Annotated in this window: 91 protein-coding genes; 46 read left to right on the top strand and 45 right to left on the bottom strand. The window is 69.8% G+C overall.

The window, feature by feature from the left end; translation table 11 throughout:
- Positions 1 to 184 precede the first annotated feature (184 nt).
- The 7 genes from INT51_RS17575 to INT51_RS17545 form a co-directional block, all read right to left on the bottom strand.
- Positions 185 to 2,158 (bottom strand): beta-galactosidase family protein, encoded by a 1,974-nt coding sequence (locus INT51_RS17575; RefSeq protein ID WP_193106634.1) that lies wholly within the window; start codon positions 2,156 to 2,158, stop codon positions 185 to 187.
- A gap of 174 nt (positions 2,159 to 2,332) precedes the next feature.
- Positions 2,333 to 4,342 (bottom strand): beta-galactosidase, encoded by a 2,010-nt coding sequence (locus tag INT51_RS17570; protein WP_193106633.1) that lies wholly within the window; start codon positions 4,340 to 4,342, stop codon positions 2,333 to 2,335.
- A gap of 99 nt (positions 4,343 to 4,441) precedes the next feature.
- Positions 4,442 to 4,582 carry a hypothetical protein gene (locus INT51_RS17565; protein ID WP_193106632.1) on the bottom strand — a complete coding sequence of 47 codons (141 nt, stop codon included), beginning with the start codon at positions 4,580 to 4,582 and terminating at the stop codon, positions 4,442 to 4,444.
- A 138-nt stretch (positions 4,583 to 4,720) separates the two neighbouring features.
- On the bottom strand, positions 4,721 to 6,058 hold the full coding sequence (locus INT51_RS17560; RefSeq protein WP_193106631.1) for a serpin family protein: 1,338 nt from the start codon (positions 6,056 to 6,058) through the stop codon (positions 4,721 to 4,723).
- Between the two features lie 193 nt (positions 6,059 to 6,251).
- A complete protein-coding gene (locus INT51_RS17555; RefSeq protein ID WP_193106630.1) occupies positions 6,252 to 7,199 on the bottom strand; it encodes a carbohydrate ABC transporter permease in 948 nt (315 codons plus the stop codon).
- On the bottom strand, positions 7,196 to 8,080 hold the full coding sequence (locus INT51_RS17550; protein ID WP_193106629.1) for a carbohydrate ABC transporter permease: 885 nt from the start codon (positions 8,078 to 8,080) through the stop codon (positions 7,196 to 7,198). The genes INT51_RS17555 and INT51_RS17550 overlap by 4 nt, the downstream gene beginning before the upstream one ends.
- Positions 8,077 to 9,411 (bottom strand): ABC transporter substrate-binding protein, encoded by a 1,335-nt coding sequence (locus INT51_RS17545; RefSeq protein WP_193106628.1) that lies wholly within the window; start codon positions 9,409 to 9,411, stop codon positions 8,077 to 8,079. Before INT51_RS17545 ends, INT51_RS17550 begins: the two co-directional genes overlap by 4 nt.
- A 321-nt stretch (positions 9,412 to 9,732) precedes the next feature.
- On the opposite strand from INT51_RS17545, the gene INT51_RS17540 reads away from it, so the two are divergent.
- The 3 genes from INT51_RS17540 (at position 9,733) to INT51_RS17530 (ending at position 13,502) form a co-directional block, all read left to right on the top strand.
- The gene (locus INT51_RS17540; RefSeq protein WP_193106627.1) at positions 9,733 to 11,430 is read left to right on the top strand and encodes a sodium:solute symporter family protein; all 1,698 of its coding nucleotides are present in this window, start codon (positions 9,733 to 9,735) and stop codon (positions 11,428 to 11,430) included.
- Positions 11,431 to 11,452: 22 nt separating this feature from the next.
- Positions 11,453 to 11,827, top strand: a complete 375-nt coding sequence (locus INT51_RS17535) for a hypothetical protein (RefSeq protein ID WP_370540825.1) — start codon at positions 11,453 to 11,455, stop codon at positions 11,825 to 11,827.
- 154 nt (positions 11,828 to 11,981) lie between these two features.
- Positions 11,982 to 13,502 (top strand): S10 family peptidase, encoded by a 1,521-nt coding sequence (locus tag INT51_RS17530; RefSeq protein WP_193106626.1) that lies wholly within the window; start codon positions 11,982 to 11,984, stop codon positions 13,500 to 13,502.
- A 79-nt stretch (positions 13,503 to 13,581) separates the two neighbouring features.
- Here INT51_RS17530 and INT51_RS17525 read toward each other — a convergent pair whose 3' ends face one another.
- Complete coding sequence (locus tag INT51_RS17525) at positions 13,582 to 14,874, bottom strand: ABC transporter ATP-binding protein (RefSeq protein WP_226985867.1); 1,293 nt, start codon at positions 14,872 to 14,874, stop codon at positions 13,582 to 13,584.
- A 795-nt stretch (positions 14,875 to 15,669) separates the two neighbouring features.
- Between INT51_RS17525 and INT51_RS17520 the strand changes: the two genes are divergently transcribed.
- Positions 15,670 to 16,392: a TetR/AcrR family transcriptional regulator gene (locus INT51_RS17520; protein ID WP_193106624.1), complete on the top strand. Its 723-nt coding sequence runs from the start codon at positions 15,670 to 15,672 to the stop codon at positions 16,390 to 16,392.
- Positions 16,389 to 17,912 (top strand): FAD-dependent oxidoreductase, encoded by a 1,524-nt coding sequence (locus INT51_RS17515; RefSeq protein WP_193106623.1) that lies wholly within the window; start codon positions 16,389 to 16,391, stop codon positions 17,910 to 17,912. Before INT51_RS17520 ends, INT51_RS17515 begins: the two co-directional genes overlap by 4 nt.
- On the opposite strand, the gene INT51_RS17510 is transcribed toward INT51_RS17515, so the two are convergent.
- Positions 17,872 to 19,278 carry an NAD(P)/FAD-dependent oxidoreductase gene (locus tag INT51_RS17510; RefSeq protein ID WP_193106622.1) on the bottom strand — a complete coding sequence of 469 codons (1,407 nt, stop codon included), beginning with the start codon at positions 19,276 to 19,278 and terminating at the stop codon, positions 17,872 to 17,874. The two genes, INT51_RS17515 and INT51_RS17510, sit on opposite strands and share 41 nt — an antisense overlap.
- A gap of 88 nt (positions 19,279 to 19,366) precedes the next feature.
- Here INT51_RS17510 and INT51_RS17505 point away from each other — a divergent pair, with 88 nt between their 5' ends.
- The 10 genes from INT51_RS17505 to INT51_RS17460 all read left to right on the top strand — a co-directional run bounded on the left by INT51_RS17505 (position 19,367) and on the right by INT51_RS17460 (position 30,089).
- The gene (locus tag INT51_RS17505; protein WP_193106621.1) at positions 19,367 to 21,295 is read left to right on the top strand and encodes a glycoside hydrolase family 15 protein; all 1,929 of its coding nucleotides are present in this window, start codon (positions 19,367 to 19,369) and stop codon (positions 21,293 to 21,295) included.
- Between the two features lie 430 nt (positions 21,296 to 21,725).
- On the top strand, positions 21,726 to 23,228 hold the full coding sequence (locus INT51_RS17500) for an NAD-dependent succinate-semialdehyde dehydrogenase (RefSeq protein WP_193106620.1): 1,503 nt from the start codon (positions 21,726 to 21,728) through the stop codon (positions 23,226 to 23,228).
- A complete protein-coding gene (locus INT51_RS17495; protein ID WP_193106619.1) occupies positions 23,225 to 23,812 on the top strand; it encodes an N-acetyltransferase in 588 nt (195 codons plus the stop codon). The genes INT51_RS17500 and INT51_RS17495 overlap by 4 nt, the downstream gene beginning before the upstream one ends.
- Positions 23,813 to 23,876: 64 nt before the next feature.
- Positions 23,877 to 24,458 (top strand): dihydrofolate reductase family protein, encoded by a 582-nt coding sequence (locus INT51_RS17490; RefSeq protein ID WP_193106618.1) that lies wholly within the window; start codon positions 23,877 to 23,879, stop codon positions 24,456 to 24,458.
- Between the two features lie 136 nt (positions 24,459 to 24,594).
- Entirely contained in the window at positions 24,595 to 25,572 is a 978-nt protein-coding gene (locus tag INT51_RS17485; RefSeq protein WP_193106617.1) for a hypothetical protein, read from the top strand.
- A gap of 147 nt (positions 25,573 to 25,719) precedes the next feature.
- Complete coding sequence (locus INT51_RS17480; protein WP_193106616.1) at positions 25,720 to 26,040, top strand: DUF3870 domain-containing protein; 321 nt, start codon at positions 25,720 to 25,722, stop codon at positions 26,038 to 26,040.
- Between the two features lie 108 nt (positions 26,041 to 26,148).
- Positions 26,149 to 26,397 carry a DUF3870 domain-containing protein gene (locus tag INT51_RS17475; protein WP_226985880.1) on the top strand — a complete coding sequence of 83 codons (249 nt, stop codon included), beginning with the start codon at positions 26,149 to 26,151 and terminating at the stop codon, positions 26,395 to 26,397.
- A gap of 149 nt (positions 26,398 to 26,546) precedes the next feature.
- Complete coding sequence (locus INT51_RS17470; RefSeq protein ID WP_193106615.1) at positions 26,547 to 27,698, top strand: DUF819 domain-containing protein; 1,152 nt, start codon at positions 26,547 to 26,549, stop codon at positions 27,696 to 27,698.
- Positions 27,699 to 27,712: 14 nt separating this feature from the next.
- Positions 27,713 to 28,900: a dipeptide epimerase gene (locus INT51_RS17465; protein ID WP_193106614.1), complete on the top strand. Its 1,188-nt coding sequence runs from the start codon at positions 27,713 to 27,715 to the stop codon at positions 28,898 to 28,900.
- 76 nt (positions 28,901 to 28,976) lie between these two features.
- Positions 28,977 to 30,089, top strand: coding sequence for a C40 family peptidase (locus INT51_RS17460; RefSeq protein WP_193106613.1), 1,113 nt, complete (start codon positions 28,977 to 28,979; stop codon positions 30,087 to 30,089).
- An 87-nt stretch (positions 30,090 to 30,176) separates the two neighbouring features.
- Here INT51_RS17460 and INT51_RS17455 read toward each other — a convergent pair whose 3' ends face one another.
- The 4 genes from INT51_RS17455 to INT51_RS17440 form a co-directional block, all read right to left on the bottom strand.
- Complete coding sequence (locus tag INT51_RS17455) at positions 30,177 to 30,779, bottom strand: hypothetical protein (RefSeq protein WP_193106612.1); 603 nt, start codon at positions 30,777 to 30,779, stop codon at positions 30,177 to 30,179.
- Positions 30,780 to 30,966: 187 nt separating this feature from the next.
- On the bottom strand, positions 30,967 to 31,773 hold the full coding sequence (locus tag INT51_RS17450; protein ID WP_193106611.1) for a serine hydrolase: 807 nt from the start codon (positions 31,771 to 31,773) through the stop codon (positions 30,967 to 30,969).
- A 68-nt stretch (positions 31,774 to 31,841) separates the two neighbouring features.
- Positions 31,842 to 33,386 carry an OmpA family protein gene (locus INT51_RS17445; protein WP_193106610.1) on the bottom strand — a complete coding sequence of 515 codons (1,545 nt, stop codon included), beginning with the start codon at positions 33,384 to 33,386 and terminating at the stop codon, positions 31,842 to 31,844.
- A 221-nt stretch (positions 33,387 to 33,607) separates the two neighbouring features.
- A complete protein-coding gene (locus INT51_RS17440; protein ID WP_193106609.1) occupies positions 33,608 to 34,567 on the bottom strand; it encodes an NAD(P)-dependent alcohol dehydrogenase in 960 nt (319 codons plus the stop codon).
- 107 nt (positions 34,568 to 34,674) lie between these two features.
- On the opposite strand from INT51_RS17440, the gene INT51_RS17435 reads away from it, so the two are divergent.
- Positions 34,675 to 35,340: a TetR/AcrR family transcriptional regulator gene (locus tag INT51_RS17435; protein WP_193106608.1), complete on the top strand. Its 666-nt coding sequence runs from the start codon at positions 34,675 to 34,677 to the stop codon at positions 35,338 to 35,340.
- 11 nt (positions 35,341 to 35,351) lie between these two features.
- Here INT51_RS17435 and INT51_RS17430 read toward each other — a convergent pair whose 3' ends face one another.
- From INT51_RS17430 to INT51_RS17415, 4 genes are all read right to left on the bottom strand, one after another.
- Entirely contained in the window at positions 35,352 to 36,149 is a 798-nt protein-coding gene (locus INT51_RS17430; RefSeq protein ID WP_193106607.1) for a hypothetical protein, read from the bottom strand.
- Positions 36,146 to 36,718, bottom strand: coding sequence for an RNA polymerase sigma factor (locus INT51_RS17425; RefSeq protein WP_193106606.1), 573 nt, complete (start codon positions 36,716 to 36,718; stop codon positions 36,146 to 36,148). Before INT51_RS17425 ends, INT51_RS17430 begins: the two co-directional genes overlap by 4 nt.
- Before the next feature lie 186 nt (positions 36,719 to 36,904).
- A complete protein-coding gene (locus INT51_RS17420; RefSeq protein ID WP_193106605.1) occupies positions 36,905 to 37,753 on the bottom strand; it encodes an aldo/keto reductase in 849 nt (282 codons plus the stop codon).
- Positions 37,754 to 38,011: 258 nt separating this feature from the next.
- On the bottom strand, positions 38,012 to 39,724 hold the full coding sequence (locus tag INT51_RS17415) for an IlvD/Edd family dehydratase (protein ID WP_193106604.1): 1,713 nt from the start codon (positions 39,722 to 39,724) through the stop codon (positions 38,012 to 38,014).
- A gap of 121 nt (positions 39,725 to 39,845) precedes the next feature.
- Here INT51_RS17415 and INT51_RS17410 point away from each other — a divergent pair, with 121 nt between their 5' ends.
- From INT51_RS17410 to INT51_RS17400, 3 genes are read left to right on the top strand one after another with little or no spacing between them, the layout of a single operon-like run.
- Positions 39,846 to 40,862, top strand: a complete 1,017-nt coding sequence (locus INT51_RS17410; RefSeq protein ID WP_193106603.1) for a zinc-binding dehydrogenase — start codon at positions 39,846 to 39,848, stop codon at positions 40,860 to 40,862.
- A 39-nt stretch (positions 40,863 to 40,901) separates the two neighbouring features.
- Complete coding sequence (locus INT51_RS17405; RefSeq protein WP_193106602.1) at positions 40,902 to 41,282, top strand: hypothetical protein; 381 nt, start codon at positions 40,902 to 40,904, stop codon at positions 41,280 to 41,282.
- Positions 41,283 to 41,323: 41 nt separating this feature from the next.
- Positions 41,324 to 41,737, top strand: a complete 414-nt coding sequence (locus INT51_RS17400) for a MarR family winged helix-turn-helix transcriptional regulator (protein ID WP_226985866.1) — start codon at positions 41,324 to 41,326, stop codon at positions 41,735 to 41,737.
- A gap of 13 nt (positions 41,738 to 41,750) precedes the next feature.
- Here the strand turns inward: INT51_RS17400 and INT51_RS17395 are convergent, their stop codons facing one another.
- Positions 41,751 to 42,218 carry an NUDIX domain-containing protein gene (locus INT51_RS17395; RefSeq protein ID WP_193106600.1) on the bottom strand — a complete coding sequence of 156 codons (468 nt, stop codon included), beginning with the start codon at positions 42,216 to 42,218 and terminating at the stop codon, positions 41,751 to 41,753.
- Positions 42,215 to 42,784, bottom strand: coding sequence for a PTS sugar transporter subunit IIA (locus INT51_RS17390; RefSeq protein WP_193106599.1), 570 nt, complete (start codon positions 42,782 to 42,784; stop codon positions 42,215 to 42,217). Before INT51_RS17390 ends, INT51_RS17395 begins: the two co-directional genes overlap by 4 nt.
- Positions 42,785 to 42,895: 111 nt before the next feature.
- Between INT51_RS17390 and INT51_RS17385 the strand changes: the two genes are divergently transcribed.
- Positions 42,896 to 43,852: a sugar-binding transcriptional regulator gene (locus INT51_RS17385; protein ID WP_193106598.1), complete on the top strand. Its 957-nt coding sequence runs from the start codon at positions 42,896 to 42,898 to the stop codon at positions 43,850 to 43,852.
- A 45-nt stretch (positions 43,853 to 43,897) separates the two neighbouring features.
- Positions 43,898 to 44,416 (top strand): AAA family ATPase, encoded by a 519-nt coding sequence (locus tag INT51_RS17380; protein ID WP_193106597.1) that lies wholly within the window; start codon positions 43,898 to 43,900, stop codon positions 44,414 to 44,416.
- Between the two features lie 182 nt (positions 44,417 to 44,598).
- On the opposite strand, the gene INT51_RS17375 is transcribed toward INT51_RS17380, so the two are convergent.
- Together INT51_RS17375 and INT51_RS17370 are read right to left on the bottom strand one after the other, a co-directional pair.
- Complete coding sequence (locus INT51_RS17375; protein WP_193106596.1) at positions 44,599 to 45,495, bottom strand: aminodeoxychorismate lyase; 897 nt, start codon at positions 45,493 to 45,495, stop codon at positions 44,599 to 44,601.
- A 94-nt stretch (positions 45,496 to 45,589) separates the two neighbouring features.
- Complete coding sequence (locus INT51_RS17370) at positions 45,590 to 46,720, bottom strand: hypothetical protein (RefSeq protein WP_193106595.1); 1,131 nt, start codon at positions 46,718 to 46,720, stop codon at positions 45,590 to 45,592.
- Between the two features lie 234 nt (positions 46,721 to 46,954).
- Between INT51_RS17370 and INT51_RS17365 the strand changes: the two genes are divergently transcribed.
- Positions 46,955 to 47,944: a DMT family transporter gene (locus INT51_RS17365; RefSeq protein WP_304502237.1), complete on the top strand. Its 990-nt coding sequence runs from the start codon at positions 46,955 to 46,957 to the stop codon at positions 47,942 to 47,944.
- 17 nt (positions 47,945 to 47,961) lie between these two features.
- Here INT51_RS17365 and INT51_RS17360 read toward each other — a convergent pair whose 3' ends face one another.
- The 7 genes from INT51_RS17360 to INT51_RS17330 all read right to left on the bottom strand — a co-directional run bounded on the left by INT51_RS17360 (position 47,962) and on the right by INT51_RS17330 (position 56,776).
- The gene (locus tag INT51_RS17360) at positions 47,962 to 48,789 is read right to left on the bottom strand and encodes a hypothetical protein (protein WP_304502236.1); all 828 of its coding nucleotides are present in this window, start codon (positions 48,787 to 48,789) and stop codon (positions 47,962 to 47,964) included.
- Between the two features lie 69 nt (positions 48,790 to 48,858).
- On the bottom strand, positions 48,859 to 50,130 hold the full coding sequence (locus INT51_RS17355) for a galactokinase family protein (RefSeq protein WP_304502235.1): 1,272 nt from the start codon (positions 50,128 to 50,130) through the stop codon (positions 48,859 to 48,861).
- Positions 50,127 to 50,960 carry a nucleotidyltransferase family protein gene (locus INT51_RS17350; RefSeq protein ID WP_304502234.1) on the bottom strand — a complete coding sequence of 278 codons (834 nt, stop codon included), beginning with the start codon at positions 50,958 to 50,960 and terminating at the stop codon, positions 50,127 to 50,129. Before INT51_RS17350 ends, INT51_RS17355 begins: the two co-directional genes overlap by 4 nt.
- Positions 50,961 to 52,340: 1,380 nt before the next feature.
- Positions 52,341 to 53,201: a hypothetical protein gene (locus INT51_RS17345; protein WP_193106593.1), complete on the bottom strand. Its 861-nt coding sequence runs from the start codon at positions 53,199 to 53,201 to the stop codon at positions 52,341 to 52,343.
- Between the two features lie 160 nt (positions 53,202 to 53,361).
- The gene (locus INT51_RS17340) at positions 53,362 to 54,981 is read right to left on the bottom strand and encodes a hypothetical protein (protein WP_096197988.1); all 1,620 of its coding nucleotides are present in this window, start codon (positions 54,979 to 54,981) and stop codon (positions 53,362 to 53,364) included.
- Positions 54,982 to 55,364: 383 nt separating this feature from the next.
- Positions 55,365 to 55,691, bottom strand: a complete 327-nt coding sequence (locus INT51_RS17335; protein ID WP_193106592.1) for a helix-turn-helix transcriptional regulator — start codon at positions 55,689 to 55,691, stop codon at positions 55,365 to 55,367.
- Entirely contained in the window at positions 55,688 to 56,776 is a 1,089-nt protein-coding gene (locus INT51_RS17330; RefSeq protein WP_257007931.1) for a tyrosine-type recombinase/integrase, read from the bottom strand. The genes INT51_RS17335 and INT51_RS17330 overlap by 4 nt, the downstream gene beginning before the upstream one ends.
- 365 nt (positions 56,777 to 57,141) lie before the next feature.
- Between INT51_RS17330 and INT51_RS17325 the strand changes: the two genes are divergently transcribed.
- The gene (locus INT51_RS17325) at positions 57,142 to 57,564 is read left to right on the top strand and encodes a DUF2695 domain-containing protein (protein ID WP_193106591.1); all 423 of its coding nucleotides are present in this window, start codon (positions 57,142 to 57,144) and stop codon (positions 57,562 to 57,564) included.
- 62 nt (positions 57,565 to 57,626) lie between these two features.
- Here INT51_RS17325 and INT51_RS17320 read toward each other — a convergent pair whose 3' ends face one another.
- From INT51_RS17320 to INT51_RS17300, 5 genes are read right to left on the bottom strand one after another with little or no spacing between them, the layout of a single operon-like run.
- The gene (locus INT51_RS17320; RefSeq protein ID WP_193106590.1) at positions 57,627 to 58,754 is read right to left on the bottom strand and encodes a cysteine desulfurase family protein; all 1,128 of its coding nucleotides are present in this window, start codon (positions 58,752 to 58,754) and stop codon (positions 57,627 to 57,629) included.
- An 8-nt stretch (positions 58,755 to 58,762) separates the two neighbouring features.
- On the bottom strand, positions 58,763 to 59,623 hold the full coding sequence (gene nadC / locus INT51_RS17315) for a carboxylating nicotinate-nucleotide diphosphorylase (protein ID WP_193106589.1): 861 nt from the start codon (positions 59,621 to 59,623) through the stop codon (positions 58,763 to 58,765).
- Complete coding sequence (gene nadB, locus INT51_RS17310; RefSeq protein ID WP_193106588.1) at positions 59,617 to 61,314, bottom strand: L-aspartate oxidase; 1,698 nt, start codon at positions 61,312 to 61,314, stop codon at positions 59,617 to 59,619. Before nadB ends, nadC begins: the two co-directional genes overlap by 7 nt.
- 2 nt (positions 61,315 to 61,316) lie before the next feature.
- Positions 61,317 to 62,651 carry a quinolinate synthase NadA gene (gene nadA, locus INT51_RS17305; protein ID WP_226985865.1) on the bottom strand — a complete coding sequence of 445 codons (1,335 nt, stop codon included), beginning with the start codon at positions 62,649 to 62,651 and terminating at the stop codon, positions 61,317 to 61,319.
- A 28-nt stretch (positions 62,652 to 62,679) separates the two neighbouring features.
- Positions 62,680 to 63,375 (bottom strand): NUDIX domain-containing protein, encoded by a 696-nt coding sequence (locus tag INT51_RS17300; RefSeq protein ID WP_304502233.1) that lies wholly within the window; start codon positions 63,373 to 63,375, stop codon positions 62,680 to 62,682.
- 338 nt (positions 63,376 to 63,713) lie between these two features.
- Here INT51_RS17300 and INT51_RS17295 point away from each other — a divergent pair, with 338 nt between their 5' ends.
- Positions 63,714 to 65,066, top strand: a complete 1,353-nt coding sequence (locus tag INT51_RS17295; RefSeq protein ID WP_193106585.1) for an MFS transporter — start codon at positions 63,714 to 63,716, stop codon at positions 65,064 to 65,066.
- On the opposite strand, the gene INT51_RS17290 is transcribed toward INT51_RS17295, so the two are convergent.
- Complete coding sequence (locus INT51_RS17290) at positions 65,044 to 65,943, bottom strand: DUF817 domain-containing protein (protein WP_193106584.1); 900 nt, start codon at positions 65,941 to 65,943, stop codon at positions 65,044 to 65,046. The genes INT51_RS17295 and INT51_RS17290 overlap by 23 nt on opposite strands.
- 178 nt (positions 65,944 to 66,121) lie before the next feature.
- Between INT51_RS17290 and INT51_RS17285 the strand changes: the two genes are divergently transcribed.
- Positions 66,122 to 67,645 (top strand): OFA family MFS transporter, encoded by a 1,524-nt coding sequence (locus tag INT51_RS17285; protein WP_193106583.1) that lies wholly within the window; start codon positions 66,122 to 66,124, stop codon positions 67,643 to 67,645.
- Between the two features lie 72 nt (positions 67,646 to 67,717).
- Complete coding sequence (locus INT51_RS17280; RefSeq protein ID WP_193106582.1) at positions 67,718 to 68,725, top strand: phosphotransferase enzyme family protein; 1,008 nt, start codon at positions 67,718 to 67,720, stop codon at positions 68,723 to 68,725.
- A 21-nt stretch (positions 68,726 to 68,746) separates the two neighbouring features.
- On the opposite strand, the gene INT51_RS17275 is transcribed toward INT51_RS17280, so the two are convergent.
- Positions 68,747 to 69,538 carry a hypothetical protein gene (locus INT51_RS17275; RefSeq protein ID WP_193106581.1) on the bottom strand — a complete coding sequence of 264 codons (792 nt, stop codon included), beginning with the start codon at positions 69,536 to 69,538 and terminating at the stop codon, positions 68,747 to 68,749.
- A 166-nt stretch (positions 69,539 to 69,704) separates the two neighbouring features.
- Here INT51_RS17275 and INT51_RS17270 point away from each other — a divergent pair, with 166 nt between their 5' ends.
- Both INT51_RS17270 and INT51_RS17265 read left to right on the top strand, forming a co-directional pair.
- Entirely contained in the window at positions 69,705 to 71,222 is a 1,518-nt protein-coding gene (locus tag INT51_RS17270; RefSeq protein ID WP_193106580.1) for a glutamate-cysteine ligase family protein, read from the top strand.
- Positions 71,223 to 71,265: 43 nt separating this feature from the next.
- Positions 71,266 to 72,246: a bile acid:sodium symporter family protein gene (locus INT51_RS17265; protein ID WP_193106579.1), complete on the top strand. Its 981-nt coding sequence runs from the start codon at positions 71,266 to 71,268 to the stop codon at positions 72,244 to 72,246.
- Between the two features lie 79 nt (positions 72,247 to 72,325).
- On the opposite strand, the gene INT51_RS17260 is transcribed toward INT51_RS17265, so the two are convergent.
- Positions 72,326 to 74,134 (bottom strand): BCCT family transporter, encoded by a 1,809-nt coding sequence (locus INT51_RS17260; protein ID WP_193106578.1) that lies wholly within the window; start codon positions 74,132 to 74,134, stop codon positions 72,326 to 72,328.
- Between the two features lie 323 nt (positions 74,135 to 74,457).
- On the opposite strand from INT51_RS17260, the gene INT51_RS17255 reads away from it, so the two are divergent.
- Positions 74,458 to 75,090: a DUF4352 domain-containing protein gene (locus INT51_RS17255; protein WP_193106577.1), complete on the top strand. Its 633-nt coding sequence runs from the start codon at positions 74,458 to 74,460 to the stop codon at positions 75,088 to 75,090.
- Here the strand turns inward: INT51_RS17255 and INT51_RS17250 are convergent.
- Positions 75,083 to 75,574, bottom strand: a complete 492-nt coding sequence (locus INT51_RS17250) for a DUF2306 domain-containing protein (protein WP_193106576.1) — start codon at positions 75,572 to 75,574, stop codon at positions 75,083 to 75,085. The two genes, INT51_RS17255 and INT51_RS17250, sit on opposite strands and share 8 nt — an antisense overlap.
- 94 nt (positions 75,575 to 75,668) lie before the next feature.
- Between INT51_RS17250 and INT51_RS17245 the strand changes: the two genes are divergently transcribed.
- Positions 75,669 to 76,322, top strand: a complete 654-nt coding sequence (locus tag INT51_RS17245) for a MerR family transcriptional regulator (protein WP_193106575.1) — start codon at positions 75,669 to 75,671, stop codon at positions 76,320 to 76,322.
- Positions 76,323 to 76,560: 238 nt separating this feature from the next.
- Here the strand turns inward: INT51_RS17245 and INT51_RS17240 are convergent, their stop codons facing one another.
- Positions 76,561 to 77,355: a type II toxin-antitoxin system HicA family toxin gene (locus tag INT51_RS17240; RefSeq protein WP_193106574.1), complete on the bottom strand. Its 795-nt coding sequence runs from the start codon at positions 77,353 to 77,355 to the stop codon at positions 76,561 to 76,563.
- A gap of 172 nt (positions 77,356 to 77,527) precedes the next feature.
- Between INT51_RS17240 and INT51_RS17235 the strand changes: the two genes are divergently transcribed.
- From INT51_RS17235 to hrpB, 5 genes are all read left to right on the top strand, one after another.
- Complete coding sequence (locus INT51_RS17235; protein ID WP_193106573.1) at positions 77,528 to 78,091, top strand: hypothetical protein; 564 nt, start codon at positions 77,528 to 77,530, stop codon at positions 78,089 to 78,091.
- Positions 78,092 to 78,123: 32 nt separating this feature from the next.
- A complete protein-coding gene (locus INT51_RS17230; protein WP_193106572.1) occupies positions 78,124 to 78,786 on the top strand; it encodes a hypothetical protein in 663 nt (220 codons plus the stop codon).
- 129 nt (positions 78,787 to 78,915) lie between these two features.
- Positions 78,916 to 79,707 carry a WXG100 family type VII secretion target gene (locus INT51_RS17225; RefSeq protein ID WP_193106571.1) on the top strand — a complete coding sequence of 264 codons (792 nt, stop codon included), beginning with the start codon at positions 78,916 to 78,918 and terminating at the stop codon, positions 79,705 to 79,707.
- Positions 79,708 to 79,772: 65 nt separating this feature from the next.
- Complete coding sequence (locus INT51_RS17220) at positions 79,773 to 80,645, top strand: hypothetical protein (RefSeq protein WP_193106570.1); 873 nt, start codon at positions 79,773 to 79,775, stop codon at positions 80,643 to 80,645.
- Between the two features lie 108 nt (positions 80,646 to 80,753).
- Entirely contained in the window at positions 80,754 to 83,330 is a 2,577-nt protein-coding gene (gene hrpB / locus INT51_RS17215; RefSeq protein ID WP_193106569.1) for an ATP-dependent helicase HrpB, read from the top strand.
- A gap of 12 nt (positions 83,331 to 83,342) precedes the next feature.
- Here the strand turns inward: hrpB and INT51_RS17210 are convergent, their stop codons facing one another.
- Complete coding sequence (locus INT51_RS17210; RefSeq protein ID WP_193106568.1) at positions 83,343 to 83,993, bottom strand: GPP34 family phosphoprotein; 651 nt, start codon at positions 83,991 to 83,993, stop codon at positions 83,343 to 83,345.
- Positions 83,994 to 84,097: 104 nt separating this feature from the next.
- Here INT51_RS17210 and INT51_RS17205 point away from each other — a divergent pair, with 104 nt between their 5' ends.
- A complete protein-coding gene (locus tag INT51_RS17205) occupies positions 84,098 to 84,565 on the top strand; it encodes a DUF3817 domain-containing protein (RefSeq protein WP_193106567.1) in 468 nt (155 codons plus the stop codon).
- Between the two features lie 187 nt (positions 84,566 to 84,752).
- Here the strand turns inward: INT51_RS17205 and INT51_RS17200 are convergent, their stop codons facing one another.
- Positions 84,753 to 85,847 (bottom strand): hypothetical protein, encoded by a 1,095-nt coding sequence (locus tag INT51_RS17200; RefSeq protein ID WP_193106566.1) that lies wholly within the window; start codon positions 85,845 to 85,847, stop codon positions 84,753 to 84,755.
- 227 nt (positions 85,848 to 86,074) lie between these two features.
- On the opposite strand from INT51_RS17200, the gene INT51_RS17195 reads away from it, so the two are divergent.
- From INT51_RS17195 to INT51_RS22760, 4 genes are read left to right on the top strand one after another with little or no spacing between them, the layout of a single operon-like run.
- Entirely contained in the window at positions 86,075 to 87,280 is a 1,206-nt protein-coding gene (locus tag INT51_RS17195; protein ID WP_193106565.1) for a methyltransferase domain-containing protein, read from the top strand.
- Positions 87,277 to 87,966 carry an SRPBCC domain-containing protein gene (locus INT51_RS17190; protein ID WP_193106564.1) on the top strand — a complete coding sequence of 230 codons (690 nt, stop codon included), beginning with the start codon at positions 87,277 to 87,279 and terminating at the stop codon, positions 87,964 to 87,966. The genes INT51_RS17195 and INT51_RS17190 overlap by 4 nt, the downstream gene beginning before the upstream one ends.
- Complete coding sequence (locus tag INT51_RS17185; RefSeq protein ID WP_304502232.1) at positions 87,963 to 88,970, top strand: asparaginase; 1,008 nt, start codon at positions 87,963 to 87,965, stop codon at positions 88,968 to 88,970. The genes INT51_RS17190 and INT51_RS17185 overlap by 4 nt, the downstream gene beginning before the upstream one ends.
- A gap of 27 nt (positions 88,971 to 88,997) precedes the next feature.
- A complete protein-coding gene (locus tag INT51_RS22760; RefSeq protein ID WP_193106563.1) occupies positions 88,998 to 90,179 on the top strand; it encodes an inositol monophosphatase family protein in 1,182 nt (393 codons plus the stop codon).
- A gap of 18 nt (positions 90,180 to 90,197) precedes the next feature.
- On the opposite strand, the gene INT51_RS17175 is transcribed toward INT51_RS22760, so the two are convergent.
- Both INT51_RS17175 and INT51_RS17170 read right to left on the bottom strand, forming a co-directional pair.
- The gene (locus INT51_RS17175; protein WP_193106562.1) at positions 90,198 to 91,550 is read right to left on the bottom strand and encodes an alkaline phosphatase family protein; all 1,353 of its coding nucleotides are present in this window, start codon (positions 91,548 to 91,550) and stop codon (positions 90,198 to 90,200) included.
- Positions 91,551 to 91,779: 229 nt separating this feature from the next.
- The gene (locus INT51_RS17170) at positions 91,780 to 92,202 is read right to left on the bottom strand and encodes a VOC family protein (protein WP_193106561.1); all 423 of its coding nucleotides are present in this window, start codon (positions 92,200 to 92,202) and stop codon (positions 91,780 to 91,782) included.
- 262 nt (positions 92,203 to 92,464) lie between these two features.
- On the opposite strand from INT51_RS17170, the gene INT51_RS17165 reads away from it, so the two are divergent.
- The gene (locus INT51_RS17165) at positions 92,465 to 93,379 is read left to right on the top strand and encodes a sulfurtransferase (protein ID WP_193106560.1); all 915 of its coding nucleotides are present in this window, start codon (positions 92,465 to 92,467) and stop codon (positions 93,377 to 93,379) included.
- A complete protein-coding gene (locus tag INT51_RS17160) occupies positions 93,376 to 93,822 on the top strand; it encodes a SufE family protein (RefSeq protein WP_193106559.1) in 447 nt (148 codons plus the stop codon). Before INT51_RS17165 ends, INT51_RS17160 begins: the two co-directional genes overlap by 4 nt.
- Before the next feature lie 137 nt (positions 93,823 to 93,959).
- Here INT51_RS17160 and INT51_RS17155 read toward each other — a convergent pair whose 3' ends face one another.
- The gene (locus tag INT51_RS17155; protein WP_193106558.1) at positions 93,960 to 94,841 is read right to left on the bottom strand and encodes a hypothetical protein; all 882 of its coding nucleotides are present in this window, start codon (positions 94,839 to 94,841) and stop codon (positions 93,960 to 93,962) included.
- Positions 94,842 to 95,009: 168 nt separating this feature from the next.
- Between INT51_RS17155 and dps the strand changes: the two genes are divergently transcribed.
- Positions 95,010 to 95,501 carry a DNA starvation/stationary phase protection protein Dps gene (gene dps, locus INT51_RS17150; protein WP_193106557.1) on the top strand — a complete coding sequence of 164 codons (492 nt, stop codon included), beginning with the start codon at positions 95,010 to 95,012 and terminating at the stop codon, positions 95,499 to 95,501.
- 93 nt (positions 95,502 to 95,594) lie between these two features.
- Positions 95,595 to 96,956 (top strand): M20/M25/M40 family metallo-hydrolase, encoded by a 1,362-nt coding sequence (locus INT51_RS17145; protein WP_193106556.1) that lies wholly within the window; start codon positions 95,595 to 95,597, stop codon positions 96,954 to 96,956.
- Here INT51_RS17145 and INT51_RS17140 read toward each other — a convergent pair whose 3' ends face one another.
- Entirely contained in the window at positions 96,957 to 97,634 is a 678-nt protein-coding gene (locus INT51_RS17140) for a TetR/AcrR family transcriptional regulator (RefSeq protein WP_226985864.1), read from the bottom strand.
- A gap of 49 nt (positions 97,635 to 97,683) precedes the next feature.
- Between INT51_RS17140 and INT51_RS17135 the strand changes: the two genes are divergently transcribed.
- Together INT51_RS17135 and INT51_RS17130 are read left to right on the top strand one after the other, a co-directional pair.
- Entirely contained in the window at positions 97,684 to 98,538 is an 855-nt protein-coding gene (locus INT51_RS17135; RefSeq protein WP_193106554.1) for a hypothetical protein, read from the top strand.
- A 266-nt stretch (positions 98,539 to 98,804) separates the two neighbouring features.
- Positions 98,805 to 99,077 (top strand): HPr family phosphocarrier protein, encoded by a 273-nt coding sequence (locus INT51_RS17130; protein ID WP_193106553.1) that lies wholly within the window; start codon positions 98,805 to 98,807, stop codon positions 99,075 to 99,077.
- A gap of 37 nt (positions 99,078 to 99,114) precedes the next feature.
- Here INT51_RS17130 and INT51_RS17125 read toward each other — a convergent pair whose 3' ends face one another.
- Positions 99,115 to 100,317: an MFS transporter gene (locus INT51_RS17125; protein WP_193106552.1), complete on the bottom strand. Its 1,203-nt coding sequence runs from the start codon at positions 100,315 to 100,317 to the stop codon at positions 99,115 to 99,117.
- Between the last annotated feature and the right edge of the window lie 206 nt (positions 100,318 to 100,523).

The raw sequence follows: 100,523 nt of genomic DNA, 5'->3' as shown, positions 1-100,523 counted from the left end.
AACTGGACCGATTCCTCCGCGAAACCGGCCCCCACGACCCCACCCACGACGACCAACCAGACCCCACCCACGAGACCAGCACGAACACCGACCACGCGCACTACGAGGACGACCCACCGTTCTGAGACCGTCCGAGGATCCGGGCGCGCCCTCCGGGCTCCTCAACCCGTCAGCCGTGCGGCAGTCAGTCGGCAGTGCGGCCGAACATATGCGCTTCGGCGAGAGCCAGACGCTCCGGACGCCTCTCCAGGTCGAGCAGCAGTACCTCGTTGCGACCCTCGCGCACGAGCGGCGCGGGGACGTAGAGCGTCTGCTGCGGGCCGATGTTCCAGTAACGGCCCACGCAGAAGCCGTTGACGTAGGCGACGCCGTGTCCCGCAGCGGAGACGTCCAGGAACGTGTCGACCTGCTGGGGCGCCTCGAAGGAGGCGGTGACCAGAACCGGGAGTCCGTCATCGAGGGGCGCAGAAGCGCCTGTGGTCGCCTCAGCATCCGGCGCAGCACTCGTCTCGGGTCGCTCGCTCGCCGTGCTCGCCTCACCCGCCCTGCTCGCCTCGCCCTGCTCGCCGCCCTCGAGGCCTGGAGACGCCTCCGCCAGCTCGGCGAGCTCCGCGCCCATGTCCTCGAGCTGCCAGGCGTCGGCCTCCCAGTCGTTGAGGAAGCGGATGGCCTGCCAGACGCCGCCGAGGATGCCCTTGCGCTCCCCCAGATACGGGCCGAAGTTCACGCGGCCGAGGTTCTCGACCAGGATCTCGACGCGTACTGTGCGATGGCCACCGTCGGGCAGCAGGCGATCTGCGAGATGGCTGAGCTCGACCACTGCCGGGTCGATATCGCGCTGCTCGTCACCGACCACGCCGACCGCCCCTGCGTAGATCCCGTCGACGTAGACCCAGGCGCGGTCATGCAGGTCATAGAGCTTCAGCGGGGAGATCTCGGTGCGGCCCCCGCGGGTCACCGTGGCGATCTCGATATCTCTGCTCAGACGCATGAGCCCGCGCTCGAGGCCCACGTCCTCGAAGGACGGCGGCGTCGGATGCACCTCGGCCGAGCGGACGAAGCGCTCCGTGCCGCGCAGCGCGACGACCTTCTCGATCGGCACCTCCGCTGCCGGCAAGCGGGCCGGGATCGCCTCGAGGCCGAGTTGACGCAGGTGCTCCTCGAGCTCGGGCAGCTCGACGTGGCGGGCGATGACCTCCCGGAAAGCACGGAACTTCTCGCCGAGCGCGCCGTTCTCCGCGATCGGGGCGTCGTAGTCGTAGCTCGTGGTGGTGGGCTGCAGGGCGCCGTCATGATTGGCGCCGGCGCGCAGACCGAAGTTGGTACCGCCGTGGGCCATGTAGAAGTTGACGCTCATCCCATTGCCGAGCATGTCGGCGAGCTCGCCCGCGGCGTCGTCCCCGGTGCGGGCGTGGTGCTCCTCGCCCCAGTGGTCGAACCAGCCGTTCCAGAACTCCATGCACATCTGCGGCTGGGCGGGCAGCTCCTCCCGAGCCATCTCAAGGACCTGGAGAGCGCGGGAACCGAAGTTCACGGTGCCCAGTGCCCCGTCCACGGTGCCGCCGGTCAGCCACATGCGGGCCGGCCCGTCGGACGTCACGAGCAGTTCGTCGATTCCGCGCTCGCGCAGCCCGTCGCGCAGGTGTGCCAGATAGATCTTGTCGTCGCCGAAGCTGCCGTACTCGTTCTCGACCTGCACCATCACCACGGTGCCGCCGTGGCTCGCCTGGCGGGAGGCGATCACCGGGATGAGCTGGTCGAACCAGGCGTCGACGAGCTCGAGGTACGCAGCGTTTCGGTTGCGCAGGCGCAGGTTGCGGTCGGCCAGGATCCAGCCGGGGAAGCCGCCGTTCTCCCACTCGGCGCAGATGTAGGGGCCGGGGCGCACGATCGCCTCCAGGCCTTCCTCCGCAGCGATGTCGAGGAAGCGACCGAGATCCGCGAAACCCTCGAAGGCAGCAGCACCGGGCGTCGGCTGATGGACGTTCCAGGCCACGTAGGTCTCCACGGTGTTGCACCCCATCGCCACCAGCCGGCGCAGACGGTCGCGCCACTGCTCGGGGTGCACCCGGAAGTAGTGGAGCGAGCCGGAGATCACGAGGTGGGGCTCCCCCGCACGGAGGAATCCGTCGGCGGTGGGCTGCAGCAGGGCGGGCATGAGCGGTCGTCCTCTCGGTTAAACGTCTCACGCCATTCTGCCAGGGAGAACGGTCGACGGGGGCGCGTTCATACCCGAGCAGCGACGGCCCGTCGACCGGATTCGCAGCCGGCCGACGGGACTCGGCGGCTGTCGAAGGCGGCGGGCGAATCCTCCCCGCCGGCCGCCCTCGCCTCAGCTCTCCTGGAGGACCGCGGCGGAGCCCGCGTGGACCGTGACGGCGCCCTCCACGTCGGTGCCGGTGAGCATCTCTCGGCCACTGACCTGCACGACCTGGTCACGGTCGGAATGGTTCAGGACGAACAGGTAGGTGGTGCCGTCCTCGGCGAAGCGACGCACCGCCTCGACGTCACGGTGCAGGCCGGGCACCGCCGGCTCCACGCCGGCCGCGGCGACGATCTCCGTGAGCAGTGCTTCGAGCCCGTCGGCCGTGGGACGCGCGGCGACGTACCAGGCGGCGCCCTCCCCGGTGGGGTTCCGGGTCACGGCCGGCCAGCCGTGCAGCGGCCCGTCGGCCCAGGAGCGGACCGCATCCGCGCCCTCGAGGTGCGTCTTCTCGCTCCACAGGTCGGCGCGGGTGCCGTCATCGAGGTGGAGAGTCTCCCCCTCCAGCAGCGGATAGAACTCCTCGGTGCGCACGCCGAGCAGATCGCGGAACGCCCCCGGATACCCACCCAGGCGCACGTGGTCGTTCTCGTCGACGATCCCGGAGAAGAAGGTGATGACGACCTGGGCTCCTGCTCGGGCGGCCTCGGCGAGACGGTCGGCGTCCTGGTCGCGCACCGTGTAGAGAGTGGGGGCGAGCACCAGCTCGTACCCGGTCAGGTCCGTGCCCGTGGGCACCATGTCGACGCTGATGCCGAGGTCCCAGAAGGCGGTGTACCAGCGCAGCAGTTCCTCGTTGTAGCGCAGCGCCTGCGTGGGGTGGGAGTCCAGCTCGCTGGCCCACCAGGACGGATAGTCCACGACGATCGCCACCCGGCTCAGCACGCGGCTGCCGTGCACCGGAGCGAGAGCCTCGAGCGCCCGTCCCAGCGCGACGGTATTGCTCCACACGTCGCTGTCGCGGCCCGCGTGGGGCACCATCGCCGAATGGAACTTCTCAGCGCCGGCCTTCGACTGGCGCCACTGGAAGAACATGATCCCGTCGGCCCCGCGGGCCACGTGCGAGAGCGAGTTGCGCAGCATCTCCCCGCGCCCCTTGGCCCGATTGCGGGGCTGCCAGTTCACGGCGGAGGTGGAGTGCTCCATGAGGATCCACGGGTCGCCGCCGGCGACGCCTCGGGCGAGGTCGGCGGCCAGCGCCAGCTCGATCTGGCCGCGCTCCTCGGCGGCGATCAGGTAGTGGTCGTTGGCGATCAGGTCGAGATCCTCGGCCCAGGAGAAGTAGTCCATCCACTTGGTGGCGCTGGAGAGCATCAGGTTGGTGGTGGCCGGGATCTGCGGTGTGACCTCGCGCAGCACATCGCGCAGAGCGCGGTAGTGGGTCAGCAGTTCGTCGCTGGAGAAGCGGGCGAAGTCGAGCTGCTGGGTCGGATTGGCGTAGGTGGGTGCGGCTCGCGGCGGCAGGATCTCGTGGAAGCTGTCGTAGCGCTGGGACCAGAACGCCGTGCCCCACGCCGCGTTGAGCTCCTCGATCGTGCCGTAGCGGCGCTCGAGCCACCCGCGGAACGCGACGGCGGCGTGCTCGGAGTAGTCGTGCGGGACGTGGCAGCCCAGCTCGTTGTCGACGTGCCACAGCGCGAGCGCCGGATGGTCGCCGTAGCGCTCGGCCATCACCCGGGTCATGCGCAGCGCGTACTCGCGGAACAGGGGTGAGGTGACGGCATAGGCCTGGCGTCCGCCCTGGCCGAGCACGGTGCCGTCCTGCGTGAGCGGAAGGATCTCGGGGTGGTGGCGGGTGAGCCATGGCGGCGGGGACGCGGTAGCGGTCGCGAGGGCCACCTTGATGCCGGCTCCCGCCAGGTCGTCCATGACCTCGTCGAGCCAGGCGAAGTCGTACTCGCCCTCGCGGGGCTCGAGCGTGGCCCAGGCGAAGATCGCGACGCTGACCAGGGTCACGCCGGCCTCGCGCATCAGGTCGATGTCCTCGAGCCGTACCTCGCGGGGCCATTGCTCCGGGTTGTAGTCGCCGCCGTAGGCGATCCCGTCGACTCCGAGCGGCCAGGGGCGTGCAGCGGTCATGTCTCCTCCATCGCGAGAACTCTCCAGAAGCGCGTGCCACCAGGGTAGTCGGCGGGACGCCAGTGGGGTGGCGCGATCCGATCCGGGTGCTGTCCCGACTCAGGCAGCCTGCTCGGCGAAGATCTCCGTGAAGCGCCCGCCGCGTGCGAGCAGCTCGTCGTAGCGGCCGCGTTCGGTGACCCCCTCTGACGGATGCTCCAGATCCCCACCGCGAAGATGCCCATCGGACAAACCTTTCACAGGGGTCCGACGATCGCACCCGATTTCCCGGGACCCGCTGCCGGTCCACCGCCTCCGCCGCTCGCCGGGGGCACTGCTCGCTCCGAGGAACCGGCCGACGGGCAAGAACTGCCCGAAGAACCCTGCGGAGCGGTGCTGTCAGCGCGTCTGCGTCGGATCCCCGATCCATCCGAGCACCAGCGGCGCCCGCGTGGCCTTCTCATAGGCGACGAACAGGAACGGAGCATCCAGCACCAGCTCGTGCACATCCGCCGGCGCCGACACGGCCCCGGCGCCGAGCGCCGTGGCGGCGGCGGCCTCCATCCCCTCCTCATCGACCGTGATCACCGCCTTCTGCAGGACCGCGGAGACGGCCAGCTTCTCCTGGCTCGTGATGCCGGAGAAGTCGGCCGCGTCGGTGAAGGCGTCGGTCATGCCGAGCCCGTCGAGGATCTCCTTCAGCGACGCCTTCCACTCGATGTCGAAGCCCGGGAAGGTCAGCTCGGTGGTCCCGGAGGAGTCCTCGAGCCCGTCGAGCAGCGCGGCCAGCCCGGCGCCCGGATCCTCGGCGGAGCTCGACCAGGCGTCCAGGACGCTCGCGAGATCCGCGGCAGGCTGCACCACTGCGAGTGCGAGATCGTTCCCTTCGGTGTCCAGGGACGTGGCGCGACACAGGTCGTCCTCGTACCAGGTGGAGGTGGTGCCGATGAGCATCTCCGCACTCGTCTCCTCCCCCGCGGCCGTGGTGAAGGTTCCTCCCGCCGTGGACAGGGGCTGCGGCCAGGCGGCCTTGAGGTGCAGAGCGTTGACCAGCACCAGGCGGGTCGATTCGTCGAGCACCCCGTCGGGAATGAGGTCCTGGATGAGGTCGTTCGTGGCGTCGGCGACCCAGTCGTTGATCCGTCCTCGCCCTGCCTCCCGATCCCCGGCGTCGGTGAAGTCGACCTCGTAGACTCCGCTGCCGAAGTGGGTCGCCAGTCCCCCCAGGAACTCCTCCTCGACAGCCATGCCCTCCTGCAGCCAGGTGCCGTTGACCAGTGAGGCCACGGCAGGTTCTGCGGCGTCCTCCTCGTCTTCCTCGCGCGCCTCGTCGCCGATGGCGGCGAGCACGCTCGAGAGGGTGTTCGCGGTGGCCGCGAGCTCGTCGATGCTGCCGCCGAGCACCTCCTCCATCTGGGCGCGGGTGTCCCCCGCCGCACCCAGGCCGGCCATCGTCAGGGCGACCTGCGCCGACAGCGGCGAGCAGACGGTGTTCACCTCGGTCCGGTCGACGGCCCCGAGCAGCCGTGCGGTGAAGGGAACCGCCAGGGCGCCCGCCCCCTCGGCCGGGCCGGGATCGGCGCGCGGCACCTCGGCGGCGAGATCCGGCTCCCCGACCTCACCGGCTCCGTCCCCGTCGCTGCAGGCGACGAGGCCGAGGGAGGTCAGCGGGAGAGCCGCCCCCGCCACGAGTACGGCACGACGGGGGAATCCGGGGCGGGAGACGAGAGAGGTCATGGGTCCCATCGAAGAGGGCCGCCGTCGCCGATGCAAGCGCCCCGGGTTGCGGAACGACACCGTTCGCCCCACCCGGGCCCCTCGGACGCCCGTCTCGAACGCGACTGTGCGCCGTGCTTCCAGGATCGGAAGCACAGCGCACAGCGACGTCGCCTCGAGCGAGGGACGAGGTCGGAGGGAGACCGGGGCTGTCTCAGCCCTTGACGGAGCCCTCCGTCAGGCCGCCGCGCCAGAAGCGCTGCAGCACCAGGATGAGGATCGCCAGCGGGATCACCGACAGCAGGGCGCCGGTGGTGGTGAGCTGGTAGAACTCCGGCAGACGATCCGTCTGCGCCCGCCAGTTGTCCAGGCCCAGGGTGATCGGATACAGCTTCTCGTCGGCCAGCATGACCAGCGGGAGCATGTAGTTGTTCCAGATCGCGACGAACTGGAACAGCAGGATGGTCACGATCGCCGGGGTCAGCTGCGGCAGCGCGAGGCGATGGAACAGCCCCAGCTCTCCCACGCCGTCGATCCGGCCTGCCTCGAGCAGCTCGTCCGGCACCGCGGCACCGGCGTAGATCGAGGCCAGGAACAGGCCGAAGGGGCTCACCAGCGACGGGATCAGCACCGCCCAGTAGGTGTTCGTGATCCCGATCGAGGAGAACATGAAGAACAGCGGCAGGGCCACGGCGGTGCCGGGCACCAGCACGCCGCCCAGGACCAGCCCGTACACGAGCTTTCGACCCCGGAAGCGGTACTTGGCCAGGGCGTACCCGGCGGCGACCGAGAAGTAGGTGGCCAGCAGGGAGCCGACCCCGGAGTACAGCATGGAGTTCAGGCCCCAGCGGGGGAAGATCCCGCCGTTGGCGGACAGCACGGCCTTGATGTTCTCCCACAGCTGGAAGTTCTCACCGAACCAGAACCCGCTGGTGGCGAAGAGATCCTCGGTGGACTTGGTGGCGTTGATGACCACCCAGTACACCGGCACCAGGAAGTACAGCGCGACGATCGCGAGGATCGCGGTGACGAGGATCGTGGTGGTCGGCTTGCGACCCGCGTCCCGGTTCCCGGCGCGGCCATCTCCCTGGGCGGCCTTGGCGGCATTACCCAGGGGCTTGCTGCGCTCGGTGGTCGTGGTGGCGTTGTCGGTGGTGCTCATCCGCGCTTCTCCATCCAGTTCGAGACTCCCAGCGCGATGGCTGAGAGCAGGAAGGCGGCGACCGCGATGATCACGGACTGCGCCGCGGCCATGCCGATGTCGTTGTACTGGAACGCGAAGGCATAGGCGGACATGTTCGGGGTGTACTCCGAGGTGATGCCTGCGCTCATGGTCTGCAGCAGCCGCGGCTCGGCGAACAGCTGCAGGGTGCCGATGATCGAGAAGATCACCGTGAGCATCAGGGCCGGGCGGATCAGCGGCAGCTGGATCGACCTCGCGACGCGCAGCGAGCTGGCGCCGTCGAGCTTCGCCGCCTCGTACAGCTCACCGGGGATCGACTTCAGCTGCGCGATGATGATGAGCATGTTGTAGCCCGTGTAGGTCCAGGTCACGATGTTCGCGATGGACCACAGCACCATGTTCGGGCCGAGGAAGTCGATGTTGATCCCGACAGCTCCGAGGACGTCCACGATCGGGGACAGACCGGGGATGTAGAGGAACGACCACAGGATCGTGGCGATCACGCCGGGGATGCCGTAAGGCAGGAAGTAGGTGGCGCGGAAGAATCCGGGCCACTTCGCCGAGGCGCTCTCGAGCAGCAGAGCGAGGACCGTGGCGGCCACGATCATGACCGTCACCTGCACGATGCCGAACAGGATCATGCGGCCGATGGATGCGACGAAGTTCGCGTTGGTCAGGGCGGCGACGTAGTTGTCGAACCAGGCGAAGGAGTTGGTCAGCCCGCCCTCACCGAGCAGGCCGGAGCGGGTGACGGAGGTGAAGCTGTAGCCGATCGCCATGAAGATCGGCACGATCATCGTGCCGATGAAGACGACCAGGAAGGGTGCCAGCAGCACCCAGGGAGCTGTTCTGCTTCTCATCGCGCCTCCTCCGCATCCAGACCCATGTCCCGCATGATCTTCACGATCTCCTTCTGCGAGTTCGCGAACATGTCGACCAGCGGCACCTCGCCGCTGACCGCCTTGGTCATGCCGTCGCCGATGATCGCCTGGGCACGCTGCATCATCGGGGCCCAGGTCCAGTCGAGGTTCTGACCCTCGGCCATCGGGACGATGATCTCCTCGTTGTAGTTCTGTCCGGAGAAGAACTCGGAGGGCTGCTGGCGGATCTCGCCGATGTAGTCCTTGGCGGGCGACCAGCCGATGCCCGAGAACTCGATCATGGCGTCGATCCCTGCCGGGTCGGTGCACATCCAGGTGAGGAACTCGAGCGCCTCGACGGGATGCTTGCTGGTCGACAGCACCGCGGCCGACGAACCGCCGTGGCCGCCGGAGGCGTAGCCGTCGTCCCAGCGCGGCATGGGCGCCACGGCCCACTTGCCGGAGCCGCCGGGAACGGTCTCGTTCAGAGCGTCGGACCATGACCCGCTGATGGATGCCAGGACGGTGCCGTCGCCGGCCGCCGCGTACCAGGGCGTCGTGTAGGAGCCGTAGCCGGTGCCGATGATCTTGTCGGCCAGGATGCCGTCCCAGAACTCCGCCATCCGTATCGAGGCGTCGTCGGTCATGTCGATGATCCAGCCGTCGCCTTCCGGGCGGAACCAGACCGCACCGGACTGCATCGCCCAGGCGATCGGGTGGGAGCCGTCGGAGGGGTCGAGGCTGATGAGGTTCTTGCCGGCCTCGGAGACGGCGGCCGCGGTCTCGCGGAACTCGTCCCAGGTGGCAGGTGGCTTCAGCCCGAGCTCGTCCTCGAGCACCTCGCGGTTGTAGAAGGTGGCCACGGGGCCGGTGTCCTGGGGGACGGCCCAATAGGAGTCGCCGACCTTGACCTGGGCGAGCGCGCCCGGGTCATAGGCATCCGCCTGCTCGGCGAAGCCGTAGCGGGTGAGGTCCACGATGGCGCCGGCGAGGGCGAACTCCGGGACCTGCCGCAGTTCGACCTGCGCGATATCGGGACCGCCGCCCGCGGCGACCGCGGACAGGATCTTGGCGTAGCCGCCGGAGTTGCCGCCGGGGATCCAGGTCGTCTCGACCGTGATCCGGTCCTGGCTGGCGTTGAAGACGTCCGCAACCTTCTGCAGGTCCTTCAGCCAGGCCCAGTAGCTGACCGTGACGGGGCCGTCGGATGGGGGGATGGCGGCCTCGGCATTGACGTTGCCGGGGTTCGGTGGGGCGCAGGCGGCCAGGGCAGCGCCCATCCCGGCCGCTCCCGTGGCGGCGAGTGCCGCGCGCCGTGTATAGCTCTTCATGAGGGGTGGTCTCCTTTCCTCCTCATCGAGGGTGAACGTTCACGATATCTGGATAGGCGTCAGATCCGACGTCCGGTTCCGAGCCGTGACCTGCAGGTGTTTCACGTCACATCCGTCTTCTCCGGCAACTTCGTGAACACGCCTCGAAGAACCCTACGTTGTGATATGCGCATCGTCCTGCCCGACGGGGCGTCCCCGGCGTCGAGATTTAGTTTCTCGGTGGTAACGTGACCGCCCGGTAGCCCCGGCCACCCCGCCCTCGTGCCCTTCTGCGCATGTCAGCGCGCCTCCTCATCCCCTTCTTCACCAAGGATCATCCCCATGGTCGACATCCGCCTGGATGCTCAGTGGATCGACTACGCGATCATCGCGTTGTACTTCGTGTTCGTGCTCGGCGTCGGCTGGTATGCCAAGCGCGGTGTCTCGACATCCATCGAGTTCTTCCTCTCCGGCCGTTCGCTGCCCGCCTGGGTCACCGGCCTCGCCTTCATCTCCGCCAACCTCGGCGCGGTCGAGATCATGGGCATGTCCGCCACCGGCGCCCAGTACGGCATGCCGACGATGCACTACTTCTGGGTCGGCGCGATCCCCGCGATGCTGTTCCTCGGCGTCGTGATGATGCCGTTCTACTACGGCTCCAAGGTGCGCTCGGTCCCCGAGTTCATGCGCATGCGCTTCGGCACCGGCGCCCACCTGGTGAACTCGATCAGCTTCGCCGTGGCGCAGCTGCTCATCGCCGGCGTGAACCTGTCGCTGCTGGCCATCATCGTGAACCGCCTGCTGGGCTGGCCGATGTGGGTGGGCCTCGTGCTCGCCGCCGCGTTCGTGCTCTTCTACATCACCGTCGGCGGCCTCTCCGCTGCGATCTACAACGAGGTGCTGCAGTTCTTCGTGATCGTCGCGGCCCTGCTGCCGCTGACCCTCATCGGGCTGCACCGCGTGGGCGGCTGGAGCGGCTTGAAGGAGCGCGTCGCCGACGACGGCATGCTCGGCGACGAGCAGCTGCACAGCTGGCCCGGTCAGGCCCTCTCCGGCTTCGACAGCCCGATCCTGTCGGTCGTCGGCATCGTGTTCGGCCTGGGCTTCGTGCTCTCATTCGGCTACTGGACCACGAACTTCGTGGAGGTCCAGCGGGCGATGGCCAGCAAGTCCATCACCGCCGCCCGGATGACGCCGATCATCGGCGCCTTCCCGAAGATGTTCATCCCCTTCATCGTGATCATCCCCGGCATGCTCGCCGCGGTGCTGGTCGGAGAGCTCACCGAGTTCAAGGAGCTGGACTTCGCGGGCGATGCCGCAGGCGCCACCGCCACCGGGGTGACCTACAACGACGCACTGCTGCTGCTGATGCGCGACGTGCTCCCCAACGGTCTGCTGGGCGTCGCGATCGCGGGCCTGCTGGCAGCGTTCATGGCCGGCATGGCCGCGAACATCTCCGCCTTCAACACCGTGGTCACCTACGACCTGTACGAGCAGTACGTGAAGAAGGGTGCATCTGACTCCCACTACATCACGGTGGGTCGCATCGCGACCGCCGCCGCCTGCGTGATCGCGATCTTCACCGCGCTCATCGCGGGCAGCTTCTCGAACCTGATGGACTACCTGCAGGCCCTGTTCGGCTTCTTCAACGCGCCGCTGTTCGCGACCTTCATCCTGGGCATGTTCTGGAAGCGGATGAGCGCGACCGCCGGCTGGGCGGGCCTGGTCGCCGGCACGCTCTCGGCCGTGGGGCTGTGGGCGGCGTCGACGTTCTTCGGCGTCTTCGAGCTGCCGGGCCAGGGGCTCGCCTTCGTCTGCGCCGCGACGGCGTTCGTCGTCGACATCGTCGTCTCGATCGTGGTCACCCAGTTCACCGCTCCGAAGCCGGCGCACGAGCTGAAGGGCCTCGTCTACTCCGAGACCCCGAAGGCCGACCTCGTCGATGCCGACGAGAAGACCCTTCCCTTCTGGCGCCGACCCGTCCCCATGGCGGGCATCGGACTCGTCCTCGTCGTCATCCTGAACATCGTCTTCGCCTGAGCGCGGACGGAGGAGAACACTCATGAGTGCACACAAGGATCCCGGCCACGGCAAGCGCCGAGCCGTCGAGGCATCGGCCTCAACCACCCCGCACGGCACCGACGATGCGCCCGCAGGTGCAGAGGTCCAGACCGCCGGCGCCTTCGACATCCGCAATTTCATCGGCACCCTGCTGGGTCTGTTCGGCGTGCTCCTGACGCTGATGGGACTGTTCGCGTTCGACGACGCGGCGGCCGCGAAGACGGGAGGGCCCAACGCCAACCTGTGGGCAGGCCTGGCCATGGTCGTCGTCGCGCTCCTCTTCGTGCTCTGGACGAAGCTGGACCCGATCCGCATGGTCGTCCGAGAGAACGAGGACGGCGCCGAGGAGCCCCGCGACATCGCACCCCTGGACTGACCGCGTCACCCGCGCAGTCCCGGCGCCGGGACCACGGATCCCCCGCCCTGCCTCTGACCTGAGGCGGGTCGGGGGATCCGTGCGTCCTGCGCACCGCCTGCTCGCTGTGCCCGCGTAGCATCGAGGCCGAACCGACCGACGCGAAGGAGCACGAGTGAACGCCGATCCCGCGACCCCCTCCCCCGATGCCGAGCAGGGCGCATCCTCATCCGACGCCCCCGCACCCGAGGACCACCTGGTCACCACGCTGCACTCCCTCTCGCTGCCCGACGGCTCCCTCGACTACACGGCCACCACCGGCACCGTCGCGCTGAAGGAGGAGCCCGAGGGCGCGGAGTACGGGCGCGGCGCCGCCTACGCGGAACTGTTCTCCGTCTCCTACGTCGCGAGCTCCTCGGGGACCGACAGCGCCGAGCGACCCGTCATGTTCGCCTTCAACGGCGGCCCGGGAGCCTCCACCGTGTGGCTGCACCTGGGCCTGCTGGGACCGCGCCGGGTGGACTCGGGCGATGCCGGCTCCCCCGCCGCCGCGCCGCACCATCTGCTCGACAACCACGAGACGATCCTGCGCGATGCGGATCTCGTGGTGGTCGACGCGATGACCACCGGCTATTCCCGCCCCGCCCCCGGCGCGAAGACCGACCGGCATCACGGCCTGGCCGCGGACCGCGACCTGATCGCATCCTTCGTCATCGACTGGCTGACCCGCAATCAGCGCTGGACCTCCCCGATCTACCTGGCCGGGGAGTCCTACGGCACCACCCGCGCCAGCGCCGTCGCCGCCCGCCTCCTGGACCGCTACTACGTGGCGGTCGCGGGCATCGCCCTGATCTCCCCGGTGCTGGACTTCGGCACCATCCGCTTCACCGAGGGCAACGACCGTCCCTACCTGCACTACCTGCCCACCTACGCGGCGATCGCGCATGCGCACGGCAAGCACGAGGATCGCCTGCTGCAGGACGTGGTCGACGAGGCCGAGGCCTTCGCCGAGCAGGAGTACCCGGCGCTGCTCGCGGCCGGACTGCGACTCTCGCCGGAGCAGGTCCAGGAAGCCGCAGCCCGCATCGGCGCGCTGATCGGTGTGGACCCCGAGTGGGTGGAGCGCGCGAACCTGCGCATCGAGCACCAGGCGTTCCTCGCCGAACTGCTGCGCGACCAGGGTCTGGTCACCGGCCGCATCGACGGGCGCTTCACCGCCCCCGCAGGCGCTCGGAACGCGGATACCATGGAGACCGATCCGTCGATCGACCAGCTCGCCCCCTCCTACACCGCGGCCATCAACCAGTACCTGCATCGCGAGCTCGACTTCAGCAGCGACGTGGTCTACGAGATCATGTCCGGCCGCGTGCACCCGTGGAGCTACAAGGACTTCGAGGGCCGCGCCGTCGAGGTCGCCTCGGACTTGGCGCGCGTGCTGCGCAAATCCCCGCACACGACGGTGCTGGTCTCCCACGGCTACCACGACGCGGCGACCCCGTTCCACGCGAGCGAGCACGTGCTCGCTCAGCTGGCGATCCCGCGCGAGGACTACGCCGAGCGGATCCGCATCGAGTACTACGAGGCCGGGCACATGATGTACTGCCACGAGCCGAGCCGGCTCGCACTGTCCCAGCACCTCGCAGAGTTCGTCACCGGCCAGGACGCTACCGTGGCGGCCTCGACCGAGGACGACTGAGCGGGGCTGGCATCGGGATAGATCCCCGATGCCGGGGCTCCGCACGGACGAGAGGTTCGACCGGAGCACGTCGGAGCACTCAGCGCTGCGACCGCGCCTGGAGGGCGAACATCTCCGCGAAGCGACCCGGACTGCTGATCAGGTCGTCATAGGAACCTTCCTGGACGATACGACCCTGATCCATCACGTAGATGCGGTCCATCGTGCGCAGCGTCCATGCACGGTGAGAGATGACCACGGTGATGCGATCCGATCGCGTGCGGTACAGATCCTCGAAGATCGACTCCTCCGTCTCCGCGTCGATCGCTGACGTGGGCTCGTCGAGGATCCAGATACCTGCCCCGCGGAGATGGATCCTCGCCAGCGCGAGCCTCTGCCACTGGCCGCCCGATAGCCCGCTGCCATGCCACTGCTGACCGAGCTGAGCATCAAGCCCGCCCGGCAGCCTCGCGACGATGCCCGCAGCGTGCGCGTCGTGGAGCGCTCGCTCGATGTCGGCATCGGGGACCGGGTCCGGATGCCCGAGCGCCAAGCTCTCGCGCACCGTGAACTCGTAACGGCCGAACTCCTGGGTCAGCAGCCCGAAGTAAGCGGATCGGTCCTGCGAGGAGATCGAGGAGATGTCGGCCCCGTCGATCTCCACCGTCCCTGCGGAACCGACGACCCCCAGCAGTGCGTCGACCAGGGTGGTCTTCCCGGCTCCGTTGGGGCCGACGATGGCGACCATCTCGCCACGTTCGGCAACGATGGACGCCTCGGAGACCGCATCGATGGCAGATGGCGGATAGCGCACCGTGATGGCTCTGGCACGCAATGTCCGAGTCGGAGGTGCGATGCCTCGTGTCGAGTCGTCGGGCCGACTCCTGCAGGCGGTGATGGCCAGCAACTTGGGAGCCGCGGTCACGATCCCACCAGCCGCATAACCGACGTCGCGAGTGGCATGCAGACCCGAGATCGTTCCCGTCAGTGCTGCCGCAGCTGCGGCAGCACTCGGCTCCCCGAGGATGAGCGCCATCAGGGCACCCGCGAGCAACAGTGCGGTGAGGAACCCAGAGACCATCTCCCATCGCATCGCGACGGCGATGAGCCCGTCGAGGATCTGCATGGATTCGCGCAACCGACTGCGTGCCAGGTCGACTACCTTCCCCGAGGAACCCAGCGTGGCCAGCTCCGTTCCGGTTCGCTGCTGCAGAAGCTGCTCGGACGCATACTGCGCACGTCGAGCAGCCGCACCGACTCGCGGCCACCCTTCCTCCTCGGCTCGCGCGATGCGGGTGAAGGCCCACACTGTCGGCGCCAAGGAAGCCGCCACGAGCAGCCCGGCGAGTGGGTTGATCGCAGCGACCGCGACGCACAGCGCAGCGGCAGTCATGACAGATCCGGCAAGGCGGACAACATCACCCGCGACCGTGTCCACCGCCGTCGCCGCCTCATGAGCAGTCTGCGCCGTCTCCACGGTCTCAGGCATGGCGAGTGCAGACGGTCCCGCGGCTGCCACGAATTCGAGAGCTAGCACCTGGTAGGTGAAGCGCATCCTCAACGCAAGCCGTTGGGAGGCAGCATTGGCGCACTGACCCAGTTGGAAGGACGCACCGACGAGACCGGCGAGGGCAAGCATCGCCAACCATGCGTCGGTGGTGTTCTGAAGGCTCGTCAGCACACGGGCCACGAGAACAACCTGCAACGCTGGGATCAGTGCTAGGAGAATGTGCAGCACCACAGTGCAGATCAACCAGTTGCGCCCCGAACTCCAGGCATCAGAGAGTGCGGCCAGTGCAGTCTTGAAGAGGGATCGTTTCGGCGTCGTCTTTTCCGACATGAGGGGTTCCTGAGCTGGAAGGGCACAAGCGCGGGCATCGCCACACGCCCCAGATGGGGTGCGAGGTCATACCGACGCGCTAAGTGCATGCCTTCCCCACAGGAAGCAGCGGCAGATTGCGCTTGAGAGCGATCTCTCCAGGGTCAGTAGACCACGCAACGTCGTACGGCGCAACGGGCCTGCAGCTCACCTCCACCTCTGTAACAATATGGACGTGACCTGGCCTAATGGCACCAATCGAGCGACGCCACCCGCCCATCCGAGCAAGTTCGCGCCAGCCCCCTTGTACCCTTCCGGGCGCGCGTGCTTCAATTAACCGACTGTCAGTCTATTAATTGAGGGGTGCCCATGGCCCGCACCGTCGACCCCGTGCGTCACGAACAGCAGCGTCACGCGATCCTCGATGCCGCCACGCGCATGATCGCCGAGCGCGGGGTCGACGCGGTGACCATCGCCGATGTCCTCGTCGAGGCGGGGATCTCCAAGGGAGCGCTCTACCACTACTTCTCCGGCAAGGACGCGCTCCTGGCGGCGCTCATCGCGCGCCGCCTCGATGCCTGGAGCAAGGCGGTCGCCCTCGCGACCGAGGCGGCCAGTACCCCTCCTCAGCGCCTAATCGCTCTCGTCCGCACGCTGATCACCGAGAAGTCGGAGGACCTCGCTCTACTGGTATCGGCCCTGCCGACGCTGCAGGCGGACAGCAGCGCCTCGATCCACGCCCGCCTGCGGGCAGCAGGGAGGGAGCGGTTCGTGCCGCTGCTCACGAAGATCATCGAGGACGGCGCGCACGCCGGCGACTTCGCGGCGCCCTCGCCCTCGAGCTCCGCCGGCGTGGTCATGTCATTGCTGCAGGAGATGGCGGAGTGCATCGCCCGCGGACTGCTGCGCATCCGGGATGGCCACCTCACCCCAGACGCTCTGCGCGCCGATGCCGCCGCCTACGCCGCAGCGATCCCGGCGGCGCTCGGATCCTCCCTCACCGCGGACGAGATCTTCCGCCCCGACGATCTCGACGCCTGGATCCGGGCGTCGCAGCAGATGCCCGCCCCGCGCACACAGGAGACACCATGAGCCCCTCGCCCGCACGCCCACCGATCCTGATCGTCGGCGCCGGGCCGACGGGCATGACCGCGGCGCTCAGCCTGGCGCGCTCCGGAATCCCGTGCCGGGTGCTCGAGAAGCGGAGCTCCCCCGGCACCAGCTCCCGCGCCCTGGGCCTGCAGGCACGGTCGATGGAGGTGCTCGCCGGCCTCGGTGTCACCGCGGAGATCGAGCGCGCCGCCTACCGGTTGCGCGGCTCGAGCATCCTGCGCGGGAGGCGCACCGTGGTGACCATGGGCTGGGTCCCGCCCGAGAGCCGTTTCCCCCACACCTATGTGCTCCCCCAGGCCGGGCTCGAGGGAATCCTTCGCCGCCGCCTCGCGGCAGAGGGCGTCAGGGTCGAGCACGGGGTCGAGGTCACCGGCGTGGACACCGACCTCGACGGCGCGACCGTGCGGATCGTCGGCGGAGAAGACATCCGGGCCGACTGGGTGATTGGCGCCGACGGGTCCCGCAGCGCCACCCGGGAGTCGATGGCCATCGACTTGCCGGCCCGGGACACCGGAGAGGCCTACTACCTGGCCGACGCGATCCTCGACCTGCCGCTGCCTCTGGACGACGGAGCGATGTGGCTCGGCCCGGAAGGTCCGCTGATGCTGATGCGCCTGCCCGGCGAGGAGCAGCTGTGGCGCGTCTTCATCGATGTGAGCGACACCGAGCGGCGGGGCGTCCTGCCCGCGCTGGACGCCGAGGTGCTCTCCCGACTGCTGGACGAGCGCGCCACTGCTGGGATCAGGGTGCGCGCGCTGCAGTGGACGTCGGTGTTCCGCACCCGGATGGGCCTGGCGGACTCGTACCGCACGGGCCACGTGCTGCTCGCCGGTGACGCCGCCCACGTGTTCCCTCCGTTCGGCGGCCAGGGCATGAACCTCGGGATCCAGGACGCGGTCAATGCGGCCTGGCGGCTCGCGAGCATCATCCACGGGGCCGACGAGCAACTTCTGAATGCGTACGAGACCGAGCGCCGTCCCGTGGCCGAGGCTGTGATCGCCGACGTCGAGACGCGGCGCCGGCTGTACGCGCTGCGCAACCCGCTGGCCAGGGCGGGCCGGGACCTGCTGCTCGCCGTCGGGGGGCGCAGTCGTCGTGCCGCCCGCGCCGGCAGCCTGCAGAACTCGCAGCTGGCGATCAGCTACCGGGATCGGACGCCGGGAGGCAGCCAGGGGCCCGAGCCGCGTCCGGGCGATCGTGCCCCGCACGCCATGTTCGGCGACATGTCCCTCCACGAGCTGTTCGGACCGGAGCACGCCACGCTGCTGCTGTTCGGCGACCACCCCGAGCCGGTTCCCACCGAGGGGGTACGGCTGCGCACGCTGCGTCTGGGGTCGGCGGAGGATCCGGACGGCCGTTCCCATGAGCGCTACGGGGTGCGTCCCGGCGAGCGGGCATGGGTGCTCGTGCGCCCCGACGGACACATATCCGCCCGTGGCTACGGCGCCCCCGTCGGGCTCACTGCGGTGGCGGGGCCAGCTTCCCCAGCGTCTCGTTGAGGGACTCCGTCGAGGCCGGGTGCGTCCAGATCCCGTTCCGCAGCTGCGTGGCCGTGGTGCCGGTGCGCATCGCCAAGGCCACGAGGTTGATGACCTCCTGGGCGTCGACATGGAACAGGCGCGCACCGAGGATCTGGTCGGTCTCCGCGTCGACCACGAACGACACGATCCCGCGAGGGTCGCCGACGGCCTTCGGGCGCGGCATCGCCTTGATGGCGGCGACCTTCTGGGAGGCGACGAGGACGTTCCGTCCCTCGGCGAGCGCCTGCGTCGCGGTGAGGCCCACGGCCGCCAGCGGCGGCGTGAGGAAGGTCGTCGTGGGCACGGCGACGCGGTCAGTGGTGGCGCGGGATCCGTCGCCCTGCAGCTGGGAGAGCACGATGCGGTGGTCGTCGAGGGACAGGTAGGTCTGCTGAGCGCCGCCGTGCACGTCACCGATCGCGTAGACGCCCTGCGCGCTGGTGGCCAGGTGCTCGTCCACCACGATCGCCCCGCGCTCGTCGACGTCGATCCCGGCGGCCTCGAGCCCGAGGCCGTCGGTCGCGGGGCGACGCCCGGTCGCCAGCAGCACCGCCTCGGCCTCGACCCGGCGCTCCTGGTCACCCACGCCCACCACGACGGTCGCGGCGTCAGGGCCGTCCTCGAACCGCTGAGCGGACGCCTCGTGCAACACGGTGATGCCGGCGGCCTCGAGCACGCTGGTGACTTCGGCGGCGACGTCCTCGTCCTCGTCCGGCAGCAGCCGTTCCCGACGGTTCACGAGCGTGACCTGCGCCCCGTAGCCGGCGAACATCGAGGCGAACTCCAGGCCGATGGGCCCGGCGCCGATCACCACGAGTCGTGACGGGAACGGGTCGGCGTGCTGGATCGAGGTGGAGTCATGCACCCGCGGGGAGTCGATGCCCGGCAGCTCGGGCCGCACCGGTGTGGCGCCGGTGTTCACGATGACCACCGCAGCGGTCACGGTGAGCACGTCGTCCCCGCCGGTGACCTGCACCGTGCGCTCTCCGGTGAAGCGAGCACGGCCATCGATCAGGGTGACGGCCTCGAGACCCGCGAGCATCTGATGATTGACGTCCCGCATCGCCCCCACCACGGTGTCGCGGCGGGCGACGGCGCGGGCCCAGAACTGCTGCGCATCGTCGTCCTCGCGGCGCTGCTCGGCGTCGTGCACAAGAGTCTTGGTGGGCACGCAGCCGATGTTGATGCAGGTGCCGCCGTGCATGGTGTCGAACTGCTCGATCATCGCCACGCGAGTGCCGGCGGCGCCGAGGGAAGCGGCGAGCGTCTTGCCGCCCTTGCCCCAGCCGATCACCAGGACGTCGACGGTGAGCTCGAGGGTTCCGGTGGTGTCCTGTGCGGTCATACCGGCCACCGTAGACCTCGCAGCAGTCCCAGGGTCCGATCTGGACGATCCCTGCCGTGCGGCCGGCTTCCCGTGGTGGACTGGCCCCATGACCAGTCCACTCATCGAAGACCATGCCCTGCTGTCCGATCAGCGCACCACCGCTCTCGTGACCCGGGAGGGGGACATCGACTGGCTCTGCCTGCCACGCTTCGACTCCGACGCGCTCTTCTGCTCCCTGCTCGGGGACGCCGAGAACGGCCACTGGTCCCTGCGGATCGCCGAGGGGGAGGTGCTCTCGCGCCGCTACCTGCCTGCGACGATGGTGCTCGAGACGGTGTGGCGCTCCCCCACCGGCACCGCGACGGTCACCGAGTTCATGCCGATCACCGGCAGCGAAGGCGGCGCCGACGCGGGTGGCGTCGGCGCCTACGACTCCACCGGGGGCGAGCCGACCGGTTCGACCGCCGGGTCCCTGCCCGGCAGCGCCTCCTCCCTGGCCGGGGACGTCGACGACCACGCCGATCTGGTGCGCAGCGTGACCTGCCACGAAGGCGAGGTCGAGGTGGTCCAGGAGCTGCGGATCCGCTTCGAGTACGGGCAGGCCGTGCCGTGGGTGCGCCGGGGCCAGGACGTGGACGGCGAAGCCGTGCTGATCGCCGTCGCCGGCGGGGACGGCATCTCCCTGCACGGCCCCGCACTCACCGCCCACGGGCGGGCGCACCACGGCCGCCACCGCCTCGGTGCGGACGAGAGCGCCGCCTGGGTGCTCACCTGGTTCCCCTCCTGGCAGCGAGTGGCCGCAGCGCCGGACGTCGACGCCGCTCTCGAGCACACGGTGCAGGAGTGGGCAGGGTGGCTCGGCCAGGTTCGGGTCGACGGCGAGTACTCCGAGCCGGTGGCCCGCTCCCTGCTCGTGCTGCGCGCCCTCACCCACCGCCGCACCGGCGGCATCATCGCCGCGCCGACCACCAGCCTGCCCGAGGACTTCGGTGGCGTGCGCAACTGGGACTACCGTTTCTGCTGGCTGCGCGATGCCGCCCTGTCCCTGGAGGCGCTGCTCGCCCATGGGCATGTCGACGCAGCGGCCTCCTGGCGCAACTGGCTGCTGCGGGCGATCGCCGGCGACCCCGAGCGGCTCCAGATCATGTACTCGATCACCGGGGACCGGAACCTGCCCGAGCGGGAGCTGCCGCACCTGACCGGCTACGAGGACTCGTTACCGGTGCGGGTCGGCAACGGTGCGGCCGACCAGTACCAGGCCGACGTCGTCGGCGAGGTGATGATCGCGCTGGCCGCCATGCGCGACGCCGGGCTCGAGGAATCCGAATGGTCCTGGCCGCTGCAGAAGGCGCTGGTGCGGTACACGGTCGACCGGATCGATCTGCCGGATCAGGGCATCTGGGAGATGCGCGGCGAACCGGCCTTCTTCACCCACGGACGGGTGATGGTCTGGGCGACCTTCGACCGGGCAGTCGATGCGGTCCAGAACCACGGCCAACCCGCCTCCGCCGAGGACCTCGCCCAATGGATCCGCCTGCGTGAGCAGATACGCGAAGAGATCCTGACCCGCGGGGTCGGGGCCGACGGCGCCTTCACCCAGACCTACGGCAGCACCGAGGTGGATGCCTCCCTCCTGCAGATCCCCCACACCGGGTTCCTCCCGGCCACTGATCCCCGCATGCTCGCGACCGTCGCCCGGATCGAGCAGGACCTGAGCACGCAGGACGGCCTGATCCTGCGCTACCGCACACAGGGCCAGGACGGCCTGCCCGGCGATGAGCACCCGTTCCTGGTGTGCTGCTTCTGGCTGGTCGAGCTGTACGCCGCCTCCGGTCGCCGCGCCGACGCCGTCAAGCTCATGGACCAGCTGCTGGCCTGCGCGAACGACCTGCTTCTGTTGGCCGAGGAGTACGACAGCGGCGCCGGGCGCATGGCCGGGAACTTCCCGCAGGCGTTCAGTCACCTGGGGCTGATCCGTGCGGTCGACGCCCTCGCCGGCACCGGGCAGACCGCGTCCCCGGCCCCGCACGCTTGAACCCCCGTCCCTGAGGGCATTTGCCCCGTCCCTGCGCGCATGAGCCCCCGTCCCTGCGCGCTTGAGCCCCGGTCCCTGCGCGCTTGTGCCCCGGTCCCTGCGCGCTCGAGCCCCGGTCCCTGCGCGCTTGTGCCCCGGTCCCTGCGCGCTCGAGCCCCGGTCCCTGCGCGCTCGAGCCCCGGTCCCTGCGCGCTCGAGCCCCGGTCCCTGCGCGCTCGAGCCCCGGTCCCTGCGCGCTTGAGCAGTACGGGACTTATTCGTGGCGCCGATCCCCTATTCGACGTGGCATCACGAATAAGTCCCGTACTCGCGCGCAGGTGACGAGAGACAGCGGCAGGTGGCCCGAGGCAGCGGCCGGTGGCCGGGGTCTCCCCTCCCGCGTTCCCGCGGGTGCAGACTGGGTGGGAACGCCGTCGACGGAGGAGCACCCATGCCTGATCTGCCCACCATCACCGATGCCCGCATCGCCGACCTGCTCGAGCGAGTCCCGCGCAGCTCTTTCGTCGGAGGGTCCTTCCTGGGCGGCACCCCGTCGCTCGACGTGCTCGACCCCGCCACCGGCGTCGCCCTCACGCAGGTGGTCGACGCGGACGCCGCCACCATCGGCACGCGCGCCCTGGACGCCGCCGCCACCGCGCAGGACGCCTGGGCTGCGACCCTTCCGCGCGACCGCTCCGACATCCTGCGGCGCGCCTACGAGCTGTGCCACGAGCGGGCCGATGACCTCGCCCTGGCCATGACCCTCGAGATGGGCAAGCCGCTGGCGGAGTCGTACGGCGAGGTCACCTACGGAGCCGAGTTCCTGCGCTGGTTCAGCGAGCAGGCGGTGCGAGCGCCCGGCGAGTTCCGGCACGCCCCGTCGGCCGAGCATGCGATCCTCACGGTCGCCCGACCCGTCGGCCCCGTCCTCGCGATCACGCCGTGGAACTTCCCGCTGTCGATGGGCACCCGCAAGCTCGCCCCGGCCCTCGCGGCCGGCTGCACCGTGGTGCTCAAACCCGCGCAGATGACCCCGCTGACCTCGCTGCTGCTCATGCAGATCCTGGCCGACGCCGGAGTTCCCGAGGGGGTGGTGAACTGCGTGGTCACCTCCGATTCGAAGGGTCTGAGCTCGACGCTGATGGCCGACTCACGGCTGCGGAAGGTGTCCTTCACCGGGTCCACACCAGTGGGCCGCACGCTGCTCGCGCAGGCCTCCGAGCACGTGCTGAAGGCATCGATGGAACTCGGTGGCAATGCCCCGTTCCTGGTCCTGCCGTCGGCCGATCTCGAGGTCGCGATCACCGCGGCGATGCCCGCGAAGTTCCGCAACAACGGCGAAGCGTGCACCGCCGCGAATCGTTTCTACGTCCACTCCTGCGTCGCCGAAGAGTTCACGCGGCGCCTGGTCGAGGAGACCGAGAAGCTCGTGGTGGGCCCCGGCAGCGAGGCCGGCACCACGACGGGGCCGATGATCGAGCCCGCGGCGCTGGAGAAGATCGAGGAGCTCGTCGCCGATGCCGTGCACCGCGGCGCGAAGGTCCTGGTGGGAGGCCGTCGCCCGCGCGCCGAGGAGCTGCCGGCGGGCTGCGCGGACGGGTTCTACTACCTCCCCACCGTGCTCGGCGATGTCCCGCCCGATGCCCGCGTGAGCCGCGAGGAGATCTTCGGCCCCGTCGCCCCGATCATCGTGATGGACGACGTGGACGCCATGATCGCGGCCGCCAACGACACCGAATTCGGGCTCATGAGCTACGCGATCGGCGCCGACCTCGCCGAGGTCACCGACGCCGCCCGCCGCATCGAGTCCGGGATGGTCGCCGTGAACGTGGGCGTCGCCTCCGATGCCGCTGCGCCCTTCGGCGGCATCAAGGAATCCGGTCTGGGACGGGAGGGCTCCCACGAGGGCCTCGCCGAGTACCTCGAGACCACCTACGTGCGCCTGCCGCTGTGACTGTCGACGGCGGGCGGCTCGCGCAGTGCACGGCGGCCGATGTCCCCCGTCTGGCCGCGATCCGCGCCGAGCGCGAACAGTGGATGGTCGATTCCGGCATCGACCAGTGGCGCCCCGGCTCCCAGACGCGGATGGAGATCCTGGCGCAGGTCGACGGCGGCCAGTGGTACCAGTTGGTCGAACCGACCGCTCCGGAGGGCGACGCGGTCGCCGGGATCACCGGGGTCCCCGAGCGGTCCCCTGCGCGGCCGCTGCGCGCGGCCGCCCGGCTGATGGATGAGGACCGTGACTTCTGGGGCGAGGACCGAGCCCGTGCGCTGTACGTCCACGGGCTCATGGTCGACGTCGCCGCCGCCGGTCAGGGCCTCGGCTCCCGTCTCCTCGAGTTGATCGCAGCCGAAGGCATCCGGCGCGGACGCGAACTGCTGCGTCTGGACTGCGCCCCGCACCTCGTGCCCTACTACCGCCGCCACGACCTCGTCGAAGTCGGCCAGGTCGAGTTCCCCGACTTCGTCTCGATCCTGCTGGAGCGTCGGCTCTCGGCGGGTCGTGCCGAAGCGCGGACGCCCCGCGAGCCTCGATAATCGCTGTCCCCTCGCCTCGCATCGCGGCTAGCGTGCCCGGTACCGACCGACCCGAGGGAGACCCATGCGTGAGCTCGTGTACTACGTGGCCGTGAGTCTGGACGGATACATCGCCGGACCGGACGATCAGGTGGAGGACTTCCTCTACGAGGGCGACCACATGACCGCGATCCTCGAAGAATTCGCCGACACCGTTCCGACGCACGTCGCCGAGATGCTCGGACTCGAGGTGTCGACGGCTCGGTTCGGGACCGTGCTGATGGGGGCGAACACCTATGCCATCGGCCTGCCGGAGATCACGAGCCCCTACCAGCACCTCGAGCAGATCGTCGTCACCCACCAGGATCGCCGGGAGGTGGACGGCGTGACCTTCACCAGTGCCGACCCTGTCGAGCTGGTCCGCGACCTCAAGCACCAGGAGGGTGGGGACATCTGGCTGTGCGGGGGTGGGCGCCTCGCCGACCAGGTGATCGGGGAGATCGACCGCCTGATCGTCAAGCACAACCCGGTGCTGTTCGGCGCGGGCCGACCCTTGTTCGCCCCCGGCGCCTACGACCCGGCTGCTTTCGACCTCGTGCGCAGCCGGTCCTTCGACTCCGGGGTGATGTTCACGGAGCACGCCCGGCGCCGACCGACGGCCGCGTGAACACGGCCTGACATTTTCGAGCCGATTGTCAGCAATCGGTTGCGACGTGAGTCACAGCGCTATACGGTCACCGAGGAACCCATCCCCCACCCTCCGCTGACGCTCCTTGCCGTGCGCTGCGGTACAAGGAGCCGACGTGCGCACCCTTCCCCGATCCGTGATCGCCCTGTCCACCCTGGCGCTGGCCTCCGCCGGGGTCGCCCTCGGCGCCGGCTCCGCCTCGGCGGCCCTGACCACCTACTGTGAGGGTGATGCCGCCGACGTGACCGTGCCCGGGGACCTCGTGGTCGCCGAGGGCGACTCGTGCATCCTCGACGGCGTGACCATCCAGGGCCAGGTCCAGGTGGAGTCCGGGGCCGATCTGCTGATCACCGACTCCAGCATCGCCGACCAGGTCGTGGTCGCTGCGGACGGCTACTTCGATGCCAGCGGGTCCGAGGTCGGGGGCGATCTCCTCAGCGAGGGCGGCTACGGCGTCTACCTCGACGACTCGGCCGTGAGCGGTTCTTACCAGGGCGGGACCGGTGAGGATTCGGATCCGTTCCTGTACTCCTACGACTCCCTGATCGGGGGCGATGTCGCCATCGAGCAGGGCCTCGTGCACCTGCAGACCGTCACCATCGGCGGTGCCGTGAGCAGCGAGAACACCCTGTACACCGACATCGTCGATTCGACCCTCTCCGGTGATCTCGCGATCACGGCCAACGCGGAGGGCACCGCGGTGTGCGGCAGCGAGATCGACGGCGCCGCCACCTTCACCGGCAATGCCGGCGTGCAGCTCGGCACCGGCGGCGGCCTGATCGATTGCGAGGACGCGAACTACTTCGGCTCCGATGTGACGGCCTCCGACAACACCGACGGCGTCGACGTCTCCGACAACATCATCCGGGGCGCACTCACCGGCGAGGGCAACGACCCGGCCCCCACCGGCGTCGACAACCGCGTGCGCGGCGAGGTGGGCGGCCAGTTCACCGACCTCGCCCCGGCCGCGAGGACCATGGCCGCCTCGGCCTCCCCCGAGGCGCACGCCGATCAGCTCGACTCCAAGCGCGCGGATCGTCACGCCGCCGCCGAGAAGTCCGCCGAGCAGGCCGGCCCCGCCAACCTGCGCTGACCCACCCGGCGCCCCGCGGGGGCGCTGCGCATGCACCCGGTGGCGCGTCGAGAGTGACCTCACGCGTCGCAGCACCTTCTACGCGCCACCGGAGCACGTCGCACAGGGTGGGCACACCCGCCGGCCCGGCCGCATAGGCTTCGCCCCATGGCGCCAACCATCTTCCTGACCGGCGAGGCCAAGTCCCCGAACAACAACCCGATCACCTCGCAGTGGGGTCTGTTCTTCATCGGCCTCATCGTCGACACCGAGACTCACGCCATCGAGGCTGCGGACTGCACCGCGACGCTGCCTCTCACCGTCGAGTTCGTCCGCGAGCTGCTGGTGGGTCGCTCGCTCCTCGACGACAACGCTCTGGTGGAGTCGATCACCGACCGGTACCACGGGTCCTCGCAGAAGGCGCTGGCCACTGCCGTGCGCAACGCCGCCGCGAAGTACCGCGACGTGCTGGCCGGCCCCGCCGCGTAGCTCCCTCCCGCTCGCGTCGCCCCACGGCACCACGGCATCGGGCGCACCATGTTCCTCACCGGCGAGCCCAGGGCCTCGCGCAACAATCCGATCACGGAGCAGTGAGGGCTGTTCATCATCGGCCTCATCGTCGATACTGAGACCCACGTCATCGAGAAAGTGGACTGCACCGCCGGGCTGGCGCTCACCGTCGAGTTCGTCAGTGAGCAGTTGGTGGGTCGCTCGCTCCTCGACAACGATTCCCTGGTGGAATCGATCACCGACAGGTGCCACGGGTCCTCGCAGAGGGCGCTCGCCACAGCAGTGCGCAGCGCCAGTGCGACGCACCGCGACTTGTCGGCCGGCCCCGCCACATAACTCCATACCCGCGCCGTCTGCCCGGAACCTCACCGAACCGGATCCCGTCGGAAGCACCCGAACGCGCCTCGCAGGAGGCGCCGCTCGAGCGTGCTTCCGATTTTTTGTGCCTTGGCGGCGCGTCCATCCCTTCCTCGAGGAGTTCTCCCGTGATTACCAACGGCCTGCTCATGCTCGGCGTCCTGCTCGGACTGTCGTGCGTGCTGATCGTGCTCGAGCGCACGACCGGCTGGAAACTGTTCAAGTTCGTGCCCGGCATGGTGCTGATGTACCTGTCGTGCGCGGCCCTCAACTCGCTCGGAGTGTTCGGCGACGACGATGCCACCCGCGCGCCGGTCGGCGCCGTCAAGGACGTCCTGCTGCCGGCGATGATCCTGCTGTTCCTGTTCGGCTGCGACCTGCGCAAGATCATCCGCCTCGGCCCCAAGCTGCTGATGACGTACTTCGTCTCGGCCGCTTCGCTGTTCGTCGGCATCATCGTGGTGGTGCTCATCTTCCAGGCGGCACTGCATGACGAGGCCTGGAAGGTGTTCGGCGCGCTGCTGGCCTCCTGGACCGGCGGCAGCGCCAACATGGTCGCGGTGCAGGACATCCTGCAGGCGCCCGAGACCATCTTCGGCTACGCCCTGATCACCGACACGATCATGTACTCGGTGTGGCTGATGGCCATGTTCGCCTCGGTCGCCGCCTCCCCCCGCTTCAACAAGTGGACCAAGGCGGACACCTCGTACCTCGACGCCCACGTCGGCGCCTTCGACGAGGAGGAGAAGCCGATCACCATCGCGTCGCTCGCGATCGTCGTGTTCGGCTCGCTCTTCGCCTCCACCCTCGCCAGCTGGGTGGGTGGGCTGCTCCCCGAGTGGGGGACCGTCGTCAACGCCACCACCTGGACGATCCTCCTCATCTCCCTGCTGGGTCTGGTCATCGCCCTCACCCCGCTCGGCAGGACCGCGGGATCCAGCGAGGTCGCCACCCTGATGCTGTTCGTCGTGATCGGGCAGATCGCCTCCGGCTCCGACTTCTCGGCGCTCACCCAGGCCCCGCTGTACCTGCTGATCGGCGTGCTGGTGCTGATGATCCACATCGCGATCATGCTGGTCTACGCGAAGATCGCGAAGGTCGAGCTGTTCTCGCTGGCCGTCGCCTCCACGGCGAACATCGGCGGCATCGCCTCGGCGCCCGTGGTCGCCGCCGCCTTCAACCGGCAGCTGGTCCCGGTCGGGGTGCTGATGGCACTGATCGGCTCCTTCGCCGGCACCTTCATCGGGCTCGCCGCCGCGCAGATCCTGTCGATCCTGTGAGCGGGAGCGACATCATGCTGGAGAATCTCATCCCCGACGAGGCCGCTACGGCTCCGCTGACCGTGGTGGCGGTGCGCCGACACCGCCACCGGGCAACCCTGCTGCGGCCGTTCGTCACTGCCGCCCGCCGCACCGAGGCCGTCGAGTACGTGGTCGCCGAGGTCGAGCTGACCGGAGGGGTCGTGGGCCAGGGTTCCGCGGCGGAGACGGTCGCGGTCACCGGCGAATCGGCCGAGACCATCGACCGGGCCCTGGCCGGTCCGCTGCGTGCGGCCCTCGAGGGAGCCACCGGGTCGATCACCGAGCTGTGCGCCCGCATCGCCGGAGCTCTCGAGGGAGCTACCAGCGCGAAGGCCTCACTCGAGGTCGCCCTGTTCGACGCCTGGGCGAAGGCCGCCGACAGACCCCTGGTGGAGCTGCTGGGCGGTCGCCTCGGCGACGGCCTCATGAACGACATGACCATCTCCCTGGAGGATCCGGAGGTGATGGCCGAGCATGCCCGCGAAGCCGTCGCCGACGGCGAGCAGATCCTCAAGATCAAGCTCGGCCATGACATCGACGAGGATCGCCGTCGGCTCGCCGCCGTCGTGGCAGCCGTTCCGCACGTGCGGCTGCGACTGGACGCCAACCAGGGCTGGGAGCCTGAGCAGGCCATCGACATCATCACCGGTTTCCTGGCCGACGGCCTGCCGATCGACCTCGTCGAACAGCCGGTCGCGGCGGCGAACATCGACGGCCTGGCCCGCGTGACCGCCGCGGTCGACGTGCCGATCATGGCCGACGAGGCCGTGTGGGACGCCGACGACGCCCGCCGCCTCGTCGAGGCCGATGCCGTGGACCTGCTGAACATCAAGCTCGCCAAGACCGGCGGCCTGCGCGGGGCGATGGAGATCGCAGACATTGCCCTCGAAGCAGGGGTGGAATGCATGGTCGGAGCCATGATGGAGCCGCGATTGTCGATCGCCGCCGCCGCCCATCTGGCGATCGCGCACCCCGCGATCACGATGATCGATCTGGACCCGCCGTTCTGGTTCGCCTCCGACGTGCCTGCCGGTGGATACACGCAGAGCGGAGGCTGGCTGCAGCTGACCGGCGGGCCGGGCCTGGGGCTCGAGCGACTGGACGCCGGTACCGACGCCGTCGACCTGGACGGCCGCGACGGCTCCGCCCCGCCGACCCTCCTGGACGGAGGTGGTAGGTGAGCCCTGGCCCGACCGCCCGATCCTGCATTCGTGACCACGGTCCCCGACTCCGGGGACCTGTCGAAGGAGACCACAGATGTCCACGCATACCCCCACCTTCCGCCTGAGCCGCCGTGACGGGCTGCGCCTGGCCGCGACCGGCACCGCCGGTCTCGCCGTCGCAGGCCTGGCCTCGGTCGCTCCCGCGGCGCTGGCCGACGGCACCGCCCCACAGGCCGACGCGCTCGCGCAGCCCGGCGTCGGCCTCACGCCCGGCGGCTTCGCCCACGTCGCCGTCACCGCCACCACGCTGTGGGTGGATCCGGCCACGAACCGTCCCGGGATCGACGACCCCTCGCTCACCAACCCCGTCGACCTCGACGCGTGGAACGCGAACATGCAGGACACCGAGACCCGGCGCTGGCTGACCGGCGAGCTCGAGTCACAGGCCGTCCTGGGCAGCGAGGTCATCGTCGACGAGATCGACGGCGACTGGGCGCACATCGTCGTCACCGCGCAGCCCACTCCGCGAGATCCCCGTGGCTACCCGGGCTGGGTGCCCACCGTCCAGCTCGTGGTCGACGACGGTTTCGCCGAGCGGGCCGCTTCCGCCCCGACGGCGAGGGTCACGGCGCTGACCAGCACCCTCACCGGCACGCCCTCGGGCAACCATCCCGGGATCCCGGTCTCCTTCGACACCATCCTGCCGGTGCTCGGCCGCACCGCGAAGGCCGTGAAGGTGGCGATCCCCGGCGGACGCCCCGCGTACCTCCCGGCGGCCGACGTCGTGGTGCGCGAGCACGGGGAGCAGCCGCCGCTGCCGACCGCGGAGGACATCGTCGCCACCGGCGAGCGGTTCCTCGGACTGCGCTACCTGTGGGCCGGCGTGAGCGCCTACGGCTTCGACTGCTCCGGGTACACCTACACGCTGTTCCACCATCACGGCATCACGATCGACCGCGACGCCGGGAACCAGATGCACGACTCCGGCCTCGAGCCGGTCGAGCGTGAGGATCTGCAGCGCGGCGACCTGGTGTTCTTCGCGACCGAGCCGGGCGGGGGGTCGATCCGCCACGTCGCCCTCTATCTCGGGGACGACCTGATCATGCAGGCTCCCAATGCGGCGCGCAGCGTCGAGATCATGTCGCTGACCGAGTACGACCCCATCGGCGAGTACGCGGGAGCGCGGCGCGTGGCACTGGCCGACTGATTGCGGGGCTCACCGGACCAGGGGTGGTGCGGAGGGTCCGCCCGGCGTGGATGCCGGGCGGGCCCGGACGGCGGCGACGCCGCCTGCTCAGTCGACGATGAGGTCGTAGCGGAACGGGTTGTAGTACGAGAGGCCGTCGTACGGGTACTGCGCCGTGCGAGACGTGGTCCCACCGGCGCCGTAGGACTGCTCGAGCACGGTGTAGCCGCCGTCGACCCATCCGTTGAACAGCACCACATGGCCGACGCCGCTGGTGGAGTCGGCGTTCTTCTGCAGGATGAAATCGCCCGGCAGCAGATCATCCTTGCTGATCGGGTGCGAGATCTCGTAGCCGCCATCGGGGTGCAGCGTCTCCGTGGTCAGCCCGGTCGGGTTGTCGTCGAAGCGAGCCGCGAGGGCCATCGAGACGAAGCCGGAGCAGTCCATGCGCCAGAGGACGTCCGTGTCCTCCTCCGGGCCGATGTCGAAGTTCTCCATGCTGTAGGCGCGAGGATCATCCACCCAGTACATCGCGCGCTCGATGACCTCGTCGCGGGTGATCTTCTCGTTGAAGCCGGGAACCGGGGCGGCCGAGGCGGACGGCGTGAGCAGGGTGGGGACGGCCGCGCCGGTGACCGCAGCCGCGCCGGCGACGCCGAGGCCGCGGAAGAAGGTGCGTCGGGTATGCGGGGTGAGGGCTTGATCGGTCACGGTGAGTACCTCCGTGTCGTGTGCTCGGCCCGCTCGCGTGCCCGACCTCTGGTCGATCGGACGGTGGTGCCGTGCGTGATCGTGCATCCCACTGTGGTCATGCGCACCGCCCGATGCTCAACCCCCAAGGCGCCACCCACACAGTTCTGTCACTCGCTGTTCATGCTCTGACCAGCGCCGGGCAGTGCTACCGGGCCGGACCGGCCGCAACGTCGGGCAGCTGCTCGCGCACGAGCGCTGCGATCCTCCTGTCGGCGTCGTCCTGATCCATCCCGGCGGTCATGACCGCGAGCACGCGGAAGTCCTCGCCGTCGGGGTCGCCGATGAAGGCGACGTCGTGCCGGTACCCGTCGACCCACCCGGACTTCGACCCCCACGGCACGCCGTCGCGCAGCGCGGCGGCGATCACCGGGATCCGCTGCGCGCGCAGCACAGTGCACGCACTGTCGACGGAGGACGTCGACAATCCCTCTCCGTGCCGCACCAGCGCGCGCATCGTCACGACGAGGTCGGCCGCACTGGTCTCATTGGTCGCCCCGGACCCGAGCGCGCTCGCGTCGCCGATCAACCGTTCCATGCGGGTAGCGGTCAGCCCCAGGCTCGCGATGGCGCCGGCCACCGCCGCGAGGCCCACGAGCTCGACGAGGTGGTTGGTGGCCTCGTTGCTCGAGCGATCGATCATCCGCTGCAGCAGCTCACGTACCGGGATCCGCTCACCGTCGGCCGGGTGCGTCGCGTCGAGGTGGTCGCCGCCGAGGGTGAACGCCGCGCCGTCGGACCCGGTGAAGGTGCGGGTCGCCGCGACCGTCCCGTCCAGGTCGAGGGTGCCGGCGTCGGCGGCTCGGAGCGCGGCCAGCAGCACGTGCAGCTTGATGGTGCTCGCGGCGTAGTAGGGCCGATCAGCCTCCTCGGCGGCCAGCACCTCCCCGTCCGCGTCGAGCAGACAGGACGAGACGGCGACGTGCTCGGGCGCGGCAGCGGTGGGGATCGACATGCCTCGAGCCTATGGCCTGGGCACTCGGGAATCGCTCCGGTCCGCACACCGAGCGCACGCGACCTTCTTCAGCGCTCCACCGGGATATCGGTCAGGCGCCATCCCGACGGGGCCAGCTGGATCGTGATCGTCTCCCCCACGGTGAGGCAGGCCGGATAGATGAGCTCGTCGACGCGGGTGGCGCCCCCGTCGAAACGCGAGTTGGTGCGCAGATCGGTGAGGGCGCGAATGGCGGACTCCTCGTCGCCCACGTGGTGCATCGCGGGGAGGGTCGCCACCGGCCCGTCCATCACCGCGATCCCCGCGTTGGACTTGATCCGCACGACGCCGTCGGGCATCGCCACGCCGCCGCTGAAGTCAGTGATGCCGATGGCGTTGTCGACAGCCTCGTCGAGGCGGGTGATCTCAAGATGCACGACCAGGTGGTCCTGCACGAGGCGCGCGCTGGGTGCCCGTACCTCGACCGGGGTGGGGTCCCCGACGCTGACACCCTGCTCCCCGGTGGCGACTGGCCCCTCGGTCTCGGGCAGCTCCCGGGTGACGGTCCCCTGGGTGACGACGGGGGTGTCGATGCTCAACTCGACCCGACGGTTCAGGGTGCGTCCCTCGTCGGTATCGTTGTCGGCGATCGGCTCGGTCTCCCCCTTGCCCGAGACCTCCGTCGGGTAGTCGGCACCGTCGATGAGGGTGCCCAGGATGTCGGCGACGGCCTGCGCGCGACGTTCCGAGAGGTCCTGATTGAAGGCGTCCTCATCGACGCTGTCGGTGTGGCCGACCACGCGGACAGGTCCAGGCTCGTGCTCGGAGAGCGTCTGCGCGGCCTCCTCGATGACTCCCTGAGAATCCGCGGTGAGCTCGGCCGAACTGGAGTCGAACAGGACGTCCGCCCCCAGGCTGACGATGGTCGAGTCCGGCGTGCTCTCGGTCCTGGTGGTGGAGGTGAGGTCGGTGGAGAAGGCGATCAGCGGATTCACGGGCGCCGAGGCGACGGCGCCGAGGTCCAATGGCTCCTCGGCTCGGGCGTCGGGCACGTCGTCATCGGTGACAGGGACCGGCGCGAGCAGGCCACCCTTGGGGATCAGCACGGTGACCTCGTCGGTGCCGAGGTCACCGTAGACGAGCTGGACCCGCTCGGTGCCCTCCGGCTGGTCACGGTCTCTCCAACGGGCGGCAGGTTCGGTCACGACGGAGCGACCTTCGGTGTCCATCGCGACCACGGCGCAGCGGTCACCGCTCAGATCCAGCAGGCGCAGGGCGTCGTACTCGCGAGCGTCCACATTGTCGCTCGAGGAGCCGTGGCTGAGCGCGTCCACCGGTCCGAACCGGAGATCTTCGTCGGGGTCGTCCGCAGTGACGTCCAGGGTGAGCACGAGATGCTCGCCGCTGCGCACGACGGAGACCACGGAGGCCTGGAGCTCGAGCGGACCGTAGGTCACGGCGACCGCCTGCTGAACGGGCGCGGCCGCCGCCCCGCCGCCGTCGGACGCGCCGCCGTCCGAGGCGCCGCCTCCTCCCGGGTCACCGCCGTCGCTCCCTACACCGCCCTCCTGCGCGTCGCAGGCGGCGAGCATCGTCACGGCGAGCATTCCGCTGACCAGTGTGCGTCGTCTCATCGGATCCCCTCATCCGTCGCCGGCCCCCTCGGCCGGATACCTCAAGGCCCACAGTAGGCGTTCCTCGCATGGTGCGGCGTGCGGAGGTGCCGGAGGGCTGCCGTGTAGGACCAGCCCGTGCGCGCCATGCGGGCGCGCACGGGCTTCTCGAGTGCTCGATCGGCTGTCATTCGTACTCCCGCAGCGCCTCGCGGCGGCGGCTGCGGCCGGTGCGCCCCCGGTCAGCCGATGTGCACGATGTGCTTTCCCCGCGCACCACCCGCTTCGAGAGCGCGGTGAGCTGCGGCGATACCGTCCAGGGGATGCACGGTGTCGACCACGGGTCGCACCTGCCTGCTCTCGGCGTAGCGGGCCAGTTCGGCCAGAAGATCGCTGCGCGGATCTCCGCGGAAGAATCGGACCCGGCCGGACCCGTGCACGGCGGATCCCGCCAGGTACCCGAGGCTCGCAGGCAGACGATCGACGTCCAAGCTCACCGCCACCATGCGCCCGCCCGGCGCGAGCAGTCCGCGCAGTGTCCGGTGGTCGGTTCCGGCGGTGTCGAGCACGACGTCGAAGGGGCCCAGCTCGGCCAGCGGCGTCGTGCGGTAGTCGCGCACCTCGTCGGCTCCTATCGAGCGCACGAAGTCCAGGTTTCCCGCACCGGCGAGACCGGTGACATGCGCACCGAACAGCTTTCCGATCTGCACGGCGAGGCTGCCGACCCCGCCGCTCGCGCCGCGCACCAGCAGGCGCTCCCCGGGCTTGAGGTGCGCATGATCGCGCAGAGCGGTGATCGAGGTGGTGCCTCCGGCGAGCAGGGACACGGCATCGTCGGCGTCAAGGGTGGTGGGGGCGAGGGAGATCCTGTCGGGGTGTACCAGGGCGAACTCCGCGGTCGCCCCGAACGCCGTCACGTCGACGGCCCCCCACACCCGATCCCCGACCGCCGCTGAGGACACCTCCGTGCCGACGCGCTCCACGGTCCCGACGAGGTCGATCCCGACGCGCTTCGGGAACCGACGACCGGTCAACAGCTGGAGCTTCCCCTGTCGCCCGCTGAGCTCCCCGCCGTTCACGCTCGAGGCGTGAACTCGCACGAGCACCTGATCGGCGGAGACCTCGGGGATCGGGACCTCGCCGACGTACAGCACCTCCGGCGGTCCGTAGCGGTCGTACATCGCAGCGCGCATCGTGGTCATGGAGCAGTCCTCGTCTCGTGGGGTCGATGGGCGTGGCGATCCCACCCGTCCTGGCGTTCAACCCTGCAAACGCACACCCTCTTCCACTTATCGCTAAAGTGAGAGAGATGGAGCGACCGCACTCGCAGAACCCGAAGACGGCCCCACCTGCAACGCACCTCCGGGCCGACGCGCAGGCCAATCACGACCTCCTCGTCGAGGCCGCCCGGGAGCTCTTCTCCACCCACGGAATCGATGTCCCGCTCAGTACGATCGCCCGGCGCGCCGGCGTGAGTGCTGCGACCCTCTACCGGCGGTTCCCCGCCCGGGAGGCCCTGGTCGCCGAGGTCTTCGCCGAGCAGCTCGGCGAATGCGAGTCCCTCCTGGAGCGGTGCCAGGCCGACGAGGACCCCGGGCGCGGACTGCGCCGTCTGCTCATGACGATCACGGACATGCAGGCGCGCAGCCGGGGCTTCAGCGGGGCTCTCCTGGCCCGATACCCCGGTGCGATCGACCTCGACGCGACGAGGGAGCGTGCCGATCATGACCTTCGCGGCCTGGTCCGGCGCGCCCAGGACGCCGGGGCGCTGCGCCCGGACTTCGACCACACCGACGTGTACCTGCTGCTCCTCGCGGTCGATGCCCTCGCGGCGCAACCGCCCGAGATCGCTCAGGCCGCTGCCCGTCGGCTGGTGGCGTACGTGCTCCAGGCCGCGCGGCCCGGCCGAGCTGCGCCCCTGCCCCCACCCGCGCCGCTCGAGCTGGCCGTCCTGCATCAGGATCAGGGACGGTGACGAGCGCCGTCTTAATCGGCCTCGCGCAGCGTGACGGTTCGGGAGTCCCCGTCAGCGGTCGTGAGTGTGGCGACCACTTCGGGATGCGGGTCGGAGTCGTCCTGGATCGGCCACCAGGCAGCGAAGCGACCGTCGACAATGCTCGCCTCGACCGGCCCGGCGCTCGTCTCCAGCACGAGGTCCGTCACGTTCTCCCCCAGGTGCCCTGTCACTGCGATGTGCCCGTGGGACTGCCAGCCGTTCTGCACCAGGGCTTCCTGGAAGCTCGTGTCCACGAACACCACCTCGGCGCCATCCGGGGCGGGCTCGGAGTCCCGGGTGTCCTTGATCGAAGTCATCCCCCCGACCGGCTCCTGACCGGGCACGAGAGTCGCCGTGCAGAGCAGTTCCCCGCCGGCGCCGTCGCTCGCAAGGACGAGGGTGGTGTCCCCCCGCTCCTCCTGCAGCACCGGCTGCAGAGGTGCTTGCTGGGTCTGCCACCAGGTCGCGCACTGCTGCACTCCTGGAGTATCAGCAGCGACCTGCTCCCCGACCGAGGTCCAGGTCGCTGAGGCGGTGGTCGGCCTCCAGATGTCGAACGCGACCCCGCCCGCGACCAAGACGAGCGCGGAGACCGCGACAGCGACGAGCCCCCCGCGCCACATCGTCCGTCGGGAACGAGCTGCGCGGGCCGCGGGTTGCGGACGGGGCGTGGCGAGGATCCGGTGCAGGTCGACATCGGCCCGATGGCTGCGCTCCGCCGCGGTCGATGCGGTCGATGTGGCGGGATCGAGGCTGCGCAGCGCGTCGTCGAGATCGGTTGTCCTCATGAGGTGGCCTCCCAGGTGCTGTCGGTGGTCGGGGCGGGAGCAAGCCGCGGCAGCGCGGGCGGCCCCTCGTCGACGAGTCGGCGCAGACGGCGCCGCGCCCGGGACAGCCGCAGCCGGAAGGCGACGGCGGTCGTGCTGAGCACGCGTGCGGCCTGAGCGGAGGTGAGGCCGTCGAGCACGGCGAGCGCGAGCGTCTCCTGATCGGTCGCCGACAGGTAGCGCCAGGCCCGGGCGAGGTCGATCGTCAGTGCGGCGGAATCGTCGAGTGGCGCCGCGCTGCTCCCCTCGATCGCCGCCAGGCGGATCCCGAGCGCCTGGCGTCGGTGGGCGCCGCGCCGGGAGTTCGCCAGCGTCCCGCGGGCGATCCCGAACAGCCAGGCCCGGGCGTTCCCGTGGTCGGTCGGGAGATCGTCGAGCCGACGCCAGGCCGTGAGGAAGGTGTCGGAGACGACGTCCTCGGCGCCGTCCTCACCGTGACGGCGGCGGACGAAGCGGAGGACGTCGGTGTACGCGTCGTCGAAGAGCGCGGTGAAGCGCTGCTCGTCGCCGGGGGTCTGCGGGGTGCTCACATCCCTCTCCTGTCCACCGGGTGCCTGGGTGTGTCACGACACGCCGAGTGCTCGATAGAGGCGAAGAGCGTTCGAGGGGGCAGGGGCCCGTGAGCGCGACGGACGGAGTCGAGTCGGACACGGCAATGCGCGCTGTGCTTCCGGTCAGGGAAGCACAGCGCGCATTGGCGTCGCCTGCGGTCGGGGTCAGGCGCCCTGGTGGTTCGCCATGTCGTCCGGGTTCGCACCCTGGCGACCGGCCTCGCCCTTGTGCAGGGCGGTGATCTGCGCGACCTCGTTGTCGGTGAGCTCGACCTCGAGGGAGGCGAAGTTCGAGATGATCCGCTGGGGAGTCTCGGACTTGGGGATCACGACATTGCCGAGCGCGAGGTTCCAGGCGATCAGCACCTGGCCCGCGTCGGCCCCGTGCGCCTCGGCGATCTTCGTGATCACCGGGTCGGTGAGCTCGCCGCCGCCCTGGCCCAGCGGCGACCAGGACTCGGTGACGATGTTCTTGCTCGCGTGGAACTCGCGCAGCTCGGGCTGGTTGAAGTACGGGTGCAGCTCGATCTGGTTCAGCACCGGCAGCACGCCGGTCTCGGCCTCGAGCTTCTCGAGATCCTCGATGCGGAAGTTCGAGACGCCGATGGAACGGATGCGCCCCTGCTCGTGCAGCTCGACGAGCGCCTTCCAGGTGTCCACCGCGAGGCCCTTGGAGGGGGCCGGCCAGTGGATCAGGTAGAGGTCGAGCTCCTCGAGACCGAGGTCGTTCATGGTGGCGTCGAAGGAGGCCAGCGTCTTGTCGCGGCCCTGGTCCTGGTTGGGGACCTTGGAGGTCACGAACACGTCGTCGCGGTTCAGTCCCGCGGTCTTCAGGGCCTGGCCCACGCCGGCCTCGTTGTTGTAGCCGCGGGCGGTGTCGACGTGGCGGTAGCCGGCCTCGAGGGCCTGGACGACGACGTCGGCGGCGACCGCGTTCTCGACCTGCCACACGCCGTAGCCGAGCTGCGGGATCGAGCGGCCGTCATGGAAGGAGACGGAGGGAGAGGCGGGCATGGTGCTCCTCGTGATCGGGGTGCGGCGCAGGGCCGCGAAAGGTCAACAGGTCACAGGCTAACGTTTTCCCCTCCCGGGCGACCAGCGTGTTCACGAGCTCCCCGGTGCTGCGACGGGCCGGGGCACCAGTTATGTGGCCGTACGACCGGTCCGACGCCCCGCATCGGTCCTCCCGCCACAGAACTGCACGGGCCCTCCTGTGGGCGAGGTGCGGGCACCGGGCAGGGCTCTCCGTGCACCGTTCACGGGTGGCGGTGGTCAGTGCGATTCGCGCGGCACCTCGGACCCGGAGGCGCCGACCAGGAAGTCGAGATCCGCGCCGGTATCGGCCTGCTGGACGTGGTCGACGTACAGCCGCTCCCAGCCGCGCTGCGGGTTCGCGAACGCCGCGGTCATCGCGGCCGACGGGGTCCGCGCCGCGAGTTCTGTCTCTCTGAGCTCGACGTCCAGGCGGCGCCCGGCCACGTCGAGCACGATCCAGTCGCCCGTCTGGACCAGGCCCAGCGGTCCGTCGGCGGCGGCCTCGGGCGCGACGTGGAGGACCACGGTGCCGTAGGCGGTTCCGGACATCCGGCCGTCGCAGATGCGCACCATGTCGCGCACGCCCTGCTCGAGGAGCTTGATGGGCAGCGGCATGTTGGCGACCTCGGGCATGCCCGGGTAGCCCTTGGGGCCGCAGCCGCGCAGGATCATCACGGTGTCGGCGTCGACCTCGAGAGCGGGATCATCGATCCGCTCGTGGAAGTCCTCGATGCTGTCGAAGACCAGCGCCTTCCCGCGGTGCTGGAGCAGCTCCGGGGTCGCGGCGGCGGGCTTGATGATCGCGCCGGCCGGTGCCAGGTTGCCGCGCAGCAGGGCGATGCCGGCATCGTCCTGGACCGGGCTCTCCCGCACGGAGATGACTTCGCGGTCGAAGATCTCGGCGTCCTCGAGATAGTCCACCAGCGGCCGCCCCGTGATGGTGAGTGCCTCGGGGTCCAGCAGGTCCTTCACCTCGCGCAGCACGGCGAGCAGGCCACCGGCGCGGAAGAGGTCCTCCATCAAGTGGCGCCCGGCGGGCTGGAGGTCCACCAGCAGCGGCACGTGCGAGCCGATCCGGTCGAAGTCCTCGACGCTCAGGTCGATGCCGAGGCGGCCGGCGATCGCGAGCAGGTGCACGACGGCGTTGGTGGAGCCGCCGATGGCGGCGAGCGCGACGATCGCGTTGTGGAAGGAGCCCTTGGTGAGGAAGGTCGACGGGGTGCGGCCGGCCTCGACGAGCTCGACGGAGAGGCGGCCGGTGAGCTGGGCGGCTTCGTGCAGGCGGGAGTCGACCGCGGGGGTGCCGGCGATGCCGGGCACGATGGTGCCCAGTGCCTCGGCGACCAGGGCCATGGTCGAGGCGGTGCCCATGGTGTTGCAATGCCCGGAGCTGCGGATCATCGCGGATTCGGAGCGGGTGAAGTCCTCCTGGGAGAGCTTCCCGGCGCGCAGCTCCTCGCTGAGCTTCCACACTCCCGTGCCGCAGCCCAGCGGGGCGCCGCGGAAGGTGCCGTTGAGCATTGGGCCGCCGGGGATCACCACGGCGGGGATGTCCACGCTCGCGGCAGCCATGAGCAGGGAGGGGATGGTCTTGTCGCAGCCGCCCAGCAGCACCACACCATCGATCGGGTTGGCGCGCAGCATCTCCTCGGTGCTCATCGCAGCCATGTTCCGCCAGAGCATCGCGGTGGGGCGCACGTTGGTCTCGCCCAGGGAGACCACCGGCAGCTCCTGAGGGACGCCGCCGGCCTCGAGGATCCCGTTCTTCACGAACTGCGCGACGCCGGTGAGGTGTGCGTTGCACGGGGTGAGGTCGCTGGCGGTGTTCGCGATCGCGATCTGGGGGCGGCCGCGGAAGGCGTCGTCGGGCACTCCGCGGCGCATCCAGGCACGGTGGATGTACGCGTTGCGGTCATCGCCCGCGTACCACTGACTGCTGCGGAGCTCCATTGCTGATCCCTTTTTCTGACACGGTGTTCTAGTCTGTGGAATGTCACGCATGCTACGTCACCTCCACCTTTCCGGGCCGACGAGTCCGCAGGTGAGGCCCACTCTGACAGGAGCTGCCACGATGCGCGCCTTCGTGATCACCGCGCCCGGCACAGCCGGCGTGCAGGATGTCGACGCCCCCGCGGCGACCCCCGGGGAGGTCGTGGTCGACGTGGAGCGCGTGGGCATCTGCGGCACCGACGCCGAGTTCCATTCCGGGCGCATGGCCTACCTCCACTCGTGCCTTGCGCACTTCCCGATGCGCCTCGGCCACGAATGGATGGGCACCGTCTCTGCGCTCGGCGCGGGCGTGGATCCCGTCTGGCTGGGGCGGCGCGTCATGGGCGACACCATGCTGGGCTGCGGTCGCTGCCGACGTTGCACGCGCGGGAACCAGCACGTGTGCGCGGACCGCCAGGAGGTCGGGATCCGTGGGGGCCGCCACGGGGCGCTCGCCGAGCAGCTCTCCGTGCCCGCCTCCTCGCTGCACCATCTGCCCGATCAGCTGGATCCGGCCCTCGGGGCGCTGGTCGAACCGGGCGGGAACGCACGGCGGGCCGTCCACGGGGCGAACCTCTCCCCCGGCGACCGGGTCCTGATCATGGGCCCGGGCACGATCGGGCTGCTGTGCGCGCTGTTCGCCCGCGCGGCCGGGGCCGAGGTGCACATGCTGGGCCTGCCGGGGCCGGGCCTGGAGGTCGCGCGCACGCTGGGCTTCGACAACGTCTGGGAGGAGGCGACGCTGCCTGACCTGCCGCTGGACGCGATCATCGATGCCGCGACCTCCCCGGCGCTGCCCACCTGGGCGCTGTCCCGGGTCGAGCCCGGCGGGCGCGCGGTGTTCATCGGGATCGCCGGCGAGGAGAGCCTGGTCGACACCCGTGACCTCGTGCTGGGAGACATCACTGCCGTCGGCGTGCTCAGCGCCTCTCCCGCACTCGCCGAGACCATCGCGGCCTTCGCCGCAGGGACCGTGGACCCGCGCCCGCTGATCGCCGCGACCACCGGCCTGGACGGCGTGGCCGACGTCCTCGCCGGCAGCCGCCCGCCCAGCGCAGGGCCCGGTCCGAAGATCCACATCGACCCGCGGATGCGCTGAGGCCTCACCCATTGCATGCGTTTCGCATACACTTCGGGGATGGACGATTTGCTGGAGAAAGCCATCACCGAATGGCACGAGAGCGTGAACAGCGGCAACCTCGAGCGGTGCGCCCGCTCCGTCGGCGCCCCGATCGTGGTGCTCGGCCCAAAGGGTGCCGGCCCGATCTCTCCCGCACAGTTCGCGGACTGGGTCCATCGCTCGGGGATCACCCTGATCCCCCGATCGTGGCACCCGGTCAGCGAAGCCCTCATGGTCGTCGAGGAGGACGCCTCCTGGCCGGGCGACGATCTCCCGACGCGGGTCGCGACCGTCTTCCGTGCACGGGGCGGCAGTGTGACCGCCGCGCTCCGCCTGCCCGATCTGCGCTCCGCCCTCGACCTTGCCTTCATCTGCCGCGAGATGGCGGCGACCGCATGAACGACCTGGGGCCCGGTGCAGGGGCAGGACCAGGGCAGACCATGTTCGAGTTCGTCCGGCACTGGTCGCGCCGCGACGCGGCCGACGACGACCAGATCGCCGAGAACGGCCGGCTGGTCCTGGTCACCGAGGCGGTCGACGCCCTATCGCGGCGCGGGGTGGACGCGAGCATCTCGACGATCGCTCGGGAGATCGGGATCGATCAGAGCGGCGCATCGCGATTGGTCAAGGACGCCGTGACAGCCGAGCTCCTGGTCCTCGAGGCCGGGACGTCCGACCGCCGACGACGCAGCGCGAGAGTCACCGGGACCGGGCAGCTCCACCTCGAATGTGCGCACGCCTGGCAGGAGCAGGTCTTCGAGCGGCTGACTGCGGGATGGAGCGCACCGAAGCGTCGAGCCTTCCAGCAGGCCATGACGGAGCTCCTCGAGCGGTCAAACGGCGCCTCCTCCTGAGCTCGTGACCGGGTCAGCCCAGGCAGACCCCGAGAGAGAGCGGCCGACCGGACGGGTCGGACTCCAGCCAGCGAGCGACCTCGACGGGCCGGACCTCGTACTCGCCGAGGCCGTCCAAGGGGAGCCAGGCCGTTCCTGCCTGACCGGGATCGGGCTCGGTGCCCTCCCCGGGTTCCTCGCCCTCCGCGAGGCCGCACCAATAGGCGACGTTGACCTGGTGGAACGGCGGAATCTCGGAGCCATCCACCATGCGCTTGCCGGTCATGGTCTCGAATAGGCACGCCACCTGGTGCACCTCCACGAGCGCGCCGATCTCTTCGCGGCACTCGCGGATCATCGCCGCGACCTGATCCTCGCCGTGCTCCTGACCGCCGCCCGGCAGCGCGAACACTGCGGTGCCGTCGGGCTCGATGTACCGGTTCATCAGCACCTGAGCGTCCCGGACGATCAGTGCCTTCACCCCCAGTCGCGGTGACTTCACGCGCCGTCCTCCCCTGCCTCGTCGATGCTGCTGCCGTGCTCGACGGTACCGCCGGCCAGACGCGCCGCCGCGCGAGCACGCAGATCATCGTCGTCGGTCGCTGCCAGCAGATCCTCCACCGCCTCCTCATCACGCAGCAGCCCCATCAATCGCCGCAGCGCGGCCAGGTGCGCCCGCGCGTCGGTGAGCAGAGGCATCACCACCAAGCGCGCATCGACCGTACTGCCGCTGCCACCCATCTCCCCGAAGGCCACAGGCTGCGCGAGGGTCGCGATCGCGAGTCCGGGGAGGACCACATGCTCGGGGTCCGCGTGCGGGATCGCGGTGGGGACCGACGTGGGCAGGCCGGTCGGGTAGCGACGCTCGCGCTCACGCAGCGCTTCCGGGAAGTCGACCGTGACCGCACCGGCGTCGAGCAGTCGACCGGCCAGCGAGCGCAGCACGTCCTCGGCGTCGACCACGTCGAGCTGGGCGACGACCACCGAGAGCTCCAAGGACGGAGGGCCCGAGGCGCCATCCTGTCCATCGGGGGCGGCGTCGTCGTGCGGGCGTGGATCTGAGCTCATGGGGCCTCCCTGGTCGGTGCCATGATTCTGGCACCTGCTCCGTCGTGCACTGCGTACGCTGGGCATATTCGTCCCGGGCGCGTCTCCGTGCGCCGCAGAACAGGAGTGCCCATGCCCGCCCCTCGCGACACCTCCGTGATCGTGCGGGCTTCGCGGCTGTACTACGAGCAGGGCCGCTCGCAGACGGAGGTCGCCACCGAGCTGGGGCTGTCCCGCTCGAACGTCTCGCGGATCCTCACCCAAGCACGGGACCGCGGGATCGTGGAGATCACGATCCATGATCCCGACGGCCCACCACGGCGGGACGAAGCCCTCGAAGCGGCACTGAGGGCGGCGTTCTCCCTGCGCGAGGCGCATGTGGTCTCCGCGCCGCGCGCCTCGGCGATGGAATCCGTCGCCCGTGAAGGCGCCGCAGTGATCACAGAGCGGGCCGCGCACGTGAGCAGCATCGGCGTCTCCTGGGGACAGACGGTCCAGAGCGTGGTCGCGCAGCTGGAGTCCCTGCATCTGCGACCGACGCCTCGCGTGCTGCCCCTGGTGGGCGGGCACAGCAGCCTGGACCAGTTCGATTCCGGAGAATCGGTGCTGCGCGTGCTGGCTTCCCGGCTCGGGGCCCGACCGGAGACCCTGTACGCGCCGGCGGTGCTGGAATCAGCGACGACCGTGAGCACGCTGCGCGCCGAGTCGAGCATCGGTTCCGTGCTCGAGGCCGCCGCGCAGGTGGACCTCGCCGTAGTGGGTATCGGCTCGATGGGGGTGCACTCCTCTCCCCACGTGCTGAGCCTGATGGCGCTGAGCGACGACGAGCGGGCCTCCTTCGAGGCGCAGCAGCCCGTGGGCGATGTGTGCGGCCGTTTCATCGATGCGCACGGGATCCCTCTCGGCGCGCCCACGGATCAACGCGTGCTCGCAGTGACCTTCTCCGAGCTGCTGCGGATCCCCGAGGTGCTCGGCATCGCGGCCGGCGTCGAACGCGCCCCCGGTGTGCTCGGCGTGCTGCGCAGCGGAGTCATCGACACCGCTGTGTTCGACACCGACCTGGCCCGCGAGCTCCTCGCGAGTACGTGACGCGGCGAGGCGTTCGATGCACCGACCCGACAGGAGATCCTCCGGATGACAGCACGGATCCTGCTCATCAGTGGCGCGAGCGGCACCGGGAAGAGCAGCGTCGCGGCGGCACTGCTGGAGAACACCACCTCCCCCTGGGTGGGAGTCGAAGCCGACCTCGCAGCGCCCCGGGTCTCGGCCTCGACCGACGTCAGCAGCGAACCGGGGAACCGGCGTTTCGCCGAGACCCTGCTGGACTCCGTGGTCGCCTGGCCTGCGGCGGGCTACGACACGATCGTCGACGGGATCCTTCCGTATCCGGTGAACGCGCTGCACCACCGATTCCTCGAGCGGCTCGCGGGATTCGATCTGAGGATCCTTGCGATGAGCGCTGAGGAAGCAGCGGTTCGCCATCGCATCGCGCAGCGAGGTCGCGGCGACATCGCCTGGTCACTCCGGCAGCTCCGGGATATCCACGACGGCGTGCCAGCCGACTTCTCGCTCGACACCACGGCCATCGCACCAGGTGACGTCGGACCCCTGCGCATGATCCTGGCCTGGATGAACTCGCCTCGCGGAACCTGACCGCCCGGAGTGGCCGGTTCGGCGCGAATGTCCCCTGAGGACCGATGCCGAGCCTGACCATCGGTCCTCAGGGCACATTTTCCGCGGGGGCCGTGAGCAGAGGCGATGGAGCGCCGGGGCATGCCGTGGCTGGGGTCGACGGCGCACCCGGCCGCCCGGCTGTCCGGGAGCGCCGACCGGAGTCAGGCCTTCCCGGACAGGAGCGCCTCGAAGCGGGCGGTGAGCTCATGGTCGACGGGCAGCTCGGTCTCGTCGAGGTGGGTGAGCGGTGCGGCCAGTCGCGTCGAGGACAGCAGCCAGGCGCCGTCGGCCGTGGCGACGTCCTGCACCGTCATGAGCTCCTCGCGCACCTCGTGGCCCTCGTGCTGCAGGGCCGCGAACAGGGTGTTCACGCACGTGCCGGGCAGGACGCCAGCGCTCACCGGAGTGGTGAGATAGGTGTCGCCGCGGCGCACCAGCAGCGTCGACGTCGGCCCTTCGAGCACGTAGCCGTCGGTGGCGACGAACAGGACGTCGGCGGCGCCGCGGCGCTTGGCCTCGCGGACCGCGGCCATGTTCACCGCATAGCTGAGGGTCTTCGCGCCGGGCAGCAGCCAGGGACTGGTCTCCGGGACGGCAGTCGACAGCCCGCGGTCCAGGGTGATCACGCGGATCCCGGTGCGGTACGGCCCCCAGTCGGCGGAGACGTGGGCATCGATCCAACAGGTGGGGACGCCGGAACCCTCGATGCCGCGGGTGTACATGACGCGCACGGTCAGCTCGGGCACGGCTGCATGAGCATCGATGGCCGCGTCGATCGCGGCGGCGATGGTCTCCTGGTGCGGCTCGGGCATCTCGAGGAGGGAGCAGCTGCGGGCGAGTCGTTCCAGGTGGGGGCCGACGTTGACCGGCTTCCCGTCGAAGGCGCCGATGGTCTCGAAGACGCCGTCACCGCGGGTGGCGACCAGGTCGGTGACCGATAGCTGCGGCGTGGTGGGATCGGCGAGGTGGAACGGGGCGCTGCCGTCGCTCGGAGCACCGGCCGCGCCGGGGACGAGAACGAGAACCGGTGCGGGGGTGTCCGTGCTGGACGAGGTCATGGCGCTGCTCCTGGTCGTGGCGCCTCAGGATCGAGGCGGTCGGGCTTCCAGGGTAGTCCTGCCTGCAGCGGGGTCGGGAAGAGCGGGTGCGCGGTCAGGAGCGAGGCGCGTCGAGGCCCGCCTGGCCGATGTCGTGACCGATCGACGAGGCGTGGGAGGCGACGCTGGATCCGTCGGCCGAGACCAGGTCGCCGATCATCTCGAGGAGGCGCTCCAGGAGGGAGCCGGCGCCCTCGTCGCTGCTGCCCTCGACGCGGCCGGAGAACCCTCCTGCGCTCAGCGGCGCGCTGTCCACCTGGCCCTGCGACCCCCTCGCGGTGCCTCCGGCCGTGGTCTCGGCGCTGGTGTCGGCGCCGGCTGCGACCTCGGGACCGGCACTGGCAGAGTCGTTGCCTCCTCCACCGCTGGAACCCGAGCCGGAACTGGAACCACTCCCGGATTCACCGCCGCCACCACCTGCGCCGCCGGACTCGCCGCCGCTGGCCCCACCAGACTCTCCGCTGCTGGCGCCGCCCTCGGGATCGCCCGATGCCGCCTCACCCGATGCGGCCTCCCCCGAGCCGGAGCCTGGGACCTCGCTCGCAGCCTGATTGGCGGCGCCCGCGGCGACCGCTCCCTCGGGCGGGGCCTGCCCGATGAGTGAACCGAGACCAGCGGCCAGGCTGAGGCCGGTGAGCATGTTCTGCAGGGCCATGCCGAGTTCCAGGGCTCGGCCGATCATCTCGGCCAGCAACCCGCCGGAGAGACTGCCGAGCAGGGACCCCAGGAACGCGGCGCGTCCCTCGGAGGTGCTGAGGACCTGGCGCAGCAGCTCGGCGAACTCGCCGTCCAACCCGTCGAGCAGGCCCTCGTCCGTGGTGCCGCCGGGACCATCCGCGGCAAGGTCCAGCCACTTCATCAGATTGTCGGCAATGATGGGGAGGAATCCGTCGGGGCCGGACATGCCACCTGGGCCATCCGGCGCAGAGGCGGCATCTTGCTCATCGGCGTGCTGGAGGAGCCGCCGTGCCTCGTGACGCAGCTCGACGTAATGGTCCTGCATGCCGGGCCGGACCCTCCCGGTCCAGTCGGCGCGGAACGCCTCGGCATCCTCGCCGATCCATTCGACGGCGTCGATGAGGGAGCTCAACGACGTCTCGAGGTCGGACAGGAGCTCGGCCCTGCGCACATAGACCGATCCGGCCGACCGTAAAGCGTCCGTGTCCGCGCCCCAGAATCCGTTCATCGATCGCCGTTCTCCCTCGTCCCCTGCACCCATGCTCCCCTCTGACGAACCCACCGTAGGGTGCCCGCGCCATGAGGGCCATGGGGAGTACTACCCATGCTGTGCGCTGGGATGATGTCGAGATGAACCTGCGGTGAACACGGCTCGGGGACGACCTGCTCGACAGGCCGGTGCGACGTCCGCGCACCGGGCTCCTCCGCCACGGCCCGGCGCCCGGACGTAGTGTGGATGCTCGTGACCCGCACTCCCCCGAACGCCCCGCCCGCGCCATCTGCCGGGACCACCTCGGTGCGCCCGCGCCCGTCGGCCCCGCTGTGGGCGGTTCCGGCCGCCGTGGTGTGCGGCGTGATGGGCGCGATCCAGTCCCGCATCAATTCCGATCTGGCCGCCGAGCTCGATGACGGGTTCGCCGCCTCGTCGATCTCCTTCGGCAGCGGGCTCGTCGTGATCCTCCTGCTGCTCGTGGTGATGCCGCGGGTGCGCCGGCTGTGCCGCGAGTTCTGGCGGGAGCTGCGCAGCGGGTCCTTCCCCTGGTACCTCGCGATCGGTGGCCTGGGCGGGGCGATGTACGTGCTCGGGCAGACGTTCTCGGTCTCCCTGCTCGGGGTGGCGCTGTTCATCGTCTGCGTGGTCGCCGGGCAGACGGTGACCGGGCTGGTCGTGGACCGGGTGGGGCTCGGGCCCGGTGGAGTACGGCACCTGACCCCGTTGCGGGTCCTCGGTGCCGGGTTGATGGTGGTCTCGGTGGCGTTGGCGATGTCCGGCGGGATCAGCACCGAGGCCCCGTGGTACCTGCTGGCACTGCCGATGGTCGCGGGGGTGGCGATGGGACTGCAGCAGGCGATCAACGGCCGCGTCACCCAGCACAGCGGCCACTTCCTGGTCGCCACGCTCGGCAACTTCGTGGTCGGCACCACCGCCCTGCTGCTGGTCGCGCTGGTGCACATGCTGGTCGCGGGCGCACCCGAGTCGCTGCCGACGAATCCACTGCTCTACCTGGGTGGCCCGATCGGCGTCGTGTTCATCGCGATGGCCGCCTATCTCGCCGGACCGCTCGGGATCCTCACCCTGGCGATGTCCACGATCGCCGGGCAGATCGTGGGCTCCGTCGTGCTCGACGCCGTCGCGGCCCCCGGGCACCTCACGTACACCACGATCGCCGGCGCCGGCCTCACCCTGGTGGCCGCCGTCCTCGCCGCCTCCAGCCGTCGCCGCGCGAGCTGACCCCGGGAACCGCCAGGTCAGACGGTGCGGAGTGTGACCAGGCGGCCGCGCTCGGTCCAGGCGACGCGCAGATCCAGCGGGTCGCCGGGCACCTCGGCGTCGATCACGTCCACGCGGGCACCCAGCGGCGCATCGCGGAGGTCCGCCACGGCCAGAGCATTCTCGGGCAGGCCAACCAGACCGGAGGCGGCCGGGGACTGCAGCGGCACCTCGACACCGGCAGTATCGTCCTCCGCGTCAGCATCCTCCCCATCCTCGGGCTCGTCCTCCCCGACGACCTCAGCGAAGAGGTGCTCGTTCATGAGCTGTTCGGCGGCCTCGGCGCGGGCGTCGCCCTTCGCATCGGTCTCGTCCCCGCGCAGAGCCAGCGCGTGCAGCGTGGCCTCGAGAGCATCGGCGAAACGCTCGAGATACCCGGCGAGGTCCGGCGCGGCGAGCCGCAGGGCGAGGTCCTCGCCGATGCCGTAGACCACGCCGGGGGCGCCGTCGTCGTCGATCGTGAGGATCACAGCGGCTTCGGGCGTCTCGTACAGAGGGTAGAAGCTCGTGGCCTTCCCCAGCAGCGTGTACGGGCCCACGTCGGTGCGGTCCTCGATCAGGAGGGTCAGCACCGGCATCCCGCACAGCTCGATGCCGCCGAGCTCATCGAGGACCTGCTCGAGAGCGGGAGGCGGGTCCGCGGCGAGCTCCTCCTCGGTCGCGGCGACCCCCGGGATCAGCGTGACGTCCTGCTGGTGGGTGCGGGCGAGCGAAGCGATCCGATCCAGGATCGGACGCATCGACAGCAGCGGGATCGCCGGGGCCTCGGTGGGCCAGGGCAGGGAGCGGTTCATAGGCGTGGACACCACCTCAGTCTGGCACGGTCACCTGCCCCTCAGCACGGGCGCGGGCCTTCGGATCAGGTGCCGGGCGGTTCAGGGCAGACGCCGCGCCGCGCCACCGGGTCGGGTGATGGTCGTGGTGGCTCCGGAGCGCTCGGGATGCACGACGCGGTAGGCGTCCAGCCAGCGGCGCGCGAAGTCCTCCGCCGCGTCGGCCGGCACCAGAGCCCAGACGCTGCCGCCGAAGCCCGCCCCGAAGGCACTCGCCGCGTGCGCGCCGTTCTCCCGGGCCAGGCGTGGCAGGGCGATCGTCTCGGGGACCTGGTTGCGCAGTCCGCTCTCCGCCCCGGCCTGGGACTCGTCGACCAGTCGACCGAACTCGGCCAGGTCGCCCTCCTCGAGCGCGAGCGACGCGGCGGGGATGATCCGCTCGGACTCGTCGAGGAACTGTGCGAGGCGGCCGGCCAGGTAGTCGTCGTCGGCCGCGAGCTCGCGCAGACGCTGTACGGCGGCCGGTCCGCTCGCGACGACGTCGGCCAGGGACGCGTCCGAGGCGTCGTAGGAGCCGAGGTCCTCGTGCCAGCGGCGCAGGATCTCGGCGACCGCGAGGGAGACCCGGTTGTAGGCATCGCGAGCGGCGCCGGTCTTCTCGGCCCCGACGCCGCTGACCGCGACGACCAGGGCGAGCTCGGGGCCGACGGGGACGGTGCGCTCGCGGCGCACGGGGCAGAAGGAGTACTGCACGAGGGCGTCGGGGACGCCGCACAGCATGGCGGTGTGGTCTCCGCTGCCGCCGAAGGTGCCCACCCCGCGGTGCCCGGAGAGGTGCCCGAAGCTCTGCCCGTTCTCGACGGTGCCGAGGTACTCGCCGAGCTGCTCGGTGGTGGTGACGGATGCGGTGAAGGCCGGATCGGCGGCGATTCCGGAGAGGTCGATCAGCACCAGGGCGAGGCCGACGACCAGCGCCGAGGAGCTGGACATCCCGGCGGCGAGCGGCAGCGTGGTGGTCACGGTGACGTCGGCGCCGCGCACGCGACCGGGGAAGTTCGTCTCCAGGCGCGCGGCGACAGTGCGCACGTAGCCGCCCCAGTGGCCGCTGTCCGTGGCCACGCGCGAGTGCTGGCCGATCCGGTCGAGGTCGATCTCGACGGTCCCGTCGGCTCCCTCGGAGCGCACGTGCAGCAGGCGGTCCTCGCGGACGGCGGCGCGGACGGTGTGCCCGGTGTCGACGGCGGCGAGCAGGGAGCGCCCGCCCGCATAGTCCGTGTGCTTGCCGAGCAGCTCGATGCGGCCGGGCACGAACCAGCGCGTGGTGGTCGCGGGCGCGTGGGCTCCGTCCGTCAGCGCGGCGAGGACGTCGCTCACAGGCGCACCTCGATCCCGGCGAGCGCCTCCTGCACGGCGGCCACGTCCCCGCGGGAGGACATGTCCAGCACGCCGACGGCCGACGGGACGACCGTGACGCTCTGCCCGTCGGCGATCAGGAGTCGCACAGCGTCGATGATCTCGAACTCCCCGCGCACGGAGGGCTCGATGCGGGCGCAGGCGTCGAAGATGGCGGGGGTGAACAGCCAGGCGTTCATGGAGATGGGGGCCTCGTCCCCGTAGGCGGCGAGGGTCTCCTCGTCGGGCTTCTCGACGATGTCCCGCAGGTGCCCGTGCTCATCCGCGGAGACGAGGGCGAAGGAGCGCAGCCGCTCGGCGGGGATGTTGGAGCCCGCCACGAGGGCGTCGCGGTCGAAGCCGACCAGGGCGCTGCCGGGGGCGGCGGCGAGCGCGGCGAGAGCCTCGCGCGGGTAGTAGTTGTCGGAGTTCAGGATGATGACGCGCTGGTCACCGGCGAATTCGCGGGCGGCGGCGACGGCATCGGCGGTACCGTGCGGCTGGGCCTGGACCGCGGTGGTCACGGTGACGCGGCCCCCACTGGTCGCGGCCGCGTACTCACGCAGCACGTCATGCTCGGGGCCGATGACCAGGCACACCTCGGTGACGCCGACGTCGGCGAGCACGGAGATCACATAGTCCAGGAAGGGGCGGCCGACGTCGATCAGGGCCTTGACCCCGCTCGCCGCGACGGCGGCCTGCTTGTCGTCGAGCTGCGCGGAATCGTCCGTCCTGCGCATGCGCGTACCGAGCCCGCGGGCGAGGATCACGGCGCGGTGGACGGCGGGGTTCGTGTCGGTCTCATCTCTCACGCCGTGAGTGTACGGGGCTTTCCCCGTCGGGCCGGATCGTTTCACACCGCGGAGGACCCCGTCGCCTCACCCGGTGGATGTCGTGGCCAGCAGGGCCGACGATCGGTATGACCGTCTGGTGCAAGTGCTCTATCGCAGTGAGCAACTCTCGAATGACTTCGCAGTTGCGGTGTGATTGCCCTTCCTGTTGAGGTCGCGGTCCAGCCGTCCCATGGCGACTCGTTGCCGTCGCGACGATCACGCCGACGATGCCCTCCATCTTTGAGATAGTGACGGCGAGCCCGATTAGCTTCGGCCTGAGCAACAGTCCCTGTAGCGACGCGCGCGCCGCAGACGAAACTCGCCGCGAACGGTCACCCAACGGCCGGCAGCGCCGATGTTGGTTCACCTTCACCTTTGCCGATGCTAGGAACTGAGAGCCCAAGCGGCTCCGCGCGCGGTTGCCGGGGAAATTGGGAGAACGAGCATGGTCGCGCCCCACGTCGTATTAGACGAGTATCATGCTGTGATCACTCGGCAGCTCAGCGGCACCGATCATGAAGCCGTTAAACGGCCGTCGAACTTCGATAGCTAGGAGGTGGGAGTATTGGAGCGATTCGGCCCGCTGGAAGAAGTGGCGGAAGGCCTCGCTGTCGGCGACCCCCGTCGCCACGCTCTGCTGCTCACACCCCCGGGAGTCGTTCACCTCGTCCAGAACGAATGGCGATCGGCGTTCGATTGGTCCGAGATTGTCTTACTTAACCTAGACTTGAAGAGTTCCAGGCACGCACTTGCAGGATGGATAACGCAGATCTCATACGCAGCGCTGATCGCTGCAGTGTACGACGATCCAGGCTTCGTCCCAAAAGACGGAAGCACTGCAATTACGGACGTCGATGGCGTTACTATCTCTCTCCCGGTTAGCCGACACCATTTCGGCGGCTACTGGTATCGGAGCCTCTTGAGCACTCAAGGAATGCTGAATCAGTTCATACGCAATCCGGAGAGCCGCGAGCTACTAACTGACCCCGGTGTGGTCATATCAATGGTTCGCAAAGTCGCGAAGTCCAAGACGCCAGCCAGCCCTCCGTGATCTTCATGGAAGGCTAGCTGATAGTTGTTACCGCTCCAGTTGCCGCGTTAGGCGCTTCTTCTGGCGATGGAGCCGCCACCAGCGCGTCGTGTTTCGCAACTGGACTCGACCTAGTTCCTCGAGGCTGGGAAGCCCCCGCTCAGCCAGAATCGAAGAGATCTTCTCCTTACCCTCCCCTTCGTTGCGCTCCACCACGCTCTGAGCCGCCACCACTCTTTCTGATGCGAGAGGGTTATCGCCGATCTGCCTCTCAACTTCTAGGAGATCTGCTTCGAGCTCGGATCTGCTTCGGCGTCTGAACATCGACATCACTTCATGAAGATGCAAGCTACGGCCCCACGGCCGAAGGCGGCCAAGATTGAGTAGGGAGTACCCAGCTGTGCGATGCGCGTGATGTCGGGGCCCTTGAGGCCAATGCCAACCAGGCACTTGACCATCCACGGTGCAAGGAAGATCGGATCAGACACGACGGGGTAAGCGACGTTCTCGGTGTCCTGGTGGTCCACGACCTGAGTCAAAGTCGGCCCGTCTACCTCGAACCAGGTATCGACGGGCTTGCCCTCCGCATCCGAGGCCCACGGCTCTCCGAACACCAGCACCGTATTACCAGCAGCATCAACCACCATGGCTGCCCCGCTAGGAGTCACTTGGATACTCTGCTCCTCAGCGAGGTCGAGCTCGTAGGTGTAGCTCGTCGAGGCTTCCTCATTCGCGATGGCAGTCAGCATCTGCACGCCACGCTCCGTCACCACGACGGCGTTAGCGCTGCTCGTATCTGGATATGTAAAAGTGCCGTCCTCAAGCAACTCCACGGAGTCAGCCTTTTCAGAATTCGGCAATTGAATGGCTAGGGTTTCACCTCCGGCTTCTTGGAACGTCACGCCCTGCGAGGCGTCGCTAGGAACTCCAACGCTCCCACCACCAATAGGAACCGAGTATCCCAAGCCATCAGCCCCATAGGCGTCCGGCGAAACCGGCGCGACCAACAAGTCGGAATCATGCGTCTCTACGTTCTGCAGAGATTCCTCGACTCGTTCCGCTGAAACGGTCTCTGACGCTGGCTGTTCCGCGACAGCGACACCGGTTCCCGCAAGAACCATTGCTCCCGCGAGCAAGACTGATGTCAGCGCCCCGAATACTCTTCTACCCCCGTGCGTGGATCGCGCCATCGTGATCTACCCCTCAGTGTGATTTGATAAACGACAGTGTTCGTCTGCGGCACTCTACCTGCGCGCGTACCGAGTCACAGGACGGTGACGGGCGAGCGTGGATATGTGTACGGTACGCCGAGCGTCCCTACTCCCCTGCATAGGTTCCCGAACACGCGGGTTACTCGTTCGCGCGACTTCGGACAGAGATGCTGTGGTCGGGCTCGGCTCGAGGCCGGATCGCGGGGTATTGCGCATAGGCGGATGCTGCGACGGTCTGCCATCTTGCAGCAACGTTCGGTGACGCTCCGGTGAGGTCGCAGAGTGGTGCGACGGGCATGGTGGCGGCGAGGTTTAGCAGTGCGGCTCCTCGGAGCTCGACCAGGCCGCAGTTGAGGTGTTGCAGTTCGGTGGTGAACCGGCTGGCGTGCACGTGTTCACCAGCTCGCAGCTTCGACGGGAAGATCCACGTTGACTCCGTGTCCCATCGCCGTGGGGTGGCGAGTTGCCGTCGGATCAGCGCTGGCAAGGGCGGCGGCAGCTGGAAGGGTGTCGCCCCGAGCCGGAGCTGCATCCCGTCGGTGTCATCGATGATGCTGGCGGTGGTCAGGCCTGCGATCGTCGTGCTTGGCCTGCCCGATATCCCGGCGAGTAGCCCGCAGATGCGGGTTCTGAGCCGGATTGTTTCGTCGGTCGCGAATCGGTGCATCCACGCCCGGTAGGTATCGATTGGGTACGCGGTATAGGGAATCGCATATGGAGAAGGGACCGGGTGGATCCGTTCGGCGATGCCTCTCTGCGACGCCCAGCGCAAGAACACAGCGAGCGGTTCGAAGTTGCGCGGGTACCGGTCGAGATAAGACTCCACGGCGTCTTGCGGGGCGGTCTTCAGCTCGATCCCATCAGTATCAAGGTGGGCGAGAAAGTCAGCGGCGATACGGCACACGCGGCGGGCGCGAACGAACGTGCCGTCTGTGATCCCGTTGCGTTGGACGAATAGCCGGATGCGGGCAGGAACGTGCCACCGGCAGAACGGGCCGAGGGTGCGCGTGATGTGTTCGGGGCGGCCCTGGAGGAACGTGTCGATCCAGGCCATGAACTGCACGGATGCGGTGTCCCGCGGTTCGAGCGCGCCCACGTCGACGAGCGAATGCCGTAGCAGGCTCGCCGCCTGGACCGTGGGGTGGCGGTCCAACGCTTCGTGGGTGAGCTCGATGTCCTCGGTGAGAATTTCACACAGGATCGCTGCGGATGCACTGCGGCCGGGCCAGCGTGCCATGCTCTTGGGTTCAGGGTGTTCGAAGAGGCGTTGCCGGAGCGGTTCGAGCGCCCGACGGCGGGCGGGCGTTCCGGCGGCGAACAGGTCGTCTATGGCGATGCGTGCAAGGCACGGGTAGCAGCGTTTCCCGTTGCGGATGTCCTCGACGCCACACTCGGCGCAGATGAACCGCGATCGCACCCCGGTGCATGCCGAGCACGCCAGAGTACCGTCGTCGGCGACCGACGCGACCAGGCCGACCGTGCCGCAGCGCGGGCAGGGGCGGCGTGTGCCGCGGATGATGCTGAAGCAGGGGTCACAAGTCGCGCCGCCGAGGAACTTGACCCGGACTCGCCGCTCCCTGCCGCAGTGGACGCAAGGCTCGATCTTGCCGGGCGCGCACTGGGGGCAGATCGGGCCATCCGCTGTTCTGTTCTGGACGAGCCGGTCGTGCCCGCATCGGATGCACGCCTCCTTCGCCTCCGGCTGCCGGCGGCGGCACGTGCCGCACACGCTCTTCCCCTCGATGCGGTGCGAGATCACTCTGGTCTTGTCGCACTCATCGCAGCGACGGGTGTATCGAGCTTTCCGGCACGTGTTGCAGACTCTACGCCCATCCTCGAGCGTTTGCGTGAGTAGCTGTCCCCCGCCGCATTCGCCGCATGCTGGCAGTACGACCGGGAACCCGCTGGCTCGGAGCATCCGCAGCAAACGTTGCGCCTGACGGGGAAGGTGCGGATCGGCGTCGCTGATCCAGGTCGCGTCCACCCTGGCAAGGAAACGTCGAAAATGTGCCTGCCCCTGTGGCGTGGGGGCAAGCTGCTCGAGCAGTGCACGCACCCCCGCCTCGCCGACCGCCGTCCACGGATCACCGTGAGCGAGCAGTGCGGCGGTGTTGTCGAGAAGAGCGGTAGATGATCGAGAGGTCACGATTTGTCGGGCCGGGTGATCCGTGCCGGGACAGTCTTGAGTGTGCCGATGTCGGTGACCGTGCCGCCATCGGCGGCTTTTGGCTGCGCACGTGCCGCAACGGTGAAGCTGATCAGGTCGTTCGGTGTGCAGTCGAGGATCACGCAGAGCGCGTCGAGGACTTCGATATTCAGTCGTTGCGGGTTGGATGTCACCAGGCGGTAGACCTGCTCGCGTGAGAGTTTCACGCCCTGCTCGGCGAGCAGCGGCACCAGCTCGGTGGTCTTGTAGATGCCGCGCTCGGCAAGCTTGCGGCGAAGATGCCAATCGAACTGCCGGGTCATGCGGTTTCTCCTTCTCCGAGCACGCGCCGCAGCGCTTCTTGGAAGATCCGATTCTTGAAATCGTCACCGACCGACGTGTAAATCGCGGTCGTCGACGAGTGATTGTGTCCGACCTGCTCCTGCACGAACTGGGCGGCGTAGCCGAACTCGACCAGGTGGGTCACGTAGGAGTGGCGGAGGCTGTGCAACGTCAGCGCAGGATCCAAGCCCGCCGCCTCGCGGATCTGCGCGAACCGGTGGTCCACCGTGCGGGTTGTCATGCGAGTGCGTCGCGCACTGACCCACAGAGCATCAGTCGCAGGTGCGAGCCGCGGACGGACTTCCTCAACCCAGTAGCGAAGCCCTTCCGACGCCCACGCGAATTCCGGGCACGCCAGCACGGTGCGGCGGCGAGGCGGTGATCCCCTCATCGCCTTGCCGTATCGAACCTGCACCTTCGCATACGCGCCCCACTCGGGAACGTAGGGATTGGGGCGGAGGTCGTTCAGATCGAGCATCACCGCCTCGCGACGTCGGAGCCCGAACGCGTAGACCGTCTTGAAGAACTGGGCGTCACGCAATGCGGGCAACGCACCCTTCTTGCGGCCCTCGAGTAGGTCGTGGGCGCGTTCATCGGCCTGAGCGAAGAAGGCCTCGAGCTCGTCGTACCCGAACGGCCGTCGAGTGGGCCGCGCTTCGAACTCGGCCAGGTGCGCGAAGGTGTTCCACGGATGACAGATCTGGGCTGGCGCGGCCCCGAACCGTTCTAGACAGACATCGGCCCAGTCGTAGGACGGGTGCGAGACGTACCCGCAGAAGCCCTTCAAGATCTGGTGGTAGCCCCGGATCGTGGAGTGCGCCAACGGCTCCGGGCGAGACAGCAGCGACGAGGTGAAGTCCTCGACGTCCTGCGGCCGCCACTCCCACGGATAGGTCCCAGCGAAACGGAAGAACCGCTTCACGCCAAACTGATGCACCCGGATCGTGCCTTCTGACAGTCCGCGAGAACGCATCGACACGGCGTACCGGCGCAGCATCTCATCGAACGTCGAGCGAGCCGGGTCCAGCAGCAACACCGGAGCCAGGGACCGGACCTCACGGGTCACCACCCACACCTCACGATTCCTTCTACTGCATCAAACATGCTGTGAACGTATCATGGAGTCTGTCAGCGCAACGAGAGGTCTGCGATCGGACGGTTTCCTCCGGAGCGGTGTTCGCAGCATGCAGCAAGCCCCGATTAGGCTCTTGACCAGGCAAAGAAAGGGTTGGATCCGCCGAAAGCCACGCGGCAGCGAAGCCGCTCAGTCACGTCGAACCGGTCCCGCGGTGCGCGGTGAGGCCGAGTCAACAACCAGACCATTGATTCATCCAATGCATCTCTGCTCGCTTGTTCCTCCCCAGGGCGCCTGCATCCACATCGGGGCACCAAGGCTCCCGCCGGTCGACGTGGCGATGATCGACTGGTTCCATGACATCGACTCCCCTCGAAGAGGCCGAGGAGTACCTGCGGGACCTGGCAGCGCACCTGACCGATCCTGCCGACGGCGAATGCCTCCAGTGCTATGTCTTCCGCATGCTCGCCTTCGGATGCAAGGGGCTGCGCTGGGCCACGCGCTACCGTGATCGGCGCGCTCCGGCCGCGACCGCGCTCCTGAGGAGATTGCGATCCAGCGGCGCCGGCTGTGACTGCGAGATCTTCTGGAACGCCTTCGACCTGCGCTCCGAGTTCCTGGTCGTGCCGGTCTGGATCGACCCTGACATGGGCCGGATGGAGGGCGATCCCGAGTATCCCGATCCGATGCCCACGTGCCGAGGCGTGCGCCGAGGGTCGACGAAGCCGTGCGCCCTGTGGCTCGCGCGGTACCGCTACGGCCGCTACGGGAGATGGTGACGTCGACGGTCATGGACGCCCCCGATCGCCTTTCGACCTGCGCCTCACGGGGCCGGCGGGGATCAGGATGGGGAGACCACCTGGCGAACCAGGGCCCCGACGGTCTCCAGCTGCTCGGCGGTGATCTCCGCGGGCAGCGTGAAGCGCACCGCGGACTGCGCCACCTCACGGGAGATCCCGAGGGCAGTGAGCACGTGGCTGGGCTCGTCGCTGCCGGCAGCGCAGGCCGATCCGCTCGAGGCGATCACACCCCTCTCGGCGAGATCCAGCAGGATCGACTCCCCGCTGCGCCCGGGCACGCAGAACGAGGCGTGCCCCGGCAGTCGGCCGGGCCCCGGCGCGGCGCCGGTCAGCAGCACATCATCGTGCGCGGTGAGCACCTGGTCGATGAAGGCGTCACGGTGCGGAGCCAGGCGCGCCACCTTCTCCTCCCGCTCGGCCTCGGAAAGCTCCAACGCCACGGCGAGCGCGACGGCGAAGGCCACGTTCTCGGTGCCGGAATGCCGGCCGTTCTCCTGCCCGCCGCCGTGGACCAGGGGCTCCAGCGGCAACCGGCCACGGATCATCGCAGCCCCGATGCCCTTCGGGGCACCGATCTTGTGCCCGGAGATCGTCAGCGCGTCGGCGCCGAGCCCGCGCAGGTCGACCCAGCCGGCGGCCTGCACCGCATCGGTGTGGAGGAGCGCTCCCGAGGCGTGGGCGATCTCGGCTAGCGTGCGGATGTCGCTGATCGTGCCGATCTCGTTGTTGGCGAGGGCGAGACTGACCAGAGTGGTGTCCTCGCGCAGAACGGCCTGCAGCGCCTCCGGGGTCACGGTCCCGTCGGGCCGGGTTTCGAGGATCGACACCTCGAAGCCGTGCACGCGCTGGAGGTGTTCGACGCTGCCCAGCACCGCCTCGTGCTCGATCGGGGAGGTGACCAGATGCTTCCCGCGCGGGGCGGCGAGCGCCAGGCCCTTGATCGCGAGGTTCGCGGCCTCGGTGCCGCCGGCGGTGAAGGTGATATCGCTGCGGCGAGCACCCAGGACGGCGGCGACGCGGCGGCGGGCGTCCTCCAGGCCTGCGGCCGCCAATTCTCCGACCGTGTGGTGACTGGAGGGGTTGCCGAAGGTGCCGGTCAGGTAGGGCCAGGCCGCTTCGAGGGCCTCGCGGCGCACCGGGGTGGTGGCGGCGGAGTCGAGATAGAGCACGGGTGTCCTCACTCCGCCGCGGCGAGGGTCATGTCGAGACCGAGGTCGAGGGTGGGGGCGCTGTGGGTGAGGGCGCCGGAGGAGATGACGTCCACTCCGGTGCGGGCGATGTCGCCGACGGTCTCCCGGGTGACGGTGCCGCTGGCCTCGATGATCGCCCGCCCACCGACGATCTCCGCGCCGCGGGCCAGATCCGCCAGGGAGAAGTTGTCGAGCATGATGATGTCGACGCCGCCGGCGATCACCGGTTCGATCTGGTCGAGGCGATCCACCTCGACCTCGAGCCGGGTGGTGTGGCCCAGCTGTGCCCGCGCCCGGCGGATCGCCTCGGAGAGGTCCATGCCCTGCTGCTGCAGGATCGCGAGGTGGTTGTCCTTGGCCATCACCGCGTCGGACAGCGAGAAGCGGTGGTTCACTCCCCCGCCGCTGCGCACCGCGTGACGTTCCAGGGCGCGCAGCCCCGGCGTGGTCTTGCGAGTATCCGTGATGCGCACACCGGTGCCTTCGACGGCGTCGACGAAGGCCCGCGTGAGAGTCGCGATGCCGGACATCCGCTGGGTGAAGTTCAGGGCGATGCGCTCGGCCTGCACGACGGCGCGGGCCGGGCCGGTCACGGTGGCGAGCACGTCACCGGCGGCGAAACGGTCCCCGTCGGCGGCCTGCGCGGCGACGTCGACGGCCGGATCGGTGAGGTGGAAGGCGGCGGCGAACACCTCGATGCCGGACAGGACGCCGTCCTCGCGGGCGATCAGCTGCGCGGTGGCGGTGGCGTCCCCGGGCAGGAACACCTGCCCGGTGAGGTCGCCCCAGGGGGCGTCCTCGACCAGGGCGGCGGAGACGACGGTGTCGATCTGGGTGGTGGTCAGCATGCGAGGGCCTCCTGGGCGGAGTCGACGACGGACACGGGAGCGTCGAGACGATGGTGGGCGCCGACGGATCCGGGGCGGGCGAGGGCGTGGGCGGCGAGCAGGCGTGCGAGGTCGAGAAGGTTGCGGTCCTCGAGCTCGCGCACCGTGGAGAGGGCGGCAGGGTCCGGGGTGCGCCACTCGGCGAGGCGCGCTGCGGCCGCATCGAGCTGCCCGCCGGTGCGCAGCAGCCCGGCGTGACTCCACATCAGCTCCTGCAGCTGGTCGCGGGTCCACTGCTCCGACGCACCCGGCCCAACGGAGACTCGGCTGGCCCGGTCGGCGGCCCGCCCAGCAGGGGCCGCTGTATCCACTGGCGCGTGGTGTGCACGCTGCGCTCTATCCGGCGAGGCTGCACACCCAGCGCCAGTGGATGCCTCCGACGGCGCGACGGACGAGCCGGGGAGGACCAGGTCCACCGCGGTCGCGCCGGCCCGCGCCCCGAACACCGCGCCCTCCAGCAGCGAGTTCGAGGCGAGGCGGTTCGCGCCGTGCACGCCGGTGCGGGCGCACTCCCCCGCCGCGAGCAGCCCGGGCAGGGTGGTGCGGCCGGCGAGGTCGGTGCGGATCCCTCCCATCCAGTAGTGGGCGGCAGGGGTCACCGGCACGGGCTGGCTCCCCCAGTCCACGCCGGCCGCGCGCACGGCGGCATCGATCGTGGGGAAGCGTTCGCGCAGGCGCTGCGCGCCGATCCCGGTGGCGTCCAGCAGCACGGGACGACCGTCCTGCCCGGCCATGACCTCAGCGATGGCCCGGGCGACGACATCACGCGGGGCCAGCTCGGCGCGGGGATCCAGAGCCGGCAGGAAACGTCGACCGTGCTCGTCGCGCAGCATCGCACCCTCCCCGCGCACCGCCTCGGAGATCAGGAAAGTACCAGGTGCGGCGAGCGCGGTGGGATGGAACTGGTAGAACTCCAGATCCTCGAGCGCGGCACCGGCCCGCCAGGCGGCGGCGATCCCGTCACCCGTGGCGACCTGAGGATTCGTGGTGTGGGCGAAGATCTGCCCGGCGCCACCGGTGGCGAGCAGCGTCGCCGACGCCCGGACCTGGACGCGCTCGCCGCCTGCCGTCATCAGTTCCGCGCCGACCACGCGGCCTCCCTCGAGGCGCAGATCCACCAGGGCGGTGTGCTCGCGCACGGTGATCCCCCGCTCCCGCAGCGCCGCGACCAGCGCCTGCTGGATCGCGCGGCCGGTGGCGTCTCCGCCGGCGTGGAGGATGCGGGGCCGGGAGTGCGCGCCTTCGAGACAGAGGGCGTACGGGCTCACGGGCCCGGCGATGCGGTCGAAGCCGACCCCGTGGTTGATCAGGTCGCGGATCGCCTCGGGCCCTTCCTCGCACAGCACCCGCACCGCGTCCTCGTCGCACAGACCGGCGCCCGCAGCCAGGGTGTCCTGTGCGTGGTCGGCGGGGTGGTCGTCCGGATCCACCGCCCCGGCGATCCCGCCCTGGGCGTAGCGGGTCGAGGCCTCGGACAGCTCGGACTTGGTCACCAGCAGCACGTCGGCCCGCTGCGAGGCGCGCAGCGCCGCCGTCAGGCCCGCGATCCCGGAGCCGATCACCAGCACGTCGGTATCCAGGGTGGTGACCGGCTGGATGGGCAGGTCGGCGGAATGGTCAGCGGTCGGGCCCGCGCTCTGCTTCGCGGCCATGCTCAGCGCTCCGAGGTCGTGCTCACGGGGGCGGGCTTGGCGGCGAGCATCCGCTCCAGCGCCAACCGCGCCGGGTCGGCGACATCCTGCGCCACGGTGATGCGGTTGATGACCTCGCCGGTCAGCAGCGACTCGAGCGCCCAGGCGAGATAGCCGGGGTGGATGCGGTACATGGTCGAGCAGGGGCACACCACCGGGTCGAGGCAGAAGATCGTGTGCTGCGGGTTCTGGGCGGCCAGACGCTGGACCAGGTTGATCTCGGTGCCGATCGCGAAGGTGGTGGGCTCGGTGGCGCCCTCGATGGCCTTGCGGATGTAGTCGGTGGAGCCGGATTCGTCGGCCGCGTCGACCACGGGCATGGGGCTCTCGGGGTGGACGATCACGCGCACGCCGGGGTGCTCGGCACGAGCCTTGTCGATCTGGGCGACGGTGAAGCGCTTGTGGACCGAGCAGAAGCCGTGCCACAGCACGACCTTCGCGTCCGCCAGGGACTGCTCGTCGTTCCCGCCGAGCGGCCGGCGCGGATTCCACATCGGCATCTGATCCAGGGAGATCCCCATGGCCTTGGCGGTGTTGCGGCCCAGGTGCTGGTCGGGGAAGAACAGCACCCGGCGGCCGCGCTCGAAGGCCCACTCCAGCACGGTCGCGGCATTCGAGGAGGTGCAGACGATGCCGCCGTGGCGCCCCACGAAGCCCTTGATCGCGGCGGAGGAGTTCATGTAGGTCACCGGGATGACCGGCGCGAGAGCGTCAGGGTCATCGGCGCCGTCCTCACCCGTCTCGTCCCCGTAGACCTCCATCAGCTGTTCCCAGCACTCCTCGACCTGGTCGATGTCCGCCATGTCCGCCATCGAGCAGCCGGCGGCGAGGTTGGGCAGGATCACGGCCTGCTCGGGCCCGGAGAGGAGGTCCGCGGTCTCGGCCATGAAGTGGACACCGCAGAAGATGATCGCCTCGGCCTCGGGGTGGGACTTCGCGGCATTGGCCAGCTGGAAGGAGTCGCCCACGTAGTCGGCGTACTGCACGACCTCGTCGCGCTGGTAGAAGTGGCCGAGCACCACCACGCGGTCGCCGAGCTCCGCCTTCGCGGCACGGATCCTGCGATCCAGCTCCTCACGGTCGGCCTCGCGGTACTGCGCAGGGATCTCCCCCTGCCGCGGGGACTCCGCCGGGGCCGGATCCGCCATCGAGGCGCCGGGGCCGTACCCGGCCTCGCGGGCGTCGACGTCCCACGGGGCATCGAGCAGCTCCGTGGAACAGGTGCTCCCGGTGGCAGCGCCGGTGGAGATGTCGCGCAGGGTCAGGTCGACCGAGGCAGTGAGGTCAGAAGTGGTCATGTCGTGGTCTCCGTGGGGATCAGGGCGGTCACCGGCCGGTGAGGGGCCCGTTGTCGGCGAGCTGGATGGACTGGTCATGGCGGTAGAGGCGGGCGGGTCGGTGCCGTCCGCCGGTGCGATACGCGTCCGTCGCGACGAGGCGCCCGGAGGACTCCATCTGGCGGCGGAAGTTCGCGGGGTCGAGGGTGCGCTGCAGCACGGCCTCGTGGACACCGCGCAGCTCGGCGAGCGTGAAGCTCTCCCCGAGGAACGCGGCGGCGATGCGGGAGTACTCGACCTTGTTGCGCAGGCGCCACAGGGCGTACTCGACGATCAGCGAGTGGTCGAAGGCGAGCTCCGGGACCTCGTCGGCGACGAACCACTGCACGTTGACGCCTGCCGCCCCGGCGTCGGCCTCCTCGGGCCGCACCAGCGCCCAGTAGACGACCGAGACGGTGCGCTCGTCGGCCGAGTCGGACCGGTCCAGGCCACCGAAGGCGTAGAGCTGCTCGAGGTACTGCGGGGTCAGTCGGGTGGTCTCGCGCAGGTTCCGTGCGGCCGATGCGGCCAGCCCCTCATCGGGGGCCAGCGGACCGCCGGGAAGTGCCCACAATCCCTGGTGAGGGTCACGGATGCGGCGTACCAGTGGGATCCACAGGGCAAGGCGCCGGGTGGTGGGATGCGGGCGCAGGACGAAGATGACCGTCGAGACGGCGAGGGTGGCCAGGGCGTTCGGGACGCTCACGACGAAGACACCTCCTGTTAAAGTCGTCGGGACCTTTACTGGTGCCGAGGACATTAGGCTCAGTTCGACCAGAAGTGGATGGTGTGACGCCGTCGTGTGATCGGGGTCACGGCCCGGATGACTTTAACTGCCACCCGAGTTCGCCTCCCCTGCACCTCTCCATGCCGCTCTCCAGGCGCCCTTCGACCACGCCGCCGATGGCGCGGACGGGCACCGAACGCGCCACCGCCCTCGCTCGCTGTGATGGCCGTCGCTCCGCTCACCCGCGCCGGGCGGGGACTGCCTAGGGTGAACTGCGCCGTGCACAGGCACCGCGCAGCAGTAGGAAGCGAGATCCCATGACCACGACAGTCCCTCCCCGGGCCTCCGGCCGTCGCTCACCGTGGCGCATCGCCTGGGCGTCGATGGTCGGCACCTCGCTCGAGCAGTTCGACTTCTACCTGTTCGCGTATTTCTCCGCGTTCTTCGTCGGCCCCCTGTTCTTCGAACCCCTGGGCGCGGCCGGGGCCGCGCTGGCCTCGTTCAGCACGATCGCGGTCTCGTTCGTGATCCGTCCCGTCGGCGCGCTCGTGTTCGGGCACATGGGCGACCGGCTCGGCCGACGCACCACCCTGCTGTGGACGGTGACCCTGATGGGCGTCGCCACCGGACTCATCGGCGTGCTGCCCTCGTACGCGCAGGCGGGCTGGCTGGGCGCGATCGGCCTGGTGGTGCTGCGCCTGGTGCAGGGCATATCGCTGGGCGGCGAATGGGGCGGGTCGGTGCTGCTGGCCACCGAGCACGCCCATCCCCTCAAGCGCGCCTTCTACGCAGCGATCCCCCAGCTCGGCTCGCCGATCGGCTCCATCCTCTCGGCCGCGGTGTTCATCGTGCTGTCCTTCGCCCTGCCCGAGCAGGCCATGCAGGACTGGGGCTGGCGCGTGCCCTTCTTCCTCGCCATCCCGCTGCTGGCGGTGTCGCTCTACCTGCGCCGGGCGATCGACGAGACCCCTGTGTTCTCCGAGCTCGCGCGTGCGGGCGAGCGGGATCCGCACCCCGTGCGCAGCATGTTCCGGGCCCGGCCGCTCGCGCTGCTGATCGCGATCGGCTCCGCGCAGCTGGGCATCGGCTCCTACGCGCTGATGAACACGTACACGATGAACTACGGCTCCGTGGTGCTCGGCTACCCGTACCTGCAGCTCCTCACGGCGGCGACGATCGGGGCACTGCTGCAGCTGGTCACGATCCCGCTGTTCGGGGCCCTGGCCGCGCGTACCAGCTCCGCACTCGTCGTCGGCATCGGCGCGCTCGGCACCGCGCTGATCGCCTTCCCGCTGTACTTCCTGCTGCAGTCCGCCGAGTTCGGGGTGCTGGTGACGCTGATGGTCGTCGGCGGAATCCTGCCGACCATGTCCTGGGCGGCGCTCGGCGGCCTCATGAGCGACCTCTTTCCCGGCCGCTTCCGCTATACCGCGCTCTCCCTCGGCTACGCGGTGGCCGCGACCGTGGGCGGTTTCGTGCCACTGACCACCGCAGCGCTGGGCACCTGGACGGCGCAGGCGTGGTGGCATCCCGGCGTCGTGCTGGTGGCGCTGTCAGCGGTGACTCTGGCGGCGGCCGTGGCCGCCGGGTGGGAGATTCGACGGCAGGCGCCGCGCGGAGGCGCCGACGACGCCGACGCCGTCCTTCTCAGTCGTCCGGGCGAGTCCTGAGCGCCTCGTCGGGGCCCTGCGGCCGGTACACGAAGGTCACCAGCACCACGGAGATCATCATCAGCAGGAGCCAGGAGACGAACTTCGTCAGCGGCACCAGCTCCCACCCTGCGGCCTGGTGCGGATAGATCCACGCACCCGCCCAGGTGCCCACGTTCTCCGCGATCCAGAGGAAGAAGGCGACGCCGAGGAAGGCGAGCAGGATCGGCATCCGGCGCCTGGGCCCGGTGCGCTGGTTGCGGAAGGACATGACGCACCGCAGGTACAGCAGCACCACCGCGGCCAGAAGCACCCAACGGGCGTCGGGCAGATAGTGGTGGCTGAAGAAGTTCAGGTAGATCGCCGCCGCCACCAGGATCGTCGCCCACAACGGCGGATAGCGTGTGAAACGCAGGTCGAAGAGCCGGAACACGCGCACCATGTAGGAGCCGACGGCGGCGTACATGAATCCGGAGTACAGCGGCACCGCCCCGATGCGCAGCAGCCCGTCGGTCTCGTAGGCCCAGGAGCCGACGTGGGTCTTGAACACCTCCATCACGGTTCCCACGAGATGGAAGAGCATGATCACCCACAGCTCCCGGCCGCCCTCGAGCCGCAGCGCGAGCATGAGCACCTGCACCGCGACAGCGGCGAGCACCAGCGCATCGCTGCGCACCAGCAGGGCGTCGTCGGGGTAGAGGACCCGCGCGAGCACGAGGATCACCAGCATCGAGGCTCCGAAGAGGCACGCCCACGCCTGCTTCGCCGTGAACACGACGAGTTCGAGCAGGGCGCGACGCAGGGGCCCGGCATCGGCCGCGAGATCCTGGGAGCGTCGGTGCGCCCAGGCGTCGAGGCGTTCCTCGAGCGGGGTGAATACCCGGCGACCATGATTCATGCTCACGACCCTATGCACGTCAGAGGCACATTCCGCGGGATTCGTGGGCGGGGGCTGGGCAGAAGTTGTGAGGAGAAGGGGGAGCCTGGCGGGGCTCAGGTTTCGCCGTACCGGTGGAAAACCCTATCCTCACCCGTGGGCATCATCGCCGAGGCCCTCATCTCTCCCCGGAGGCTCCATGTCCGTCCTCGACCGCACCGCGATCATCGCGCCGGCGACCTTCAATCGCTGGCTCATCCCCCCGGCCGCCCTGGCCATCCACCTGTGCATCGGCCAGGTCTACGCGTTCAGCGTGTTCAAGTCCCCGTTCCAGAGCCACTTCGCGGCCGGCGAGGTCGCCGTCGGCTGGATCTTCTCCCTCGCCATCGCCATGCTCGGCATCTCCTCGGCGATCGCCGGGACCTGGGTCGAGCGCGTCGGCCCCCGCATGGCGATGGTCGCCGCCGGCGCCTTCTGGGTGCTCGGCTTCCTGGTCTCCGCGATCGGCATCGCCGGCGGGCAGCTGTGGCTGGTGTATCTCGGCTACGGGGTGATCGGCGGCATCGGGCTGGGCATCGGATACATCGCCCCGGTCTCGACGCTCATGAAGTGGTTCCCGGACCGGCCGGGGCTCTCGACCGGCCTGGCCATCATGGGCTTCGGCGGCGGCGCGCTCATCGCCAGCCCCGCCTCGAACAAGCTGATGGCGCTCTACGGCGGCGGGCCCGCCCCGGAGCAGCTGGTCGCCGGCCTCACCCCGACGTTCCTCACGCTCGGGGCCTGCTACCTCCTGGCGATCGCCCTGGGTGCGTACGTGATCCGCCTGCCGCACCCGGACTGGGCCCCGACCGGGTTCGATGCCGCCAAGGCCGCGAACCACCCGGCGCAGACCACCGGCTCCGTCTCCGCGAAGCAGGCGATCCGCACGCCGCAGTTCTGGCTGCTGTGGGTCGTGCTGTTCACGAACGTGACCGCCGGCATCGGCATCCTGGAGAACGCCGCCCCGATGGTCGCCGACGGCTTCGGCATCGCCGCCGCCGCGGCCGCCGGATTCGTGGGATTGCTGTCGTTGGCGAACATGGCCGGGCGCTTCATCTGGTCCACCACCTCGGACTACCTGGGCCGGAAGCTCAACTACGCGCTGTACCTGAGCGTCGGCGCGATCCTCTACGTGGTGATCGCGACCGTCGGCTCCTCCTCGCTGGCACTCTTCGTGCTCTCCGCCCTCGTGATCATCTCCTTCTACGGCGGCGGGTTCTCGACCGTCCCCGCGTACCTGAGGGACCTGTTCGGCGTGTACCAGGTCGGCGCGATCCACGGCCGGTTGCTCACCGCCTGGGCGGCCGCGGGCATCGCCGGCCCGCTCCTGGTCAACAGCATCGTCGAGTCCCAGGCCGCGGCCGGGCACTCCGGGATGGACCTGTACAAGCTCTCGATGTGGCTGATGGCGGGCATCCTCGCCGTCGGCTTCGTCGCGAACCTGCTGATCCGCAAGGTCAGCGACAGGCACTTCGAGGACGAGGCCGTGGTCTCGAAGAAGTCGGAGGCCGATCGCGCAGGCGCTCATGAGGCGATCACCGGCAACGGTGGCGCCGCAGCGCACGAGGCGGCCGGTGCCAGCCACCGGATCGCGGCGCTCATCCTCGCGGCGATCGTGGTCGCTGCACTGGCCTATGGGCTGGTCGAGACCGCGATCCGCGCCGTGGCCCTGTTCACCGCCTGATGGTCACCTCCTGAGTCGCCGGCGCCCGAGAATCTCCTTGACCCCGGGCGCCGGCTGATGGAGCCTCGCACCATGGACCTCCCCCGCTCGTGGGCCGATCTTCTGAGCGCTCGCGGCATCGACCCCACCGGAGCCGTCGCCACCCGGTTCGAGCACGGGGAATCGACCGATGTGTGGAGGGTCGATGTCCCGACCAGGTCGGCGAAAGAGCAGCCTGCCGACACCTGGGTGGTGCGCCGCCATCGGCCGACGGGCCCGACGGAGGAGCTGGACTTCGAGCTCGCGGCATCGGCCGCCCTCGCCCGCGCCGGCTTCCCGACCCCGGCCCCGCTGCCCAACCGCTCGGACGGAACGTTCTGGACCGAGGTCGACGACGCCCCCACCACCCTCTGGCCCTTCGTCCCGGGCCATCACCCGGCCTCGCTGGCCGATGGCTACGGCTCGATGGACCAGGAGATCGGGCGCGGAGCGACCAGGCTCGTGGCGAAGATGCACCAGCTCCTCCACGGCACCGAGCTCCCCGGCCGCCGCTCCCCGGCCCGCGTCCCCTGGGTCGCCGTGGGGTCGTTCCTCGCGTCCGATCCGCATCGGCATCCGGTGTTCGCTCCGATGCTCGAACCGCTCGTCGACGCCCGCGAGAGAACCCGTGCCGCGCACGAAGTCCCCGGAGTCCTGCCGTCGGGCATGGTCCACCACGACGTGAACGCCGGGAACCTCCTGCTCGATGACGAGGGCGGGATCGTCGCGCTGCTCGACTTCGGTGACTGCATGCGGTCGTTGCTGACCTACGAACTGGCTTCAGTGATCGGGAACTTCGCCGTCGATCCCGAGCACCACGTCGACGTTCCCGCAGCCCGGTCCCTGATCGAGGCGTACGACGAGGTCCGCACCCTGACCGTCGAGGAACGCCGACTGCTGCCGGACCTGCTCGCCCTGCACGCCGGCGCGGAGACGATCGACGTGGTCGGCGGATGGATAGCGGACGGGGTCGTCGACCCCAGGCTGGACGACTCCTTCAGCGCCCGTCAGTTCGCCGATCTCGTCGCCGCCCGGGACGAGCTGCAGAGTCGGTCCTGGTGATCCGGGGTCGTCGACTCGTGGTCAGCGCTCGGCCAAGGCGATGTCCGTCAGCGCGATCTCGTCCCGTCCCGTGCAGCTCCGACGCTGGAAGTCGACGCCGTCGAGGGTGATGCCCTCCTGCGGGTGCGCCTCGAGCCATGCCGAGGAGTCGGCGTCCCAGAGCGGCGGGCGGTACTGCCAGTAGGCGAGCGTGCGGCCGCTGTCGAGGTCGATGATCGGCTGGCCGATCTCGTCGGGCTCCGACCCAGGCTCCAGATCCAGGACCCGGAGGCAGCGGAACGCGGTCCCGTCCACGGTCAGCTCGACGACTTCGGCGCTCCGTCCCGAGTCCTGGCGACTCCGGTACGCGCGGGGCCCTTCCGCAACAAGTCGCCCCGAGTCGGTGATGACCCGCGACCCGGTATCGCCCCAGCTCCGGGCGAAGTGGGGATCGGTGGCGTCGGTGAGATTCCCGTCCATGGTCACGCTCAGGAACTCGGCTCGCTCCGGTCCGAGCCTGGCGGTCATCTCGATCCGTCGTCGGCCCCAGTCCGAGGCCGCGCCAGTGCCGGGTGTCCATTCGTCGATCGCGATCGCGACCTCCCCATCGCGGCCGGGGATCGCAGCCACCGGCTCGACCGTCTCTCGCACACTGGTGAGCATGGACGTCGCCCTGTCGTACCAGCCTGCGGCGGAGACCTCTCCCTCCCGGGGGATGACGAACCACCATGGGAGTTCGTCGCAGGTCACGCGTTCCGCGGTGCTCGTCGCCACGGGCTCGATATGCACCTCCGGCAGGCGCAGAGGAAAGCCGGCAGGTCCCTGGGTATCCATGATTCGACCGTAGTCCGCCCTCGTACGCGGGGCATCTGGATTCTTTCGCCGGACAGCACTGGGCGGATGGCGACCCGACCATCTGTTCCGTTCCCCGACGTGTGGCGTCCGCGGCCCTCGCGCCGTGCTTGGATTGCCGCACCACCCGTCACCACCCGGAGGTCCCATGGGACGCGAGATCGGTACGACCGCATACACCCGTTCCCAGCGCACCCGCTATCGCCGGGAGCTGCGCCGGAACCTCGACCTGTTCGAGACGTTCCTGGACACCGCCGAATTCATCGACGAGGGCACCGTCGGCGTCGAGCTGGAGATGAACCTCGCCGAGACCGAGGGGATGGCCCCGGCGCTGCTGGTCGACACGATCCTCGAGGACCTGGACGACGAGGACTTCGTCCACGAGATCGGCCGTTTCAACCTCGAGGCGAACCTGCCGGTCTCGCGCCCCACCGGCACCGGCATCCGCGATCTCGAATCCGACCTGGCCGAGAAGATGAACCGCGCGGATGCCGCCGCTCAGCGCCACGGCGCCCGGGTGATCCCCATCGGCCACCTCCCCACCATCACCGAGGAGCTGTTCGACGGGGAGGACTGGCGTGCGCCGGGCGCCCGCTACGAGGCGCTCGAGAACAGCGTCATGGAAGCCCGAGGCGAGGAGATCAATCTCCGCATCGACGGCGAGGGCAAGGGCCTGGACACCACCTTCGACTCGATCGCCCCGGAGTCCGCCTGCACCTCGATGCAGCTGCATCTCCAGGTCCCACCGGAGCAGTTCGCCGCGGCCTGGAACGCGGCGCAGGCGATGGCCGGCCCGCAGGTGGCCCTCGCCGCGAACTCGCCCTTCCTGATGGGCAAGCGGCTCTGGCACGAGACCCGGATCCCGACGTTCACACAGGCCCTGGACATGCGGCCCCCGGAGTACGCGACCCAGGGGGTGCGCCCGCGGGTGTGGTTCGGCGAACGCTGGATCACGTCGATGTTCGACCTGTTCGAGGAGAACGTGCGGCTGTTCCCGGCGCTGATCCCGGAGTCCCGGGACATGACCGAGGAGCCGCTGCTGACCGAGGGCTCCTCCCCGCGCCTGCACGAGCTGATGCTCCACAACGGCACCGTGTGGCGCTGGAACCGCCCGATCTACGACCCCGGCACCGATGTGCCCCACCTGCGCCTGGAGAATCGTCTTCTGCCGGCGGGGCCGACCGCCGCGGATATGGCCGCGAACGCTGCCTTCTTCTACGGCCTGATCCACGCGCTCGTGCACGAACGTCGGCCGCTGTGGTCCCGGATGAGCTTCGAGCAGGCCGACGAGTCGTTCCAGCAGTGCGCCCGCTGGGGCCTCGAAGCGCGCGTGCGCTGGCCGAAGGTGGGCCGGGTCCGGGTGGCGGATCTGCTGCGCGATCAGCTGATCCCGCAGGCCATGGACGGGTTGCGGGAGCTGGGGGCGGACGCGGACATCGCCGAGCACTACGGCAATCTCCTCACCGAGCGGACCCGCACCGGGCGCAACGGGGCCCGCTGGCAGATCGACACCGTCACGTCCCTCGAGCTGCGCGGAGCGAGCCGTCCCGAGGCCCTCGCGGAGATGACCCGCCTGTACCGGGAAGGGGTGGACTCCGGGGAGCCGGTCCACGCCTGGCCGGTGCCGGCCCGCCAAGCACGAAGCCCCCGAGCATCCGAATCCTGAGATAGCTGTCTCGCATCGCGGGAGCGGTCGTAGCCTTCCCTCCATGACCCACGCCCCCACCCCCACGAAGCCGGCCCTCTCGAAGGAGGACCGCTCCGCGCGCATCGCGGTGACCGTCTTCCCCGCGCTGATCCTCGCCTCGGCCGCCTTCGCGTTCTTCGTGCCCTCCGCGGGCCAGGCGATCGCGCCACTGACCAGCATCTTCCTCGGCGTCATCATGTTCGCGATGGGGCTCACCCTCACGATCCCCGACTTCGCGCTGGTCGTCCGTCGGCCGCTGCCGGTGCTGCTCGGCATCATCGCCCAGTTCGTGATCATGCCGCTGGTGGGCCTGGGCATCTCGGTCCTCCTGCAGCTCCCGCCGGAGCTCGCCGTCGGCGTCATCCTCGTGGGCTGCGCCCCGGGTGGGACCAGCTCGAACGTCATCGCCTATCTCTCGCGGGCCGACACCGCCCTGTCGGTGACGATGACGTCGATCTCCACGCTGCTGGCTCCGATCTTCACCCCGCTGCTGACCCTGTGGCTGGCAGGTTCGTACCTGCCGATCGCTGCCGGTGACATGGCGATGTCGATCGTGCAGATGGTGCTGATCCCCGTCATCGGCGGGCTCGTGGTCCGGCTGCTGCTCGGCAACCTCGTCACCCGGATCCTGCCGGCCCTGCCCTGGGTGAGCGTCGCCGGGATCTCGCTCGTGATCATCGCCGTGGTCAGCGGCTCCACGGAGGCGATCGTCTCCGCGGGTGCGCTGGTGCTGCTCGCCGTGGTCCTCCACAACGGGATCGGCTACCTTGCCGGGTACTGGCTCGCCCGCCTGCTGAAGCAGGGCGAGCGCGCCTCGCGCACCACGTCGATCGAGGTCGGCATGCAGAACTCGGGCCTGGCCGCGACGCTCGCCGCGAGCGCCTTCAGCCCAGCCGCCGCCCTTCCCGGCGCGATCTTCTCGATCTGGCACAACCTCTCCGGAGCGATGCTGGCCATGTACTACCGGCGCAGCTCCGACACGCATCAGTCAGACGCACGCTGACCTCTTCCTGTCGATGCACGACAAGGGCCGACGGACCGCCAGCAGCGGTGCGTCGGCCCTTGTCGTGTGCCGCTCTGCGTCAGCGGGACTCCGAGCGACCGTCCTCCGGCAGATCGGCCCGCGCGGTGCCGGTGCGCGCCGACAGGGTTCCGTGGTCGGAACCGTCGACGGCCTCGCACTCCTCCTCGTAGGGGTCGCGCATGACCGGGATCTCGGTGGTGTACGTGGGCTCGACGACATAGCCCCCGGTGTCGTACTCCTCGTCCTCCTCGCGGCGCTCGTACTCCTCGGGAGGCAGTACCTGCGCCCATTCGCGGGTGCGCATCTGGGGCAGCTCGCCGGCGTCCTCCCGCAGCGCCCGGTACAGGGCGTACATCTGGAAGAAGGCCATGACGAAGAACGGCAGGCCGACGAGGATGATCGTGGATTGCAGCGCTTCCAGACCACCGCTGCCGGAGAACACCAGCAGCGTCGCAGTGATGAGCCCGATCGCGAGACCCCAGAAGATGCGCTGGGCCAGCGGGTTGTAGTCCTCATGCCCGTTGGCCATCGAGTCCGTGACCAGGGCCGCGGAGTCCACGGAGGTCACGAAGAAGATGACGACCAGGAGGATCGCGACCGCGGAGATGAAGAACGAGGCCGGATAGTGGTCCAGGAAGGCGAACAGGGCGCCGGGGATATCGCCGTCCTCGACCACACGCTGGACCAGACTGTTCTCGGTGTCGCCGTCGGGCAGGTTCATCTCGATGTTGAAACTGGAGAACCCGAAGATCCCGAACCAGACCACGGAGAACGCGGAGGGCACTGCGAGCACCCCGGCGACGAACTGACGAATCGTGCGGCCCTTGGAGATGCGGGCGATGAAGATGCCCACGAACGGTGACCAGGTGATGGTCCAGGCCCAGTAGAAGACGGTCCAGGTGTTCTGCCAGCCGGTGTTCGCAAAGGTGTCGTTCCACAGCGCGAGCTCGGGCAGGTTCACGAGGTAGCTGCCGAAGGACTCGATGGTGCCCTTGAGGACGAACAGCGTGGACCCGCCGGCGACCAGCACGAAGAGCAGCAGCAGGATCGCCGCCACGATGTTGAAGTTCGAGAGGATCTTGATGCCCTTGTCGAGCCCGAGCGAGACCGAGATCAGCGCGAGACCGGTGACGACACCGATGATGATCAGCTGCCACCCGGCGTTCTCCGGAACCCCGAGCAGCTGGTTGAGGCCGCCGTTGATCTGCAGGGTGCCCAGGCCGATGGAGACGGCGATGCCGAAGACCGTGCCGACGATCGCGACCACGTCGATGGCCTTGCCGATCGGGCCGTGGATGCCCTCGCCGAGGAGTGGCTGGAAGATCGAGCTCACGCGCGGCGGCAGGTTGCGCTTGTGGATGAAGTAGGCGAAGCACAGCGCGGGCAGCGTGAAGATCGTCCAGGTGTGCAGCGTGAAGTGGTAGTACGTGAAGTTCATGGCGTCCTGCGCCGCACTCCAGGTTCCCCCTTCGATGCCGAGCGTCGTCGCGCGCGGCGGGTCACCGAAGTGGCTGATCGGCTCGGCGACGCCCCAGAACATGAGGATCGAGCCGATTCCGGCGGCGAACAGCATGGCGAACCAGGCCCCGCCCGAATGCTCCGGCGGCTCGTCGTCGGGGCCCAGCTTCACGCGACCGAAACGGCCCACAGCGATCATGATCAGATACGCCAGGAACACCGTCACGCCGAGGATGTAGAACCAGCCGAGGTTGGTCAGCAACCAGTCCGACGCCGCGGAGACGGCCGTGTTCAGCGGGTCGGTGAAGGCGATCGTCCCGATCACGAAGGCGATGATGATCGCCGCCGAGCTGAAGAAGATCACCGGCGATGTGCGCAGGCGCAGTACATCGTGCAATCGATTGAGCACTGTCTCGACTCCTCGTCGTGTCGCCCCGGTCGATCAGATCGTGCGCATCGTGTTCCGCCGGCTGAGGCCTTCTCGATGGGTGTTCCGTGACGGCAGTACATCATGCGCACTGACCATCCTCCATCTCAAGACCCTCGCGCGGGTCGCGCGGCGCGCCGACCGACGACGTTCGACGGGGACTTCTCCCCATCGCGCCCTGGTGGAGCCCGGCGATAGCGTGGACCGCACGGCGACTCGCCCTTTCTCTCCCCATCTGCCCCGATCTGCCGCGATTCCCCGTACGACGATGCACTCACCGAGCGCTCTGACCTGGAGGTCCCACCATGAGCAACCCCTACGGCGCCCCCGGCGCCCCGCAGAGGAAGAGCCGCTCGCCGCTGTACATCGCCCTGGCCTGCGGCTGCGCTGCGATCGTGGTGCTGGTCCTGGCCGCCGGCGGGGTCGGAGTCTTCCTCCTGACGCGCGAGCCGGCCGAGGAGCCGACCCAGGATCCGAGCATCAGCGAGACCGCGACCGAGGACCCGACGGACGAGCCCACTGAGGAACCCTCCGAGGACCCGACCGACGAACCCCCAGGACCTACGCTCGACCCCCCGTCGGAGGGCACGCTGACGATCAGCACCGAACCCCTCGAGGAGGGCACCACTCTCGACACCGAGGACGAGCAGCTGACCACGGAGAACGGCAAGTTCGTTCGCATCACCCTCACCATCGAGAACCTGGGCACCGAGACCTACGGACTGGCCGGCGACAACTTCGTGGTCTACGGCTCCGACGGGACGACGTACGCGCTGCGCTATGCGAGCTTCTCGACCAGCGGACCGCAGCTCGAGCCCGGCGAGAAGGCCACTGCGGCTCTCTATGTCGACGTCGCCGAGGACGTCGTGATCGAGTCGGTCAGCTACACGGACCCCGTCGGCACCGGCGGCGAGGAAGTCGGCCTCCCGGTCAACTGACCGATTCGCGGCGTGCCGCCTCGGCCGCGGGCGCTCGCAGCGCAAGCAGGGCGAACACGGCGACCGTGGCGCCCACGGCGAGGACCGTCGTGACGACGACGAGGGGTTCGCTGCGCAGCAGCTGCGGGATCAGCCGCGCGGGCACCAGGGCGGCGAAGGCGAAGGCCCCGAGCGTGCCGAGGTAGGAGCCGACCATGAAGCCCCGATGCGTCGGGACGTTGCCGCGGCGGATCGCGGCGATCGCGAACACGAGGCACAGGAGAGTCCAGATCGACAGCCCGTGCAGCCACGAGAACCCGCCCGGCATGATGCCGAAGCTCGAGAAGCACACCACCAGCATCGCCGCGACCCAGGTCGTCCCGAGCAGCCGGTGGGCGCGATCCCGTCGCCTTCGCAGGATCTGGAACGGGCCCAGCATCAGCACGTACAGGGCGGCGACGGCATGGACGACGATGACTGGGGTAACCGGGGCGATGGTGTCCATGCGCTGTACGATAGTGCGACTATCTACCGTGGCGCCATCAAGATAGTTGCTGGTCGTCGCACTATCCAGGGATTTCGCGCGAGAGAAGGCACCCATGCTTCTGCACGAGCTGGCGACCGCGACCGGATGCAGCGCGGCGTCGATCAAGTACTACCGACGCGAGGGCCTGCTGCCTGCCGGCGAGCGCCTGACCGCCACCCGGCAGGAGTACGGGCCCCGCCACCTGGAGAGACTGCAGCTCATCCAGGTGCTGCGCGAGATGGCCGACGCCCCGATCGCCCGCATCCGTCGCCTCACCGCGCTGCTCGATGACCCGCACGAGCCCCTGATCCGGGCCCTCGAGGAAGCGCAGACGATCGCTCTCGGCGCCGACGCGGAGCGCCCGGAGGGGACCACGGCGCGTTCCGAGCACCCGTCGGTCGCCGTGATGCTGACGCGACTGGGATGGCCCCAGGTCGACTCCGTTCCGCGTCGTGCGCTGGACGACCTGCTCCACACCCTGGACGGCTGGGAGATGCCCTCGGATCCGGATCTGCTGATGCGCTACGCCGAGCCGATGGCCGAGATCGCGCGCGGCGATCTCGCCTACCTCAGCGCCGGGACGGACGCCGCACAGCCCTTCTCGGACGACGCGGTGGTGCTGCGCGCGGTGGCGGGCACGATCGCCTTCGACCGACTGATCCAGGTGCTGCGCGCGCTGGGCCATGTCTCCCTGAGTGTGCAGGCCAGCGCGACTCCCAGGGAATGAACAGGGCTGTCGCAGAGCTTTTTCCGGGAGTGCGTGTCTACTCGTACCAACGCGTCACCGGAGGGATCCGCTGACTGAGGAGGAGGCGGATTCCGCTGATCCGGGGGCGCGGGGGAAAGGGATGGCCCCGGCCCGTGGGGACGGGTCGGGGCACTTTCTTGTCCGGGGGTCGAAGGACGACGTGCGCGAGCCGCATCCACATGCCACCTCGCGCTCATGCCGCGCGCCCGATCGGTGATCAGTGCCGCAGGTCGATCCCGAACACCCGCCGGATCTGTGCCACGGCATGCCGCGTGAACCGCCTGTCCGACGGCGTCGACGCGAACGGCACCACCAGCCCCGGATGATCCGGATGCGTCACCCGACCGTGCGTCGAGCCGGGTGTGACCACGAATCCCGCCGACTCCATGCGCCGCAGCAGCTCTCGCCGCGTGGTGGGATGCCGGGTCCCCTTCCCGCCCCGCGCGCTCGGCCCGGCGGCATCCTCGGCGATGTCGAGCGCCGGCTCGTAGTCCTCGGGACGCACCGACAGGGCGTACCGGGTGGAGAACGCCCCGATCACCGAGTTGTCCGCCCGGCGCACCTGCACCACGATCCCGCCGCGCAGAAAATGGTCGCTGCTGCCGGCGTCGGCCGTCCACGCATCTTCCGGGTCGGCGACGACGCGCACGATCTTCGCGGTGGTCAGCCCCGTGACGCCGACGGTGCGGATCTGCTCATCGACGACCTGGAGGGGCCGCGGGAGGGGGCGGGGATCCTCGGAGGCGATGGTGTGCACGGCGTCCGGTGGCGGCACCGACAGCGACCGCGGTGGCTCGGGGGCACGAGGCCGACGGTGCGGGAGCACGTCCGACGGGGATCCGTGCCCGGCGGGCTCGGGCGCGTCCGCTGCGGCGGATGCGGCGGGTGCGGCGGGTGCGGCCTCCCCGGTCGACGATCCGGGGGCGCGACGGCCGGTCGCGGCCCAATCGACGGGACGGACCGCGCGCGCAGGATCCGTGAGCCCGGTCAGGCTCTTCGGAGTCGGCGGCATCGGCGAGGCAGGGGTAGGGGTGGGAGATGCGGGACGCGACCGTCGGCTCCTCCTGCTGCCCATGCCTCGCCTGCCTTCCCCTCTGATTCCGGATTCACCCCCGATAGTGGCACGCGCGGAGCGGTCCAGTAGCGTGGGCGCCGCACTCGTCGTCCTACCCGTGAGGTATCACGTGCCCTCCAGCGCCACATCCCATCGCCTGTCCCGCGCTCGTCTCGCCGGCGCACTGCTCGCAATCTCTCTGCTCGCGGCGGGCTGCAGCGGCGGGGACGACTCCGCGTCCGACGCCACGCCTGCGGCGTCCGAGGGCTCCGATGCCGGCGGTGCCTCCGACGGCGGCCCCGACCGTGACTCCGAGGCGACCGTCGACAGCTCCGACGCGTCCGACGCCGGCGGGAAGACCGCCGTCGCTGTACCGCGCGACCCCTACCCCGTGACGCCTCCGCCGGACGACTTCGAGGCTCCCGAGCCCTGCTCCGGCGAGGGTGCCTACTTCGCGGAGGTGGGCGGTGCCGCGACACCGGACCTGCCCGAACGCGCCGGGGAGACCCTCACGATCCACGCCACGGGCATCACAGGCGACGACGCCCAGCTCACCGCGACCCTCGGCGACGGCGAACCGCGACCACTCGAGGACATCACCCTCGGCGACACCGCCACCATCGACGAGTGGACCATCTCCGTGACCAGCGTCTGCCAGGACACGGACCAGGTCGAGTTCGACCTCATCAACTGAAGTCGCTGAACGCGACATGGCAGGATCGTCGCGTGCCACCCCATCCCCTGTTCGGTCCTTCGCTCGCTTCCTACCGAACGTCCGTCTCGGTGCTGCATGTGCTGTTCATGCTGTCCCTCGGTCCGCTGGTGATCGGCGCGGGTGTCGCGGCCGGACTGCTCCGTGATCTTCCGTGGCTCCTCCTGCTGAGCGTGCCCGCCGGATTCGTGCTCACCGTTGCTGTGCTGGCCTGGCAGGTCTGGAGCCATTCGGCGACCCTGCGCATCTACCACCACGGGGTGAGCATTGGACGGATGGGTGGACGTCCGCGAGAGATGTGGTTCGGGGAGATCCACCCCGCGACGATCCGGGTGTTCGAGGACATCGACTCGCTGCGCAGCCTGCCGTACCGCACGATCTCCACCCACTGGCACATCAGCGGCGGCGCGGACCTCGCCGTCACCTTCCTGGGTCCCGATAGGGCGTCTGACGCGGGCCGGAGGCTCCGCCCCCCGACCCCCGGACGCGGGATCGTCGTCTTCGCGTCGCGCCGGGCACCCGAGATCGCCCGCCACCTGAGGGAGAGCCTCGAACGCTCCGGCTGCCCCGCCCATCTGGCTCGATGGTCCGAGCAGTTCGATGTCAGCGAACTGGAGGGGATCGGGCGGATGGCCCAGCGCTCGGTGCCCGGGATGCGCCCGGACTGGAGGCCGTGACGCAGCACGAGTGGGGAGTTCTCCCCATCGCGTCACCTGCGGTCGTCCGAATACCCTCCACCTGACACGTGGAGACACCACCGCGAGCCGGACCGCGACCGGATCCGCTCACCAAGGGAAAGTACTTATATGACCGGGTTCTACGGTGGTGACACTGAGCAGATGACCGACCTCTATATACAGTTCCATCGCAGGTCGAACGCGATCCAAGCGGTGATCAACTCAATCCAGTGGGACCTCATGATGATCAAGGACCACTGGAAGGGCAAGGATTTCGAGTCGTTCGACGCCACCTTCTGGGACGAGATCCGCCCCCGGGCGAAGGAGACCTTCGACGCGATCGAAGCCATGGGCCGCGACCTTCGTGATCACGCAGTGGAGCAAGACGACGCCTCGTCAGCAGATGACGGCTTGCTGAAGACTCTGAAGGACATCTACTCCAACGGCAAGGCCGCGCTGTCGATCATCGCCAAGACCGTCGAGAAGCTGTGGAACGGCATCACGAGCGGGAAGATCGACTGGAAAGCGCTGCGTGAGGGCGCGGACCAACTCACCGACTGGTGGAAGAACTCCGGGATCGCCGATGATCTCGGCAGACTCATGAACAGCAAGGGCATCAAGCGGATCGCCAAACTGGTCCCGATCGTGGACATCCCGCTGGGGATATACGACATGGTCACCGCCAAGGATCCGATCGAGTTCTTCACCGCGCTCGGTGGGCTGGTCGGATCGGTCCCGCACCCCGCCACAGTGATTTTCGGCGCCGTGTGCGACGTCGCGGGGATCGCCGACTGGGTCAGCGAGGAGTTCTTCGATTACGACCTCTCCCGAGAAGTCTGGGATGGGTTCGCCGACGCCGCCGACGACTGGGCCGATGGAAAGACCTGGGGCCCCGGGGCCTACCCCTGGCTCGGAGTCTGAGCTCCCCGTCAGCTCGCCACTCCGACTGAGACGGCACGCCAACACAACGCCCTGGAGGGGCCATCATGACCGCATCGTCCATGCCCATCCCTCGACGCGACCTGCTGAGCGCTGCGTCGCTCCTGCGACAGGGCGAGTCTGCACGCACCGAGCTGCTCCGCCTGACCGACGAGGAGCTGGCCGTCCTGACCGCCGAGACGGACGGCGGACCGACGGTCTGGGCCCCCTGGTCCGAGGAGCACGCCGACCACCTCGAGAGCGCGCTCCCCTCTGTGCGTCGCATCCTCCTGGCCCGGAACAATCTCGTGCCCGAGGGGTACGCCGCCCCGCTCGAGGACCGCGAGGTCGAGGGCGATCCCGCGCGCCTGGTGCCCGAGCCGCGCCTGGCCGGGATCCTGCTGCTGCGGCGCTCCGCCGAGCAGGTCACCGTGGTCGAACGGTCGGTGAGCATCGAGGAGACCTTCCACCGCAGCCGCCGGTACTACTACCACCAGTCGCCCGGCATCGCCCTCGAGGAGTACGTGAACCCCGAAGGGGTGCATTCCTTCGCCGTGCTGCCGGTCCCGGCCATCGGCCCGCTCCTCGCTGAGCTGATCGACCCGCACGGCGTCGCTCATACGGATGGTGAGGAGTCACTGCTGCCCCTTGCCGCCGACGGCTCGTTCCCGGTCGGCGAGCACCTCCTTGACGACACGCGCGTCTTCACCCGAGCCACTGCCAGCGGACCCGGCGGCCGACTGCTGGCCACCGTGAACCTCCACGCGACCAGCGACTCATTCCACATGAGCGAGCCGGTTCTGGACGACGACGGTCAGCCCGAGGCACTGCGGACCGCAGAGCTCTCCTCGCAGGGTCTCCTCGAGACCCTGATGCTCCTCGTCTCCAGTGACGACGACTTCGCTGCGAGCGCTCACCCGGGTTCCGACGGGAAGGGCTGACACCGGACGACCACCCCTGACGGACGTCGAGACGGCACTGCGCCCGTCGCCGCGTCGGCGCCCCGTCGGCCGGAGCACGCGCCCGCGTCGACGCGGCATGATGGAGCGATGCGCGCCCCGCAACCCTCCCTTCACCACTTCGACCTCGACGCCATCGGGGCTGGGCTGCCGGTCGCCGACGCCCGCGCCGAGCTCGAGGCCGCCGCCACCACCGGGTCGATGGTGGTGACGGCCCCTCCTGGCACCGGCAAGACGACGCTGGTCCCGCCCCTGGTCGCGAACCTCGTCGACGGCCTGACCCTGGTCACCCAGCCCCGCCGGGTCGCGGTGCGGGCGGCAGCGCGGCGCGTCTCGAGCCTGGATGGCACCGAGCTCGGCGGCCCGGTCGGCTTCACCGTGCGCGGGCAGCGGGAAGTGGGACGTTCGACCCGGCTGGAGATGCTCACCCCGGGCGTGCTGCTGCGGCGGCTGCTCGCCGATCCCGCGCTGACGGGCGTGGCCGCCGTCGTGCTCGACGAGGTCCATGAACGCTCGCTGGAGACCGATCTGCTGCTGGGGATGCTCTCCGAGGTGCGGCAACTGCGGGAGGATCTGCTGGTCGGGGCGATGTCCGCGACGCTGGACGCGGCTGCGGTAGCGGCCGTGCTGGACGGCGCGGCGATCGTGGACGTCCCCAGCGCCCTGCACCCGCTGACCGTCTCCTACGTCCCCTCCCCCGCGCCGCGGCTCGACGCCCGCGGCATCACCCGCGATTACCTCGACCACCTGGCTCGCACCGCCGCCCGCGCTCAGCGTGAGTCCGGCACGGATGCCCTGGTGTTCGTGCCCGGCGCCCGCGAGGTCGACGAAGTGGTCTCGCGCCTGCAGGGCCTCATCGGCGCGGAGGTCGAGGTGCTGGCCTTGCATGGCCGTCTCCCCGCCGCGCAGCAGGACCGCGCGACCGGTGGCCGCCGGCCCGGGGAGGCACCGAGGATCGTGGTGTCGACATCGATCGCGGAGAGCTCCCTGACCGTGCCCGGAGTGCATCTGGTGGTCGATGCGGGGCTCTCGCGAGAGGTGCGCCGCGATCGCGGCCGCGACATGTCGGGCCTGGTCACCGTCAGCGCTTCGCGCGCCGCGGCGGATCAGCGCGCCGGTCGCGCCGCCCGCCAGGGCCCCGGCCGCGCGGTGCGCGCCTTCGCCCAGTCCGACCTCGCGGGGATGCCGGCGCAGTCCGCCCCCGACATCACCAGCGCCGACCTCACCGACGCCGCACTGTGGCTGGCCTGCTGGGGAACGCCCCGCGGTGACGGCCTGGCCCTGCTCACGCCCCCGCCGCGCGCCGAGATCACCGCCGCCGAGGAGACGCTGCACGCCCTCGGCCTGGTGGGCGACGACGGCCTCCCGACGGACTCCGGCACCCGGGTGGCACGGATGCCGATCGGGGTGCGCGAGGCCCGCGCCCTGGTCGACGGTGCGCGCCGCCTGCCCGGCTCCGACGCCGCCCGTCAGACCGCCGAGGTGGTGGCCGCCGTCTCCGACGATCACCGGCCCGTCGGCGCGGATCTCCCCCGCCTGCTGCAGGACCTCCGCGCCGGCCGCGCCCCTGGCGCCGATCGCTGGAAGCGCGAGCGGGACCGCCTGACCCGCATCGCCCGCGAGGCCGTCGTCGAGTCCTCGGGCCGCGGCAGGCGGGTCGAGGCGGCGCACCCCGCGGAGCAAGCCGGCGCCGTTCTCGCCCTGGCCCGCCCCGAGCGCATCGCCCGCCGCGTCGCCGACGGATCCCGCTCCTATCTGCTCGCCTCGGGCACCCGGGCGGCGCTGCCGGAGACCAGCGGCCTGGTGGGCCGGCAGTGGCTCGCGGTGTGGGAGGTGCAGCGGGCCGAGGGGCATGCGGCCGACGGCACCGGCGCGGTGATCCGCACTGCCGCGCCGCTGACCGAGGAGGACGCCCTGGCCACCGGCGAGGACCTGCTGGTCACAGAGCGCACCGCCACATTGGAGAACGGCTCGGTGCGCGCCCGGGAGCGGCGCGCCCTCGGGGCGATCGAGCTACTCTCGACGCCGGTCCCCGCGACCGCACGAGACACCGTCCCCGCCGTCCTGGCGCATGTGCGCACCCGCGGCCTCACGGCATTGCCCGCGAGCGACTCGGCCCGGTCCCTGCGGGCACGGCTGGCCCTGATCCGCCGCGAGCTGGGTGACCCGTGGCCCTCGATGGACGAGGAGTCCCTGCTGGCGAGCCTGGAGACCTGGTTGGCCCCGCAGCTGTCGGCCCGCACCACGAAGCTGACCACGATCGACGTGACCACCGCCCTGCGGAACCTGCTGCCGTGGCCCCCGGCCTCCGAGCTGGCGGCGCTGGCGCCGGAGCGGCTGGCGGTGCCGTCGGGCTCGAGCGCACGCATCGACTACCCCGAGCCGGATGCCGAGGACGGCCGGCCCGTGGTCGCGGTGAAGCTGCAGGAGGTGTTCGGTCTCGCGGAGACCCCGCGCCTGGTGCGTGGCCGGGTGCCGGTGCTGTTCCACCTGCTCTCGCCCGCCCGTCGGCCGCTCGCGGTCACCGATGACCTGCAGTCCTTCTGGAACGGGCCGTACCAGGAAGTCCGCAAGGAGATGCGCGGGCGCTATCCCAAGCACCCCTGGCCCGAGGATCCGTGGAGCGCCCCCGCGACCGCTCGCGTGAAGCGCCCCTCACGGCGTTAGCTCGTCAGGTCGTCAGGTCGTCGTGGTGGCCACCGTGGTCGTGAGCATCACCGCGGTCATGTCGTCGATCACCTTCTTGACGGCAGTCGCCGCCGGGTGATCGAGATCGAGCTGGGTGATGGTGCGGTCGAGGTCGCGGCGGCTCATGCCGGGCACATCGTCCTTGAGGATCCGATGGGCGATGCCGAGCGCGCGCAGCAGCTCCAGCAGGATGCAGTCCTGCAGGCTCGCCTGCGCGCCGTCGGTGACCGCACCGGCGAGACGGGCGCGCAGGCCTGCCTCGAGCGTGTCGTCGCGGGTGGGCCAGGTGGTCGTGAACCAGCCATCCTTGCGGACCACCGCGCCGGTAGCCGCGAAGCCCTCGCCGATGACCTCGGTGAGGTCCATCCACCGGTGGGAGATCACGGACTTGATGCGGGTGCGGGAGAGCTCGGTGAGCGCGCCGAGGGACTGGTCGAGCACGGGGATGCCCGTCGAAGCGGGGTCGAGGACCTCCACGTGCGGGTTGCGCTCGTCGTCGAGGGCCACCTTCTCGCGCAGCGCGAGCTCGGCAACAGCCGCAGCGGCGAGCGCCTGTTTGCGGTACTGCGTCGAATCCTGCCGGCCGGCATCGTTGGTCAGCAGCAGGAACAGTTCCCCGGGGATCGTGGTGGTGGTCGTCATACCCCCACGGTGCCGCAGCGGCCCCGCCAGGACATCATCCGTTCGGCCGGTACGTGTCCGTCTTCGGTCGGGCCCTCCTCAGGCCCCCGTGACACGATGACGCCATGCCTCTGATCTCGACCCCATCTCGCCTCTACCGGGTGCTCGCCTTCGCCGAGATGGTCACCTGGACGCTCCTGCTGGCCGGCATGTTCGTGAAGTACGTGCTGGAGGCCGGTGAGCTGCTGGTGCGCATCGGCGGTGGTCTGCATGGCTTCACCTTCCTCAGCTACCTGGTGGTCACGGTGCTGGTCGCGGTCGATCAGCGCTGGACGCTCCGCGACGTGGTGCTCGGCATCGGCTCGGCGATCGTCCCGTACATGACGGTGCCCTTCGAACGCTCGGCGATGCGCCGCGGCCTGCTCGGGCACACGTGGCAGCTGCGCACGGAGCCGGGCCGGACCGCGCCCGAGAAGATCGTCGCCCTCGCGCTGCGTCGTCCGATCCCCGCCGCCCTGATCGCGATCGTCGTCGTCGCGATCGTGTTCTCGGTGCTGCTGTCCCTGGGCCCGCCCACGGAGTGGTTCTCCTGACCCGAGGAAACCTTCCGCGCGTGACCTGAGGCGGGACCTGACCAGCCGTCGATCAACCGTCCCGCGTCCTACCGTCGCCAGTGGCGCGAGGCGTGCAGGCAACCCCATATTCGGGGCTGCCTGATCACCTGACGCCACTGGATACGTGCCGCGGGCCGGTCGTCGCGGGCCGGTCCCTGCAGGCACGTCACCGCGGAGGTGCGATCGGGTCGATCCGCACCACCTCGCCGCCGCGAAGATGGAGCCTGCTGATGTCGACCACCGGGGCCCTCCGCGCCAGCTGCGGGACCTGCGGCTGATCGGGTTCCGGGGGCAGCGCTTCCCCGAAGCACACCCCGCACCCCTGCACAGCGAGCGCCTGCGCGCGACGAGCCTCCCAGTCCACCTGCGCGTCGTGCGCCCGACGGATCCACGGCCCACCGTGGGGACGGCAGGGCCCGTCCCCATCACGGCCCTGCAGCGGGCACTGCGCGGGACGCGCCGTGACCAGCAGCTCCAAACCCTCCAGCGCCGGCACCCGCGGGTCGACGCCGGTGGGGAACACGTCGAGACCGCCGGGGCCGAACCGGATCACCGCGCTCTGCCCCTGCTCGCGGGCCACGTGGAGAGCGCGCTCGAGCGCCTGGTCGCGGTGGGGCGCGAGCAGGTCCTCGCGGGCGGCGACGGCGGGTTCGAACCAGGAGCGCTGCGGGCCGACGAGAGCGCCGAGCGCGACCATGCCGCCGCGCTCCCGCAGCGCCGCGGCGACGACGGGCCGCCGGAACCAGCTCACATGCGGCAGTCGTCCGGGCTGGCGAAGCCCCTCGATCGGCGCCCCGGCCCGCACGCCCTCACGGCTGGGTACCGCCGGCGTCACCGTCGGGTCGGGGCGCACGTCGTACGGAGCCTCGCGGCCGCTGAGGTCCGCGACGACTGCTCCGTCGGGTCTCAGCGTGGGCAGCACGGGGCCCAGGGCCGGCAGTACCAGCCAGGTGTGCTCGAGCTCGAGCGGCCCCCGGTCCCGCAGGGTCGCGCGCACGATCTCCGGCTCCGGCGGAGTGGTGGGCTGACGGCGCCGGTAGGTCTCCTGGGCCGCCTCGTCCCTCTGCGTGCCGCGCGTCTCCTCCGGGGCGACCGGAGCGACGGGATCGGGATCGACGAACAGCCCCGGATCCGCGCAGGCGGTGATCGCCCCGACGCCCGGCAGGTCCAGCTCGATCAGCTGATCGCGCCAGGTCGCGGCGATCTCCGCCTCGGTGCCGCCGGGGCCCTGGTCGAGGTCGGTGGGGTGGTGGGGGTCCATGGGAACGGCCTTCCGATGTCGGCCCTCGCGGGCCTCCTGACCGGACGGGCGGATGCCCTCCGGCCGGGTCTTCCTCGACGGGCACCGGGTTCTCGGTTCCGGTTGCCGCGCGGCCTCTGCCGAGGGAGTCCAGCCGCATCTCGTGACCCGTCAACGACGGTACCGGAGGGCTCCGACGGACGAGGAGCGCGCTCTCGTGCGACGTCTCGCGCCCGTAGACTCTCCGGGTGCGGTGCCATCATTTCGACTCCGGGGAGTGCAGGTCCTGCACGCTCCTGGACCTCCCCCGCCCGCGACAGATCGCGCAGGGTCGCGCCTGGGTCGAAACCCTGCTGGCCCCGTACCTGCACCCCGGCACCTCCTGGGGCGAGCCGATCCTGGGGCCCGAGGCCGGGTTCCGCGCCCGCGGGAAGATGGCCGTGGGCGGCACCACGCAGGACCCGATCCTCGGCCTGCCCGGCCAGAAGCTCAGTGCTGACCTGTGCGACTGCCCGCTGTACCCCGAGGGAGTCGAGGCAGTGCTCGAGGGGGCCAAGGCGCTGACCCGTCGGGCGCAGGTACCTCCGTACGATGTGGCCCGCCGCCGCGGCGAGCTCAAGAACGTCCTGGTCACCGCCTCGCCTGAGGGGGAGCATCTGCTGCGCCTGGTGCTGCGCAGCGAGCAGCCCCTGGGCAGGATCCGTGAGCACCTGCCCACGCTGTTGGCGGCGCACCCGTCGATCGTCGCGGTCACCGCGAACATTCACCCTGACCACACCACGCGGGTCGAAGGCGACGTGGAGATCCACCTCGCGGGGGCGGAGTCGATCGCCGTGCGCACCGGGGACGTCACCCTGTTCGCGCGCCCGCAGTCATTCCTGCAGACCAACACCGAGGTCGCGGGTCACCTCTACCGTCAGGCCGCGAGCTGGCTCGCAGAGCTCACGGACGGGTTCGGCGAAGCACCGCAGATCTGGGACCTCTACTGCGGCCTCGGCGGTTTCGCCCTGCACACCGCGCTGGCCGTCCCCACCGCGCACGTCACCGGGGTCGAGGTCTCCGCGCAGGCCATCACGGGAGCCCAGGAGGCCGCTGCGGCTCAGGACATCCCCTCCACGTTCCTGGTGGACGACGCGACCGCCTGGGCGATCCGGGAGGCCGCCGGCCCCGACGGCCCGCCCGATGCCGTGATCGTGAACCCGCCCCGTCGGGGCATCGGCCCCGAGCTCTCCGCCTGGCTCGAGGACAGCGGTGTGCGCGACGTCGTCTACTCCAGCTGCAACCCGACCACGCTCGCCACGGATCTCGCGGCCATGCCTTCGCTGGCCATCGTCGGGGGGCGCTACGTGGACATGTTCCCTCACACCGAGCACGCCGAGGTCATCGTGCGCCTGCGCCGCAGCGACCGACCTGACACAGTGGCCCACGAACCCGTCGACCAAGGAGCCCCATGACCGCGACACCCGAGACCCAGCTGACCGAGGTCACCCGCACCGTCAGTCCCGCGAAGGCCGGGAACACCGTCTCCCTCGCCCAGACCTTCCCCGTCGACCCGGAGGAGCTGTGGTCGGCGCTCACGATCGGGGATCACCTCACGGCATGGTTCGGTCGCGCAAGCGGCGAGGTCGCCGAGGGCGGCCGCTTCGAGCTGCCGGATATGGAGACCCGGGGCAGCCTCCTCGCCGTCGACGCACCCCACCGCCTCCTGCTGACCTGGGAGTCCGGTGGCAGCACGAGCGAGATGGAGCTGCTGGTGACGCCCGTCGAGGCCGCCCCCGCGACAACCGCAGATACAGACGCCGACGCGAGTCATGGCGGGACCGGGGGCGGTTCGCGCTTCGAGCTGCGCCACACCGTCCCGGCCGACGCGCACTGGGCGACCTTCGGACCGGCCGCGGTCGGGTGCGGCTGGGACGCAGCGCTGTATGCGCTGGCACTGCACCTCGAGGATCCGTCGGCTGAGCTGATGGACCGCCTCGGCCGCTTCGCGGGGTCCCCGGCAGGGGCCGAGTTCACCCGGGCCACGGCCGATGCCTGGTTCGAGGCGCACGTGGCCTCCGGTTCCGACAAGAAGCCTGCCCGCAAGGCCTCCGTGCGCACCGCCGCCTTCTACCTGGGCGAGGAGCCGAACCTGTCGTGACCAGCGCGCCCGAACCGTCGGCCGCGGTCACCCTGCTGACCCTGGGCGGCACCATCTTCATGACCCAGGATCCCGCGGGCAGGCATGCCGCGCCGGATGCCGAGGCCGGATCGCGGCTGTCCCGCATCCCGATCGCCGGGGTCGAGCTCGCTCACCACGAGATCGCCAACGTCTCCTCGTCCGACGTGCGGCCCCGCCACCTGCGCGAGGTCCTGGAGCATGCCCGTCGCGCGGTCGACGAGGGGGCCGACGGGGTGGTCCTCACTCACGGCACCGACACCCTCGAGGAGTCGGCGTTCCTGCTGAACCGGTACTGGGACCGCACGGCGCCGCTGGTGGTGACCGGTGCGATGCGCCCGGCGAGCGCCCTCGGTGCCGACGGGCCCGCGAACCTGCACGACGCGGTGAGCACGGCGGCCGCCTCCCCGGCACGCGGGCTCGGCGTGCTCGTGGTGTTCGACGGCCTCGTCCATCTCGCAGACCAGGTCACCAAGGTCTCCTCCCGCTCCGTCTCCGCTTTCGCCTCCGCCCCCGCAGGGCCGGTCGCCATGGTCGACGGGGGCGACGTGCAGCTGCTGCACCGGCCCCTCGGAGGCGCCGCGCGATCACAGGAACCGCTGCCGGAGACGTTGCCCGAGGTGCCGATGATGATGGCGGGCCTGGACGAGGACTTCTCCCTGCTCGACTCCCTGGCCCCGCGCGCGGTCGAGGGACTCGTGATCGCGGGCGTCGGGATGGGCCACGTCTCCCCCGCCGCGATGCCGCGCCTGCGCCGCCTGCTGGATGCGGGCACGCCCGTGGTGGTCGCGACCCGCATCGCCAGCGGAGGCACGTCGACCCACCACTATGCCTACCCCGGCAGCGAGGTGGACCTGCTGGGCGCGGGCGCGGTCATGGCCGGATTCCTGCCGCCGGCGAAGGCCCGCCTGCTGCTGCAGACCCTGCTCGCCGCCGACGCGGTTCCCGAGCAGATCCGCGCGTCGTTCGACGCCTTCGCCTCGTAGACCCGGCCTGCCGATACTGTCCCTCGGGTGGACCTTCGCAGCGCGGCAGAACTCGCCATCACCCTCGCCCGGGACGCCGGCGACTTCGCCGTCGCCGAGCACGACGTGGCCCGGATCGAGGCCAAGGGCAATGGCTCGGACCTCGTCACCCATGTGGACCGCGAGGCCGAGCGCCGGATCGTGACGGCTCTGCGCGAGCACTACCCGGACCACGCGATCCTCGGCGAGGAGGAGGGCGAGCAGGGAGCGGGCGCCGGGGCGAGTCACCGCTGGCTGATCGACCCGCTGGACGGCACCAACAACTACGTCCTGGACCTCGACGTCTACGGCGTGTGCATCACGCTGTGCGAGGGCGATCAGCCAGTGCTCGCCGTCGTGCACGACTCGCCGCGACGACGCACCTACTGGGCGATTGCCGGCCAGGGCGCGTGGCTGAGGAGCGACGGCAGGGACGACCGGCGCTTGAGCGTCGGCGAGCCCGCGCCGCTCGCGCGCACCACGATCTCCTTCACCCAGGGCTACGAGATCGGCCACGACGACGCCCGTCGGAACCAGATGTTCGACGCGCTGGAACGGGAGACGAAGCGCCTGCTGCGCAGCTGGGCGCCGTCCTCGGACTGGGGCCTGCTGGCCACCGGCCGTCTCGGCGCCATGGTCGCCTATCGCAACGAGATCTGGGACCGCGTGGGCGGCACCCTCCTCGCCCAGGAAGCCGGGGCCGACGTGCGCACCGACCCCAGCGGTGACCTGGTCATCGTCGGCATCCCGCAGACGGTGCAGGAGCTCGACGAACTGCTCGGCACGACGACCACGACAGAGACAACGCCTTCGGCTCCCGGGGAGACCTCGCCGTTCACGATGATTCCCCGCAAGTACCGGATCGCGGAGAACGACCTCGCTTTCGCCGTTCTCGATGCGAACCCGGTCTCACCGGGACATGCACTAATCATGCCCGTGCGCCAGATTACGACCTGGTTCGACGCGACCCCCGAGGAGCAGCGTGCAGCCTGGGACCTGGTCGATGTCGTGAAGACCCAGCACGACGAGGCTCTCGTCCCCGACGGGTACAACGTCGGGTTCAATGCGGGTGCCTCTGCCGGGCAGACTGTGTTCCACGCGCATCTCCACGTGATCCCCCGGTACTCGGGAGACGTCGAGGACCCGACCGGTGGGGTCCGACATGCGGTGATCGGCCAGGGGTACTACTGAGCCGACCACTGCGTCGGCTCAGACCTGAGCCGGCACCCGCAGGATCTGGGTGACGGGCGTGCCGTCGGCCTCGGGGAACTCGAGGCCGAGCAGGTGGGCGAAGGTCGCGGCCTCGTCAGGGACGGTGCAGCGCGAGAATTTCACGCCGGGCTCGATGTCGGGGCCGGCCATCGCGAACACGGCCTGGATGTCCTGTTCGGGCAGGTGGCCGTGCTGGCTGAGGAGGAACGTGTAGTCCGGATCGAAGCGTCCGTACAGCGACCGCCCGTCCCAGAGGTTCTGGAAGTTGGTGCCGCTGGTGCCCTCCAGGATGCCGATGAAGGGGCCGTCGTAGCCGTAGTCCTCGCGCATGTCCGCCAGCGGATGGAACGCCTCGACGGGGATCTCCGGATCTTGCACCCACTCCTCGATGAGCGCGAGCACACGCTCACGGGTGGAGTCATCGGCCGCAGGATTGAGGTGCAGCTGGCCGGTCAGACCACAGCCGTGCACCCAGGCGTCCCAGGAGGCGACCTGACCGTCCTCGTCCAGACGGACCAGCCCCTCCTGCACCAGGAGGTGGTTGGCGCGGAAGCAGCGGCCCACCTCGACATGCCCGTGGTCGGAGACGATCGCGACATTGGTGTCCTCGGAGACGCCGCTCTCCGTCAGGGCGTCGAGGATCTCCCCGATCCAGCCATCGACCCGTTCGAACGCCTCGCGCACCTCGTCGGTGAAGCGCCCGGTCGAGTGCCGGGCCGAGTCGACGTCGACCAGGTGCACGAACAGCACGTCGGGCTGGTCGGTGCGGATCATGTCGACGGCGACGGAGGTGTTGAAGCGGCCGAAGCGGTGCTTGGTGTCCCAGCCGATCTCCCCCGCATGGCGGTCGACGTAGGACCGGCCGCGCGGCGAGGCCGCCTCACGCAGGACCGCCAGAGTGGGCTCGAGACCGGCAGTATCCCAGATCTCCGGGACTGCGATGTCGATCGAGGGGGACCATCCGGTCACCGGCCAACCGACGCTCGCCGAGGTCAGCCCCTTGTGCGCCGCCAGGTCGAAGATCGTCGGGCAGGTGATGTCACGCGCGTCCCAGAACCAGTCGGGCCTGCGCTCCCCTACCTGGACCTGCTCGTTGGCGTAGATGCCGTGGCCATCCACTGTCCGAGCGGTGGTCTGCGAGGTGTGGTTGGGATAGGTCACCGTCGGGTAGATCGCCTCGGCGCTCCCCCAGCCACCAGCCAGGATGCGGGCGAAGTTCGGCAGCGTACGGGCGAAGGGCACGTCGACGACACTCATGGCATCGACAGAGATCACTACCAGGCGACGGTGGGAGCGGGGTGCCGGAGCATCCGGAGCAACGGGCTGCGCGGTCTGGTCGGAGGGGGACACGGGTGACTCCTCAGGACGGGTATGGAAGCGCTCCCACACTAGGTGCGCCGAGCCTCCGCCCGGCGGCGCCCTGATGAACGGCACGGGAAATCGCCCGGCGGCCTGTTCATCGTCGGCCTGTTCGTCGTCGGCCCGACGGAGCTGAGCGCCCCACCTGTCCGGGAGGTGGGGCGCTCAGCTGGTCGTGGGCGATCACCTGCAGGCGATCGACGGGGGCCGGTGGTGCGGTTCAGGCTCCGTGGACCAGGCAGAACGGGTGGCCGGCCAGGTCGACGTAGACCCGGAAGCTGCCGGATGCGGAGGGCTGATGCTCGTGCCGGGTCGCGCCGAGCGCGAGCACCTGCGGCTCGGCGCCGTCGATGTCGGACACCGAGAAGTCGAGATGGAACTGCTGGGGGTGGACACCACCGGGCCAGGTCGGCCGCTGATAGTCCTCGACCCGTTGGAAGGCGAGGGTGGCCTCGCCGTCGGGATTCTCCGGAGTGAGGCCTCCGCGCGGCGGGGCGAGGGTCGCCCAGTCCGGATCCGATCCGTCCTCCAGGCGCCAGCGCAGGAGCTTCGCGTAGAAGGTCGCGAGCTCCAATGCATCGGGACAGTCCAGGACGATCAGATCGAGCTGCGGGACGATGGGTTCCTGCTCCAGGTTCTCCATGGGGACACCGTAGGAGCCGTGGAGTCGCAGGGGAAGGGCTGCGGGCCTGATGTTTCTGCCTCCGCGATGGTCAGGCGTGGACCGGTCACGCCGGTGACACCGGTTCGGGCTCGCTCATCTCGGTCTCCGCACGACCTGGTCACTGCGATCTGCGCCTGGGACGGGCCCCCTGTCCGCTCCCGGCGCAGTGCACGGTTCCCCACGGCTTGCCCGGCGGTGACAGACTGGAGCCAGTCCATTCAGCGTCTCGAGAGGTGCCTCCATGACCGTTCCTGTTGACCCGACTCCTGCCCTGCAGGAGTACGCACACCCCGAGAAGCTCGTGACCACCCAATGGCTGGCCGACACCCTCGGCGCGGCAGGTTCCGGGAATCTGGTCGTCGTCGAATCCGACGAAGATGTGCTCCTGTACGAGACCGGCCACATCCCCGGCTCCGTGAAGATCGACTGGCACCTGGACCTCAACGACCAGGTCACCCGTGATTACGTCGACGGCGAGGGTTTCGCGAAGCTCATGGACGCCTCCGGCATCACCCGAGAGACCACCGTCGTGGTCTACGGCGACAAGTCGAACTGGTGGGCCGCGTACGCCCTGTGGGTGTTCGAGCTGTTCGGCCACCCCGACGTGCGTCTGCTCGACGGTGGCCGCGCCGCCTGGCAGGCGGAGGGCCGCGAGCTGACGACCTCGACCGACGCCGTACCGGCCGCGACGAGCGGGTACCCCGTCATCGAGCGCGAGGACGCCCCGATCCGCGCCTTCCGCGAGGACGTCCTGGACTTCCTCGGCGGCCAGCTGGTCGATGTGCGCTCCCCCCAGGAGTTCTCCGGCGAGCGCACCCACATGCCCGACTACCCGCAGGAGGGCACCGTGCGCGGCGGGCACATCCCCTCGGCCCGGTCCGTGCCGTGGGCGCGTGCAGCGGCGGAGGACGGCCGTTTCAAGTCCCGCACCGATCTCGAGGCGATCTACCAGGGCGAACTCGGCTTCGACACCTCTGCCCCGGTCATCGCCTACTGCCGCATCGGCGAGCGCTCGGCTCACACCTGGTTCGCGCTGACGTACCTGCTGGGCTTCGAGAACGTGCGCAACTACGACGGCTCCTGGACGGAATGGGGCAACGCCGTGCGCCTGCCCATCGCCGTCGGCACCGAGCCCGGGGAGGTCCCCACCCGATGACCGACGCACTGCCCGCAGCTTTCGCCGAGATCGCCGACGACTTCCATGCCCTGGGCGGGAAGGATCGGCTGCAGCTGCTCCTGGAGTTCTCGCAGAGCCTTCCGGCATTGCCCGAGCGCTACGCCGAGCACCCCGAGCTGCTCGAGCCGGTTCCGGAGTGCCAGTCGCCGATCTTCCTGATCACAGAGGTGGACGGCACGGGCCGTGACGCGACCGCGCGCCTGTTCTTCTCCGCCCCGCCGGAAGCCCCGACCACCCGCGGCTTCGCGTCGATCCTCGCGGAAGCTCTGGACGGACGCACGGTGGGCGAGGTGCTCGACACCCCCGAGGCCGTGACCGGCGAACTGGGACTCGCGGAGGTCGTCAGCCCCCTGCGGCTGAACGGCATGGCGGGGATGCTCGTACGCATCAAACGCCAGATCCGCGCGAAGGCTGCTCTCTGACCTGCAGACCTAGTGGCCTGCTGATCCACTGACCTGCTGACGCGTGCGGCGCCGGGACCCTACCGAGGGCCCGGCGCCGCATGTCGTACCCGACCCGCGCAAGCCCGCCCCAGCTACCGGCGTCGAGGGGTGAACCCTCAGCGCTTCGGGGCCGACTTGGACCCGGGCTTCGGGGGCTTCACCTCGCCCTCCCGCTGCCCGTACCTCTCGTAGGCCTTCTCCGCCCCGGTGCGCAGCATGCCGAACGCGGCCCTGCCGGCCTCGGACTGCGCGAAGTTGTAGGCCGCCTGAGCCCGCGCCGCGAAGCTCTGTCGTTCCGCCTCGGTGGCGTCCTCGTCGCCCGGCCCGCCGGTCGGTGAGGCGAAGTCTTCGACCGTCGGGGACTCGAATCCGTCCGCCACGGGCGGCAGCCCGCTCTCGATCCGCTCGTGCCGGTCCAGTGCGACCTTCAGCTCGAGCGGCACCTTGACCTGACGCACCAGGGTCGCGCGCACGTCCTCCCGGACCCGCGACGCCTGCGAGGCGAAGAACTCCTGGACGTCGTGCGCCTCGTCGTCGAGTTCGAACGCCTTCCCCAGAAGGTAGGACGCGAGATCAGAGGCGACCTCCGGAGACAGCCCGTAGCGGTCCGCCGAGGAGGGCGCATTGCGCAGGTCGATCGCATCATCTCGCTCGAGCACGCTGGGGGCGATCTCGAGCGCGGAGAGCACATCCTCGACGAACGCGTGGAAGCTCGCCCCCCCCGGCACGTCGGCGCGCCGCAGCTCGGTGCGCCCGCGCTCGTCGGGCAGACGGACCTGGGTCACTCCCTCGCGGGCGAACTCGTCCTGCGCGGCGCGGCGCACCAGGCGGCGGGCGGCACGGACCAGGTGCCCGGAGTCAGCAGTGCGCGGGATGCCGGGGGCGACCGCCCGGGCATCGGCGAGGATCCTGGAGTGGGTCGTCGAGCTGTCGGTACGTCGGCGCACCGCGGCCGGCACCTCGGCGATCCGGTCTCGGATCGTGGCGATCGGCTTCATGGACGCTCCTCCTGCGGGATCGGATACCTGCCCATCGTACGGAGGCACCAGCTCCCCGGTAGCGACCAGGCGGTCGGCGCCTGCAGGAACAGCCCCCTTCCCTTCTCCGTTGAACCACGCGACGATCGATGCACGACCATCGACACCCGATGCACAGGAGAAGACGACATGGCTGACCTCTCATACACCGTTCCCGGCCTCGGCACCGAGGACTCCCTCCGGCTCGTCGAGGCCCTGCAGGATCGGCTGCACGCGATGAACGACCTCCACCTCACGCTCAAGCACGCGCACTGGAACGTCGTGGGACCCCGCTTCATCGCGGTGCACGAGATGCTGGATCCCCAGGTGGAGGAGGTTCGCGGCTACACCGACGATCTGGCGGAGCGGATCGCCCAGCTGGGCGCCTCCCCCGTCGGCACCCCCGGGCGGATCGTCGCCGAGCGCAGCTGGTCCGATTACACCCTCGGCAAGGCCGATACCCAGGAGCACCTGACAGCGCTGGACGAGGTCTACGCGGGCATCATCTCCTCGAACCGGAAGGCCGTCACCCTGGCCGGCGAACTGGACCCCATGACCGAGGACATCCTGGTCGAGCAGACCCGGGGACTGGAGAAGTTCCAGTGGTTCCTCCGCGCCCACCTGGAGGGTTCGCAGGCCTGACCTGCTGACACTGCACGTCTCCCGCCTCGGCGCCGTCCCCTTCGCGGGGGTGGCGCCGAGTACCGTGAGGGCCCGACCCCAGGAGGACCCCGCATGCCGATCGCTGACCCGACCGCCGACGAGCTCACTGCGCTGCAGGACGAGGCGGTGGAGTTCACCCGTGACCTGATCCGGATCGACACCACCAACTTCGGCGGCAATGACCCCGAGACCTGGGGCACAGGGGAGACGGAAGCGGCCGACTACGTCGTCGCGAAGCTGCGCGAGGTGGGCCTGGCGCCTGAGGTGCACGAGTCCGCACCGGGGCGCCCCAGTGTCTTCGTCCGCCTCAGCGGCGCGAACCCCGAACGCGGCGGCCTGGTCATCCACGGTCATCTCGACGTGGTGCCGGCCCGGGCCGAGGACTGGTCGGCGGACCCCTTCGGCGCGGAGATCCGCGACGGTATGATCTACGGCCGCGGCGCCGTGGACATGAAGGACATGGTGGGGATGATCCTGGCGCTGGCGAGGCATCTGGCCCGCACCCGACAGGCTCCCCCGCGCGATCTGCTGTTCGTCTTCTTCGCCGACGAGGAGAACGGCGGGGTGTGGGGCAGCGAATGGATGGTCGAGCACCGCCCGGAGCTGTTCGACGGCATGACGGAAGCGATCAGCGAGGTCGGAGGCTATTCGATCACTCTGCCGGAGAAGGACACCGGCGAGGACGTGCGCGCCTACCTCGTCCAGACCGCGGAGAAGGGGCTGGCCTGGGGCAGGCTGCGGGCCATCGGCCGCGCCGGGCACGGCTCCGTCCCCAACGAGGAGAACGCCATCGTGCGTCTGGCCCGCGCGATCACCGCGATCGACGAGCACGAGTTCCCCTTCGAGTGCATCGCGAGCGTGCGGGACCTGTTCGACGGGGTCACCGAGATCACCGGCATCGGCTGGGACGAGCAGGACATCCGCGAGTTCCTGCCGCTCCTGGGCGGGGCGCGCCAGTTCGTCTCCGGCACCCTCGGCGACTCGGTGAACATGACGATGCTGAGCTCCGGGTACAAGGGCAACGTCATCCCGCAGACGGCCGAGGCGACCTTCGACGCCCGCTTCCTCCCGGGGCATCAGGATGAGCTGTTGGCCCTGCTGGACGAACTCACCGGGGAGCACGTCGAGGTGGTCATCGACCACATCGGCAACTCGGTGGACTCCCCGCGCGACTCCGCCCTGGTCAGCGTGATGACCCAGTCCATCCAGGCGGAGGATCCCGGCTCCCGGGTGCTTCCGTACTGCCTCAGCGGCGGCACGGACAACAAGTCCCTGTACCGGGAGCTCGGCATCACCGGCTACGGTTTCGCGCCGCTCCAGCTGCCCAAGGATCTCGACTTCGCGCCGCTGTTCCACGGGGTCGACGAGCGGGTCCCCGTCGATGCGGTGCGTTTCGGCGCGCGGGTGCTGCTGCGCCTGGCACGGGACTGCTGATCAGTCGTCCGGTTCCTGGGGCTCCGGGATGAGCCACTCGATGACCAGCTCCTGCGGGATCGGGTCCTCCGGGCTCAGGCCGGTGTACCAGCTCGGCAGCAGCCGCAGCAGGGCGCCCAGGAGCGGCTCCCGATCGAGCTCCTTCCCGTCGCGGGCATCCTGCTCCGTCTCGACGAGCCACCGGGTGAGCAGGTCCAGCGAGCCTCCCGCGAAGAACCTGCCCGTCTCCGGGACGGGCAGGTAGGACGGTACCTGGTCGCCGAGGTGACCCAGGGCGACGACGTGCAGATCGGCCAGCGTGTCGACCAGGATCATGTAGGTGCGGTGGGTGAACTTCCAGTCCAGCGCACCGCGCAGGAAGGCATGGTGGTGGGCCACATAGGCGACCATGGTCGCAGCGGCGACCTGAACCATCTCCTGGATGGACCTGCCTTCGGCCGCGAGCTCGGCACTGCGCTCCTGCTGACGGTCGAACATAGCTCCGAGCATCGCGCCCATCAGGTCGTCGAGACCGGAGAAATGGCTGTAGAACGCCGCTCGACTGACGCCGGCCCGGTGGGCGAGGGCGTTCACGGTGACTTCGCCGTCACTCGCGCTGAGATCGCGTGCCGCGGCGAAGATCGCCGCCCTGGTTCTCGCCGGCCTGGGGTCCGGCGCGCGGCCGTCTGTGCTGGGCATTGCTCCATGGTAGCCCGCAGGCCCGCGCCTTTTGGGGCAGGATGACCACATGGCCAGTTTCCTGTCCGGCCTCACCGGGCGCCAGCAGCCGCAGGGCCATCCCCTGCTCGAGGAGCTGACAGGCCAGTCGATCATCCATACCCGCGTCGCCTCCCGTGGGACCTGGACCGTCACGGGGCGCGGATGGGTGCTGCACTCCCGGATCCAGCGACTCGACTCTCCCGCGTCCCCACCCGAGTCCGAGGCCGCCGTCGGCCTGCGTGATCCACGGCTGCTCGGGGCCACCATCGCCGGAGCCGAGATGCTGGGCGACGGACTTCTGACACTCTTCCTGCAGGCCCGGTCAGGCCCGTTGCGACTGACGACGACACCTCGCTGGCGCCTGGACGGCCCCCGCGGTGCACTGCTGAGCGCCGACGAGAAGGGCCGGATCACCGCTGAGCCGCCCGGTGCGGCGATCCATGCGACACCGGAGGCACTGGCCGCGCACGCCGACTCCCGGCCCAGCGCGTTGGACGAACACCTGCGGGAGCTCGGTCGGGACGCCTGGCTGCATCCAGGGCACGTGGTGCAGGTGCTGGCACACGCCGGGGCCTTGGAGGACAGGGAGTTCGAACGACGAGGCACGATGCTGCTCGCGCGCATGCTCGCCCGCGGGGAGCTCCGAGCCGGATTCGCGGCCGACGGGCGGTTCACACCCTGGGACCTCCCGCTCCCGGAGATCGTCGAACACATCGGGACCACGTGGGCGGCGCTCGGCGGGCGCACGCCCGACAGGGACATGATCGCCTGGTTCGCGCTGACCGACGTCGGCCGTGACTCCTTGGGGCCGACGAGCCGGCTGTCGATGCCACCGGGGATGTCCGGTTACGACAGCCCGGGCGTCGTCGGCGGATTTCGGTGAGCTCTCCCCCGGAGCGCTCCCCCGCGACCCGCGCTCCCTCTCGACCCGCCACCCCTGACGGTTCGTGCCGAACGCTACAGGCCAATGGGCCGTCGGCGGACACGATTTAGAGCAGATGTCCGGTTTCTCTCGGCCAGTCCCACGAATCGGTGAACCAGGGGTGAACAGCGAGGTGGAGGCCGCTGTCGCCGTCGAGCGGCGTCGCGGCACGATTCGGTCCCGCGCGACGTTACGCTGGGAGCCACTCGTCGAGAAAGGCGTTGGAGATGCCAGAACGTACCGTGAAGATCGCCAGCACCAGCGGGCTCCATGCCCGTCCCGCGGCGATCTTCTCCCAAGCGGCCAGCGAGCAATCGGCCGCTGTCACCATCGAGAAGGTCGGCGCTTCCCCCGTGCAGGCCTCCAGCATCCTCATGCTGCTCACCCTGAACGTCGACCACGGGGACGAGGTGACGCTGCGCGCCGAGGGTGACGAGGCCGAGGAGTCGCTGAACGCTCTGGCTGCTCTGCTCGAGAAGAACCTCGACGAGAACTTCTGAGGACCACTGCGCCCCGGTGAAGGGCGCGCCCCTCCGGTCACACAGTTCGCGGCCGCACCCTGATGGAGGCGAAGCCGATCGCTGCGAGACCTGCGACGCACGCTCCGAGCGTCATGGCCGCCGCAGGGCCGTCGGAATCCACGAGCACCCCGCCCACCACGGCACCGGTCATGATCGCTACCTGGAAGGCGGTGACCTGGAGGGCCATCGCTGATTCGACGCGACGGGGCTCGATCGCCGAGACCCACAACTGGGTGGTCACGGGCACCATGTTGAAGCCGACGCCCCAGAGGATGACCGCTGCAGCGAGCACCCAGGTCTGATCTGTGGAGGCCAGCATCGCCAGTGCGATGGCGAAGATGGCCGGCCCTGCAGTTGCCGCCCAGCGCAGCCATCGGGACGAGAGGTAGCCGCCGGCCAGGTTGCCCAGCAGGCCGCCGAGTCCCCACGCCAGCAGCAGGACGGAGACCGCGGCCGCATCGATCTCCTCGATCGCGACCCGGATGTACGGGTAGGCGATGAAGTTGGCGAAGGCGGCGACGAAGATCACCGCGACTCCGAGGACCAGGCGTCGGTTGGTGAGCACTGCGCGCATCATCGCAAGCCCCGCTCCGGGCTGCGCGGGGACCGGGGGCAGCATCCGCCACAGCACCACGCCCGCGGCGAGGGTCAGCACGGAGATCACCAGGAACACGGCACGCCAGCCGATGATGTCTCCGAGCACGGACGAGACGGGCACACCGATGATGGTGGCCGTACTGGTGCCGAGTGCGACCGTGGTCGAGACGAGGGCAGCCTTTCCCGTCACCTGGACGCCGACCGACAGTGCGAACGACCAGAAGCCTGCGATGGCGATGCCCAGGAGAACACGGGCCGCGAGCACCACCGTCAGGGTCGGCGCGACCGCGACGATCGCATTCGAGATGATCGCCAGCAGAAGCAGGGTCAGCAGCACCGTGCGCCGGTCCGTCCGGGGAAGGAGCGACGCGATCGTGGGGGCGGTGAGCGCTCCGGCGAGGGCGGTGGCGGCGATCGTCAGGCCTGCCTGCCCCTCGGTGACGGCGAGGTCGGCAGCCATGCCCGGCAGCACACCGGCGGGGATGAACTCCGCCCCGACCAGCGCGGCGGTGCCGGCGGAGAGCGCCAGGGCGATCACGACGGGGTGGCGCCCGCGCGCCGGCGGGCGGGCAGCTTCGCTCTCGGGCAGTGTAGCGACGGTCTCGGTCGGGCAGGTCGACATGCCTCTAGCATCCGCCATCATCGGCGCTCCGGGGAAGTCTGCCCACCGCGGTGAGACGCACGCTACCCGGCGCCGGCACGGGGGCTCGATACCCGGGGCGGCAGAGCTTGTGGGCATGAAAAAAGGGAGTGGGAGAGGCGAGCCCCTCGAAAGGGTCTCCAGCACTCTCCCACTCCCACAAAGATGTCCGGCGGCGACCTACTCTC

The organism is Brachybacterium sp. FME24 (genome assembly GCF_014897705.1).
Classification (GTDB): Bacteria; Actinomycetota; Actinomycetes; order Actinomycetales; family Dermabacteraceae; genus Brachybacterium.
This window is presented reverse-complemented; position numbering and strand designations above follow the sequence as displayed.

Coding starts and splice junctions, on each gene's coding strand:
- INT51_RS17575 (WP_193106634.1), bottom strand. CDS start 2,158: ATGCCCGCCCTGCTGCAGCCCACCGCCGACGGATTCCTCCGTGCGGGG.
- INT51_RS17570 (WP_193106633.1), bottom strand. CDS start 4,342: ATGACCGCTGCACGCCCCTGGCCGCTCGGAGTCGACGGGATCGCCTAC.
- INT51_RS17560 (WP_193106631.1), bottom strand. CDS start 6,058: ATGACCTCTCTCGTCTCCCGCCCCGGATTCCCCCGTCGTGCCGTACTC.
- INT51_RS17555 (WP_193106630.1), bottom strand. CDS start 7,199: ATGAGCACCACCGACAACGCCACCACGACCACCGAGCGCAGCAAGCCC.
- INT51_RS17550 (WP_193106629.1), bottom strand. CDS start 8,080: ATGAGAAGCAGAACAGCTCCCTGGGTGCTGCTGGCACCCTTCCTGGTC.
- INT51_RS17545 (WP_193106628.1), bottom strand. CDS start 9,411: ATGAAGAGCTATACACGGCGCGCGGCACTCGCCGCCACGGGAGCGGCC.
- INT51_RS17540 (WP_193106627.1), top strand. CDS start 9,733: ATGGTCGACATCCGCCTGGATGCTCAGTGGATCGACTACGCGATCATC.
- INT51_RS17535 (WP_370540825.1), top strand. CDS start 11,453: ATGAGTGCACACAAGGATCCCGGCCACGGCAAGCGCCGAGCCGTCGAG.
- INT51_RS17525 (WP_226985867.1), bottom strand. CDS start 14,874: ATGACTGCCGCTGCGCTGTGCGTCGCGGTCGCTGCGATCAACCCACTC.
- INT51_RS17520 (WP_193106624.1), top strand. CDS start 15,670: ATGGCCCGCACCGTCGACCCCGTGCGTCACGAACAGCAGCGTCACGCG.
- INT51_RS17515 (WP_193106623.1), top strand. CDS start 16,389: ATGAGCCCCTCGCCCGCACGCCCACCGATCCTGATCGTCGGCGCCGGG.
- INT51_RS17510 (WP_193106622.1), bottom strand. CDS start 19,278: ATGACCGCACAGGACACCACCGGAACCCTCGAGCTCACCGTCGACGTC.
- INT51_RS17505 (WP_193106621.1), top strand. CDS start 19,367: ATGACCAGTCCACTCATCGAAGACCATGCCCTGCTGTCCGATCAGCGC.
- INT51_RS17500 (WP_193106620.1), top strand. CDS start 21,726: ATGCCTGATCTGCCCACCATCACCGATGCCCGCATCGCCGACCTGCTC.
- INT51_RS17490 (WP_193106618.1), top strand. CDS start 23,877: ATGCGTGAGCTCGTGTACTACGTGGCCGTGAGTCTGGACGGATACATC.
- INT51_RS17480 (WP_193106616.1), top strand. CDS start 25,720: ATGGCGCCAACCATCTTCCTGACCGGCGAGGCCAAGTCCCCGAACAAC.
- INT51_RS17465 (WP_193106614.1), top strand. CDS start 27,713: ATGCTGGAGAATCTCATCCCCGACGAGGCCGCTACGGCTCCGCTGACC.
- INT51_RS17460 (WP_193106613.1), top strand. CDS start 28,977: ATGTCCACGCATACCCCCACCTTCCGCCTGAGCCGCCGTGACGGGCTG.
- INT51_RS17450 (WP_193106611.1), bottom strand. CDS start 31,773: ATGTCGATCCCCACCGCTGCCGCGCCCGAGCACGTCGCCGTCTCGTCC.
- INT51_RS17445 (WP_193106610.1), bottom strand. CDS start 33,386: ATGAGACGACGCACACTGGTCAGCGGAATGCTCGCCGTGACGATGCTC.
- INT51_RS17440 (WP_193106609.1), bottom strand. CDS start 34,567: ATGACCACGATGCGCGCTGCGATGTACGACCGCTACGGACCGCCGGAG.
- INT51_RS17435 (WP_193106608.1), top strand. CDS start 34,675: ATGGAGCGACCGCACTCGCAGAACCCGAAGACGGCCCCACCTGCAACG.
- INT51_RS17430 (WP_193106607.1), bottom strand. CDS start 36,149: ATGAGGACAACCGATCTCGACGACGCGCTGCGCAGCCTCGATCCCGCC.
- INT51_RS17420 (WP_193106605.1), bottom strand. CDS start 37,753: ATGCCCGCCTCTCCCTCCGTCTCCTTCCATGACGGCCGCTCGATCCCG.
- INT51_RS17415 (WP_193106604.1), bottom strand. CDS start 39,724: ATGGAGCTCCGCAGCAGTCAGTGGTACGCGGGCGATGACCGCAACGCG.
- INT51_RS17410 (WP_193106603.1), top strand. CDS start 39,846: ATGCGCGCCTTCGTGATCACCGCGCCCGGCACAGCCGGCGTGCAGGAT.
- INT51_RS17405 (WP_193106602.1), top strand. CDS start 40,902: ATGGACGATTTGCTGGAGAAAGCCATCACCGAATGGCACGAGAGCGTG.
- INT51_RS17400 (WP_226985866.1), top strand. CDS start 41,324: ATGTTCGAGTTCGTCCGGCACTGGTCGCGCCGCGACGCGGCCGACGAC.
- INT51_RS17390 (WP_193106599.1), bottom strand. CDS start 42,784: ATGAGCTCAGATCCACGCCCGCACGACGACGCCGCCCCCGATGGACAG.
- INT51_RS17385 (WP_193106598.1), top strand. CDS start 42,896: ATGCCCGCCCCTCGCGACACCTCCGTGATCGTGCGGGCTTCGCGGCTG.
- INT51_RS17380 (WP_193106597.1), top strand. CDS start 43,898: ATGACAGCACGGATCCTGCTCATCAGTGGCGCGAGCGGCACCGGGAAG.
- INT51_RS17375 (WP_193106596.1), bottom strand. CDS start 45,495: ATGACCTCGTCCAGCACGGACACCCCCGCACCGGTTCTCGTTCTCGTC.
- INT51_RS17370 (WP_193106595.1), bottom strand. CDS start 46,720: ATGAACGGATTCTGGGGCGCGGACACGGACGCTTTACGGTCGGCCGGA.
- INT51_RS17345 (WP_193106593.1), bottom strand. CDS start 53,201: ATGGCGCGATCCACGCACGGGGGTAGAAGAGTATTCGGGGCGCTGACA.
- INT51_RS17335 (WP_193106592.1), bottom strand. CDS start 55,691: ATGACCCGGCAGTTCGATTGGCATCTTCGCCGCAAGCTTGCCGAGCGC.
- INT51_RS17325 (WP_193106591.1), top strand. CDS start 57,142: ATGACATCGACTCCCCTCGAAGAGGCCGAGGAGTACCTGCGGGACCTG.
- nadC (WP_193106589.1), bottom strand. CDS start 59,623: ATGCTGACCACCACCCAGATCGACACCGTCGTCTCCGCCGCCCTGGTC.
- nadB (WP_193106588.1), bottom strand. CDS start 61,314: ATGGCCGCGAAGCAGAGCGCGGGCCCGACCGCTGACCATTCCGCCGAC.
- nadA (WP_226985865.1), bottom strand. CDS start 62,651: ATGACCACTTCTGACCTCACTGCCTCGGTCGACCTGACCCTGCGCGAC.
- INT51_RS17295 (WP_193106585.1), top strand. CDS start 63,714: ATGACCACGACAGTCCCTCCCCGGGCCTCCGGCCGTCGCTCACCGTGG.
- INT51_RS17290 (WP_193106584.1), bottom strand. CDS start 65,943: ATGAATCATGGTCGCCGGGTATTCACCCCGCTCGAGGAACGCCTCGAC.
- INT51_RS17285 (WP_193106583.1), top strand. CDS start 66,122: ATGTCCGTCCTCGACCGCACCGCGATCATCGCGCCGGCGACCTTCAAT.
- INT51_RS17280 (WP_193106582.1), top strand. CDS start 67,718: ATGGACCTCCCCCGCTCGTGGGCCGATCTTCTGAGCGCTCGCGGCATC.
- INT51_RS17275 (WP_193106581.1), bottom strand. CDS start 69,538: ATGGATACCCAGGGACCTGCCGGCTTTCCTCTGCGCCTGCCGGAGGTG.
- INT51_RS17270 (WP_193106580.1), top strand. CDS start 69,705: ATGGGACGCGAGATCGGTACGACCGCATACACCCGTTCCCAGCGCACC.
- INT51_RS17265 (WP_193106579.1), top strand. CDS start 71,266: ATGACCCACGCCCCCACCCCCACGAAGCCGGCCCTCTCGAAGGAGGAC.
- INT51_RS17255 (WP_193106577.1), top strand. CDS start 74,458: ATGAGCAACCCCTACGGCGCCCCCGGCGCCCCGCAGAGGAAGAGCCGC.
- INT51_RS17250 (WP_193106576.1), bottom strand. CDS start 75,574: ATGGACACCATCGCCCCGGTTACCCCAGTCATCGTCGTCCATGCCGTC.
- INT51_RS17245 (WP_193106575.1), top strand. CDS start 75,669: ATGCTTCTGCACGAGCTGGCGACCGCGACCGGATGCAGCGCGGCGTCG.
- INT51_RS17240 (WP_193106574.1), bottom strand. CDS start 77,355: ATGCCGCCGACTCCGAAGAGCCTGACCGGGCTCACGGATCCTGCGCGC.
- INT51_RS17225 (WP_193106571.1), top strand. CDS start 78,916: ATGACCGGGTTCTACGGTGGTGACACTGAGCAGATGACCGACCTCTAT.
- INT51_RS17220 (WP_193106570.1), top strand. CDS start 79,773: ATGACCGCATCGTCCATGCCCATCCCTCGACGCGACCTGCTGAGCGCT.
- hrpB (WP_193106569.1), top strand. CDS start 80,754: ATGCGCGCCCCGCAACCCTCCCTTCACCACTTCGACCTCGACGCCATC.
- INT51_RS17210 (WP_193106568.1), bottom strand. CDS start 83,993: ATGACGACCACCACCACGATCCCCGGGGAACTGTTCCTGCTGCTGACC.
- INT51_RS17205 (WP_193106567.1), top strand. CDS start 84,098: ATGCCTCTGATCTCGACCCCATCTCGCCTCTACCGGGTGCTCGCCTTC.
- INT51_RS17200 (WP_193106566.1), bottom strand. CDS start 85,847: ATGGACCCCCACCACCCCACCGACCTCGACCAGGGCCCCGGCGGCACC.
- INT51_RS17190 (WP_193106564.1), top strand. CDS start 87,277: ATGACCGCGACACCCGAGACCCAGCTGACCGAGGTCACCCGCACCGTC.
- INT51_RS17170 (WP_193106561.1), bottom strand. CDS start 92,202: ATGGAGAACCTGGAGCAGGAACCCATCGTCCCGCAGCTCGATCTGATC.
- INT51_RS17165 (WP_193106560.1), top strand. CDS start 92,465: ATGACCGTTCCTGTTGACCCGACTCCTGCCCTGCAGGAGTACGCACAC.
- INT51_RS17160 (WP_193106559.1), top strand. CDS start 93,376: ATGACCGACGCACTGCCCGCAGCTTTCGCCGAGATCGCCGACGACTTC.
- INT51_RS17155 (WP_193106558.1), bottom strand. CDS start 94,841: ATGAAGCCGATCGCCACGATCCGAGACCGGATCGCCGAGGTGCCGGCC.
- dps (WP_193106557.1), top strand. CDS start 95,010: ATGGCTGACCTCTCATACACCGTTCCCGGCCTCGGCACCGAGGACTCC.
- INT51_RS17145 (WP_193106556.1), top strand. CDS start 95,595: ATGCCGATCGCTGACCCGACCGCCGACGAGCTCACTGCGCTGCAGGAC.
- INT51_RS17140 (WP_226985864.1), bottom strand. CDS start 97,634: ATGCCCAGCACAGACGGCCGCGCGCCGGACCCCAGGCCGGCGAGAACC.
- INT51_RS17135 (WP_193106554.1), top strand. CDS start 97,684: ATGGCCAGTTTCCTGTCCGGCCTCACCGGGCGCCAGCAGCCGCAGGGC.
- INT51_RS17130 (WP_193106553.1), top strand. CDS start 98,805: ATGCCAGAACGTACCGTGAAGATCGCCAGCACCAGCGGGCTCCATGCC.
- INT51_RS17125 (WP_193106552.1), bottom strand. CDS start 100,317: ATGTCGACCTGCCCGACCGAGACCGTCGCTACACTGCCCGAGAGCGAA.